At 75.1% G+C, this 115343-nt stretch carries 97 protein-coding genes and 1 pseudogene (1 of these 98 running past the window's edge); 42 read left to right on the forward strand and 56 right to left on the reverse strand.

What is annotated here, in order from left to right:
* Window positions 1–764, reverse strand: a 764-nt coding sequence (locus G1H19_RS19085; RefSeq protein ID WP_204282704.1) for a DUF222 domain-containing protein, incomplete at its 3' end; no start/stop codon positions are given.
* A gap of 574 nt (window positions 765–1338) precedes the next feature.
* Between G1H19_RS19085 and G1H19_RS19090 the strand changes: the two genes are divergently transcribed.
* On the forward strand, window positions 1339–1941 hold the full coding sequence (locus G1H19_RS19090) for a hypothetical protein (protein ID WP_152727308.1): 603 nt from the start codon (window positions 1339–1341) through the stop codon (window positions 1939–1941).
* 62 nt (window positions 1942–2003) lie between these two features.
* On the opposite strand, the gene G1H19_RS22730 is transcribed toward G1H19_RS19090, so the two are convergent.
* The gene (locus tag G1H19_RS22730) at window positions 2004–2291 is read right to left on the reverse strand and encodes a hypothetical protein (protein WP_193616463.1); all 288 of its coding nucleotides are present in this window, start codon (window positions 2289–2291) and stop codon (window positions 2004–2006) included.
* A 220-nt stretch (window positions 2292–2511) separates the two neighbouring features.
* Between G1H19_RS22730 and G1H19_RS19100 the strand changes: the two genes are divergently transcribed.
* A complete protein-coding gene (locus G1H19_RS19100) occupies window positions 2512–3366 on the forward strand; it encodes a formate/nitrite transporter family protein (RefSeq protein WP_152727307.1) in 855 nt (284 codons plus the stop codon).
* A gap of 73 nt (window positions 3367–3439) precedes the next feature.
* Here the strand turns inward: G1H19_RS19100 and G1H19_RS19105 are convergent, their stop codons facing one another.
* Window positions 3440–6223 (reverse strand): S8 family peptidase, encoded by a 2784-nt coding sequence (locus tag G1H19_RS19105; protein WP_152727306.1) that lies wholly within the window; start codon window positions 6221–6223, stop codon window positions 3440–3442.
* Between the two features lie 216 nt (window positions 6224–6439).
* Here G1H19_RS19105 and G1H19_RS19110 point away from each other — a divergent pair, with 216 nt between their 5' ends.
* Both G1H19_RS19110 and G1H19_RS19115 read left to right on the forward strand, forming a co-directional pair.
* A complete protein-coding gene (locus G1H19_RS19110) occupies window positions 6440–7195 on the forward strand; it encodes a hypothetical protein (protein WP_162392379.1) in 756 nt (251 codons plus the stop codon).
* Window positions 7196–7488: 293 nt separating this feature from the next.
* Window positions 7489–8520: a glutathione S-transferase family protein gene (locus tag G1H19_RS19115; protein ID WP_162392380.1), complete on the forward strand. Its 1032-nt coding sequence runs from the start codon at window positions 7489–7491 to the stop codon at window positions 8518–8520.
* A gap of 15 nt (window positions 8521–8535) precedes the next feature.
* Here G1H19_RS19115 and G1H19_RS19120 read toward each other — a convergent pair whose 3' ends face one another.
* The 10 genes from G1H19_RS19120 to G1H19_RS19165 all read right to left on the reverse strand — a co-directional run bounded on the left by G1H19_RS19120 (window position 8536) and on the right by G1H19_RS19165 (window position 16692).
* Entirely contained in the window at window positions 8536–8985 is a 450-nt protein-coding gene (locus tag G1H19_RS19120) for a hypothetical protein (protein WP_152727305.1), read from the reverse strand.
* Window positions 8982–10283: an MFS transporter gene (locus G1H19_RS19125; RefSeq protein ID WP_162392381.1), complete on the reverse strand. Its 1302-nt coding sequence runs from the start codon at window positions 10281–10283 to the stop codon at window positions 8982–8984. Before G1H19_RS19125 ends, G1H19_RS19120 begins: the two co-directional genes overlap by 4 nt.
* Window positions 10280–10762 carry a MarR family winged helix-turn-helix transcriptional regulator gene (locus tag G1H19_RS19130; RefSeq protein WP_152727304.1) on the reverse strand — a complete coding sequence of 161 codons (483 nt, stop codon included), beginning with the start codon at window positions 10760–10762 and terminating at the stop codon, window positions 10280–10282. Before G1H19_RS19130 ends, G1H19_RS19125 begins: the two co-directional genes overlap by 4 nt.
* 84 nt (window positions 10763–10846) lie before the next feature.
* On the reverse strand, window positions 10847–11560 hold the full coding sequence (locus G1H19_RS19135; protein WP_193616471.1) for a phosphodiesterase: 714 nt from the start codon (window positions 11558–11560) through the stop codon (window positions 10847–10849).
* Between the two features lie 455 nt (window positions 11561–12015).
* Entirely contained in the window at window positions 12016–12447 is a 432-nt protein-coding gene (locus G1H19_RS19140; RefSeq protein WP_152727302.1) for a hypothetical protein, read from the reverse strand.
* A gap of 73 nt (window positions 12448–12520) precedes the next feature.
* Window positions 12521–13078, reverse strand: a complete 558-nt coding sequence (locus G1H19_RS19145) for a GNAT family N-acetyltransferase (RefSeq protein WP_322099343.1) — start codon at window positions 13076–13078, stop codon at window positions 12521–12523.
* A 33-nt stretch (window positions 13079–13111) separates the two neighbouring features.
* Window positions 13112–14404, reverse strand: coding sequence for a cation:proton antiporter (locus G1H19_RS19150; protein WP_152727300.1), 1293 nt, complete (start codon window positions 14402–14404; stop codon window positions 13112–13114).
* A gap of 91 nt (window positions 14405–14495) precedes the next feature.
* Window positions 14496–14651, reverse strand: a complete 156-nt coding sequence (locus tag G1H19_RS19155; RefSeq protein ID WP_162392383.1) for a hypothetical protein — start codon at window positions 14649–14651, stop codon at window positions 14496–14498.
* Window positions 14648–16168 carry a hypothetical protein gene (locus G1H19_RS19160; protein ID WP_152727299.1) on the reverse strand — a complete coding sequence of 507 codons (1521 nt, stop codon included), beginning with the start codon at window positions 16166–16168 and terminating at the stop codon, window positions 14648–14650. The genes G1H19_RS19155 and G1H19_RS19160 overlap by 4 nt, the downstream gene beginning before the upstream one ends.
* On the reverse strand, window positions 16165–16692 hold the full coding sequence (locus G1H19_RS19165) for a SigE family RNA polymerase sigma factor (RefSeq protein ID WP_162392384.1): 528 nt from the start codon (window positions 16690–16692) through the stop codon (window positions 16165–16167). The genes G1H19_RS19160 and G1H19_RS19165 overlap by 4 nt, the downstream gene beginning before the upstream one ends.
* 101 nt (window positions 16693–16793) lie before the next feature.
* Between G1H19_RS19165 and G1H19_RS19170 the strand changes: the two genes are divergently transcribed.
* Window positions 16794–17999, forward strand: coding sequence for an MFS transporter (locus tag G1H19_RS19170; RefSeq protein WP_235927937.1), 1206 nt, complete (start codon window positions 16794–16796; stop codon window positions 17997–17999).
* Window positions 18000–18594: 595 nt separating this feature from the next.
* Here the strand turns inward: G1H19_RS19170 and G1H19_RS19175 are convergent.
* On the reverse strand, window positions 18595–19209 hold the full coding sequence (locus tag G1H19_RS19175) for a hypothetical protein (protein ID WP_152727298.1): 615 nt from the start codon (window positions 19207–19209) through the stop codon (window positions 18595–18597).
* A 111-nt stretch (window positions 19210–19320) separates the two neighbouring features.
* On the opposite strand from G1H19_RS19175, the gene G1H19_RS19180 reads away from it, so the two are divergent.
* Window positions 19321–20166 carry a DUF1206 domain-containing protein gene (locus G1H19_RS19180; protein ID WP_152727297.1) on the forward strand — a complete coding sequence of 282 codons (846 nt, stop codon included), beginning with the start codon at window positions 19321–19323 and terminating at the stop codon, window positions 20164–20166.
* Between the two features lie 6 nt (window positions 20167–20172).
* Here G1H19_RS19180 and G1H19_RS19185 read toward each other — a convergent pair whose 3' ends face one another.
* On the reverse strand, window positions 20173–21120 hold the full coding sequence (locus G1H19_RS19185) for an alpha/beta hydrolase (RefSeq protein ID WP_152727296.1): 948 nt from the start codon (window positions 21118–21120) through the stop codon (window positions 20173–20175).
* A 38-nt stretch (window positions 21121–21158) separates the two neighbouring features.
* The gene (locus G1H19_RS19190) at window positions 21159–21512 is read right to left on the reverse strand and encodes an STAS domain-containing protein (protein WP_152727295.1); all 354 of its coding nucleotides are present in this window, start codon (window positions 21510–21512) and stop codon (window positions 21159–21161) included.
* Window positions 21513–21770: 258 nt separating this feature from the next.
* Here G1H19_RS19190 and G1H19_RS19195 point away from each other — a divergent pair, with 258 nt between their 5' ends.
* Entirely contained in the window at window positions 21771–22061 is a 291-nt protein-coding gene (locus G1H19_RS19195) for a hypothetical protein (protein ID WP_152727294.1), read from the forward strand.
* Between the two features lie 273 nt (window positions 22062–22334).
* Window positions 22335–22700 carry a hypothetical protein gene (locus tag G1H19_RS19200; RefSeq protein ID WP_152727293.1) on the forward strand — a complete coding sequence of 122 codons (366 nt, stop codon included), beginning with the start codon at window positions 22335–22337 and terminating at the stop codon, window positions 22698–22700.
* Window positions 22701–22829: 129 nt separating this feature from the next.
* On the opposite strand, the gene G1H19_RS19205 is transcribed toward G1H19_RS19200, so the two are convergent.
* A complete protein-coding gene (locus G1H19_RS19205; RefSeq protein ID WP_162392385.1) occupies window positions 22830–25904 on the reverse strand; it encodes a hypothetical protein in 3075 nt (1024 codons plus the stop codon).
* Between the two features lie 708 nt (window positions 25905–26612).
* Between G1H19_RS19205 and G1H19_RS19210 the strand changes: the two genes are divergently transcribed.
* The 3 genes from G1H19_RS19210 to G1H19_RS24720 all read left to right on the forward strand — a co-directional run bounded on the left by G1H19_RS19210 (window position 26613) and on the right by G1H19_RS24720 (window position 30314).
* The gene (locus G1H19_RS19210; protein WP_152727292.1) at window positions 26613–27050 is read left to right on the forward strand and encodes an ATP-binding protein; all 438 of its coding nucleotides are present in this window, start codon (window positions 26613–26615) and stop codon (window positions 27048–27050) included.
* A 76-nt stretch (window positions 27051–27126) separates the two neighbouring features.
* A complete protein-coding gene (locus tag G1H19_RS19215) occupies window positions 27127–28671 on the forward strand; it encodes an aldehyde dehydrogenase family protein (protein ID WP_217269539.1) in 1545 nt (514 codons plus the stop codon).
* Window positions 28668–30314, forward strand: a complete 1647-nt coding sequence (locus G1H19_RS24720) for a GMC family oxidoreductase (RefSeq protein WP_162392386.1) — start codon at window positions 28668–28670, stop codon at window positions 30312–30314. The genes G1H19_RS19215 and G1H19_RS24720 overlap by 4 nt, the downstream gene beginning before the upstream one ends.
* Before the next feature lie 21 nt (window positions 30315–30335).
* On the opposite strand, the gene G1H19_RS19225 is transcribed toward G1H19_RS24720, so the two are convergent.
* Window positions 30336–31691: an MFS transporter gene (locus G1H19_RS19225; protein WP_162392387.1), complete on the reverse strand. Its 1356-nt coding sequence runs from the start codon at window positions 31689–31691 to the stop codon at window positions 30336–30338.
* A gap of 396 nt (window positions 31692–32087) precedes the next feature.
* On the opposite strand from G1H19_RS19225, the gene G1H19_RS19230 reads away from it, so the two are divergent.
* From G1H19_RS19230 to G1H19_RS19240, 3 genes are all read left to right on the forward strand, one after another.
* Window positions 32088–33893, forward strand: a complete 1806-nt coding sequence (locus tag G1H19_RS19230) for a DEAD/DEAH box helicase (protein WP_217269540.1) — start codon at window positions 32088–32090, stop codon at window positions 33891–33893.
* A 162-nt stretch (window positions 33894–34055) separates the two neighbouring features.
* Window positions 34056–34574, forward strand: a complete 519-nt coding sequence (locus G1H19_RS19235) for a hypothetical protein (RefSeq protein ID WP_152727291.1) — start codon at window positions 34056–34058, stop codon at window positions 34572–34574.
* 144 nt (window positions 34575–34718) lie between these two features.
* The gene (locus tag G1H19_RS19240) at window positions 34719–36143 is read left to right on the forward strand and encodes an NAD(P)/FAD-dependent oxidoreductase (protein WP_152727290.1); all 1425 of its coding nucleotides are present in this window, start codon (window positions 34719–34721) and stop codon (window positions 36141–36143) included.
* A gap of 35 nt (window positions 36144–36178) precedes the next feature.
* On the opposite strand, the gene G1H19_RS19245 is transcribed toward G1H19_RS19240, so the two are convergent.
* The 4 genes from G1H19_RS19245 to G1H19_RS19260 form a co-directional block, all read right to left on the reverse strand.
* Window positions 36179–37201 carry a GGDEF domain-containing protein gene (locus tag G1H19_RS19245; protein ID WP_162392388.1) on the reverse strand — a complete coding sequence of 341 codons (1023 nt, stop codon included), beginning with the start codon at window positions 37199–37201 and terminating at the stop codon, window positions 36179–36181.
* A 159-nt stretch (window positions 37202–37360) separates the two neighbouring features.
* Entirely contained in the window at window positions 37361–39337 is a 1977-nt protein-coding gene (locus G1H19_RS19250) for an alpha-amylase family protein (RefSeq protein ID WP_152727288.1), read from the reverse strand.
* A 625-nt stretch (window positions 39338–39962) separates the two neighbouring features.
* Window positions 39963–41225, reverse strand: a complete 1263-nt coding sequence (locus G1H19_RS22735) for an XdhC family protein (protein ID WP_193616462.1) — start codon at window positions 41223–41225, stop codon at window positions 39963–39965.
* Window positions 41226–41425: 200 nt separating this feature from the next.
* Window positions 41426–42115: a GAF and ANTAR domain-containing protein gene (locus G1H19_RS19260; RefSeq protein WP_235927938.1), complete on the reverse strand. Its 690-nt coding sequence runs from the start codon at window positions 42113–42115 to the stop codon at window positions 41426–41428.
* A gap of 148 nt (window positions 42116–42263) precedes the next feature.
* On the opposite strand from G1H19_RS19260, the gene G1H19_RS19265 reads away from it, so the two are divergent.
* From G1H19_RS19265 to G1H19_RS19285, 5 genes are all read left to right on the forward strand, one after another.
* Window positions 42264–43010 (forward strand): SDR family oxidoreductase, encoded by a 747-nt coding sequence (locus G1H19_RS19265; RefSeq protein WP_152727287.1) that lies wholly within the window; start codon window positions 42264–42266, stop codon window positions 43008–43010.
* 76 nt (window positions 43011–43086) lie between these two features.
* Window positions 43087–43941: an alpha/beta hydrolase gene (locus G1H19_RS19270; protein WP_152727286.1), complete on the forward strand. Its 855-nt coding sequence runs from the start codon at window positions 43087–43089 to the stop codon at window positions 43939–43941.
* Window positions 43942–44000: 59 nt separating this feature from the next.
* Window positions 44001–44654 carry a hypothetical protein gene (locus tag G1H19_RS19275; RefSeq protein ID WP_162392389.1) on the forward strand — a complete coding sequence of 218 codons (654 nt, stop codon included), beginning with the start codon at window positions 44001–44003 and terminating at the stop codon, window positions 44652–44654.
* Window positions 44655–44799: 145 nt separating this feature from the next.
* Window positions 44800–45150, forward strand: coding sequence for a hypothetical protein (locus G1H19_RS19280; RefSeq protein ID WP_152727283.1), 351 nt, complete (start codon window positions 44800–44802; stop codon window positions 45148–45150).
* A gap of 314 nt (window positions 45151–45464) precedes the next feature.
* Window positions 45465–45833: a hypothetical protein gene (locus G1H19_RS19285; protein WP_152727282.1), complete on the forward strand. Its 369-nt coding sequence runs from the start codon at window positions 45465–45467 to the stop codon at window positions 45831–45833.
* 207 nt (window positions 45834–46040) lie between these two features.
* On the opposite strand, the gene G1H19_RS24725 is transcribed toward G1H19_RS19285, so the two are convergent.
* The 4 genes and pseudogenes from G1H19_RS24725 to G1H19_RS19305 form a co-directional block, all read right to left on the reverse strand.
* Entirely contained in the window at window positions 46041–46547 is a 507-nt protein-coding gene (locus tag G1H19_RS24725) for an FAD-dependent monooxygenase (protein WP_152727281.1), read from the reverse strand.
* Window positions 46544–47170 carry an FAD-dependent monooxygenase gene (locus G1H19_RS19295; protein WP_162392390.1) on the reverse strand — a complete coding sequence of 209 codons (627 nt, stop codon included), beginning with the start codon at window positions 47168–47170 and terminating at the stop codon, window positions 46544–46546. The genes G1H19_RS24725 and G1H19_RS19295 overlap by 4 nt, the downstream gene beginning before the upstream one ends.
* Window positions 47171–47315: 145 nt before the next feature.
* Window positions 47316–47474 (reverse strand): hypothetical protein, encoded by a 159-nt coding sequence (locus G1H19_RS19300; RefSeq protein ID WP_162392391.1) that lies wholly within the window; start codon window positions 47472–47474, stop codon window positions 47316–47318.
* Window positions 47471–47761, reverse strand: a pseudogene (locus tag G1H19_RS19305) (fumarylacetoacetate hydrolase family protein); the annotation flags it as partial. The gene G1H19_RS19300 and the pseudogene G1H19_RS19305, both read right to left, overlap by 4 nt.
* 354 nt (window positions 47762–48115) lie before the next feature.
* On the opposite strand from G1H19_RS19305, the gene G1H19_RS19310 reads away from it, so the two are divergent.
* Together G1H19_RS19310 and G1H19_RS19315 are read left to right on the forward strand one after the other, a co-directional pair.
* Entirely contained in the window at window positions 48116–49111 is a 996-nt protein-coding gene (locus tag G1H19_RS19310) for a LysR family transcriptional regulator (protein WP_202925785.1), read from the forward strand.
* Between the two features lie 558 nt (window positions 49112–49669).
* Window positions 49670–49963, forward strand: a complete 294-nt coding sequence (locus G1H19_RS19315; protein WP_152727277.1) for a hypothetical protein — start codon at window positions 49670–49672, stop codon at window positions 49961–49963.
* A gap of 553 nt (window positions 49964–50516) precedes the next feature.
* Here G1H19_RS19315 and G1H19_RS19320 read toward each other — a convergent pair.
* Complete coding sequence (locus G1H19_RS19320) at window positions 50517–53777, reverse strand: DEAD/DEAH box helicase (RefSeq protein WP_152727276.1); 3261 nt, start codon at window positions 53775–53777, stop codon at window positions 50517–50519.
* A 549-nt stretch (window positions 53778–54326) separates the two neighbouring features.
* Here G1H19_RS19320 and G1H19_RS19325 point away from each other — a divergent pair.
* The 8 genes from G1H19_RS19325 (at window position 54327) to G1H19_RS19360 (ending at window position 65806) form a co-directional block, all read left to right on the forward strand.
* Window positions 54327–54524, forward strand: a complete 198-nt coding sequence (locus G1H19_RS19325; RefSeq protein WP_152727275.1) for a hypothetical protein — start codon at window positions 54327–54329, stop codon at window positions 54522–54524.
* Window positions 54524–56455 carry a TniB family NTP-binding protein gene (locus G1H19_RS19330; RefSeq protein WP_152727274.1) on the forward strand — a complete coding sequence of 644 codons (1932 nt, stop codon included), beginning with the start codon at window positions 54524–54526 and terminating at the stop codon, window positions 56453–56455. Before G1H19_RS19325 ends, G1H19_RS19330 begins: the two co-directional genes overlap by 1 nt.
* A complete protein-coding gene (locus G1H19_RS19335; RefSeq protein WP_152727273.1) occupies window positions 56452–57075 on the forward strand; it encodes a helix-turn-helix domain-containing protein in 624 nt (207 codons plus the stop codon). The genes G1H19_RS19330 and G1H19_RS19335 overlap by 4 nt, the downstream gene beginning before the upstream one ends.
* A 54-nt stretch (window positions 57076–57129) precedes the next feature.
* Window positions 57130–57372 (forward strand): hypothetical protein, encoded by a 243-nt coding sequence (locus G1H19_RS19340; RefSeq protein WP_152727272.1) that lies wholly within the window; start codon window positions 57130–57132, stop codon window positions 57370–57372.
* A 151-nt stretch (window positions 57373–57523) separates the two neighbouring features.
* Window positions 57524–59104 (forward strand): TIGR02677 family protein, encoded by a 1581-nt coding sequence (locus G1H19_RS19345; protein WP_202925786.1) that lies wholly within the window; start codon window positions 57524–57526, stop codon window positions 59102–59104.
* Entirely contained in the window at window positions 59101–60321 is a 1221-nt protein-coding gene (locus G1H19_RS19350; RefSeq protein WP_152727270.1) for a TIGR02678 family protein, read from the forward strand. Before G1H19_RS19345 ends, G1H19_RS19350 begins: the two co-directional genes overlap by 4 nt.
* The gene (locus G1H19_RS19355) at window positions 60318–64517 is read left to right on the forward strand and encodes a TIGR02680 family protein (RefSeq protein ID WP_152727269.1); all 4200 of its coding nucleotides are present in this window, start codon (window positions 60318–60320) and stop codon (window positions 64515–64517) included. The genes G1H19_RS19350 and G1H19_RS19355 overlap by 4 nt, the downstream gene beginning before the upstream one ends.
* Entirely contained in the window at window positions 64514–65806 is a 1293-nt protein-coding gene (locus tag G1H19_RS19360; RefSeq protein ID WP_162392392.1) for a TIGR02679 family protein, read from the forward strand. The genes G1H19_RS19355 and G1H19_RS19360 overlap by 4 nt, the downstream gene beginning before the upstream one ends.
* A 43-nt stretch (window positions 65807–65849) precedes the next feature.
* Here G1H19_RS19360 and G1H19_RS19365 read toward each other — a convergent pair whose 3' ends face one another.
* The 6 genes from G1H19_RS19365 to G1H19_RS19390 form a co-directional block, all read right to left on the reverse strand.
* Entirely contained in the window at window positions 65850–68015 is a 2166-nt protein-coding gene (locus G1H19_RS19365) for a hypothetical protein (protein ID WP_163638861.1), read from the reverse strand.
* 152 nt (window positions 68016–68167) lie between these two features.
* Window positions 68168–71041 (reverse strand): vitamin B12-dependent ribonucleotide reductase, encoded by a 2874-nt coding sequence (locus tag G1H19_RS19370; RefSeq protein WP_152727267.1) that lies wholly within the window; start codon window positions 71039–71041, stop codon window positions 68168–68170.
* Between the two features lie 87 nt (window positions 71042–71128).
* The gene (gene nrdR, locus G1H19_RS19375) at window positions 71129–71713 is read right to left on the reverse strand and encodes a transcriptional regulator NrdR (RefSeq protein ID WP_152727266.1); all 585 of its coding nucleotides are present in this window, start codon (window positions 71711–71713) and stop codon (window positions 71129–71131) included.
* A 178-nt stretch (window positions 71714–71891) separates the two neighbouring features.
* The gene (locus G1H19_RS19380) at window positions 71892–72992 is read right to left on the reverse strand and encodes a cytochrome c oxidase assembly protein (protein WP_162392393.1); all 1101 of its coding nucleotides are present in this window, start codon (window positions 72990–72992) and stop codon (window positions 71892–71894) included.
* Window positions 72989–73483: a DUF2243 domain-containing protein gene (locus tag G1H19_RS19385; RefSeq protein WP_152727264.1), complete on the reverse strand. Its 495-nt coding sequence runs from the start codon at window positions 73481–73483 to the stop codon at window positions 72989–72991. The genes G1H19_RS19380 and G1H19_RS19385 overlap by 4 nt, the downstream gene beginning before the upstream one ends.
* A gap of 98 nt (window positions 73484–73581) precedes the next feature.
* The gene (locus G1H19_RS19390) at window positions 73582–74109 is read right to left on the reverse strand and encodes a LysM peptidoglycan-binding domain-containing protein (protein ID WP_152727263.1); all 528 of its coding nucleotides are present in this window, start codon (window positions 74107–74109) and stop codon (window positions 73582–73584) included.
* A 294-nt stretch (window positions 74110–74403) separates the two neighbouring features.
* Between G1H19_RS19390 and lexA the strand changes: the two genes are divergently transcribed.
* Window positions 74404–75216: a transcriptional repressor LexA gene (gene lexA, locus G1H19_RS19395; RefSeq protein WP_162393662.1), complete on the forward strand. Its 813-nt coding sequence runs from the start codon at window positions 74404–74406 to the stop codon at window positions 75214–75216.
* 79 nt (window positions 75217–75295) lie between these two features.
* Here lexA and G1H19_RS19400 read toward each other — a convergent pair whose 3' ends face one another.
* The 4 genes from G1H19_RS19400 to G1H19_RS19415 all read right to left on the reverse strand — a co-directional run bounded on the left by G1H19_RS19400 (window position 75296) and on the right by G1H19_RS19415 (window position 79379).
* Window positions 75296–76354 (reverse strand): hypothetical protein, encoded by a 1059-nt coding sequence (locus G1H19_RS19400; RefSeq protein ID WP_152727262.1) that lies wholly within the window; start codon window positions 76352–76354, stop codon window positions 75296–75298.
* Window positions 76317–77102 carry a phosphatase PAP2 family protein gene (locus G1H19_RS19405; RefSeq protein ID WP_152727261.1) on the reverse strand — a complete coding sequence of 262 codons (786 nt, stop codon included), beginning with the start codon at window positions 77100–77102 and terminating at the stop codon, window positions 76317–76319. The genes G1H19_RS19400 and G1H19_RS19405 overlap by 38 nt, the downstream gene beginning before the upstream one ends.
* 140 nt (window positions 77103–77242) lie before the next feature.
* Window positions 77243–78745: a GTPase HflX gene (gene hflX / locus G1H19_RS19410; RefSeq protein WP_152727260.1), complete on the reverse strand. Its 1503-nt coding sequence runs from the start codon at window positions 78743–78745 to the stop codon at window positions 77243–77245.
* Window positions 78746–78821: 76 nt separating this feature from the next.
* Window positions 78822–79379, reverse strand: a complete 558-nt coding sequence (locus tag G1H19_RS19415; protein WP_235928474.1) for an ArsR/SmtB family transcription factor — start codon at window positions 79377–79379, stop codon at window positions 78822–78824.
* Between the two features lie 69 nt (window positions 79380–79448).
* Between G1H19_RS19415 and G1H19_RS19420 the strand changes: the two genes are divergently transcribed.
* On the forward strand, window positions 79449–80729 hold the full coding sequence (locus G1H19_RS19420; RefSeq protein WP_162393661.1) for an MFS transporter: 1281 nt from the start codon (window positions 79449–79451) through the stop codon (window positions 80727–80729).
* A 32-nt stretch (window positions 80730–80761) separates the two neighbouring features.
* Window positions 80762–80971, forward strand: coding sequence for a hypothetical protein (locus G1H19_RS19425; RefSeq protein ID WP_152727259.1), 210 nt, complete (start codon window positions 80762–80764; stop codon window positions 80969–80971).
* Window positions 80972–80994: 23 nt separating this feature from the next.
* On the opposite strand, the gene dapF is transcribed toward G1H19_RS19425, so the two are convergent.
* From dapF to G1H19_RS19440, 3 genes are read right to left on the reverse strand one after another with little or no spacing between them, the layout of a single operon-like run.
* The gene (gene dapF, locus G1H19_RS19430) at window positions 80995–81867 is read right to left on the reverse strand and encodes a diaminopimelate epimerase (protein ID WP_152727258.1); all 873 of its coding nucleotides are present in this window, start codon (window positions 81865–81867) and stop codon (window positions 80995–80997) included.
* Complete coding sequence (gene miaA, locus G1H19_RS19435) at window positions 81864–82802, reverse strand: tRNA (adenosine(37)-N6)-dimethylallyltransferase MiaA (RefSeq protein ID WP_162393660.1); 939 nt, start codon at window positions 82800–82802, stop codon at window positions 81864–81866. Before miaA ends, dapF begins: the two co-directional genes overlap by 4 nt.
* A gap of 4 nt (window positions 82803–82806) precedes the next feature.
* Complete coding sequence (locus tag G1H19_RS19440) at window positions 82807–83595, reverse strand: class III extradiol ring-cleavage dioxygenase family protein (RefSeq protein ID WP_235928473.1); 789 nt, start codon at window positions 83593–83595, stop codon at window positions 82807–82809.
* A 41-nt stretch (window positions 83596–83636) separates the two neighbouring features.
* On the opposite strand from G1H19_RS19440, the gene G1H19_RS19445 reads away from it, so the two are divergent.
* The gene (locus G1H19_RS19445; protein WP_235928471.1) at window positions 83637–85454 is read left to right on the forward strand and encodes a DUF349 domain-containing protein; all 1818 of its coding nucleotides are present in this window, start codon (window positions 83637–83639) and stop codon (window positions 85452–85454) included.
* A gap of 93 nt (window positions 85455–85547) precedes the next feature.
* Here G1H19_RS19445 and miaB read toward each other — a convergent pair whose 3' ends face one another.
* Window positions 85548–87044 (reverse strand): tRNA (N6-isopentenyl adenosine(37)-C2)-methylthiotransferase MiaB, encoded by a 1497-nt coding sequence (miaB, locus tag G1H19_RS19450; RefSeq protein WP_152727256.1) that lies wholly within the window; start codon window positions 87042–87044, stop codon window positions 85548–85550.
* 155 nt (window positions 87045–87199) lie between these two features.
* Between miaB and G1H19_RS19455 the strand changes: the two genes are divergently transcribed.
* The 5 genes from G1H19_RS19455 to G1H19_RS19475 all read left to right on the forward strand — a co-directional run bounded on the left by G1H19_RS19455 (window position 87200) and on the right by G1H19_RS19475 (window position 91028).
* A complete protein-coding gene (locus tag G1H19_RS19455; protein WP_152727255.1) occupies window positions 87200–87955 on the forward strand; it encodes an amino acid ABC transporter ATP-binding protein in 756 nt (251 codons plus the stop codon).
* Between the two features lie 29 nt (window positions 87956–87984).
* The gene (locus G1H19_RS19460; protein ID WP_152727254.1) at window positions 87985–88878 is read left to right on the forward strand and encodes a glutamate ABC transporter substrate-binding protein; all 894 of its coding nucleotides are present in this window, start codon (window positions 87985–87987) and stop codon (window positions 88876–88878) included.
* A gap of 86 nt (window positions 88879–88964) precedes the next feature.
* Window positions 88965–89615 carry an amino acid ABC transporter permease gene (locus tag G1H19_RS19465; protein ID WP_162393659.1) on the forward strand — a complete coding sequence of 217 codons (651 nt, stop codon included), beginning with the start codon at window positions 88965–88967 and terminating at the stop codon, window positions 89613–89615.
* Complete coding sequence (locus G1H19_RS19470; RefSeq protein ID WP_152727253.1) at window positions 89612–90514, forward strand: amino acid ABC transporter permease; 903 nt, start codon at window positions 89612–89614, stop codon at window positions 90512–90514. Before G1H19_RS19465 ends, G1H19_RS19470 begins: the two co-directional genes overlap by 4 nt.
* 94 nt (window positions 90515–90608) lie before the next feature.
* Window positions 90609–91028, forward strand: a complete 420-nt coding sequence (locus tag G1H19_RS19475) for a hypothetical protein (protein ID WP_152727252.1) — start codon at window positions 90609–90611, stop codon at window positions 91026–91028.
* A gap of 89 nt (window positions 91029–91117) precedes the next feature.
* Here G1H19_RS19475 and G1H19_RS19480 read toward each other — a convergent pair whose 3' ends face one another.
* The 3 genes from G1H19_RS19480 to G1H19_RS19490 form a co-directional block, all read right to left on the reverse strand.
* On the reverse strand, window positions 91118–91603 hold the full coding sequence (locus G1H19_RS19480; protein WP_235928469.1) for a regulatory protein RecX: 486 nt from the start codon (window positions 91601–91603) through the stop codon (window positions 91118–91120).
* A gap of 146 nt (window positions 91604–91749) precedes the next feature.
* Window positions 91750–92784: a recombinase RecA gene (recA, locus tag G1H19_RS19485; RefSeq protein ID WP_152727250.1), complete on the reverse strand. Its 1035-nt coding sequence runs from the start codon at window positions 92782–92784 to the stop codon at window positions 91750–91752.
* 195 nt (window positions 92785–92979) lie between these two features.
* On the reverse strand, window positions 92980–93174 hold the full coding sequence (locus G1H19_RS19490) for a DUF3046 domain-containing protein (RefSeq protein ID WP_162393657.1): 195 nt from the start codon (window positions 93172–93174) through the stop codon (window positions 92980–92982).
* A 67-nt stretch (window positions 93175–93241) separates the two neighbouring features.
* Here G1H19_RS19490 and G1H19_RS24200 point away from each other — a divergent pair, with 67 nt between their 5' ends.
* On the forward strand, window positions 93242–93364 hold the full coding sequence (locus G1H19_RS24200) for a hypothetical protein (RefSeq protein ID WP_268895437.1): 123 nt from the start codon (window positions 93242–93244) through the stop codon (window positions 93362–93364).
* 6 nt (window positions 93365–93370) lie between these two features.
* Here G1H19_RS24200 and G1H19_RS19495 read toward each other — a convergent pair whose 3' ends face one another.
* From G1H19_RS19495 to G1H19_RS19505, 3 genes are all read right to left on the reverse strand, one after another.
* Complete coding sequence (locus G1H19_RS19495; RefSeq protein ID WP_162393656.1) at window positions 93371–94651, reverse strand: MFS transporter; 1281 nt, start codon at window positions 94649–94651, stop codon at window positions 93371–93373.
* A 100-nt stretch (window positions 94652–94751) separates the two neighbouring features.
* On the reverse strand, window positions 94752–97223 hold the full coding sequence (locus tag G1H19_RS19500; protein WP_162393655.1) for a beta-glucosidase family protein: 2472 nt from the start codon (window positions 97221–97223) through the stop codon (window positions 94752–94754).
* 164 nt (window positions 97224–97387) lie between these two features.
* Window positions 97388–98533, reverse strand: a complete 1146-nt coding sequence (locus tag G1H19_RS19505; RefSeq protein WP_152727248.1) for an acyl-CoA dehydrogenase family protein — start codon at window positions 98531–98533, stop codon at window positions 97388–97390.
* A gap of 93 nt (window positions 98534–98626) precedes the next feature.
* Between G1H19_RS19505 and G1H19_RS19510 the strand changes: the two genes are divergently transcribed.
* On the forward strand, window positions 98627–103267 hold the full coding sequence (locus G1H19_RS19510; protein ID WP_152727247.1) for an ATP-dependent helicase: 4641 nt from the start codon (window positions 98627–98629) through the stop codon (window positions 103265–103267).
* A gap of 54 nt (window positions 103268–103321) precedes the next feature.
* Here G1H19_RS19510 and G1H19_RS19515 read toward each other — a convergent pair whose 3' ends face one another.
* The gene (locus G1H19_RS19515) at window positions 103322–104065 is read right to left on the reverse strand and encodes an aminoglycoside 3'-phosphotransferase (RefSeq protein ID WP_202926032.1); all 744 of its coding nucleotides are present in this window, start codon (window positions 104063–104065) and stop codon (window positions 103322–103324) included.
* A 161-nt stretch (window positions 104066–104226) separates the two neighbouring features.
* Complete coding sequence (locus G1H19_RS19520) at window positions 104227–104841, reverse strand: antibiotic biosynthesis monooxygenase (RefSeq protein WP_235928466.1); 615 nt, start codon at window positions 104839–104841, stop codon at window positions 104227–104229.
* A gap of 95 nt (window positions 104842–104936) precedes the next feature.
* Between G1H19_RS19520 and G1H19_RS19525 the strand changes: the two genes are divergently transcribed.
* The gene (locus G1H19_RS19525; RefSeq protein ID WP_162393654.1) at window positions 104937–105785 is read left to right on the forward strand and encodes a DNA-formamidopyrimidine glycosylase family protein; all 849 of its coding nucleotides are present in this window, start codon (window positions 104937–104939) and stop codon (window positions 105783–105785) included.
* A gap of 158 nt (window positions 105786–105943) precedes the next feature.
* Here the strand turns inward: G1H19_RS19525 and G1H19_RS19530 are convergent, their stop codons facing one another.
* On the reverse strand, window positions 105944–106780 hold the full coding sequence (locus G1H19_RS19530; protein WP_152727246.1) for a PspA/IM30 family protein: 837 nt from the start codon (window positions 106778–106780) through the stop codon (window positions 105944–105946).
* 164 nt (window positions 106781–106944) lie between these two features.
* Between G1H19_RS19530 and G1H19_RS19535 the strand changes: the two genes are divergently transcribed.
* Window positions 106945–107928, forward strand: a complete 984-nt coding sequence (locus G1H19_RS19535) for a carbohydrate kinase family protein (protein ID WP_152727245.1) — start codon at window positions 106945–106947, stop codon at window positions 107926–107928.
* A gap of 34 nt (window positions 107929–107962) precedes the next feature.
* Here G1H19_RS19535 and G1H19_RS19540 read toward each other — a convergent pair whose 3' ends face one another.
* From G1H19_RS19540 to G1H19_RS19565, 6 genes are all read right to left on the reverse strand, one after another.
* A complete protein-coding gene (locus G1H19_RS19540; protein WP_162393653.1) occupies window positions 107963–109288 on the reverse strand; it encodes a DUF4032 domain-containing protein in 1326 nt (441 codons plus the stop codon).
* Between the two features lie 125 nt (window positions 109289–109413).
* Window positions 109414–109869 carry a helix-turn-helix domain-containing protein gene (locus tag G1H19_RS24730; protein ID WP_235909167.1) on the reverse strand — a complete coding sequence of 152 codons (456 nt, stop codon included), beginning with the start codon at window positions 109867–109869 and terminating at the stop codon, window positions 109414–109416.
* A gap of 139 nt (window positions 109870–110008) precedes the next feature.
* Window positions 110009–110599, reverse strand: a complete 591-nt coding sequence (locus G1H19_RS19550; protein ID WP_235928464.1) for a CinA family protein — start codon at window positions 110597–110599, stop codon at window positions 110009–110011.
* Window positions 110600–110603: 4 nt separating this feature from the next.
* Window positions 110604–111266, reverse strand: a complete 663-nt coding sequence (gene pgsA, locus G1H19_RS19555) for a CDP-diacylglycerol--glycerol-3-phosphate 3-phosphatidyltransferase (RefSeq protein ID WP_152727244.1) — start codon at window positions 111264–111266, stop codon at window positions 110604–110606.
* Window positions 111266–112762 carry a 30S ribosomal protein S12 methylthiotransferase RimO gene (rimO, locus tag G1H19_RS19560; RefSeq protein WP_235928463.1) on the reverse strand — a complete coding sequence of 499 codons (1497 nt, stop codon included), beginning with the start codon at window positions 112760–112762 and terminating at the stop codon, window positions 111266–111268. Before rimO ends, pgsA begins: the two co-directional genes overlap by 1 nt.
* A 280-nt stretch (window positions 112763–113042) precedes the next feature.
* Window positions 113043–115343 carry the 3' portion of a DNA translocase FtsK gene (locus G1H19_RS19565; protein ID WP_235928453.1) on the reverse strand. Its footprint extends 72 nt past the window's final position, so 2301 of the gene's 2373 nt are visible here — the last part of the coding sequence; its start codon lies beyond the right edge, outside the window; its stop codon occupies window positions 113043–113045.

Genomic DNA, 115343 nt, shown 5'->3' on the forward strand with positions numbered 1-115343 from the left:
TCCACCGCCGCCCGGCACGCCGCCGCCACCGGCGCCGGCAACCGCGCCGCGAACTCCGCCATCCCATCGGCAGCCCGACGCACCACCACATCGGCGTTGCGCGCCGCCGCAGCCCGACGCCGATCCGCCGCCTTGGCATCCAGACGCAGTAGCTCCCGCATGGCAAGGGCCCGCAGCCCGCTCACCGACAACCCCGCCGCCCTCGGCAACACCGCCGCCTCCACCGCAGCCACCACCCCCGCAGCGGACTCCCGAGCAGGCTCCGCCAACACCCCCACCAGCGCCCGCGCCCGCGACCAGTCCAGCTCCCCATCAGCCAGCGCAGCCCACGTCGCCGGCAACTCCCGCAGCAACACCCGCGCCTGCTCGGTGAGCACCGTGGCCGCCGTCCGCGACGTGTTCAACACCAACGCCAGCTCATCGGCGAAGAACTCACTCACCCCCGCCACCACCGCGTCCTGCACCCACCCCTCAGCGGCGGCACCCGGCTCACCGGGCTGCCTGTCCCACACCACCGGCCGGTCAGCGGCCAGGGAGTCCACCAACTGCACCTTGTAGGCGGCCAGCTGGGCCTCGATCACCGCCACCCGACGCAACTCGTGCGACTTCTCCTCCGCAGACCACGCATCGACACCCAGCAGCTCACCCAACCGCGCCGGACGACGAGTCACCCCCTCCGGCAACTCCACCGAACAGTCCGGCGCAGCAGGGGCCGGGACAGCGCGGATCGACACCGCCACCCCGAACCCACCGCCGTCCTCCACGACCACGAACCTACGGAGGGGGTACGACAGAAACCGGCCCGATCACGCAGCTGATCAGGACTTTCTCGGACGATTTTCTGCTCGCGAGCATCGAGTCCGAGCCAGTCGAGCCGAAACGAGCTGAGGGAAGTCGAGCAGAACCGGGCTGAGCCCTTCGAAGCCGAGCCGCACCGACCGACACCGAGCCGAGCTGAGCCGATCGGTGCCGCGCCTACCGGTGCCGAGCCGAGTCGCCCGTGGCCGGGCCGACCAGAGCCGGGCCGGGCCGGGCCGGGCCGACCTGTGTTCGCCAGGTCCGAGCCGGGCCGACCGAAGCTGCGGCGAGCCGACCAGGACCCAACTCATCAGAGATGGATCACCATCGCCGACAGACCAGAGCCGACCACGGGAGGCGACCCGCCCCCACCAGGAGCGAACCCGGCCCACCAGAAACGAGCCACCGTGGGCCGACCACGACCGCCCCACGCACGAGCCTCCGCACCCGGACGCCGTCCGGCGGAGACGGCTCCGGGTCCGCCCACGGACGGCACCGCCCCGTTGACCGCTCCCCCGCCACCGGACAGGCTCCGCAGCCATGTGGACCACCCACCACCCCGGCTCGGACGACGACCACGACGCTTTCCTGCGGCGCATGCAGGCACCGGAGAACGAGGTGCCGGTCGTCGTCCCGCTGACCCTGGTGATGGCCCGCAGAGACGACGTCGCCGTGGTGCTCACGCCGTGGCTGGTCTACAGCACCGGCGTCCGCGTGACGCTGGTCGTCCGCACCCGGGAGAGCGGCACGGACCTCAACGACCTGTTCTGGCACTCGGCCGGCACCAGCAGCGCGGACGGCTTCCGGCTGGGCGTCGAGTTCGCCGACGGCCGCTGGACGGCCAGCACGGGCGGCCCGCCCGGCGGCGAGGTGGTGCTGAACACCGCCGGCGGCAGCGGTGGGGACCGGTCGGTCGAGCAGGACTGGTGGCTGTACCCGGTCCCGCCGCCCGGGCCGCTCACGGTGGCGATCCGCTGCGGCGCGGCGGGCATCGACGAGACCGTGGTGACCGTCGACGCCACCCCGCTGGCCACGGCAGCCGCCGCCGTCGAGGAGCTGTGGCCGTGGACGCCACCGACGCCACCGGACCAGCGAGCACCAGAGCCGCCCACCCTGCCGGCAGACAGCTGGTTCGCCCGCTGAGACGACTCACGGACGACGGCCCACGGACCACGACTGACGGGCGACGGCCCGGCGACGACGGCTCAGCTGCCGCTGCTGCCCCCGTCGGACCCTCCGCCGCCACCCCCGTCCGACCCGCCGCCGCCACCCCAGCCGGACCCTCCGCCGCCGTCGGACCCACCCCAGCCGTCGGTCCGGTCACCCCGGTGGCCGGCGTCGGAGGCGCCGCCGTCGCCCGGCCACACCGGGGTCGAGGCGGAGCCGGACCAGCCGTCCCCGCCGCGCGGCCGGGCGCCGGCCGAGCGGGTGCTGCGGGCGCGCAGCACCAGCAGCACGGCCACCACGAGCAGGATGATCACGACGTACTTCACGCGGGGCCTCGTCTCGGCTGGGGTCCGGCCGAGCATCCCGGTTCCGCCGCCGCCGCGCCAGCGCACCCACCAGGGCACCCAGCACACCCCGGCGCCGGCGCGCCCACCAGGGCCACCCGGCACACCCCGGTACCGGCACCACCTGCCGCCGGCGCGCCGATCCGGCGGGACGGCGGCAGACTCCCTCCGGACGGGCTGGTCCGACCACGGGGAGACACCGATGACCGCGCGGGAACCCCAGGAGATGGCGCAGGTCGCCGCCGAGACCGGCGCGAAGAAGGTGCACCGCAGCTGGGACCGGGTGCTGGTCAGCGCCTTCCTCGCCGGCGCCTACATCTCCTTCGGGGCACTGGTGTCCGTCACGGTCACCTCCGGCCTGGACGTCGGGACCTGGGGCACGCTGCCCACCCTGTTCACCGGCGCCGCCTTCACCCTGGGCCTGGTCCTGGTGATCGTCGCCGGCTCCGACCTGGCCACCGGCAACATGATGCTGGTGCCACTGGGCGCCATGCGTGGCCGGCTCGGCTGGGGCGACGTCGCCCGCAACCTCACCCTCGTGCTGCTGGGCAACCTGGTCGGCGCGCTGCTGGTGGCGTACTTCCTCGCGGTGCAGACCGGCGTCATCGGCGGGCCCGGCAGCTCCGGCACGGCGCTGCTCACCCACGAGCGGCTGGCCGAGATCGCCGAGGGCAAGGCCGTCGGGCACACCGCCTGGCAGACCTTCCTGCGCGGGGTCGGCTGCAACTGGCTGGTCTGCCTGGCCGTCTGGATGTCGCTGGCCGCCAGCACCGTGTCGGGCAAGATCCTGGCGGTCTTCTTCCCGGTCATGGCCTTCGTGGCGATGGGCTTCGACCACGTCGTGGCGAACATGTTCTTCCTGCCCGCCGCGCTCTTCGCCGGCGTCACCGGGTTCGGCTGGGCCGACGTGCTGGAGAACTGGGCGCTCGCCGGGCTGGGCAACCTGGTCGGCGCCGTCGTGTTCGTGGCGACGTCCTACTGGTACCTGTTCCTGCGCGACCAGCCGGCCGAGACGCCGGGGACCGACCAGGACGAGGAACCCGCCGAGCGCGGCTGAGCACCCGCACGACGCACGGCGCCCCCGCCCCGGGCCTGGTCGGCTCGGGGCGGGGGCGCCGGGGTGCGTGCGGTCAGACCGCGATGCCGCTGCAGGCGCTGGCGCAGTTCTGCCGCCAGACCGCCGGAGCCGTCCTCGCGAGCACCGGTGACTTCACCAGGCGCTGGCCGTTCGGCCCGGCGAACACCGTCTGCGCCGGGGGCGCCGGGGTGCTGCCGGCGCCCGGGGCCGGCGAGCTGCCCCCCGGCACCGGGACGGCGGTGTCCGGCGCCGGCGGCGTCGGGGCAGCGGACGACGACGGTGCGCTCGTCGGCGAGGCGACCGGGGCCACGTAGGTCAGCGCGGCCGGCAGCACCGAGTACGTGACCCGGTCCGGCCCGAAGACGAAGACGTCGTAGGTGCCCGCGGCCAGGGCCGGCGTGCTGAACGTCAGCCGCGTGGTCGACTCCGTGACGACCCGGCCCGGTCCACTGGGGCCGACGCGGACGATCGCCCCCTGCGGGATGGCCGTGCCGGTGACGGTCACCGTGGTGTTGCCGGCGGTGCTGACCGTGGTCGGGCTGACCGACGTCAGCTGCCACGGCCCCTGCGGCGGGTACGTCTTGGTGTTGCTGCCGCCCGGGGCGCTGCCGGTCGAGGGCGCACCCGGCGTCGTGGTGCCCACGGCCGGGGAGCTGGTCGGCGCCGCGGTCGGTGCCGCCCCGGTCGGCGCGGCCCCCGCCGAGGAGGTCGGGGCCGCGGTGGTCGGGGCCGAGGTGGCCGTAGGCGACGACGTCGGCGCTGCCGTGGTGGCGGCCGAGGTCGGGGCCGCGGAGCTGCCCGGCGCCCGGCTGGTCGTGGGGGCCGCCGCCGTCGGCTGTGCGGCACCGCTGGTCGGAGCGGCCGCCGAGGTGGGAGCCACCGACGCGGACGGGGCCGTGGCCGGCCGCGACGACGTGGGCGCCGCGGTGGAGCCGGTCGGGGCAGCGGACGTGGGGGCGGCGGCCGAGGAGGTGGCCGGTGCCGTCGTCCGGGGCGCGGTGGAGGTCGGGCCCGCGGCCGGGGTGGTGGGGGCACCCGGCGCCGTGGTCGGCGCGGCCGGTGACGTCGGCGCCGGCGCCGGCGCGACCTTCGGCTGCACCAGCAGCGGCGCGGCGTACCGCTTGCCGAGCGGGGTGTCGCCGAGGAACGTCTGCACGGTCAGCACGTACCGGCCGGCCTCGAGGGTCGTGGTGGGTGCGAGCACCCGCGACCCGGTGGCCGGCTGCGGGCCGAGGGCGAAGACGGCCTCGCCGGTGTCGTCGGTGGTGGCGGTGACGCCGGCCAGGGTGATCGGCTGACCGGACAGCGCCAGCACCTCACCGGCGTACTCCATGCCCAGGCCGAGGCGCACCGAGTAGTCACCGGCCGGGCTGCTGCCCGAGGCGACGATCTGCGGCGTGACCGGGCCGGGCACCGCCGTCATCGACGTGAAGCCGTAGGTCAGGGCGGAGGCGGAGTTGCCGAGGTTGGTCAGCGAGAGCCGCGCGCCGGTGACCGACCGCCCGGTGAACGCCGGCAGCGGGGTGGCGTCGGCGAGCAGCTGCTGGCGCAGCTGCGGCAGCGTGGCGTTCGGGTAGCGGCCCTTGTACAGCGCGAGCGCGGCGGCCACGACCGGCGCCGCCATGCTGGTGCCGCTCATGGCCACGTAGGAGCCGGCGCTGGTGCCGGTCGCGACGATGCCGCTGCCGGGGGCGAAGAGGTCGACGCCGACGGCGCCGTGGTTGGAGAAGCCGCTGACCCGGTCGGAGGCGTCGCTGGAACCCACCGTGACGACGTTCTGCTGGGTCATGCTGGCCGGGAAGAACGGGTTGGCGTCGATGTCGAGCGAGCTGTTGCCGGCCGCGGCGACCACGAAGACGCCCCGGGAGTTCGCGTAGTCGACGGCCTGGGTGAGGATCGAGGGCACCTGGCCCTGCCCGCCCCAGGACGCGTTGATCACGTCGGCGCCGTTGTCGACGGCGTACACGATCGCCGCCGACGCCGCGGACACGTCGACCGAGGAGCCGTAGCCGACAGCCAGCGGCATGATCGTCACGTCCGGGGCGACGCCGGCCAGGCCGATGCCGTCGTCCTTGCGGGCGCCGATGATGCCGGCCACGTGGGTGCCGTGGCTGTTGCCGCCGTCGTTCACGACGTCGGCGTTGGCGCGGTAGAAGTTCCAGCCGTGGCAGTCCCCGGCGAACCCGTTGCCGTCGTTGTCGAGCGGGGAGCCGCACACCTCGCCGGGGTTGGTCCACAGCCCACCGGCGAAGTCGGCGTGCGAGGTGAACATGCCGCTGTCGGTCACGGCGACGACCAGGCCCTGCCCGGTGCCCGCCTTCCACGCGGTCGGGGCGTCCACGTCCGCGCCCACGACGGCGGCCTGGTTGAGACCGTTGGAGCCGTTGTTGGCCAGGTGGTAGCCGTAGCGCGACCACAGCGGGTCGCTGACGGTGCCGGCGTCGAAGCTCGCCGTCTCGGACAGCCGCACCGTCGCACCGGGCACCGTGGCACCCAGCGCCTGCGGGGTCAGCCCCTGACTGGCCACCAGCGCGGAGCCGTCGAACAGCCGCTGCACGGAGTCGACGCCCGGAACGGCCGCGAGGGCCGCCAGCTGCTCGTCGGTGACCGGACCCGCCGCGGACGTGACGACGAGGCGGGTGAGGCCGTCCCCGGCCGGGCCGAGGTCGGCCACGACCTCCACGGCGGGAGCGGCCATGGCCACGTCCACCGCGGCCGCACCGGCGAAACCGGTCGTCACCGCCGCGAGCAGGGCGACCGCCTTGCGCCGGTTGCTGCCCGCCCGGGGCACGGCGGTGCCCGTCGTCTGCTCGTCTCCGCGCCGCGTCTCGGCCATCGGGTACCTCTCCGTCGGCGCACGGCTGCTCGTCAGCCATGGCCCGGTGTGCTTCGGCAGGGTCGTGACCCGCCTGGAGCCCGCGCCCGCCGGGTCACCCCCGCACGGGTGAGATGGAGCGGAGGGTGCCGTACCGGCCCCGGGTGCGGGACGATCGCAGCGGCGCGGGGCACCCCGGGCCGGCGGCACCGCTGCCGCGCGGGGACGGGGGACGTGGTGACCGACGCTGCTGCGCCGCCCGACCTCCGGCTGCCCAGCACCGGACCGTTCCCGCTGCACCTGGACACCGCGCTGGCCGCGGTGCTCGGCTACGCCCGGGGACGGCGACCGCTGCGCTTCCGGCCGCCCTCGGACCCGGCCGGCACCTGGGTGTACGTGCCCGCCTTCGGCTACGAGCGCTTCGACGCGCAACCGGCCACCGACGACGTCGACGGCGACGTGCTCGTCGCCGAGGCGTTGCACGGCCGGCTGCACCCGGCCACCTGGTCGTCGGTGCGGGCGGCGCTGGACTCCGCCCGCTCCCCCGCCGAGGCCGCCGTCGCCCGGGCGGCCGACCGCGCCTTCTGGGAGCTCCCGGCCGACGAGCTGTCGGTGCTCGGCGAGCCGGGCACCGTGGGCGCCGCGCTGCGCGAGATCGGCACCCTGCCGCACCCGGAGTACGTGACCGCGGCGCTGCACCACCGGCGGCCGCGGCTGTTCCCGCACGTGCACCGCACCACCCGGCTGCAGCTGCTGCCGCACGTGCTGGAGGGCGACAGCGGCCTGCACGCCGTGGTGCACCGCGAGCTCGTGGCCAACGAGGCAGCGTTCGCCGAGCTGGAGGCACAGGTGGCCGAGCTGCTGGGCCGCCGGCTCACCCGGCTGCGGCTGCACGACGTGCTGCTCTGGCTGAGCGGGAGCCTGCGGCTGACCCACGCGGTGGCGCTCGGCACCGACACCGACGAGTGGCGGCGGCACACCGCCGGGTCGTGAACCGGCCTCCCGGGTCGCCTCCCACGGGAAGCGTCACCTGGAGGTGTCGCATCCGGCGGCACCCCTCGCCCCCGGTGCCGGACCCGGCGGCGGCCCGCCCCCCGGGCCGCGGTCAGCCGGTCGGCGCCGCCCCCCGGGTCGCCCGGGGAGCGTCACCCGGGGGTGACACGTCCCGCTGCACCCCACCTCGGCCGCCCTCGTCGCGGGCACCCACCTCAGCTGCACGCGTGCTCGGACGGCGCCGATCCCGGGCCGGTCCGGCGGCGGCGGCCGGCATCGGTCAGGCTGGGGCGGTGAGCAACGACAAGGGCTACGTCGAGCCCGGCCAGGACTTCCAGCGCGACACGAACTACATCGAGGACCGGATCACCGCCGACGGGTCCAGCGGCTGGCCGGTCGAGGTGGGCCGCTACCGGCTGGTGGTGGCCCGCGCCTGCCCGTGGGCGAACCGGGCGACGATCGTCCGCCGCCTGCTCGGGCTGGAGCACGCGTTCTCGATGGGCATCTGCGGTCCCACGCACGACGAGCGCAGCTGGACCTTCGACCTCGACCCCGACGGCCGGGACCCGGTGCTGGGCCACGAGCGGCTGCAGGAGGCCTTCCTCGCCCGCGACCCGCAGTACCCGCGCGGCATCACGGTGCCGGCGATGGTCGACGTCCCGACCAGGGCCGTGGTCACCAACGACTTCGCGCAGATGACGCTCGACTTCTCGACCCAGTGGACAGCGCACCACCGCGCCGGCGCCCCGGAGCTGTACCCCGAGCACCTGCGCGCGGAGATGGACGAGGTCATGCAGCGGGTGTTCACCGAGGTGAACAACGGCGTGTACCGGTGCGGGTTCGCCGGGTCGCAGCGCGCCTACGACCGGGCGTACACGCGGCTGTTCACCGCACTGGACTGGCTGGCCGAGCGGCTGGCCGACCGCCGGTTCCTGATGGGCGACACGATCACCGAGGCCGACGTGCGGCTGTTCACCACGCTGGCCCGCTTCGACGCCGTCTACCACGGCCACTTCAAGTGCAACCGGCAGAAGCTGTCGGAGATGCCGGTGCTGTGGGCGTACGCCCGCGACCTGTTCCAGACCCCGGGCTTCGGCGACACCATCGACTTCCCGCAGGTGAAACGGCACTACTACGTCGTGCACCGGGACGTGAACCCCACGCAGGTCGTGCCGCAGGGCCCGGACACCGCGAACTGGCTCACCCCGCACGGCCGCGAGGAGCTGGGTGGCTCCCCCTTCGGCGACGGCACGCCGCCCGGCCCGGTGGCCGACGGCGAGGAGGTGCCGGCCGAGCACGGCGCCGGCGGCTCGGTGAGCGTCTGAACAGCCTGCGACCGGTCAGACCGGGGGCAGGGTGCGGCGTGCGCCGTCGAGCAGGACGGTGACCGGTCGGTCGGGGTCGAGCCCGGCGGGCACCTCGACGACGGTCACGTGCGGGCCGAGGTCGGCCGTGCAGTCGCGCTCGCCGGGGTACAGCGGGCCCAGCGTGACGGTCAGCTGCTGCCCCTCGGCCTCGACCCGCTGCGGGCCCACCGGGCAGGACGAGCTGCCGGGGGCGGTGACCGCCAGGTAGGCGCCGCCGTCGACCCAGGCGACCTCCGGCTCGGCACCCGCACCCGGTCGCGCGGTGGACGGCCCGAGGTCCAGGTCGGCGAGCCGGTCGTCCCCGCTCTCGGCCACCGGTGGCACGCCGACGCGCTCGTCCGGCTCGGGCTGCAACGACAGCGCCCAGACGACGATGCCGCACATCGCCAGGGCCGCCGCCATGAGCAGGAGCTGCTGCTTCACCGGCGCAGTGTGGCACCGCCCGCTGCCCGGGAGTGGCCGGCAGCGGCCCGAGTGTCGGCCGCTGCACCCGCCCCCTCGGCCGCGCCACCCGGCCGGCGGACGGCCAGCGCGCCCAGCGCGGCGGCCACCAGGCAGGCCACGGCGCCGAGGAGCAGCCCGGCCCGGCCACCGAACGCGTCGGACACCCAGCCGGCGAGCGGGCCACCGATCGGGGTCGAGCCGAGGAACGCCACCGCCCACAGCGCCATCACCCGGCCGCGCATCTGCGGGTCCGCGCTCAGCTGCAGGGTGCTGTTGCCGGTGGACAGGAACCCCACGCTGACCGCGCCGACCGCGGCCATGGCCAGCAGCGCGAGCTCCAGCGTCGGCGCCAGCGCCGCGGCGGCCATGACCACGCCGAACGCCGCGGCCAGCGCCACCAGCGTGCGGATGCCGGTGCGGCCGCGGGCGGCCACCACCAGCCCGCCGACCACGGCACCGACGCCCATCGCCCCGGTCATGTAGCCGTAGGCCTGCGACCCGCCCCCGAAGGTGTCCTCGGCGAACACCGGCAGGGTCACCTGGAACTCGTAGGCCAGGCAGCCCACCAGCGCCATCATCAGCAGCGGCACGGCGATCTCCCTGGTGCGCCGCACGTAGGCGAAGCCCTCGCGCAACTGCCCCTTCGCCCGGGCGGCCGGCACCGACGGCGTGAGCGTGGAGGTGTCCAGCAGCGCCAGCGACAGGACGACGGCGGCGAAGCTGACCGCGTTGACTCCGAAGCAGATGCCGGTGCCGCCGGCAGCGATCACGATGCCGGCGACGGCGGGCCCGACCGCCCGGGCGACGTTGACGATCACCGAGTTCAGGCTGACCGCGTTGCGCAGGTGCTCCGGGCCGACCATCTCCAGGATGAAGGCCTGCCGGGCCGGGTTCTCGAAGGTGTTGTTCGCCCCGAGCAGGAAGGCAAGCAGGTACACCTGCCAGAGCGTCACCGCCCCGCTGAGGGTGAGCACGGCCAGCACCAGCGCCAGCACGCCCATCGTCGCCTGCAACGCGATCATCAGCCGGCGCTTGTCCACCCGGTCGGCGACCACGCCGCCGTACGGGCCGAGCACCAGCACCGGCAGGGTCTGCAGCGCCACGACCAGGCCGACGGCAGTGGCCGAGCCGCTGAGCTGCAGCACCAGCCAGGACTGGGCCACGGTCTGCATCCACGTGCCGATCAGCGAGACGCACTGGCCGGCGGTGTAGCGGCGGTAGTTGGGGTTGTCCAGCGCGGCGAACGTCTGGTGCACCAGCACGCGGGGACTCGTCACCGGCCGACCTCCGCCCGGGCCCGCGCGGCCTGCAGCGGCGGCTCGCCGCCGGTGGTCAGGTGGTCGGCGAGCCCCTCCAGCACCGGCAGCGCCGCGGCCAGCCGCCCGGCCTGCTCGTCGTCCAGGCCGTCGAGGTAGGTCTCGATCCGGGCGGCGCGCTCGCGCTGCAACCGCCGGTAGAGCACGGTGCCGGCGTCGGTGATGCTCAGCAGCGCCGCACGGCCGTCGTCCGGGTCGGGCAGCCGGGTCACCCAGCCGGCGCCCACCAGCCGGCCCACGACGCGGGACAGCATCGTCGGGTGCACCCGCTCCCGGTCGACCAGGTCCGCCAGCCGCAGGCTGTCGGCCCGGGACAGCGCGCCCAGCACCGAGAAGTCGGTGCGGGTCAGGCCGCTGCCCACCACGTCGCGCGCCAGCAGCCGGTCGATCCGGGCCACCGCCGCGCGGAGCCTGGTCGCCGTCCTGGGGATCTCGTCCACGGTCGCCCCCGATTCAGTTGCTTGCCATCACGCAAACAACCGTACGCCTCGACCGGGGTGAGCGCGGTCGGCGCGGCGGACCGGTCAGCGCGGGCGAGCGTGGCCGGCCGGCGCCCCGTCGCCCAGCGGGTCGCCCAGCGCGTCCCGGGCCGCGGCGTAGGCGGGCACCCGCATCCGGGCGATCGGGCCGGCCGCCGGCAGCCCGGGCGGCGCGTGCCGGACTGCGTCGAAGTGCAGCGGCGGGTCCAGCGGCGCCCACAGCCCGGTCACCCGGACCCGGGCGAACGGCTCGGCGTCGCCGGTACCCACCGCGGCGGCCAGCACGAACTCGACGCCGCCGCCGGCGACCCGGACCGCCAGCTCGTCCGGTGCCGAGGGCAGCCCGGCGGTCGCCCATGCGGCGAGCCGCACCGACCCGGCCGGGGAGGAGAAGGCCATCACCGAGCCGTAGGTGCTCCCGGCGTCGTGCCGCGGCAGGAACACCAGCCGGGACCACCGCCCGGACCCGGTCGTGGACAGCAGCAGGTCCACCGGCCGCTCCCCCGGCACGCGCAGGGCGAACCCGAGGACGTCGGGCAGCACCGATGGCAGGCCGAACGAGCGGGACAGCCGCAGCACGGCGTCGTCGCTGCCCGGCTCGTCCAGCCACGGCACCCCGACCGGGGTCGCCCGGCCGTGCCGCTCGAGCACCGCGGCGCTCACCACCCCACTGGGGTGCATCGGCTTCGTGTCGGTGACCCGCGCGACGGCGGCCATGCCCATCGCGATGACCCGACCGGTCCCGGAGAAGACGTCCATCACGCCAGGGGTGTACCTCGCCGGCGGCCGACTCACCCCTCGCCGGTCGGGCGGGTCTGCGTGCGGCCGGTCAGTTCCGGGAGGTACCGCAGTCGACGCAGCGCTTGCGGTCGCCCGGGTTGGTCCTCGTGCAGTTCTCGCAGGGCCACTGTGCTCGACGGGTCGCCGGCATGGCGACCTCCTCACCTGGTCGGTCCCGCGCCCCGTCTGCTCCAGGACGCCCTCGCACCGGCAACGGTAGGAGCGCTGGATGACGGGTCGGTGACACCGACGTTGCGACTGGGCGGCCGCCCGGGTGTCGCCCGCGCGACGCGCCGCGTCCCGCCCGCCGGGCGACGCGGCAGGAACGGCGGCGAGGTCCGGCGGCGGCGGGGTTCAGCGGGGGCGGGGTTCAGCGGGGGCGGGGTTCAGCGGGGGCGGGGTTCAGCGGGGGCGGGGTTCAGCGGGGGCGGGGGTCAGCGGGGGCGGGGACCGGCGAGCGCGTGGGCCGCGGTGGCGGAGGCGTCGTCCAGCCCGGCCTGCCCGCGGCGGTGCGCCTCGGCCTGCGCCCGGACCCAGCCGTCGTGCCGGTCCCAGGCCGTGCCCGGGTCGACGGCGGCCGCGGCGGCGATCTCGTCCCAGCCGGCCCCGGCGCGCAGCGCGGCCTCGACCCCGACCGCCCGGGTCTCCGCCAGCTTGCGGGCGATCACCTCGGCGAGGGCGACGAGCTCGAGGGCCTCGGGCCGGTCCAGGCCGGAGCCCACCGCGTCGACCTGGAACCAGAAGTCGTCCTCCCCGGCGACGTTCTGGCTGGGCGAGGCGGCCTGGCGGCGCACCAGGAACTCGACACGGGCGGTGGCACTCACCAGGGTGAGCTCCGCCTCGAGCAGGTCGGGGGTGATCGTCATGCGCCCACCGTCCCCCATCGGCTCCCCCGAGTGCCCGGCGGCCACCGCACGCCCGGCCGTCGACGACCGGCGGTCACGGCACGGGCACGATGCGTCGGTGCTCCCAGCGGCGCAGCCGGACCACGGCGCCGTCCGGGTCGACGACCTCCTCCACCGTCGCGCGGACGTACCCGGCGCGGTGCGCGACCGCCTCGCTGGCCACGTTGCCCAGCAGGGTCATGAGCAGCAGCAGCTCGTGGCCAGCCCCGGTCGCCCAGCGGGTGAGCAGCGTGGCCGCCGCCGTGGCCAGCCCACGTCCCCGCGCCGCGGGCAGCAGCGCGTAGAACACCTCGGGCGCACCCCGGCGGCCGGCCACGATGCCGGCGGTGCCGGCCGCGGCGCCGTCCGGGCCGGTCACCACGTACCGGCCGGCCTGCCGGCGCTCGACCCGCTCGCGCAGGTCGGCGATCCGTGCCCGGGCGCCGGCCTCGTCCAGCCCGGCCGGGTACATCGTCCAGCGGACGACGTCCGGGTCGGCGGCGAGCGCCACCTCCACCGGCCAGTGCCGGGGCTGGATCAGCGTCAGCGTGACGGTGCCGTCGGAGAGCCCGGCGGGCAGCGCGGCGTGCAGGACGGGGGGGCACCCGGTGATCCTGCCCGCCGGACCGGGCCACCGGGCGGAGGCTCACACGGCGGTGACCGAGGCCTTGTCGGCGTCCCCGTGCTCCTGCTCGGCGGCCCGACGCCGCTGCCGGTCGACCCAGTTCATCACCGGGGTGGCGGTCACCCCGTGCAGCAGGACGGAGGACACGACGACCAGCGCCACCAACGACCACAGTCGTGCCTCGTCGCCGAAGTCGGCCTCGCCCAGGGCGTAGGCGATGTAGTAGATCGACCCGATGCCGCGCACCCCGAAGAACGCGATGGCGCCGCGCTCCCGGCTGCCGGTCTTGCCCCGCAGCGACATGCCGAGCAGCCCGGTCAGCGGCCGGACGAGGAGCAGCAGCACGGCGACGACGACGATCTCCACCCAGCCGATGCCGTCGAGGATGCCGCGGGCCACCGCACCTCCGAGCAGCACCAGCACGGCCACGGTGAGCAGCCGCTCGAGGGTCTCCACGTACTGGTGCAGCACCGCGTGCCGGCCGTGCGCGCGCTCAGCGCTGCGGATGACGCAGGCACAGACGAACACGGCGATGAACCCGTAGCCCTCGGCCAGCTCGGCCGCCCCGTAGGCCAGCGCGATCGCCCCGAGGGCGACGAAGCCCTCGGACCGCTCGGCCAGGTGCAGGCGCTCGGCCGGGCGGGAGAAGAACAGCCGGTTGAGCAGCCAGCCGGCGGCCACGCCGATCACCACGCCGGCGGCGATCCGCCACAGCACGTCCAGCAGCAGCCACTCGCCCAGCCAGCGCGACGGCGCCGCGCCGACGGTCGCCATGGCGATCGCGGCATAGGTGAACGGGAACGCCAGGCCGTCGTTCAGGCCTGCCTCCGAGGTGAGCGCGAAGCGTGCCTCGTCCTCGCTGTCGACGTCCTCGCTCGGCTCGGCGACCTGCACCTCGGTGGCCAGCACCGGGTCGGTCGGGGCCAGGGCCGCGGCCAGCAGCACCGCGGCGGCGACACCGAGCCCCAGGACCCAGTGCCCCAGCAGTGCCATGACCAGGATCGACAGCGGCATGGTGATGCCGAGCAGCCGCCAGGTGGACGACCAGCGCCGCCACCCGATGGGCCGGTCCAGCGCCAGACCGGCCCCCATCAGCGACACGATCACCACGACCTCGGCGAGGTGGGTGGTGATCGTCGGGTGGGCCATCGGGTCGGGGTCGGGCAGGCCCTCGATCAGCGAGAAGGCGGCGATGCCCACCGCGACGAAGACCATCGGCAACGAGATCGGCGCCTTGCTGAGCAGTCGGGGCAGGACGGCAGCGAGCAGTGCTGCCGTCCCCACCCCGAGGAAGACGAGCGGCGTCGGGTCCATCGTCTGTCTGTGCCCGGACCGGTCGCCGGCCATGCGCGGCGAGCGGGTCGGGACCGGTGGCGGGGTCGGGAGCGCCCGGTCGCACCCGGTTTCAGCGGGCGGCGCGGGCCGCCCGCCGCCGCTCCAGCAGGGCGACCCGCTGCCGGTCCCCCCGCCGGAGCGGCCTCACCGGGACTGCGAGCCGCCGCACCGCGGCCTCCTCGGCCAGCTGTCGGGCGGCGACGATCGACGCCGGCTCGGCGCTCACCGGGGTCCGCCGAGCAGGACGTCGGCCGGGTCGACCGCGACCGGCTGGTCGAGCAGCGCGTAGCCGGGGCCGATGAAGGAGGCGGTGTCGTACTCCCCGCCGGCCAGTGACCCGTGGCCCTGGTCGAGCCGGACCACCCAGGAGGCCTCGTCGCTCCCGTAGGTGCCGGCCCCGCGCATCTCCTGGGCGACCGGCGGCGCGGAACCGACGTAGACGGTCTCTCGGGCGCCCAGGTCTCCGGGGACGGAGCAGCGGGACAGGACCGCCAGATCGTCGACGACCGCTGTCTCGGCGTGCGTCTCGGCACCGCACCCACCGACTGCCGACAGCGGGGTGTCACGTGCCGACGTGCCCGGGGTCATCACTGCGTAGGCGGTGTTGACCACCAGGGCGCCGGACGGCATCCGCAACGCCACCATGGCGACACTGATCTGCCCGTCACCGGCGGACACCGGCCCGGACCAGAGCACCTGCGGGTCCAGCTGGTCGGCGGGCAGGCCCACATGGCGGGCGACCTCGACCGCGGCGAAGCGCACCAGGTCGGGCGACACGTCGCTGCTGCCGGGTCGCAGCGGGCGCAGGTCGAGCGGCGGCGGGTCGGTGAGCACGAGCGGGTCGCTCAGCCCCAGCGTGCGCACCGGGCCCGCGGTGCCGTCCCGCACCAGGCGGAACACCGCGGAGGAGGACCCTTCCGACGTGTCGAGGACGGTGCCCGGCAGTTGCGTCACCGCGACCCCGTCCCCGCCCGGGGCAGGCACGAAGTCGCGGCTCACCGCACCGTCGGCCTCGACCACCACCCGGTCGGACACCTGGACGACGTCCCCGGGCTGGGCCACCACGACGACGGTCAGCTCGTCGACCTCGGTCAGCTCGGTGCCGGCACCGGGCGGGGACCCGGGTGCCTGGTGGCTGCCGGTGGGCAACACGTACACGAAGGCGTCGCCCTCGGACTCGACACCGCTGCGGTCGGCCACCAGCTCGCCCGCCGCGGCGCCGGGCGGACCGGTGAACCACTGGTGCGCGAGCCGGCCACCGGTCTGTCCCACCACGAGCGCCCAGCGCCCGCCGGGGACATCACCCACGAAGGCGACCCGCCGGTCGGCGACCTGGGCGAAGCCGCCGGACAGGTCCGTCCAGTCCGCCGTGCGCACCGCCTCGACGTACGCGGCGTCCCCGGCCAGCGAGCCACGCGTGGGCGCGCTCAGCAGGTCGACCGGCAGCTGCGCCTGGATCGACTCGTCCGTGACGCCGTCCGACGAGGGAGGGACGGCGCTCGGCGTCGCCGTCTGGCCCGCCGGGCCGGTGGCACCCAGCAGCAGCGGCACCATCGCCACCACCAGGGCCGTGCACGCGGCCGCGGAGAGCACGGCCACCCGGGTGCGGCGCTGCACCCGGCGGCGTTCCAGCACGTCGTCCACCGCTGCGTCGTCACCCATCCCGGGGTGCCACGCACCGTGCTCGGCGGCGGCGTGCAGCCGGGCGCGCAGGTCGTTCTCGAGGGTGCTGTCGGCGGTCACGGCCGTCCTGCCTTCCGGGAGGTGGTGGGCACCGGCCGGTCCGGCGCGGCGGGGGTGAGCAGGTCACGCAGCCGGGCCATCGCCCGGGACGACTGGGTCTTCACGGTGCCGACGGAGCAGCCCATCAGCTCGGCGGTCTGCGCCTCGGACAGGTCCTCGTAGAACCGCAGCACCACCACCGCGCGCATCCGCGGCGGCAGCGTGCGCAGGGCGTGCAGCAGCTCGTCGTCCCGCTCGGGGACGGCGGGGCCGGCCTGGTCGGGCATCGTCTCCAGCACCTGCTCGGTGCTGGCGCGCCGCCGCCGCCAGCTGGTGTGCGTGGTGACCAGCACCCGCCGCACGTAGGCGGTCGGGTCGCCCCGGCTGATCACCCGGGCCCAGTGCCGGTGGGTCTTGAGCAGCGCCACCTGCACCAGGTCCTCGGCGTGCCCGTGGTCGCCGGCCAGCAGGTAGGCGGTGCGCAGCAGCGCCCGCCGCTGCCCGGCGACGAAGTCCCGGAACGCCTCGTCCTCGTCGCTGCTCACCCGTCCCCCTCGTGGTCCACACCCTGGACACGCGGTGGGACGCCCCCGAGGTTGACAGCGGATCCCCAGGTCCCGCCCGAGCCGTGTGAGGATCACCGTCCGTGAGCAGACGGAGCGCGGCCACCCCCCTGCCGCGCGAGGTCGGCGTGCTGGCGCTCATCGCCTTCGTCGTCGCGCTGGGGTTCGGGGTCGTCGTCCCGGCCATCCCGCTGTTCGCCCGCTCCTACGGCGTCGGGACGACGGCGGTCGGGCTGGCCGTGAGCGCCTTCGCGCTGTTCCGCTTCGTGTCGGCCTTCGCCGGCGGCGCGCTGGTCGACCGGCTCGGCGAGCGCCTGGTGCTCACCGCCGGGCTGGTCGTCGTCGCCGTGAGCACCGGGCTGGCCGCGCTGGCCGGGAACTTCCCGCTGTTCGTCGCGCTGCGGGCGGTGGGCGGCATCGGCAGCGCGATGTTCACCGTGGCCGCGCTGTCGCTGCTGCTGCGCAGCGCCCCGGCCGACCAGCGCGGGCGGGCCACCGCCGCGTTCCAGGGCGGGTTCGTGCTCGGCGGCATCGCGGGGCCCGCCGCCGGCGGCTTCCTCGCCGAGCTGTCGCCCCGGCTGCCGTTCTTCCTGTACTCCGGCTTCCTGCTGGCCGCCGGTCTCGTCTCGGCCGGCCTGCTCAGCCGCGCCCCCGGGCCGCCGCCCGGCGGCCGGGTCGGCCCCGGTGGACCGGAGGGGCCGGCCGCCGACGGCGGGCTGCGGGCGGCGCTGCGCTCCCGGGTCTACCTGGCCGCGCTGGTGGCCAACCTCGGCGTCGGCTGGATGCTGTTCGGGGTGCGCAGCTCGCTGGTGCCGCTGTACGTGACCGAGGAGCTGGGCAAGTCGGTGGCCTGGGCCGGGGCCGGCCTGCTCGTCGGATCGGTGGCCCAGGCCGTCGCCCTGCTCCGGGCCGGCCGGCTGGCCGACACCTGGGGCCGTCGCCCGGCGCTGGTGCTGGGCACGGCACTGACCACGTCGTCGATCGCGGCGCTGGCCTTCCCGCCCGGCACCGCGGTGTTCCTGCTGTCCATGGGCACGCTCGGGCTGGGCGCCTCCCTGCTGTCCAGCGTGCCGGCGGCACTGGTCGGCGACGTCAGCCCCCGGCAGGGCGGCCGGGCGGTGGCGGTGTTCCAGATGGTCGCCGACCTCGGGGCGGTCGCCGGGCCGCTCGTCGCCGGCTGGCTCACCGACCGGGCCGGGTACCAGGCCGCGTTCGGGGTGAGCGCCGGGGTGCTCGGGCTCGCCCTGGTCGCGGCGCTCGCGATGCCCCGCGTGCCACGCCGGGCCTGACCGGCACCTCACCCGTCCGGGCGGTGGGGCGGCGCCGGTCCGTAACGACTGCGCATCGACCGGGGGCGTGGGGCCCGACTGTCGGTAGCGTCGTCCACGACCTCAGGAGGACCACCATCGCCGACCGCCCTGGACGCTGCGCTGACGACCACCTCGGCTGCCCCTGCAAGGGCGACGAGTCCATCCACGAGGCCCGGACGGTGGAGATCGCCGCCGCCCAGCCCCCCACGGCCGAGATCGTCGCCTGCCCGGAGTGCGGGGAGGCCACGACTCCCATGCGGCTGGTCAGCTGGGGGCACTGCCGTACCTGTCACACTGCCGAGTCGCGCGCCATCCGACCGCTGCGCTGGTGAGCAGCACCCCCCACCGGTGACGGCGAGGCGTCGAGCCGGGAGCCGGGTGGGGGACGGTCCCGCCGGCTCGTGGCCACACCGGTGGGACCTGGGCCGTGCCCCGGGCGCGGCCCAGCGTCGGCACCACCCGCCGGTGCGCCGGGCACGCACGCACCCCTGCGGGGTGGCACGGGCCTCACCGACGCGCCGGCACCGCGCGCCGCGTCCGCTCGGACGGGCCGCACCGGCCCGGCCGCACCGCATCAGCCCAGCCGGGCGGCCCCGCAGCCACCGGCGGCGCACGCGCAGCCCCCGCAGCCGGCGGGGGCGGCCGGCGCGGGCCGGGCGGCCTGCACGGCGAACCGGCGGGCCTGCACGGCGAACGCCACAGCGGCACCGGCGAGCCCGAGCGCGAGCAGCACGGTGACCGCCCGCACCGCGGTTCCGGGGGAGGTCAGCACCACACCGGCGACCACGGCCACCGGCACCGCCACGGCCAGTGCCCGCGGCAGCGCACCGAGCTCCGGCAGCCGGACCGCCAGCACCACCGGGACGACGGCCACCGCGGCGAGCAGCACCCAGCCGGCGACCACGGCCGGCAGCAGGGCCAGGAAGACGGTGACCACCCCGGCCATCACCATCGTCGCGGCCAACCAGGGCGCCCGCACCGGCCCCCCGGCCCGGGCCAGCCGCAGCAGCGTGGCGCCCTGCGCAGCCGTGGACACCCCGACGGCGCCGAGCAGCGCCTGGGCTCCGTGGCCGGACCAGACCAGGGCGACGACGGCGACCAGCGCGACCCAGCAGGCCGCCGCCACGTACCGGCCGGCGCTCAGGCGGGCCTCCTGCTGCGTCCGGGGCTGCTCGATCGTCCACTCCACGCCCCCAGTGTCCCCCGTCCGGCCGTCTCGGGAGGCGGGGGCCCCGCTGCTGTGCCACGCTCCGCACCCGGGGGCGGTTCGCACCACGCAGCACACCACGGAGGCCCGACGATGACTGCCCGCAACTCGGCCGGATCCGCGGCGGACACCGCCCGGCGCGCGGACGGGGACGCACTCGAGGGACTCGCCCGGGTGGGCCTGATCGCCTACGGGATCGTGCACCTGCTCATCGCGTGGCTCTCGCTGCAGCTCGCCTGGAGCGGCGGCGGGCAGTCCGCCGACCAGTCGGGCGCGCTGCAGACCCTGGCCGACAGCCCGGTGGGCAAGCCACTGCTGTGGGTGCTCGCCGTCGGGCTCGTCGCGCTGGCCGCATGGCAGCTCGCCGAGGTCTTCCGTCAGCGCCGCGGGCTCTCCGGCTCGGGCGAGGAGAAGAAGGAGGCCACGGTCGGGATCGTGAAGTCGGTCGCCAAGACCGTCGTCTACCTGGCGCTGGCCGTGCTCTGCGTGCAGAACGCCACCGGTGGCGGGTCCTCCGGCTCCGGCCAGCAGCAGCAGGCCACCTCCGGGGTGTTCGCCCTGCCCGGCGGCCGGTTCCTGGTGGGCGTCGCCGGCCTGGTCGTGCTCGGCGTCGGGGTGTACCACGTGGTCAAGGGCGTGAAGCAGAGCTTCATGAAGGAGATCGACGTCGCCGACGCCTCCCCCGGCCAGCGCCGCCTGATCGAGCGGCTGGGCACGGTGGGCTACATCGCCAAGGGCGTCGCGCTCGGCGTCGTCGGTGTGCTGCTCACCTACGCCGCGATCACCTACGACGCGGCGAAGGCCAGCGGCCTGGACGGCGCGATGCGCACCATCCTGGACGCCCCGTTCGGGAAGCTGCTGCTCACCCTCGTCGCCCTCGGCATCGCCGCGTACGGCGTCTTCTGCTTCTTCCGCGCCCGCTACCCGCAGCGCACCTGACCTGCGTCAGTCCCGGGTGAGCAACCGGCCGAGGCGGGCGAGCACGTCGTCCAGGGCCCGCTCGGCGGCGCTGCTCAGCGCGACCAGGTGGGCGAAGCCGTGCGGCAGCCCCGGCAGGTCGAGCAGTTCCGCCGGCGAGCCGGCCGCGGCCAGCGCCGCGGCGTAGGCGCGGCCGGAGTCGCGCAGCGCGTCGACCCCGGCGGTGACCACCAGCGCGGGCGGCAGCCCGGCGAGGTCGCCCTCCAACGGGCTGATCCGCGGGTCGCCCAGGTCGGTGCCGGGCGGCACGTACTGGCGGGTGTACCAGGCCATGTCGGACAGCGTCAGGAACGGCACGTCGCCGTACGCGGCCACCGACGGCTGGTCGGCACCGCGGGCCACGTTCGGGTAGAGCAGCAGCTGCGCGGCCGGCTGCGCTCCCCCGGCGTCCCGGAGCTGCTGGCAGACGACGGCGGCCAGGTTGCCCCCGCCGCTGTCCCCGGCGACGGCGACCCGGGAGGGGTCGCCGCCCAGGCCGGCGGCGTGATCGAGGGCCCAGCGGGTGCCCCGCACGGCGTCCTCGACGGCCGCGGGGAACGGGTGCTCCGGCGCCCGGCGGACGTCCACCGCCAGCACCACGGCGCCGCAGCCCGCGGCGATGCGACGGGTGAGCCCGTCGTAGTCGGCGACGTCACCGACCGTCCAGCCGCCGCCGTGCAGGAACACCACGGTGGTCCCGGCGCCGACGGGCGCGGGAGCGTACCGGCGTGCGCGCAACCCGCCGCCGAGGTCGAGGTCGGAGGTCGCGACGTCGGGTGCGCCGGCGAGCCCGAGGGCCAGCAGCCGGGTGAACCGCCGACGGGCCACGTCGAGCCCCACCGCCTGGGCGGGCGGTCCGAGCAGCGGTGCCAGCCGGGGCAGCAGGGCGCGGACCTCGGGGTGCAGCTCGTCGAGCGGGTCCGTCGGCGGCGTCATGCGCCCATGGTGCTGGACGGCGTGGCCACCCGGCCGGGTCAGCTGCCGACGAGCTCGGCGTTCAGGGACTCCCACAGCCCGGTGAGCTGCAGCACCCGGACGACGCCCCGGGTGGCGCAGCGGACCCGGATGCCGGCGCCCGCGTCGTCGGCGACGCGCGCGGCGGCGGCCAGGGCGCAGAGCCCGGCCGAGTCGAGGAACGTGACGCGGCACAGGTCCACGACGACCTCGGTCGACGTGCCCTCACCGGCCACCGACTCGAGGGCGGCACGGAGCGCAGGGGCGGTGACGGTGTCCACCTCACCGGTGACCAGCACGGTACGGACGGGGGCGGAGCCGGTCACCTCGACCTGGAACGGCACGGGGGCGACGGCGGACGTCGTGATGGTCATGGCACCTCTCAGAGCGATCAGGTGCCAGACGACAGGCCACGATGACCATGCGAGCCGGCCGAGGGTGGACACCGGGTCGCGGCTGGTGGTTGAACCGCTGGCCCCAACGTACTCAGCGCTCGGTGAAGGGCAAGCGCTCCGCTGCCCACCTGTCCACCCGCGGGTCGACGCACAGCCCGGGCACAGCTCGCGGGGACTGCGACCCAGGTCACCGAGCCGGCAGGGGCGACCCGTGCCGCGGCGCGGATACTCGGGGTCATGCGGAAGCCCCTGATCACGGCGGTGGCGGTCTGGGTCGTGGTGGCGACGCTGCTGTTCCTGACCCTCGACCCGGTGGTGGCCGCCTTCCTCGCCATCCTCGGCGCGGGCGTCGCGGCCGTGGTGCCGCTGGCAGCCACCTGGGACGAGGCGCCCAGCTTCGAGGAGCGCGAGCTGGCGCGGGCCCGCAAGCGGGCAGCCCACCGCGAGCGCACCAAGGACGCCCGCGCCCGGGACAAGGCCCGCTACGAGGCGCGCCAGGCCAAGCGGGCCCAGAAGGCCCGGCACTGACCTGCCCGCCGCCGGAGCCGCGGCCCGGTCGGTGGCAAAACCCGTCGACAGCGTCGCGCCCGCTGCCTACGGTCGGCCCATGGCCTCCTGAGTCCCCGCACACCGCTGGTGTCCCGCGGCTCCCGCCGCCCGCACGTCCCGGGCCACGCGACCGCTGCCGTCGCCCGGCCGCCCTCGTGCCCGGCCGGCCGGCACGACCCCCGTCGTCCGGCCGCCCCCTCCCCGGCACCCGCGCCGGGCCCCCGCTCTGCCGTGACCCGCCTGGAGGCACCCATGTCCCGCCCGCACCCCGCCCTCGACGGCGCCGCCGCCGCTGCCCGCGCCGAGCTGCCGGAGGCCGATCACGCGTCCTTCGACCGGCTCGCCACCGCCCTGCTCGGTGCCCGCGGCGCCCTGGGCGCCGCGCTCCGCTCCCAGCTGCCCGGTGTGGAGGGGGCCCGCTGGCTGCACCACGAGGGCATCGCGCCCACGTCCCGGGCCTCGGCGCTGACCGCCGAGCAGTGGGCGTCGCTGCACCGCACCTGGTCGCACCTGGACCGGGCACCCAGCGCGAGCGGCCGCGGCGGGGGCCGGTCCGGCGGCCGCCCGACGACGCACGGGCACGCACCCGGCGCCCAGGCGGCCCCCCGCTGGTTCTGACCGGGCTGCACCTGACCCGGAGCACCAGACCGGGAACACCTGACCGGGAGCACCTGACCGGCGACCCCGGCCTCAGGTCCACGACCTCCTGACACGGGCCCGACGAGGTCAGGCCGCCGGCCGGTGGGCTCAGTCGACGGCGTCCTCGGCAGCGAGGGCGCCGGCGGCGTCCGGCGCGGCGAAGGCCTCGGCCAGCGTCTGGCGGGACGGCCACCGGCCGTGCCGCCAGGCCAGCGCCCGGCCCAGGGCGGCCGGTGTGCCGTCGGTGGCGTCCGGTCCGTCCGCGTCGCCCGGCCACCAGCCCACCTCGACGCCGCCGGTGACCGTCAGCCGGGTGTGCACCGCGACCTGCCCCGGCAGCTCGCGCAGGCCCAGCCGCGCGGCCGCCAGCGACGCCCCCGGGACGTCGGCCCACGGCACCACGCGGGCCGGCCGGCTGGTCACGCGGGCCTGGACGGTCTCGCTCGCCAGCGGCAGGTCCAGCAGGTCCGCGACCGGCCCGGGTGCACCCCCGGCCGGCACCAGCGGCTGGTCGACCAGTGGCTGCAACCACGGCGCGTCCAGCACCACCGCGTCGGGCACCACCCGGTCGACGTCCACCCGCACCCGTGCCGGGGGCGAGACCTCCAGGCCGTGCAGCGCCTCGGCCAGCGCGCGGTAGACGGTGCGCAGGACGTCGGGCTGCACGGTGCGGCGCGGGTCGCCGAGCCGGGTCAGCAGCTCCTCGGCGCCGTCCGGGTCGGCCAGCAGGTCGGCGACCGAGCGGGCGGGCGCGAGCAGGTCGAGCACGGCCGGTGACGCCTCGGCCGGTTCGTACAGTCCCTGTAGCGAGTGCGCGTCGGGGTGTCGCAGCCGGTCCGGGCAGCGCCCACCGAGCACCGGTGACGTGCGCAGCCACCAGCGCAGGTAGCCGGGCACCAGGGTGTCCCCGATCCGCACGTCGTCGCGCACCTGGGCCGGCAGCGCGGCCAGCAGCGGCAGCGCCCGGTCCCAGTCGGCCACCAGCTCCAGGTCCCGCACGGCGACCACCGGCGGCCAGCCCGGCGGGGTGCCGGCCGGGAGCCGGTCCAGGCAGGCGTCCACCCACTCCCCGACCCGGTCCACGTCGAGCTCCTCCGGGTCGTCGGCGCGCACCAGGGCGAAGCCGTCCAGCACGCCGACGGCCCGCAGCGCGTCGCCGTCCCGGCCGGCGGCGAAGCGGGGGTCGAGCCGCCCGAGGGCACCCGGCTCGAGCACCCCCTCCAGCGGGGAGCCGGGCAGCACCAGCTCCCCCGCCGGGGCCCAGCCGCCGTCGGCGTCGGGCAGCGCGAGCTCGGCCAGCCACGGCAGGGCACCGGCCGGTGTGCCGGCGGCGGCCACCAGTGCCAGCACCGTGGCGGCGAGCTCCTCCGGGTCGGGACCGTCCTGCCACGGACCGGGGGCGTCGACCTCGTCGGCCCGGTCCAGCGAGTCCTCGACCGCGGCACGGACGGCGGGGTCCTCGAGCACGGCGGCCGCGATGGCCGGGCGGGCGCCGAGCCGCTCGAGCACCCGCCGGGCGGCACCGGCCGTGGCGGCCGGCTCGGCGATCGGCAGGCCGAGCGCGGCCAGCCGGGCGACGGGCAGACCGTCGTCGGCCAGCAGCACCCCGGCCGGCCGCTGCGCGGTGCGCCCGTCGGCCAGCGGCACCGGCAGCGCGGCCAGCTCGTCGCGGTCGGCGTGCTCGAGCGACGCGAACAGGCCGGCCCACCACGCCGGGGGGCGCCGCACGCCTCGCACCGCCTCGACGACGTCGGCCAGGCCGGCGCGGCGCACGCCGAGCGCGCGCAGCACCGGGGCGTCCGGACGGCGCGACCAGTCGTGCGGCAGCAGCCCGGGCAGCACACCGGTGAGCGCGGCCACCCGCGGCCCGGTCGCGTCGTCCAGGGCGACGGCCCGCGCCGGCAGCAGCGCCGGCTCCTCCGGGTCGGCGGCCGGCAGCCAGGCGCTGCGGGTCAGCCGGTCGAGCACGGCCCGGCACAGGGCGGCGTCCAGCTCGCCGGCGGCCAGCCCGACCGGCGGCACCAGCCGCAGCAGCGCCGGGTCGGGCGACAGCGCGGTGACCAGGTCGGCGAACGCCGCGGCGGCCTCCTGCACCAGGGCGTCGGTGACCGGGCCGGGCAGCACGCGCCTCCGGTCGGGTCCCAGCGGGAACGGGGCGACCAGCCGCACCGGTAGCGACAGCGGCTCGTCGCCGTGGGTGGGCGCGTGCAGCACCTGGGCGCCGGTCAGCGGCCGGGGGTGACCCTCGTCGTCCAGCGGCAGCGCCCAGGTGAGCGTCCAGTCCCGGCGGCAGCGCTCCTCCACCGGCCGGTCGGCGAGCAGCCCGGCGGGCAGCTCGCCGCTGCGGCGCAGCACCTGCCACGTGGTGGTCCGGTCGTCGTCGGTGAGCCGCACGGTCGCACCGTCGGGGGCCGCGGTGACGGTGCGGGTGTGCCCGTCGAGCACGACGTCGACCCGGGCGAGCGCCGGCAGGGCCAGCAGCAGCGCGGGGTCCAGCTGCGCCAGCGCCGCGCGGACCACGTCGACGGCCCCGGGCAGCAGCGGCAGCAGCACCTCGGTGGCGAAGCCCTCGGGCGGGGTGCCGGTGGTGTCGAACGGCAGCCGGAGCACCGGCACGGCGCCGTCGCGGGCGGCCAGCTCACCGGCCAGCGCACCGACGGCGGCGACCGCCGCCCGGGTGTCGGCGGCGGAGAACCGCACCGACCGGCCGCGGGAGACCACCGCCGGCTCGTCGCTGACCGCCAGCACGGCGGCGAACCCGACGCCGAACCGGCCGACCGTCCCGCCCACGGGCCCCTCGCCCGCCCCGGGCCCGGCGCCCGGGGCAGCGGCGCTCTCGGCGGAGCCGGGGTCGACAGGGCCGCGTTTGGCGGAGGCGCGCAGGGTGGCCAGCGCCTGCACGCCGGCGTCGTCCAGGGGTGCGCCGGTGTTGGCGGCCCGCAGCCGGTCCCCGGTCAGCTCCAGCCGCAACCGGCCCGGCTGCCCGGAGCGGGCAGCGGCGTCGGCGGCATTCTGCGCCAGCTCGACCAGCAGCCGGTCGCGGTAGCCCCCGCGGACCAGGTCCTCCTCGGCGTTCGCGTCCTCCCGGAAGCGGGCCGGGGAGTCGGCCCACGCGGCCAGTACCCGGCGGCGCAGCTCGGCGGTGGTGGTGGGCGGGCTGCCGGCGGGGTGGGGTGCGGCCACCCCCGCAGCATGTCAGCGGATGGTCGCGCGGCGGTGCCCGAGGCCGGGCCCGGGCCCCGTCAGGCGTGGTCGGACACCTGATGTGGTCGGACGTCAGGCGTGCTCGAACCAGGAGCGCACACCGGCGACGCCCAGCAGCCGGGTCACCGGGCCGTCGACGACGCCCACCGGACACCGACCACGAGGACGGCCGCGTCGTCGCGGGCCCGCCGCGGTGCAGCGCGACCGAGGTCTCCGCGGAGCGGGCGGACGGGTCCCAGCCGACCACCGGTGAGGTGTGGCCGACCCGCTCGACGGTGCCGTCGGCGCGCACCAGCAGCGGGCGCGGGTGGCCGCCCGGCGCGACCGTCGCCGTGGTGCGCCCGTCCACGACCGGCTCGATCGCCACCAGCGCCGCGGTGCAGCAGGTGCGGGGGCGCCGGCCGGCGAGCCTGCTCCGCGGCCTGGTGCAGCCGGTGCTCCTGCTCCACGGTGCGCGCCTCGCCCCCGGTGTCAGCGCGGACGACAGCCAGCAGGTCGGTGCCGTGCTCGTCCCCGGCGACCACCCGTCCCGGCAGTCCCCACAGTCACGGCAGTCACGCCCGCGCCGGCCCCCGGGGCCCCGCGCGGCCCCTGCGGCGGGGGTGCACACCGGGCGGCGCACGGCCCGGGACCCTAGTGTGGGCGACAGGCGGACCAGGGCCCGAGACGGTGGCAGAGGCGGTGCGGGTGCGAGCATCACTCTGGCAGCGCGCGCGCCCACCAGCCGGCTACGACCTCGTGTGGCGCCGTGAGCTGCACTCCCTGCCCCAGCTCGCGGGACTACGAGCCGCGCTGCGCACCACGCTCACCGGCAGCGCGGTGGTGCTGGAGCCCGAGCTCGACCACTGGTCCGAGCGCATGGTGCTGGTCGTGGACGAGCTGGCCTCCAACGCCCTGCGGCACGGCGCCCCGCCCGTCGACGCGGTGCTCAGCCGGCGCGGCGAGGACTGGATGATCGCCGTCGAGGACAGCTCCGGGGACGTCCCGCCGACGCCGGCGGAGGGGCGTGACCCGGCCCGTGGCGGCTTCGGGCTCTACCTCGTCGCCGACCTCACCAGCGCACACGGCTGGTGCGCCGAGCAGGCCGTCAAGACCGTGTGGGCCGTCGTCCACGGGGTCGACTGACCGCCGACCGCGGGCCCACCGGTCCCGTGCCTCGCAGGCCTACCGACCGGTAACCCCCGGAGGTAGCCTGCGTCACATGACGACAGTCGAGCGGCAGGACGAGGCCATGTCGGCGAACGCGCCCGGGGCGGCCGAGCAGGACACGTTCCGGTCGACCGACCCGGCCTCCGGCGAGCTGGTCGGGGTGTTCCCGGTGCAGGACGCCGCCGCGGTCGAGGCGGCCGTGGCCCGGGCCCGGGTCGCCGCCGAGGCCTGGGCTGCGCTCGGCTTCGGTGAGCGCCGGCTCCGGCTGGCCGCCTACCGCGGTTACCTGGCCCGCCGGATGAACGAGCTGGCCGACCTGGTGCACCGGGAGAACGGCAAGCCGCACGACGACGCCGTCCTGGAGATCACCCTGGCCATCGACCACCTGGCCTGGGCCGGTGCGCACGCCGCCCGGACCCTGCGCCTGCGCCGGGTCGCCCCGGGGCTGCTGGCCGCCAACCACGCCGCGTACCTGGAGTACCAGCCGCTGGGCGTCGTCGGGGTGATCGGGCCGTGGAACTACCCGGTGTTCACCCCGATGGGCTCCATCGCCTACGCCCTGGCCGCCGGCAACGCCGTGGTGTTCAAGCCCTCCGAGCACACCCCCGCGGTGGGCGCGTGGCTGGCGCGGGCCTGGCAGGCCGCGGTCCCGGACTGCCCCGACGCGCTGCAGGCGGTCACCGGCCTCGGGGAGACCGGTGCGGCGCTCTGCCGGGCCGGGGTGGACAAGGTGGCCTTCACCGGCTCGGCCCCCACCGGCCGCCGGGTCATGGCCGCGTGCGCGCAGACGCTGACGCCGGTGCTGATGGAGCTCGGCGGCAAGGACGCCATGATCGTCGACGACGACGCGGACGTCGCCGCCGCCGCGAACGCCGCGGTCTGGGGGGCGATGAGCAACGCCGGGCAGACCTGCATCGGCATCGAGCGGGTCTACGCCACCAGCGCGGTCTACGACGCCTTCGTCCGCGAGGTGACCGAGCAGGTCGCCGGCCTGCGGCCCGGCTCCGGCCCGGGCGCCGCGTACGGACCGATGACGATGGCGAGCCAGACCGACGTCGTCCGCCGGCACACCGACGACGCGCTCGCCGACGGCGGCACCGCGGCGCTGGGCGGTCCCGTGCCCGGTACCCAGGCGCACGGCAACGTGATCGCCCCCGCCGTGCTGCTCGACGTGCCGGAGAGCTCGGCGGCGGTGCGCGAGGAGACGTTCGGCCCGACCATCACGATCACCCGGGTGGCCGACGCCGAGGAGGGCCTGGCCCGGGCCAACGCGACCTCCTACGGCCTGGCCGGGTCGGTGTTCGCCGGCTCCCGCTCCCGCGGGCTCAGCCTGGCCCGCCGGATGCGCAGCGGCATGACCTCGGTCAACTCGGTGCTCACCTTCGCCTCGGTGCCGGCGCTGCCGTTCGGCGGGGTCGGGGAGAGCGGCTTCGGCCGCATCCACGGCGCGGACGGGCTCAAGGAGTTCACCCGCGCCAAGGCGGTGACCCGGCAACGGTTCCCCCTGCCCGTGGACCTGATGAGCTTCCGCCGGCCCGCCTCGGCGGCGCCGGCGCTCGCCCGGGTGATCGGCGTCGTGCACGGGCGGCACCGGTGAGCCGGGCCGGGCGCGACAGCGGCCGGGACACCTTCGACGTCGTCGTCGTGGGCGCGGGGTCGGCCGGCTGCGTGCTCGCCGCGCGGCTGTCCGAGGACCCGGCGCTGCAGGTGCTGCTGCTGGAGGCCGGCGGGTCCGACCGCACCCTGGAGGTGCAGGTGCCGGCCGGGCTGTACAAGACCTTCCGCACCCGCTGGGACTGGAACTACACCACCGAGCCGCAGCCCGCCGCGGCCGGGCGGCCCCGGTTCTGGCCGCGCGGCAAGATGCTCGGCGGCTCCTCCTCGATCAACGCCATGGTCTACATGCGCGGTGCCGCCGCCGACTACGACGAGTGGGCCGAGCTCACCGGGGACGACCGCTGGTCCTACCGCTCGGTGCTGCCGGTCTTCCGCCGCTCGGAGGACAACGCCCGGGGGGCCTCGGAGTTCCACGGCGCCGGCGGCCCGCTGCGGGTCGAGGACCTGCGCACCGTGCACCCGTGGACCGCGGCACTGGTCGAGTCCGCCGTCGCCGCCGGGCACCCGCACACCGACGACTTCAACGGCCCCAGCCAGTTCGGCGTCGGGTTGCACCAGGTCACCCAACGGCGCGGGCGCCGGTGGTCGGCCGCCGACGCGTTCCTGCACCCGGCGGCGGGCCGGCCCAACCTGACGGTGCGCACCGGCGCGCACGCCACCCGCGTGCTGCTGGACGGCACCCGGGCCACCGGCGTGGAGTACCGGCACGAGGGCCGGCTGCGCACCGCCCACGCCTCCGCCGAGGTCGTGGTGTCCAGCGGGGCGGTCAACTCCCCGCAGCTGCTGATGCTGTCCGGCATCGGCCCCGGCGCCCACCTGCGGGAGGTCGGCGTCGACGTGCGGCACGAGCTGCCCGGTGTCGGCTCCGGCCTGCAGGACCACCCGCTGGTGCCCACCATCTGGACGGTGCGCTCGGGCCGCTCGCTGCTGCACGGCGAGGGCCCGGTGGGCTACGCCCAGTGGTTCGGCGCCCGGCGGGGGCCGCTGACCTCCAACCTCGCCGAGGCCGGGCAGTTCGCCCGGTCCCGCCCCGAGCTGGCCGACGCCGACCTGCAGTACATGTACCTGCCGGTGAAGTTCTGGCGGCAGGCCGAGGTCGACCCCGACGTCGACGCGTTCACCGCCTGCACGGTGCTGGTGCGGGTGGAGTCGCGCGGCTCGGTCCGGCTGCGGTCGGCCGACCCCAGCTGGGCCCCGGCCATCGACGCCGGCTACCTGACCGACGACCGCGACCTCGAGGCCCTGGTCACCGGGATGGAGATCGTCCGCGACATCGCCGCCACCGGCCCGCTGGCCGCGGTGCTCGACCAGGAGTGGCGCCCGGGCCGCGCCGTCACCACCCGCGACGGCCTGCGCCAGGCCGCCCGGGAGGACCTGGAGTCCCTCTACCACCCGACGTCGTCCTGCCGGATGGGCACCGACGGCATGTCCGTGGTCGACCCCGAGCTGCGGGTGCACGGCCTGCAGGGCCTGCGCGTGGTGGACGCCTCGGTCATGCCGACGCTGGTGCGCGGCAACACGAACGCACCGACGATCATGATCGCCGAGCGGGCCGCCGACCTGCTGCGCGCCTCGCTCGGCAGCGCCGCGCAGCCGGTCCACGCCGACCTCGCCATGTCCTGACCGCGCCGGGGTCGGTGCTGGTCAACCGCGGGTCACGGCCTCGGTGACCGCGGCGTCCTGCACAGCGGCCGGCACGGGGGCGGCCGCTGTGGAGGCGGCCGGCCTCGGGGCGGTCGGCCCCGGGGCGGCCGGCCCGGCTCGGCGGACCAGGACCGACAGGCCGGCCGCGACCAGGCAGAGCGCGGCGGCGCCGTACCAGGCGGCGTCGTAGGAGCCGGTGGCCTCGCGCACCACGCCGGCGCCGAAGGCGGCCGCCGCGGCGCCCAGCTGGTGGCTGGCGAACACCCAGCCGAACACCACCGGTGCCCGGGCCCCGAAGTGCTCGCGGCACAGGGCCAGCGTCGGCGGCACCGTGGCCACCCAGTCCAGGCCGTAGAACACGATGAAGGCGACCATGCTCAGCTGCAGGTCGGTGCCGAACAGCTGGGGCAGCAGGGCGAGGGAGACCCCGCGCAGCCCGTAGTAGGCGAGCAGCAGCAGCCGGGGGTCCACCCGGTCGGTCAGCCAGCCGGAGGCGATCGTGCCGGCGATGTCGAACAGGCCGACCAGCGCCAGCAGCCCGGCCGCAGTGGTCACCGGCATCCCGTGGTCATGCGCGGCCGGGATGAAGTGCGGCTGCACCAGCCCGTTCGTCGACGCCCCGCAGATCAGGAAGCCCCCGGCCAGCAGCCAGAACGGGCGGGTGCGCACCGCGTCGGCCAGCCCGCGCAGGGCCACCCGCCCGGCGTTGCCGCGCACCGGCTCCACGTCGTCGGCCGCCGTCCCGCCGTAGGGCACCGCGCCGACGTCCCGGGGCCGGTCGCGCAGCAGCCAGGCCACCAGCGGGACGACGGCGAGCGCCGCGGCCGAGGTGCCCAGCGCCGCCGGACGCCAGCCGTACGCCTCGTCGACCAGCGCGACCACCGGCAGGAACACCAGCTGCCCGGCCGCGCCGCCGGCGGTGAGCACCCCGGACACCAGGCCCCGGCGCGCGACGAACCAGCGGCCGGTGACCGTAGCGACCAGCGACATCGCCATCGACCCGGTACCCAGCCCGACCAGCACGCCCCAGCACACGACCAGCTGCCAGCTCGCGGTCATGGACACGGTCAGCCCGCTGCCGGCGGCGACGACCAGCAACGCGCACACCACCACCCGGCGGATGCCGAAGCGCTCCATCAGCGCCGCGGCGAACGGCGCGGTGAGCCCGTACAGCGCCATGTTGAGCGCGATCGCGGAGGAGATCGTCGACAGCGACCAGCCGAACTCCTCGCGCAGCGGGTCGATGAGCACCCCCGGGACGGCCCGGAAGGCGGCCGCACCCACCAGGGCGAGGAAGGTGACGGCGGCGACCCACCAGGCGGGGTGCACGCGACGGACGGCGACGGAGCTGGTCACAGGTGGCAGCGTCCGGCAGCGGCAGCGCCGGCACCAGTGGCACGGCAGCCACCACGCGCAACGATCCGGCCGTGCGGGTGGCCACCGTCCACGGCGGTCCGGTGCGCACGTCGGCCGCCACCGGCGCACCCACCGCGACCGCCCCGCGTGGCGGGTGTGACCACCGACTCCCCTCGCGCCTCCCCGGAGCGGCGGCACCGCGTGGCAGAGTGGTGATCACCGGCGCCGCCCCCCGCTCATCCGAGAGCAGGTGGACTCGACGTCGGCGCGAGGCTGCGCCACCGAGGCGCGCCGGCGACCCGACGTCCCGACCGGACATGCGATGCGGCCCCTCACGGGCGCCCCGCCCCGGCCGGCCGGCGGGAGCCACCGGACACCGTGAGGACCCCACCTCCCTTGAGCTCCACCCAGCCCGTCCCGAACGCCGAGAGCCCCGCCGACCGTCCCCGCCGCCGGGCCACCCGCCCGGCCGGCGCCGGTGACGGCACGGCCGCCTCCCCCGCCTTCCGCCCCGCCTCCCGGCCGGCCGCCCCCGCACCGGTGCACGCCCCGGCCACCGGCCACGGTCCGGCCGCGGGCACCCCGGCCCCCGGCGACGGCGCCCGCCGCCGCCGCGGTGGCCGCGGTCGCGGCACCGGCCGCCCCGACGGCGCCGAGGCACACCACGACGACGCCCCGCATCCGGCGGCGCCGGTCGCCCCGTCCGGCGCCGATGCCGTGGTGCCCACCCATGCCACCACCCCGACGGTGCTGCCCACCGACACCACCTTCGCCGCGTTGGGCGTGCCCGCGCAGCTGGTCGACGTGCTGACCGCCAGCGGGATCACCGCGCCGTTCCCGATCCAGGTCGCCACGCTGCCGGACACCCTGGCCGGCCGTGACGTGCTCGGCCGCGGCCGCACCGGCTCGGGCAAGACGCTGGCCTTCAGCCTGCCGCTGGTCGCCCGGCTCGCCGCCTCGACCAGCCGGCGCCAGCCCAAGCGCCCCCGCTCGCTGATCCTGGTGCCGACCCGTGAGCTGGCCAACCAGGTCGCCGCCGTCGTCGAGCCGCTGGCCTCGGCGCTGGGCATGCGCTCGACCGTCGTCTTCGGCGGTGTTGGGCAGAACCCGCAGGTGCAGGCGCTGCAGGGCGGCATCGACGTGCTCATCGCCTGCCCCGGCCGGCTCGAGGACCTCATCGGCCAGGGCCACTGCGACCTCGGCGCGGTCGAGATCACCATCCTGGACGAGGCCGACCACATGGCCGACCTGGGCTTCCTGCCCGGCGTGAAGCGGCTGATGGACCGCACGCCGAAGGCGGGTCAGCGGCTGCTGTTCTCCGCCACCCTGGACAACGGCGTGGACGTGCTCGTCAAGCGCTACCTGGACCGGCCGACCACCCACTCGGTCGACCCGGCGGTCGCCCCGGTGTCCACCATGACCCACCACGTGTTCTCGGTGTCCGCCGCCGACAAGCCGGCCGTCGTGCAGCAGCTGGCCTCCGGGCTGGGCCGCAGCGTGCTGTTCATGCGCACCAAGCACCAGGCCAAGAAGCTGGCCAAGCAGCTCACCGCCGCCGGCATCCCGGCGGTCGACCTGCACGGGAACCTCTCGCAGAACGCCCGCGAGCGGAACCTGGAGGCCTTCAGCAACGGCTCGACCCGGGTGCTGGTGGCCACCGACATCGCCGCCCGCGGCATCCACGTCGACGACGTCGCGATCGTCGTGCACGTCGACCCGCCGTCGGAGCACAAGGCCTACCTGCACCGCTCGGGCCGCACCGCCCGCGCCGGTGCCGGCGGCACCGTGGTCACCATCGCGACGCCGGACCAGAACGGCGAGGTGCGCATGCTGACCCGCCAGGCCGGCATCAACCCGACGACCACCGCCGTGCAGCCCGGCGCACCGCAGATCGCCGCACTGGTCGGCGAGCCGGCCCCCTGGGTGCAGCCGGCCCCGGTGGCCGAGCCGCAGCCCCAGGGCAACGGCGGCGGCCGCCGCGGCGGCAGTCGCTCCGGCGGTGGCGGTGCCGGCGGTGGTGGCGGCGCGGCCCGGTCCGCTGCCGGCGGCTCGGCCCGCACGAGCAGTGGTGGCGCCGGCGGCGGCCGGTCGGGCCGCTCCGGGCAGAGCGCCGGCCCGGCCCGCACCCGCGCGGAGCTGGCGGCGCGGGCCGGCCAGCAGCCCGGTGGCTCGCCGCGCGGCCGTTCCCGCGGCGGACGCTGACCTCCTGACGCCCGGCCGGTCGACCACCGACCGGCCGGGCTCACCGCCGCCGGTGGGCCCGGCGGCACGGTGCGCGGCCGCGGCCGCCCACACCGCCGGGGGCACGGGCGGGCGGCACGCGTGGTTGAGTACGGCGCCGTCTGTCCCCCGTGGAGGTCCCCCATGCGCCTGCCCATCACCGCCGCCGAGATCGCCCCCCGTCTGGCGACCGGTGCGTTCATCCTCAACTCCGGCCTCGGCAAGCGGAGCGCCGACGGTGCCACCGCCGCGGGCCTGCACGGCTTCGCCGCGAGCACCTACCCGTTCCTGCGGAAGGTGGACGCCCCCACGTTCGCCAAGGCCGTGTCGATCGGCGAGATCGCCCTGGGCGCCGCCCTGCTGGCCCCCGTCGTCCCGGCCGCCGTCGCCGGCGCCGGGCTCACCGCCTTCTCCGCCGGGCTGCTCGGGCTGTACCTGCAGACCCCGGGCATGACCAAGCCGGGCGCCAGCATCGCCCCCACCCAGGAGGGCCTGCCGATCGCCAAGGACGTGTGGATGCTCGGCATCGGCATCGGCCTGCTCACCCAGGGCCTCACCGGCCGCACCGAGCGCCGCCAGGTCCGGGACGCGGCGAAGCTGCGGGCCCGCGCGGAGAAGGCGTCGTCCCGGGCCGCACGGAAGGCGCGCGCCGCCCGCCGCTGACACCCCAGGCGCCGCCGCTGACGGTCCGGCGCCGCCGCTGGCCGGCGGCGGCGCCCGGCAACCGCCGATGACCTCGCTCACGTCCCACCGGGGTCGCCCGTTGCGGGAGCCCTTTCGGCCGCGCCGTGGGAGGATGGAGTCATCATGACGACATCCGGAGCACCCGTGTCCACGATCCCCACAGTCGGCCAGCGGCCCCGTGTCGTCATCATCGGTTCCGGCTTCGGCGGCCTGTTCGCCGCCCAGCGGCTGCGCAAGGCCGACGTCGACGTGACGCTGGTCGCCAAGACCAGCCACCACCTGTTCCAGCCACTGCTCTACCAGGTCGCCACCGGCATCCTGTCCGAGGGTGAGATCGCCCCCTCGACGCGCGAGATCCTCCGCCACCAGGCGAACGCCCGCGTGGTGCTGGGCGAGGTCGTGGAGATCGACCTGACGGCGCGCACGGTCACCTCGGCGATCCTCGGCCGGCGCACCGTGCACGGTTACGACCAGCTCATCGTGGCTGCCGGGGCGGGCCAGTCCTACTTCGGCAACGACCAGTTCTCCGAGTTCGCGCCGGGCATGAAGAGCATCGACGACGCCCTGGAGCTCCGGGGCCGGATCTTCGGCGCCTTCGAGCTGGCGGAGCTGGCCACCGACCCGGACGAGATCGACCGGCTGCTCACCTTCGTGGTCGTCGGTGCCGGGCCGACCGGGGTGGAGATGGCCGGGCAGATCGCCGAGCTGGCCCGCCGCACCCTGCGCCGGGACTTCCGCACCATCGACCCCACCTCGGCGCGGGTGATCCTGCTCGACGCCGCGCCGGCGGTGCTTCCGTCCTTCGGGGAGAAGCTCGGCGAGTCCGCCCGCAAGCAGCTCAACGGCATCGGCGTGGAGGTGCAGCTGGGCGGCATGGTCGTCGGGGTCGACGCCGACGGGCTGGACGTGAAGGAGAAGTCCGGCGAGGTGCGGCGCATCCAGGCCGCCACCAAGATCTGGGCCGCCGGCGTGCAGGCCAGCGAGCTGGGCCGCACCCTGGCCGAGCAGTCCGGCGCCGAGATCGACCGGGCCGGCCGGATCAACGTGCTGCCCGACCTGACGCTGCCCGGGCACCCCGAGGTGCACGTCGTGGGCGACATGATGGCGCTGGCGAAGCTGCCTGGCGTCGCGCAGGTCGCGATCCAGGGCGGGCGTTACGCCGCCGACGCGATCATCCGCCAGCTGGCCGGCAAGCCCCCGGCCGCGCCCTTCGTCTACCACGACAAGGGCAGCATGGCGACGATCAGCCGGTTCAGCGCCGTGGCCGACGTCGGGAAGCTGAAGATCACCGGCTTCACCGCCTGGCTGATGTGGCTGGTCGTGCACCTGGCCTACATCGTGGGCTTCCGCAGCCGGATCACCACCGTGCTGCACTGGGTGGTCAGCTTCCTGGGCCGGGGCCGCTCCCAGCGGGTCGGCACGCAGCAGCAGGTCTACGGCCGGCTCGCCCTGGAGAAGCTCGGGCCGCACTTCGAGGCATCGAAGACCGGCGGACCCAAGGACGCCGTCCCGGTCGGTGAGGACGTGACCGGGCGCGAGTCCGCCTGACGGCGGCGACCCCCGGCCGACGCCGGGGGGCCGGCTCAGCCGGCTGCGGGCAGCGGAACGCCGAGGGGCAGCTCGGTGTCGGTGGCGGAGGCGGTCTGGACGCAGTTGCGGCCGGCCGACTTGGCCGCGTACATCGCCCGGTCGGCGGCCTGCAGCAGATCGGCCAGCACCAGGTCGTCACCCGCCGAGCTGCTGGCGACCCCCAGGGAGACGGTGACGGGCAGGCCCGCCACCGGGTCGGCGGCGATGCACGCCCGCAGCCGCTCGGCGACACCGGCCAGCTCGCCCGGGGTGCTGGCCGACAGCAGGACGAAGAACTCCTCACCGCCCAGCCGGAAGACCGGGGTGCCCGCGCGCAGGGCGCCCTTCAGCCGCTGGGCGACGGCCTGCAGGACGACGTCGCCGCGCTCGTGCCCGTGCGTGTCGTTCACCGACTTGAAGTGGTCGACGTCGGCCATGATGGCACCGACGACGCCCTGTGAGGTGCTTGCCACCCGGACGGTGGCGGCGAAGTGGTCGGCGAGGGTCTTGCGGTTGTACAGCCCGGTCAGCGCGTCGATGGCCGCGTCGTCCCGGGAGCCCAGGTGGACGTTGGCCATCAACGTCGCCGCCAGCGTCAGGGAGACGACCAGGCCGACGTAGGAGAACAGGTACATCCAGTCCGGTGCGGGCTCCAGGGCCGGCAGCCCGTGCGCCCCGGCCACCGCAGCCCCGATCAGCAGCACCGAGATCGCGGCCCCCACCCACATGACCTGCGGGCGGAAGCACACGCACTGCGACAGCACCGGGATCACCGCCAGCACCAGCAGCGGGCTGGACACGCCGCCGCTGAGCAGCACGCTGACGGCGATGTCGGCCTCGATGGCCACGAATGCCGCTGCCGCCACGACCTCGACGGTGCAGCGGCCGCTGCGTCCGACGGCCGTTGCGACGACGATGACCAGGTGCGCCACGACGATGGTGAGCAGCACCGCCGGCCCGGACCAGAACGACACCACGGCGGTCGAGGCGCCGATGGTCAGCCCGTTGACGTGCGCGGCCTGCAGGCGGTGGGACATGTCGTGGAAGCGGGCCCGGTCCGCGGTCCCGCCGCACAGCCATCGGGACCATGCCGATCCAGGGCCGGGTGCTCGACGACTCATGAGACGGACATCGGCAGCCGGTGGCCGGTGGCCCAGCCGCCGGGGGCCCGACTCACTCGGGCTGGTGGTTCCCGCTCAGTCCTCGGAGAGCCAGACGAACCCGAGACCCGGGACGACGAGCCGGCCGTCCCGCAACTCCAGCGGGTCGCTGGACAGCGCGACGTGCAGGCCGCCGAACCCGGTGGCCGCGTCGGCGTCGACCTCCTGCGCATCGACGCCGGGGTTGGCCAGTCCGACGAAGGTGCCGGTGCGCGGGTGGTGCCGCCGCCAGGCCAGCACCCGGTCGTTGCCCACCTCGAGCACCGTGGTGTCCGCTCCCCCGCGCAGCGTCGGCAGCGAGCGGCGCACCGCGGACAGCTGCTGCAGCGCGCCGAACACCCGGCCCTCCAGCGTCTGCGGGTCATGCCGGTGCTCGGCGGCGGCCCAGTCCATGTGCGGGCGGTGCATCCACCGGTTGTCCGGGGCGAGCGCGGGGTCCTCCAGGTAGCCGCGGTCGTTGCGCAGGGCCAGCTCGTCGCCCATGTACAGCAGCGGGACGCCGCCGTGCGCGTAGGCCACCGAGTAGAGCATCACCAGCCGCCGCACCCCCCGGTCCAGCGCGACGGCGTCCCCGCGCTCCAGGGCGTCCTCGATCCCGCACAGCGACGCCGCGGTGCCCGAGATGCGGGCGTCGCCGGTCGCCGGGTTCTCCTGGAACAGCTCACCGCGGGCGAACGAGCCGGGGAACCGGCCGGAGAAGAAGTCGTTGAGGAACCGGCGGTGGCCGTACCCGTCGACGCCGACGGCGGCCGCGTCGGTGTCGGTGACCGCCCAGCCGATGTCGTCGTGCCCGCGCACGTAGGTGACCCAGGTCGTCGTGGGCGGGATGGGGCGCATGCGGCCCAGCGAGCGGGAGGCGAGCCGTGCGTCGCCGGTGGCGACGCTGCTCCACAGCAGCACCATCAGCTGGTTGTTGTAGGCCAGCTCGTGCTCGGGCCGGTACCGGTCGTGCGCACCGAGGTAGGGCACCAGGTCGTCCGGGGACACGATGGCCTCGGCCTTGAAGACGACGGCGGGCGCGGCGACCCGCACCAGGGCGTGCAGCGCCTGCATGAGCACGTGCACCTCCGGCAGGTTCTGCCCCGAGGTGCCCAGCCGCTTCCACATGAAGGGCACCGCGTCCATCCGGAACACCTCGACGCCGCGGTTGGCCAGCCAGCAGATCTCACCGAGCACGGCCAGCGTGACGGTGGGCTGCGAGTAGTCCAGGTCCCACTGGTAGTCCCAGAACGTCGTCCACACCCAGCCGCCGGCACCGCCGTTCGCCTCCGGGACCCAGCTGAAGGAGCCAGGGGCGCGGTCGGGGAAGACCTCGGGGATGGTCGCGTCGTAGGCGTCGGGCAGCGAGCGGTCGGGGAAGGCGGTGTAGAAGCCGGCGTACTGCGGGTCCCCGGCCAGCCAGCCCTGCGCCCAGGGGTGCTCGCGCGCGGTGTGGTTGAGCACCATGTCGATGCACAGGCTCATCCCCCGGGCACGCAGCGCGGCGGCCACCTGCTCCAGGTCGTCCATCGTGCCCAGCCGCGGGTCGACCGCCCGGTAGTCGGCCACCGCGTAGCCGCCGTCGTTCTCCCCCTCCCGGGGCCGCAGCAGCGGCATCAGGTGCAGGTAGGTGGTGCCCAGCTCCTGCAGGTGGTCCAGCTTGGCGGGCAGCTCGCGCAGGCTGCCGCAGAAGCGGTCGACGTAGCAGACGTAGCCCTGCACCGACTCGCGCAGGAACCAGCCCGGGTCGATCTCCCGGCGGCGGTCGAGCAGCCTCAGCTCCGGGGAGCGCTCGGCCGCGGCCGCCAGCGAGGAGCGCACCGCCCGCTCGAACAGCTCGTCGACCTCGCCGCGCTGCCCGTACAGCTCGGCCAGCGGTGGGTGCACGTCGTACAGCGCGACGTCGACCCGGGTGAGGAAGGCGTCGGCCTCCACCGCACCCAGGGCCTGCCGCGCGTCGACGGCGAGGCGGGGCCGCAGCTCGGCCCAGGCGGCCTCGGCCGCGCGGCGGGCGTGGGCCTGGGGAGAGGTCATCGGGGCAGTCCGCTCAGCACCGGACCAGTATCCGGGCCGGCGGCCACGGCGCAGCCCGGCCCCCCGCAACGGGTCAGCGGCGCGCCCGGGCAGCCCCGTCGTCGCGGCCGACGTGGGCGCCGGCACGAGCAGGCCGTGGGCCGGCGCGAGCTCGCCGGCCCGGGCCAGGCTGTCACCGGCGGAGCCGCCGGCGCCGTGGCAGAGGACCAGCAGCGGGCGGGCCGTCGGGCACCGCGACCAGCACCTCGGTGCCGGGCCCGAGATCCAATGCGGTGACGCCGGGCGGCAGCGGCTCCCCGGCCACCGGTCCGGGCCCCGGCCGGCTGGTCGGTCGACCGGCCGGCGCGGAGCGGGCGCCGGCGTCCACCACCGTCCTGCCCGGGGTCGGGGGCGTGGCCGTCCGTCACGGCGGCCGGTGGCGGGTTCGTGTCCAGGGGGTTCGGCCGATCCGCGAGGCGCACGACCGGCGGTCGGCGCGCGTACCGGCCGGGGCTGGGCCTGCCGCCAGGCCAGGGTCCGCGCTCGCTGGCCGCAGGCTGCCCGGGACGCGACCGGGCGGCAGGCCGTGGTGGCCTGCCGCCCGGGGGCGCGCAGCTGCTGGGCGGCCGGCGGGGCCGGCCGGTGGTCAGCCGGTGAAGGCGAGCCGGCAGTCCTCGCCGCAGAACCAGGAGGTGGTGCCGTCGTGCTCCACGTGCGGGGACGTCGGGCCGGTGGCCACGCTCATGCCGCACACCGGGTCGACGGCGACGCGGGCGATGGCCGGGCGCGGGCGCATCCGGGTGGACCCCTCCGGACCACGGTCGGCGGCACGGTCGGCACGGTCGGACCCGCGGTCGAAGGAGAGGGTCATCGGCTCCTCGGACCGGCCGCGGCCGGTGGAGACCGACTGGTAGTCCCGGGCCATGGTGGACATCGCCGGGGCGACGTCGCGGACGGCGCGCGCCCCCTGGTCCTCGCGCTCGCGCACGGCGTTCAGCGCCGGCCGCGAGCTGCGGTCCCGCCCGTAGAGGCTGCCGTCGTCCAAGCCGTGCCGGTCCTCGTGCTCGTCGTCGGCGGGGGCGGTCTCCGGCTCCGGGACGGCGGTGAGGGCGACCTCGGACTGCTCGTCGGCGGCGGGCTGCGCGTCGGGGGTGCGGCGGGCAGCCGTGGCCACCCCCTTCATCTCCGCGACGACCTCGGCGAAGACGGCCAGGGCGGTCTCCGGGGCGCTGCTGGCACCGATGGTCAGGCCGGCCGGCACGTGCAGCCGGGCGAGCTCCCCGGGCTCCAGGTCGAGCTCGGCGAGCACCTGCTCGGCACGCTGCGGGCTGGCCACCAGGCCGACGTAGGGCACCCCGGAGCGCAGCGCGCTGGACAGGATGGTGCTGTCCATCCGGCCGGTGGAGGCCACGATGAAGGCGGCGTCGTGCCCGGAGGGCTGGGCCAGGAAGGCGTCGTCCATCTGCTCGACGGCGAAGCCGAGCATCGTGCCGAAGGAGGTCATGGCACGGACCAGCGGGACGTCGCCGGAGACGAGCACACGCGGGGCGGGGATGCGGGCCTCGAGGAAGATGTCGATGGCGCCGCCGGTCAGCAGCGAGCTGACGACGGTGACGGTGCCCTCCTCGGTGGGCACGAGCACGTCGGCCGGCACGATGCGCAGCAGCAGCGGCTCGTCGGAGGAGATGACGCGCTGGCCGTGCTCGCGCACCGACGCGTCGACGCCGGCGCCGCCGATGAAGCCGTCGATCCAGCCGTCGGCGTGCAGCAGGGCGATGTCGCCCGCGCGGGCCGAGCTGGGGCGCTGGGCCCGCACCACGGTCGCCAGCACGTAGGGCACGCGGGCCCGGGTGAGGGCGTTCGCGCGGTCGAGGAGCGTGGTGGCGGTCGGGTCCTGGAAGGTCTTCACATCGGCCTCTGATCGATCGGGTGCTGCGCCTTGGTCACGCTGCGGAGTCTCACATCTCCGCGCAGTGAGACGAGCCGGTCCGACGCGACCCGCCGACGGCGTCCGCCGTGCTGGTCCCGCGCGTGCACTCCTTTCACACGAGGCGCACCGGACGGGTCCTCCCCGCCGGTGCCCGCCGTGTGCCCGCCATGCGCCCGGCGTCAGAGGCCGGGCAGCACCCCGGTGCGGGCGAGTTCCTCGGCGACGTCGCGCAGCTTGGTGTTGCTGCGCTGCGAGGCCCGGGTGAGCACGGTGAACGCGGCGTCGGCGGTGAGCCGGTGCCGCTCCATCAGGATGCCCTTGGCCTGCTCGATGACCGCTCGGCTGCGCATCGCCGCCTGCATGTTCTCCGCCGCGTCACCGGCCCGGGCGACGGCGTCGGCGTTGGCCACGGCCACCGCCACGGCGGCGGCGACCTGCTCGCCGAGCACCCGGGCCTCCTCGCCGAAGGCCTCCGGCCGGGTGGCGTAGTTGTTCAGCGCCCCCACGGTCTCGCCCTGGAAGGGCAGCGGGACGGACAGCGAGCTCAGCACGCCGAGGTCGGTGACGCGGCGGGCGTAGTCCGGCCAGCGCTCCTCGGTGCGCATGTCGTCGACCACCAGCGTCAAGCCAGCGCGCCCGGCGTCCATGCACGGGCCGAAGCCCCGCTCGTACTGCAGTTCGTCGGCGCTCAGCGCCAGCTCGCCGGCGAAAGCCGCGGTGAACGCCCTGCCCCGCCGGATCAGCGTGATCGACGTGGCCTCCGCGCCGGGGAGACCGTCCCGGGCGACGGCGGTGATCTCGGTGAGCACGTCGTCGAGGTGCCGATCGACGAGGGAGAGCCCGGCCAGGGCCCGGAGGAGTTCGTCCACGCCCCGATTCTGTCCCACCGCGGACGGGGTCGCGGCCCGGTCCGGGCAGCCCGGCGCAGGCGTACGCGTGGCCCGTGGCAGGGTGCGCTGCGGCGGACCGGCCCGGCACGCGGGGCGGCGACCCGCGGCGGGACGGAGTCCGACGTACATGGTCACAGGAGTGGTCCTCATCACCGGCGCGAGCTCGGGACTCGGGGAGGAGATGGCCCGGCAGTTCGCGGCGCTCGGGTACGACCTGGCGCTGTGCGCCCGCCGGACCGACCGGCTGGACGCGCTGGCCGCCGAGATCCGGGCCGGCACCGGCCGCCGGGTCGAGACCCACGCGCTCGACGTGACCGACGCCGACGCCGTCCCGGCCGTGTTCGGGCACTTCGCCGAGACCTTCGGCAGCATCGACCGGGTCGTGGTCAACGCGGGGATCGGCAAGGGCGCACCCCTGGGCACCGGTCGCGCGTACGCCAACCGGGCGACGGCGATGACCAACTTCGTGGGCGCGCTGGCCCAGGCCGAGGCCGCGCTGGAGGTGTTCCGCCGGCAGGGCCGCGGGCACCTGGTGTTCATCTCGTCGATCTCGGCGCTGCGCGGCATGGGCCGGTCCATCACCACCTACGCGGCGACCAAGGCCGGGATCTCCGCCCTCGCCGAGGGGGTGCGCGCCGAGCGGGTGCCCGGTGTCGACGTCTCGGTGGTGTACCCGGGGTACATCGCCTCGGAGATGAACGCCCAGACCCAGCAGCGCCCCCTGTTCCAGGTCGACACCGTGACCGGCGTGCGCAGCATGGTGGCGGCGATCGAGAGGCGCCGGACGAGCGCCTACGTGCCGGCGTGGCCGTGGGTGCCGATCGGGGTGGCGCTGCGGGTGCTGCCGCTGTCGATCGTGCGCCGGCTGACCTGAGCCCGGCACCTCCCGCCGCCACGCACCCGCACCGGGCAGGGCAGTATCCACCCACCACACGGACGAGGAGGGGCCGATGACCGGACCGCGCACCGACGGAGCGCCGACGACGACGCGCGGTGAGGGGTCGTTGCCCTCCGGGCTGTACTGGCAGAGCTGGACGGTGCCGCAGCCGGTGGGGGTCGTCGTCCTGGTGCACGGTGTGCACGAGCACGGTGGCCGGTACCGGCACGTCGCCGAGCGGCTGGCCCGGTCGGGGTACGCGTCCTACGCCGCCGACCACCCCGGGCACGGCCGCTCGGCCGGTGCCCGCGGTGACATCGGCAGCATGGCGGCCGCCGTCGCGGGCATCGAGGAGACGGTGCAGCTGGCCGGCCGCCGGCACCCGGACGTGCCGGTGTTCGTCTACGGCCACAGCCTGGGCGGGCTGGTGTCCGTGCAGTACCTCACCGGCTCACCCGACCCCCGGGTGCGGGGCGCGGTGCTGTCGGCGCCGGCGCTGGACACCAGCGCCGCGACCCCGTTGCAGCGCAGGGTCGGGCCGGCGCTGTCCCGACTGCTGCCACGGGTGGGGGTGGTCCAGCTGGAGGCCGAGGCGGTCAGCCGCGACCCGGAGGTGGTGCGCGCCTACCGCACCGACCCGCTGAACCACATGGGCAGGCTGCGGGCCCGCACCGGCACCGAGATCATGATCGCCGCCGCGGCCGCGCCGGAGCGGCTGCGGTCGCTGACCATGCCGCTACTGGTGCTGCACGGCTCCGCGGACCGGCTGATGCCGACGGCGGCCAGCGAGGTCGTCCGGGACGCCGCCGGCTCGGCGGAGGTGACGCTGCTGGTCTACGAGGGGCTCTACCACGAGCCGCACAACGAGCCGGAGCAGGAGCGGGTGCTCGACGACGTCGTGGCCTGGCTGGACGCGCACCGGGGCTGATCGTCCCGTACGCCTGGTCCGAGCAACGGGCTGCTACCGTCCGCTCAAGCAGGGACACTGTGCGTCACCGCCTGGGGACGACGGACGAGGAGCTGACGACCGCAGTGCACGAACGGACCGCGCGATGGCTGGCCACGGTGCTCACCGTCGTCGCGGTGGCCGGGTGCGGTGCGGGCGACGGGGAGCCGGCCGCCGCCCCCGTGCCGACCCCGGTGGCCACCCCGGCGACGACCCCGAGCACGCCGTCCTCGCCGCCGCTGCCGACGAACCCGCCGCCCGGCTTCGACACGACGACGATCACCCCGCGCACCGACGTCCCGCGCGAGGGCTACCCGCTCGTGCCGCTGGACGACTGCATCGCGCTGGGCACCCGGACGGTGCTGCTGGACATCGAGGAGGTGATGGCCACCAGGGAGTACGGGCCGGACGGCCTGCCGACCGCCACCTTCCTGGACAACTGGGCCGGGGCGATCGACAACTGGCGGGTGGGACTGGACGAGTTCCGCGGCGTGCTGCAGCGGCTGCTGGACGCCGGGTACCCGGCCGACCACCCCCTGGTGACCGAGATGCAGGAGCTCGTCGACGCGTGGTCCCAGTCGATCGCCGACGGCGAGGCGGGCCGGCACGAGACGTTCGCCGCCGGCTACCTGCGCCGCCGGGCCGCACTCGAGCAGGTGCTCACCGACATGGACCCCAGCTGCGACTACGGCTGAGCCGCCGCCTTCGAGACCTCCCGCGCAGCGGCCCCCGATCGGGTGGTCCTCGCCCGCTCGGCACTCCCCCGGCGCGCCGGTCCGGCATCCTCACAGGTGCCGGGTGCCCGAACGACCGGCCGGACCCAACGCTGAGGAGCAGACGGTGAGCGACGAGCAGGCCCCGATCACGGTCACCGCCCGCCACGGCCACACCGTGCAGGTGGACGCGACCCGGCTGGCCGAGGCCGCCGAGGCCATGCGCACCTCGGAGGCCGAGACGAACGGCCTGACCGTGCACGTGACCGAGGCACTGCTGCCGATCAGCTCCTTCGGCGACGTGCCCGGTGGCAGCGAGGCCGGCGCCCGCCTGCAGACTGCGGTCCGGGACCACCTGCGCGCACTGACGGACATGGGCCTGTCGCTGGGCGACCTGGCCAGCCGGATCGACGCCGCCGCGATGCTCGGCTCGCTGCTCGACCCGGCCACCCGGAGGGCGAGCGCCATCCCGCAGTGAGCACCGATGCCCGGCGGGCCGGTGCGCGGACGCGGCAGCGTGACCGGGGAGCGGTGCCTGCCGGACCCCGGCGTCGACGTCGACCGCGGGGAGCGCGCGGCGAGGACGCGATGCAGAGCGAGCACATCCGTCAGGTGACCGGGCCCGACGGCGCCTGATGGACATCCCGGGCCATGGCGACGCACGTGACTCCGAGCGGTACGGTCGCGAGCCGCTCCCCCGTCGGCGCATCGATCGTCACAGCGGCCGACCCGGAGGAGCCGATGTCCCTCAGGTGGCGACGGCGACGACCATCACCCCCTTCTCGTGGACCGGTGGACGTCGAGGGCATCAGGGCGTTGATCGCCGACGTGCTGGCGACCCTGCCGCCGGGCGCAGCCGGCGTCGAGGGAAGGCGTTCACCGTTGCGCCACCACTCGGGGGCACCGGAGGGCGGCCGGGATCACCTGCGGCTGCACGTCGTCCCCCGCGCGCCCGACGCGCTCGACATCGCGATCGACGTCCATGGTGAGCACGGCGTCGTCCACGTCTTCGTCGGCGACTTCCTGCCCATCGAACTGACAGCGCCCGTGGACATCAACTCCGACCCACCACGACCTGCCCTGGACGTGATCCGGGAGGCTCTCGCCGAGGCCACCACCGGTGTCGTCGAAGGCGAACGAACTGCACCGCCGTGGGTGTGATCCCGCCCGTGACGCGTGGCGGCTCGGCCGCAGCTCACCGACATGGGCACTCGAGGGGTGTGGTGCCGGACGAGCGACCCGCGCGGCGGCGACCCGCGCCCGTCAGCGTGGTAGCGGGAACCGGGTCGCCGATGCAGCCGAGCCCGCCTCGCGCGGTGCGGACCTCGATGCACGGGAGCGCGGTGACGGCAGCGGGGCCCAGCGCGCTCAGTAGGGGCTGGACAGGGCCCCCATCGCGCGGCCCCGCAGCTGGTTCTGCACCTGGACGGGTTCTCCGCGGGCCTGCAGGCGGCCGATCTCCACGCTGGTCTCGACGACCAGCCGGGCCCGCTCGAAGCGGCGCTGCGCGAAGCGCTGGAGGACCTCCTCGACGGCGCCGCCGCCGGCGACCTCCTGTCCGAGCACGACGGCGTCCTCGATGGCCATGCCGCCACCGGAGGCGAGGTGGGCGGTGGTGGCATGCGCGGCGTCGCCGATGACCACGACCCGTCCCCGGTACCAGGGGTCGGGCAGCAACAACCAGTCGTAGTCGTTGACGACCATGCGGGTCTCGTCGGTGATCCGGTCCCGGAGCGCCTGCATCAGCGGGGCGGTGAAGGCGCCCATGTTCTCCCGGACGATCCGGCGGGCCTCGTCCTGGTCGATGTGCGGCTTGCCGGGGTAGTCCCGGCCGGCGGCGAAGTAGACCCGGCCATCGCGCAGCCGCAGCGTCACGATGAGGTGCTCGCCGGACTGGTAGAAGCCGTCCGGGCCGACTCGGGCACGTCGTCGACGACGGCGCGGAACATGGTGGTGCCGGAGTACTGCGGGGTGACCAGGTCCCCGACGACCAGGGCCCGAGTCCGGGACCGGACACCGTCTGCGCCGACGACCACGTCGTACGTCGCCCGCGACCCGTCGGTGAGCGTGGCGGTGACCGAGTCGGCGTCCTGCTCGAGCGCGGCGATGCCGACGCCGACGCGGACGTCGGCGCCTGCCTCCTCCGCGCCGTCCCGGAGGATGCTCGCCATCGTCGGCCGGTAGATGACGATGCCCAGGGGCAGCCGGGACGGCGGCCGTGGCGGCATGGGCGCTGTCGGGACCGGTTCCCCGGCTGCGTCGAGGTACCGGAACACGTCCTGTGGGGACCGCACGGACCCCTCCTCGATGAACCGGTCGAGCAGGCCGATCTCGTCGAGCCCGTCGACGGCCCGGTTGAGCAGGGTGATCGCGGCGCCGGCGGTGCGGTCGTGGAGCTCGGCGACGGTGACGTCGATGCCCTGGCGGGCCAGGGCGTTGGCGGCGGTCAGACCGGCGATGCCGGCGCCGACGATCAGCGCGCGGTGGATGGTGGGCACGGCGGGACTCCTGTTCTGCGGCGGTGCAGGGTGGTGGGGGAAATCGGTGACGCCCAGCAGTCCGGAGGAGATCAGCCGGGACGGTGCGACGGCGGTCTCCGGCGGGTCGCCCACGGTGTCGACCAGGTGCGGGTCGGCTGGCCGCTCACCCGGGGCTGCAACCGCACGGGTGGACGACCACGAGCGCGCGGAGCCCCTGGGCGCGGGCCCTGGACTCCGCGAGCGCCGGGACGTCGAACTCCGCCAGCGGTGCTCCTGCGTCCGGGAGCAGGGCGCGCGCGTGGACGTCGACGGTGCGGCTCACGTGTTGGTCCAGTGGCCGACGCGCGGCTCCAGCCCCTGCAGGTCCTCGGCGGTGCAGCGGTTGCCCTGGCGGCCGAGGTCGGTGATCTGGCTGTCGATGACGTCGCCGTCGGGCAGGAGGCGACCGTGGTGCTTGCCGCTGCCGGGCGGGGAGCGGAGGAAGACGACGTCCCCCGGGGGGAGGTCGACCCGCTCGGAGGCGTAGCTGACCAACTGTGCGGGGTCGAAGACCATGCCGTCGGTCGGCCGGTCCTGCATCACCTGCCCGTCGACCGTGAGCGTGGTCCGATGCCCGGCCGCAGCAGGTGCCGCGCCACATCGCCCTCACGCGCGGTGTCGTGACCGCCGATGCCGAACAGCTCCCGTTCGTGCGGGAACGGGCCGGCCGCCCGGGCGGCCTTCCTGGTCAGGATAGATCCGGGCAGCGGGGGGTCGTGCGGCGTGCACGGCACCTGGACGACGGAGGCCATTCACGTCCCTCTCGTCGCGGCGTGTCCGGCGTCATCGCTGGACGGGCGACCACCGCGAACTCGGGGTCCAGAGTGGTGTGGCCGGGACCACTGCCGGAATGGCCAGTTCGGTATGGCAAGGATGGGCGGCCGTTATGCCAGCGTCGTCGACCGCCGAACAAGGGAGCTCCTCGTGACCGAGTCCACGTCCGCGGGCCACCGCACCGGTGGGGCCCAGCCGTCGTCCGGTGTGCCGCGGTCGACCAGCCTCGCCCTGCGCAGCCAGGACCTCGTCTCCCTGCCGGTGCTGCACGCCCGGCTCCACGAGCGCAACGTGACCCGGGCCGGTGAGTCGATGGGCATGAGCCAGCCCGCGGCCAGCGCCGTGCTGGCACGGCTGCGTCGGCGCTTCGGCGACCAGTTGCTGGTCCGGGTGGGTCGCGGCTACGAGCTGACGCCGCTGGCGGCGAGCCTGCTCGACCGGTTGGACGTCGCCGTACAGGCACTGGAGCGGTTGTTCGGTCAGGACTTCGACCCGGCCAGCAGCACCCGCGACTTCGTCCTCGTCGCCTCCGACTACGTGCCCGCGGTGCTCGGCGAGGAGCTCAACCGGATCATGGCCGAGGAGGCCCCGGGCGTCGGCCTGGACCTGCGCCCGCTGACCACCACCGCCCTGCTCGACATGGACGCCACCCTGCGCCAGGCCGACGGGGTGGTGATGCCCCACGAGATGATCCATGGCTACCCCGGCAACGTCCTCCTCCGGGACCGGTGGGTGTGCATCGTCGCGCAGTCCAACACCGCCGTCGGCGACGAGCTCCGCATCGACCACCTCGCCGTCCTCCCATGGGCCGCCCAGTACAGCCGGCTCGACCCGGGCGGGACGCCGGCCCTGCGGCAGCTGCGCGCGCTGGGCATCGAACCGCACGTCGAGGTCGTCACCGAGGGGTTCCTCGCGGTGCCGTTCCTCGTGGCCGGCAGCAACCGCATCGCCTTCCTGCAGGAGCGCCTCGCCCAGCGGTGCGCCGCCACGGCCCCCGTCCGCGTGCTGCCCAGCCCGGTGGAGGTCGGTGACCTCGCCGTGAGCCTGCGCTGGCACCCGGGCGCCACCGACGACCCGGGCAGCCGGTGGTTCCGCGGCGTGCTGCAGCGGGCCGCGGCCCGGCTCGATCAGGCCATCACCGGCTGAGAGGTCCGGTCGGGCAGGCACGCCTGGGGGACGGAAGCCGGAACGGCGCGCGCCGGCGACCCGCGCCGCTCCCCCACGGACCGGCCCGGCCGCCGCACCGGGCTGCTGCGCCATCGGTTGCGGCGAGGGCAGGGACCGGGCACCTCACGGGTCGGTGCGGGCACCGGGGATCGCCCCGGCCACGCTGAGCGGCCGGGGCGACTCCGTGGTGCAGGTGGCAGTGGCGGGTACGGCGGCGTACCGAGTCCGTCCGGGGAGGGCGCGTTCGGTACGTGATCTCAGCGGCAGGGTGGCCGACGTCCCAGCACGCCCGCCGGGACGTCAGGCGAGCACCACGCTGACATCCCGGCGAGCCTCGCCATCAGCTGTCAACGGCTATCCAATGTCCATCCAACGGTTACGAAATGCCCCGCACTCGGCGGCAGGCCCGCACCGGATTCGGTGCGGGCCTGCCGTGGAGCTGTCGCTGATGCGCCGATCCGGCCGATCGCCTGTTAGCAGTCAGCACGGACGCGCTGTCCATCGGCGGTGCCAAGGTCGGCTTGCGGAGACCCGCGCGTGCGAGAGTTCCTGCTGACGGTGGACCGCGCCGGCTTTACGCTGACCTGTGGCATCGTGCCGTCGGGAGGAATCGAACCCCCCGCGTCGCCCATGCTGGACTGCCACGCCATGCGGCGTCGTCTGTGTAGCGCTGTGAACGCCGGCGCATCCAGGGACGGCACCTGGTACAACGGTACGGCCCCGGGAGTTCTTCCCGTCGCAAACGCGGAATCTCCCGCTGTGCGGCTGATCCGCGAGCCGGAGCGGCCGCTGCGCGTGGCCGTCGACCTCCCGATGAGCAAGGTGTTCTGACCGCCACCGACGCCAATGCCTGACGGGCGCCGCCGACGCCGGCTGGCGGCACTGCTGGGCGGGCACCGCCGACGAGCTGTGAGATGTGCGGCCGCCACCGTCAGCTGGCTGAAGGACGCCAACAAAGCCTCCGAGGCGATGTCCCGCAGGGTCGTCGTGCGGGCGCTGGAGTCGACCGTGCCACCCAGGGGCTGATCCTGTAGCCCCGCGGTCCACCGACGGCGACCCGGCGGGGGGGTGTTCATGGGTCGGCTCCTCGGTTGAGTCGTCCACCGGCCCGATGCCTGCCGCGACGACCCGCACCGTTCGGCCGCCACCGCGCTGCGCAGTCGCCCCCGGATCCCTGTCCACCGCTTACCCGCCGTCGCTGGCCGGGGACGCGAACGTGGGCCGGTCGGCCTCGTCGACGTCGAACAGCGACAGCTGTCCAACCACCGTCGCCCTACGCATGGCTCACACCGTCCACGTCGCCGTTGCGTTGTCACGGATCCAGCTTTCCCTTCGCCCAATCCAGACAATGATCTTGACCGATTTCGGAGTCCGGGACGGTCGACTACCAGTCCATCCCCGCGGCCTCGAGGCGGGCGATCTGCTCCGGGCTCAACTTGTCCCTCCTGCGCTCGTAGCGCCGACTGTTGACCCATTCGCCGAGGCGGAACCCGTCGCTCGCGCGGTATGCCCTGGGTACTCGGCCGTGGCCGTGCTCGTCGACGTACGCCCTCAGCGCAGCCAGCCCGCGGGCGAACTGGATCGTCAGCGGCTCCCAGACGAAGCCCAGCGCGTCGAGACGGGCGATCCGCTCCTGGGGCAGGCCGCTGTTCTTGCGCTCGGACCGGAGCCGGTTTGCCCAGCCGCCCAGATCGAAGCCGTCGGGAGTCCGGTACCCGGTCGGTACGTGCCGGTGGCCGTCCTGGGCGGGATAGGCCTCGAGCGCGGCGAGCCCGCGGCCGAAGTAGTCGGCCAGGGCATCCGACACGAACCCGAGCGCGTCGAGCGCGGCGATCTGCCCGTCGGTCAGCTTGCTCTGCCTGCGGTTCTGCCGGTGCAGGTGCACCCATCTGCCGAGGGCGAACCCGTCGGGGGTCCGATGCGTCTGGGGCACCCGGGCGTCGCCGTGCTCGTCCACGTACGCCTCGAGCGCGGCTAGCCCGCGGGCGAAGTCCTCCGCCGTCGGCTCCCAGATGAACCCGAGCGCGTCGAGCGCGGCGATCTGCTCGGCGGACAGTCGGCGCTCGCGGCGGTCGCTGCGGCGGTTGTTGACCCATGTGCCCAGGGCGAATCCGTCGATCTGGCACCCCCGCGGCACCCGGGTGTGGCCCTTCTCCGCCTTGAACGACTTCAGCGCGATGAGCCCTCGGGCGAAGTCCGCGGCGACGGGGTCCCACTCGAAGCCCAGCGACTCCAGCGCCCGGATCTGCTCCTCGGGGAGGATGCCCTCCTTGTAGAACCGTCGTCGGTGGCTCAGCCAGCGGCCGAGGGGGAAGCGGTCGGCGGTCTGGTGCCCCTGCGGCACGCGGGCGTCGCCGTGCTCGGCCACGTAGGCCTCGAGCGCGGCCAGCGCGCGGGCGACGTCGTCGGCGAGCGGCTCCCAGGCGAAGTCCAGGGCGTCCAGCACCGCGATCCGCTCGGCGGTCAGCCGGCCGTCGCGACGCTCCCGGCGACGGTTCTCCACCCAGGTGCCCAGGGGGTAGCCGTCGTCGGTCTTGAACTTGCTGGGGACCCGGGCGTGGCCCTTACGGGCTACGAAGGCCTCGAGGATCCCCAGCCCGTACGCCCAGCCGGAGCCGATCCGCTGCACCGCCTGCAGCCAGATCCGGTCAGCCAGGGCAGCCGCGTCGGCGCCGGGAACGTCGACGACGATGCGACCGCTGCCCCTCCGACCGATGCGGCCGCTCCGCCCCAGCGCACGGCGCGCCTGCTCGATCTGGTCGGCCAGCACGTCGTCGTGGTCGGCGAGGGCTGCCATCACGTCCCACACCGGCGCGTAGCCGTTGTCCGTGACGGCGGTCTGCTCGTCGTCGTCCTGAGTGACCGGGACCGGGACGACGACGTAGCCGAGGTCCTTCCCGTCTGCGCGGCGCAGCACCCGCCCGACCGCCTGGACCACGTCGATCCGGGAGCGGCGGGGGTCGACGAAGACGACCGCGTCGAGTGCCGGCACGTCGACGCCCGCGGTCAGGCAGCGCGCGTTGGAGACGATCCGGACGGCCGGCTGACCGGGCCGCCCGGCACGCTCCAGCCGGGCCAGTGCGGCGGCCCGCACGTCGGCCGGTTGCTCGCCGGTGACGGTCTCTGCTGCGAGGTCGACGTGCAGCTCGGGCGGCGCCCAGGATCGGTGCGTGTCGAGCAGCCGGGTGAAGGTGCGGGCGCCGGCCACCCGGGAGTGGAAGGTGACGATGCGCCGCCGACCGTGGTCGCGAGCCAGGCGCAGTACGGCGAGTGCGGCGGCGAGGGTGCGCGCGTCGGTGGTGATCTCGGCGTCGACGAGCGCCCGGTGGTTGATTGCGGCTGCGGCCTTCTCGTCGGCGCCCAGCACGACCAGCCGATAGTCCGATAGCAGACCGGCCGCCATCGCGGCGCCGAACGTCAGTCGGTAGGCGACTGGGCCGAACACCGCCGGGTCGTCCATCGAGGCCCACTCGTCGGGGTCGGACGCGCGCAGGTGCGGGGCGACCAGCCGCGGCGTGGCGGTCGCGAACAGCCGCAGGTCGGCCCGGATCCGCTCACCGTCCAGCACGGTGGCGAAGGCAGGTGAAGGGCGGCCGGCGAGGTAGTGGGCCTCGTCGGCGACGACGAGGTCGAAGGCGGCGTCGGTGAGCCGCTGGGCGGCGGCGATGCGCGGGGAGGACTGGTACGTGGCGAACACGGCCCGCGGCCGGTCGCCGTCCGGCATGTTCATGAAGGTCGCGATCGCGGCCGGCTCTGTCATGGTGGGCACGCCGAGGTCCGCAGCGCTCACGGTCGGCTCGTCGAGGTCCTCGCCGGGCACTGGGGTTCCGACGGTGGCGTCCGAGCAGACCGCAATCGCGGCCATCAGGCCGCCGTACTGCCGGCGGTACTCGGCGATCAGCTGGCGCAGCAGCGACAGGGTCGGGGCGAGTACGAGCAGCCGGCCGGCCGGGAGGGCGAGCGCGATGCCGTGCGTGGTGATCGTCTTGCCGGTGCCGCAGGCCATCAGCAGCTGGGCGCGGTGGGCGCCGCCGGCCAGCAGCGTCTGGACGTGCCGCACGGCCTCCCACTGGTACTCGTGCAGCGCGCGGGGCTCGAGCCGGTCCGGCGTGTCGGCGAGTGCGACCAGCACGCCGGCGTGGTCGGCGGGCCACCGGTCCCCCGCGTGCATCTCGATCTCGGCGGCGGCCCAGGTCACGAAGGGCTTGAGCATGCTCTGCCGGGCGAGCTCCGTGCGGGCGTGGCGGGTGAGAACTGCGTCCCCGAGCAGGATGAGCAGCCGGTCGGTGAACGGCCCGGCGGCCGACTTCGCCGCGAACGTCGCCAGCTCCTCCCAGCCCACGCCGACCGGCGAGCCGCCGGTCCGGAGCTTCACCTGGACCGCGGTGCAGCGGCCGTCGAGGTAGGTGGCGACCAAGTCGACGCCCAGGTCGACCCCGTTCTCCGGGGCATCGGGGTGGTCGATGTTGTACTCGCGGACCCAATCGGCCCACCGCTGCACGGTGCGCAGCCCGTCGCGCGTGGCGGGGCTACGCCACAGCGCGTACCGGGCAACGTCCTCGCCCTGGCGGCCGACGTCGTGCGTGGAGGAGCGGGTTAGCGACGCGAGCAGGTCGGCCAGGCTGACGGAGAGCGTGCGAGGCATGTGCGCTCCTGCGATTCGGGGGTGACCGCGGGCCCCGCAAACTCAGCGGACTGCGGCCACCCGAGATCAAAGCCAGCGGCCCGGCGGGTGGAAGCGCACGCACGAGAGCATACGAAGCGGCTACGCCCAGGCCCAACGGACCCGGGAACGTCGACGACCACGCCGCCCCTGCACCTACTCCAGGAGTCGGGGTGGCGCTCCACGGGCGTGGCTGAGCCAGGCCCCGGGCGGCACCCCCAAGTACGTTTCTGCTGCACGCACCACCGCCCCCGCCTCGTGCGGGACCAGCGCACCCTCGCGTCCCGATGGACGCCTTCGCGGCAGCAACCCCACCGGTTCGCGCCGCTGGATCGGAGGCCGGTCCCGGGGAGCGCGACCCGCCCGCTGGGGACGTCCCGCGGGCCCGCGCCACCGCGCGGAACTGCAGGGAGCGGAACGTGCGCCCTTCCTACCTCGACGAGCCTGCCCGGTTCGTCCCCATCGACTGGCACCAGCTGCGCCGCGCCGCCGGCCACAACCGGCAGGTCAAGGCAGAGCAGTACGTCACCGATGTCGCCGAAGAGCTCCTCCATGCGCGGCAAGAAGCACCCGAACAGCGCCAAGCTGACGAAGGACAAGGACGGCAAGCGTCACGTCGTCGACCCCAGCGACGACCTGTTCGCCGGCGGGGCCCAGGCCCTGGAGGCCCTGTTCGGCAAGAAGGACGACGTCGACGACGAGGGCCTCGCGCAGATGAGGGCCTTCTGATGCCCCTCGCCGGCCTGGACGAGGCCCGCATCGTCCGCACCCCCGCCACCGGGCGCATCGAGGACATGGCCGCCCTCGTCGTCCCCCGCCACGAGATCGCCCTGATCCACGGTCCGCACGGCACCGGCAAGCGCACCGCGCTGAACTCCTGGCTCGCCGGTCAGGAGCTGCCGGTCGCCCGGCCGACCCTGGCCGGCAACGAGAGCGGCCGCAAGCTGCTGTCGCTGCTGCACGACCAGGTCATAGCCCCGGACGATCTCCCCGAGCGCAACCTGCAGGACGACCTGGTCGAGGTCCTGGCCGACCAGCCGCGGATCGTCGTCGTCGAGCACACCGAGCGGCTCACCGCCGAGGCCGCCGGGCAGCTGGAGTGGCTGCACGGCCGGCCCGGGCAGCACGCCGTCTGCATCCTCGTCGGCGGCCCGCAGGCTGCGAAGGCGATCGGCAAGGACCCACTACTGTGGGAGGCCGTCTGCGCCACCGTCGAGGTCACCCCGCTCAAGGACGACGACCTGCTGCGCGCGGTGCGATATATGCACGACCTGTTCGCCGGCGCGGACACCATCGTGCTGGCCAAGATCGACACCCAGCTCTGCCGCGGCGTCCTCGGTCGCTGGGCGCGCTACCTGCAGCACGCCCTCCACCTGCGCGACCGCCTCCTCGCGGCCGGCCGCGAGCCGCCCGTGCTCGACCACCTTCGCGAGCGCGGTAACCGCCACCATGCCCGCCACCCTCCTGGCCAAGCGCAAGTGACCGTGTCCCCCGCCCTCGTCAGCGTCGACGTCACGGGCGCCCCGGTGACCATCCCGGCCCACCCGCCACTGGTCACCGGGGCCCTGTGGGTCGAGGCCCGACCCGACCTGCGCCGCCTGCACGTGCTCGCCGGTGACCTGCTCGCCGCCCTCGGCAAGCGCCGCGACCTGGCCGGCAAGGGCCGCAACGAGCAGGACGACGTCCGCCACGCCGTCGCCTGGACGACCGCACACGGCATCACCGACCTCGTGGTCACCGACGGCCAGCGGCTGCACCCGGTGATCCTGCGCGGCTTGATCACCTTCGCCGGTGACGTCGGCGCCCGACTGTGGGTGGTGCACCGGCCGCCGCGGAAGGACGCGTTCGTTCGCGCGCTGACCCGCCGCGGCGCCACCGACGCCCAGCTGACGGACGTCCCCTCGCCGGCCGACGCACCGCAGGCCCCGGTGGCAGAGCAGGTCGAGCTGCCCGCGGTCCCCGCCGAGGAGTTCACGACCTTCCGTCACGCCTGCCGGCAGACGCTGCCCGCGGAGGACGCCACCCGCGTCGACGCGCACTTCACCACCACCGCAGCCCGCTGCGACGCCGCTCTGCGCCACGCCGGCGCAACACGGGCCACCGTCGCCGACCTGCTGCACCGGCTGCTCAACCCCGTCCCCGGCGACGCCCAGCTCACCGTCGAACTGCGAGCCCTGCAGACCGCCGCCTGGCACCACGACCTCTACGTCAAGATAGACTTCCCGCGGCTGCTGCACAGCGAGGAACGCCCCCGCATCCCCACCGCCGAGGCCGACGCCGCGCTGGCCGCCTACCGCCAGCCGCACCGGACGATCACCGTCGCCCTCACCCGGGCCGGCCGCGACCTCACCGACATGGGCGCCGTCCGCCTCGCCGACGCCGCCGACGACGGCTCCGCGGTCGATGTCGCCGGCGAGCGCACTACCGTCGGCCCACACACCGCCCGCGCCGTGCTCGCGCAGCGGCAGCTCCGTCTCGCCGCCGGCGCCGGCCCCGCCGACCCGCTGCTCCCCTACAGCCCGAAGGCGCTGGCGAAGGCGCTCACCGAGGCCGCCACCGACCTCGGGGTCCACGTCCACGGCCGCCGCGCCGAACGCACTCGCGACCACACCGAGGGCACCCTGCGCGCCCTGGGCGTCACCGTGGAGACTTTGCCGTGATCGACCCCGACGCGCTGCGCCGCATCCGCACCGACCGCGGCCTGTCCCAGCGCCGCCTCGCCACCGCGGCCGGCGTCGACCCGCTCACCGTCAAGCGGATCGAGGGCGGCGCCGACGCCGGGGACCTACCCCTGCGCGTGCTGGACCATCTCGCCGGCTGTCTCGCGGTCCCGGTGCAGGACCTGCTCCGCACTCGCACTGCCGCCGCGCCCGAGGACCTGGTGCAGGCCGTCGGCGCCGCGCTGCTGGCCCACGGCCGCACCACCATCACCCGCCTGGCCGGCGCGCTGGCCGCCACGGTCGACGACGCCACCCACGCTGTCGCCGGGCTGGACGCCCACCTGGCCGCCGCCGGCATGTCCCTCGCTCGGCGCCACGACGAGATCTGGCTGGTGCCGCTGGTCGACACCGCGAGGACCGCCCCGGCCGACCGGCCGCTCACCCTCGCCGAGGCGCGGCTGCTGCGCCGCATCCACCGCGGCGAGGACGTCCGCCGTGTCCTGTCCGGCCCAGACCGCCAGTTCGTGCTCCCCGCGCTGCTTCGTCGGGGCCTCGTCGTCGACCACGGCGCCGGCCCCGTCGTGACGCCACACGTCGCCGCGTCGCTGGCCACCGCGTGATGCGCACGAGCTACCTGGCGGTTCTGCCGCTGTCGTCTTCCCCGGGGAGGAACCGTGCACCTGGACCTAAGCGGGCTGCTGATCGCCGGCACCATGTGGCTGCTCGCCGCGGTCATCGCCTGGCCCTGGGGTTGCCCGGTCATCGCCGCGGCCTTGCTCATCGGGCAGGGGGTGGGCTTCCTCGCAGTGGCCATCTGGGACACCCGCACCCCGCCCGGTCTCGCCGGCCCACCGGCGCGCTCGACAGCGTCGATGAACGTGGAACGCCGCAACCCAAGCGGCTCATCTCCGCGATGACGCAGCGCTCGCCCGACCGGCTCCCGGTGAGGACGGCGAGAGCCATCGCGCGACTGAAGCTGATCTGTCGGTGGCGCGTGGTTCACTCCCGCCCACCGACGCTCCGGAACTGGTTGGGGCAGAAGCAGCGATGCGGGATGCGAGGGATGTCGTGGACACCGAGGCAGCCGGGGGCGGCGACGGCCCTGACGGCCACCCGGACGAAGGGGCTTCCACCGGCGACGCACTGGACCGACTCAACCTCTACCGGTACGCGACCGCCGACGACCCGCAGATCCGCGAGCAGTACATCGCGATCATGCGGCTGTTCACCGAGACGCTGCTGACCGACCTGTCCGCCGCCGAAGTCGCCGAGGCCCTCGCCGCCCGGTCTCTCCCAGTCCCGCAGGCCGATGTCGAGGAACGCTGCCGGTCACTGGAGGGGTGGGGCAACCTGGTGCGGTCCGTGCGGGACGCGCGTGTCGCGACCGTCGCCGAGTTCCTGCACTCCCGATCCCGCTACCAGGTGTCCAAGCTCGGCGGCCGGGTCCACCGCCAGGTCGACGAACTGCTCCGGGCCACCACCGGCGTCCGCGACGTCGCCCGGGAGATGCTCGGCGGGATGGTCGGCAACCTCGACCGCACCCTGACCATGCTCACCGGACCCGAGCCGCTTGACGCCGACGCCCTCGCCGCCGAGGTCACCGCCGTGTTCGCCGCGCAGCGGCTGTTCAACGAGAGCGCCACCGACTTCTACGCCTACCTCAACGGGGTCCTGGCCCGGTACGACCTCGTGGGCGAGGAGTACGCCGGGTTCAAGGACCTGCTGCTGGGCTACGTCGACCTGATCACCGCCGACGTCGCCCGGCACGCCCCGGCGGTCACCACCCGGCTGACCGCGCTCGACCCGCACCTGGACACGCTGCTCGCCGCGCTGGACGCCCTGCCGACGATGACCAACGCCGACGGCACCGCCGGCGAGCGGCTGCCCGGCCGCACCCGGGCCGACTGGGACGAGTTCGCCGCCTGGTACGACGGCCGCGCCGGCCGGTCCGGCCCGCAGCAGCTGCGCACCGCCGCCGAGCAGGCGCTCGGCCAGCTGCTGACCAACGCCAAGCGGATGCTGTCGGCGTCCGGCACCGGCGTGTCCCGCCGCAACGACCTGCTCAAGCTCGCCGGCTGGTTCGCCCAAGCCGACACCGATACCGCGCACCGGCTCTACGCCGCCGCGTACGGCGCCTATCCCGCCCGTCACCTCGTCCTCGGCCCCGAGGAGGTCGGCCCGCGGGCCGGCGCGACGACGTCCTGGTGGGAGGCCGAGCCGGTCGAGGTGCCGGTCTCGCTGCGCGAACGCGGCGACCGCGCCGCGCGCGGCCGGACCTCCCGGGTGCCCGACACCGCCGGCGACCGGGAGGAGCTGCTCGCCCAGGCCCGCGCCGAGGCCGAGCACGCCGCCGCGGCCGCCGCCGAACTCATCGCAGCCGGCACCCTGCACGGCCGGCGCGTCCACCCGGCCGCCCGCGACCTCGTCCTCGACCGGCTCGGCGACCTGTTCGCCGCCGGTCAGGACGCCGACGAGCCGCTGGAGTGGACCGACACCGACCTCGGCTTCACCCTGCTCGCCACCCCCAGCCCCGGTCAGCCGACCCGGATCAGCGCCGAAGACGGCGACCTGATCGTCGACGACCTGACGCTCACCATCACGCCGCTGGAGGACCAGCAGCAGCGCACCGGGACGGAGACCCCGCGATGACCGCGCCGCAGCCCCCGCGCGAGGTGACCGAACGCCGCGACGCCGCCCGCGCGCTGCTGCACAGCCCGTTCCTCACCGACGGCGACGCGCTGCCCCTGGTGCGGCGGCACGCGGCCGCACTGAAGACGACGTTCGCTACCTGGCTGGGCTACACCCTCTACGTCGAGCCGGCCTTCGCCCGGCTGATCAAGACCCCGCTGACCGCCGACGCGCCGACCCGACCCGCCCGGCGCACCGCCGGCGGCGAGTTCACGCCCCGCACCTACGTGTACCTGACGCTGCTGTCCGCGGCCCTGCTCGCCCCGCAGACCGGCGAGCAGATCCTGGTGTCCGCCCTGGTCGAGCAGGTCCGGGCCGACGCCGCCACCGCGCAGGTGACCCTGGACGACTCCTACGCCGACCAGCGGCACCTGCTGGCCGCGTTCCGGCAGCTGATCGGCTGGGGCGTGCTCGAGGAGACCGCGGGCAGCGTCGCCGAGTGGAGTGAACGGCGCGAGGAGGCGCTGCTGACTATCCACCGGCAGATGCTGCCGCACCTGCTCGCCCGCCCACTGACCTACGACGACCCGATGGCCCTGCTCAGCGCCGCCCCTGACGTGGTCGAACAACCCCGGCGCAGCCTGCGGCGCAAGCTGGTGGAGAACCCACTGGTCCGACGCGAGGACCTCACCGACGCCGAACGTGACGTGCTCTCCCGCGAGCGCACCGAGCTCACCCGCGTCCTGGACGAGACGTTCGGGCTGATGCTCGAGGTCCGCGCCGAGGGCGCGCTCGCCTACGACCCCGACAGCGAGGTTACCGACCTGGAGTTCCCCGGCGCCTCGACGGTGCGGCAGGCCGCGCTGCTCACCGTCGACGAGCTGCTCGCCAGGCACACCCCGAAGTCCGGGTCCACCGCCGACGTCGGGGGCCGCGCCGTCCCTGGCGTGCTCTGCCCCTGGCCGGAGGTCGGGGACGTCATCACCGGGCTGTCCACCCGGCATGGCAAGGCGTGGGGCGCCGAGTACGTCACCGACCCGGCCCGGCTGCAGGCCGAGGTTGTCGCCACGCTCACCGCGTTCGGGCTCGCCACCGGCACCGACGCCGGCCTGGTGCTGCACCCCGCTGCCGCCCGGCACCGCCCCACCGTCTCGCAGACACCGCCCCGGACCCGCGCGCAGACCCGCCTCATCGGCGACCCCGACCAGGTATCCCTCTTCGACCCGGAGACGCCTTGACCGCCACCCTGCCCACGCCCGCCGAGGACCTCGGTCAGGCGCCGCTGAAGCGGTACGACAGCCGGTGGCGGCTGCACCGCGGCGGCATCGTCAACGTGTGGTTCTACTACGACGAGCAGTTCACCTTCTCCGGTGGCCGGGTCATCTGGCGCGGCACCAACGGCGCCGGGAAGAGCCGTGCCCTGGAGATGCTGTTGCCTTTCCTGCTCGATGCTGATCGACGGAACATCGACGCGACCGGGGCGAAGAAGGTCCGCCTCGAGGACCTCATGAGCCACGGCGCCGGGGAGCAGACCAACCGGGTCGGCTACCTGTGGCTGGAACTGGAAGGCGAGGCCGACGACGGCAGCCGCGAGTACCTGACGCTCGGAGCGTTCATCCGGTTCTCGAAGGCCACCGCCGAGGCGAAGGCCTGGTACTTCGTCACCCCGCTGCGGGTCGGCGCCGACCTGCCGCTGCTCGGGGAGGACCGCGAGCCGCTGTCCCGGGAGCGGCTCACCGAGCTCGTCGGCGCCGAGCGCATCACCGAGAAGGCCGAGACGCACCGCGACCGCGTCCGCGCCGACGTGTTCGGGCTCACCGGCGAGGCCGGCAAGCAGCGGTACGCCGGCCTGCTGCAGCTGCTGCACGTGCTGCGCAACCCCGACGTCGGCAACCGCATCGAGGCCGGCGAACTGCCGAAGCTCGTCTCCGCCGCGCTGCCCCCGCTGTCCGACGTCGCCCTGAGCAACGCCGGCCAGCAGCTCGACGCGCTGTCGGAGACCCGCGCCACCCAGCAGGCCCTCGAGGAGGACGCCGGTCACCTGGCCGGGTTCCTCGACAGCTACCGGCGCTACGTCGCCGGGGTACTTCTCACCGCCGGTGGTGCGGCGCGGGAGGCGGCCGGCTCCGCCCGGGCCGCCGCCGCGCACGCCCGCACCGAGACCGGCACTCACGAGAAGCTCATCGGCGAGCACGCCGCCGCGGCGGCCGAGCTGACCCGGCTGACCGCCCGCGACCGCGAGCTGGACGGCACCATCCTGGGTATCCGCACCTCGCAGGAGTACAAGGACGCCACGCAGCTCGACGACGTGGAACGGCGGGTGGCTGCGCTGCACACAGCCGCCGCCGGCGCGCTGACCGCCGCCGGATCCGCCCGCGAGCACGAGGCACATCAGGTTCAAGCGGCAGACGGCCGGGCCACCGAGGTCGCCCAGGCCGCCGACCGGGCCGCCACGACGCTGCGCGAGGCGCAGACCGGCCTGCAGGCCTCCGGGATGGACACCGACGTCCTGCCGGCCGCGGCCGCGGCGCAGATCGGTGAGGACACCCCGCTCAGCGAGCCGGTTCGCACCGACGTCGACACCGACCCGCAGCCCGCAGCCCGTCCAGTCCCGCACCGGCTCACCGTCACCCCGACCGACCCGCGTGCCGCGGCGGAGGCGGCCCGGCGGGTCCAGCAGGCGGCCGACCGCCGCGCGGGGCAGGCCGGCACCCGCCTGGCGACCGCCCAGGACCTGCAGCGCCGGCTGACCCAGGTCGAACGTGCCGAGGACAACGCCGAGGCCGCCGACCGAACCGCGGAGATCTCCGCCGACGACGCGGCGACCGCCGCCGACCTCCGGGACACGGTCGCGGCCACGCTGGCCGCCGAGTGGCGCCGGTGGACCGGCGACGCCACCACCACGACTCTCCTCGGCGACGTGAGCTGGGCGGACACCGCCGCTGGGCCGCTGCTGGCCGACGCCGAGGCGCTCACCGGCGACGGGGGCGCGATCGACCTCACCGACCTCGACCGGGTCGCCGCCGAGGCCGCCGAACCGGCCCGGGAGCGCCTGGCCGACGAGCGCGCCGACCTGCGCCGCCGCCAGGAGCAGGACGACCAGCGGCGGACGGACCTCGACATCGAGGCCCGCGGGCTGCGCGCGGAGCGGGACCCCGAGCCGCTGAGCCCGCCGTGGCAGACCGCCGCCCCGGACGACAGCATGCCCCTGTGGCAGGCGCTGGACTTCACCGATCCCGACCTGCCCGACATCCACAAGGGCGGGATCGAAGGGGCGCTGCACGCCGCCGGCCTGCTCACCGCGCACCTGTCGCCGACCGGCACCGTGACCGCCGCCGCCGCCGGGCAGGTGCTGCTCGCCCCCGCCGGCCCCCGCGCCGCCCGGCCGCTGTCCCAGCTGCTCACCGCGGACCCCGAGTCTCCGGCCGAACCCACCCTCGTCGCAGACGTGCTGGCACGCATCGCCCTCGACGACGCCACCCATCCGGTGTGGGTCGGCACCGACGGCTCCTGGGGCAACGGCCCGCTGCGCGGGCACCACCCGGCCGCCGCCGCCCGGCACATCGGCGCCGCCGCGCGGGCCGCGTCCCGCGCCGCCCGGCTGGCCGAGATCACCGCCGAGGTCGACCGCCTCGACGAGGCCGACGCCGCCCGGGCCGCCGAACGCGGCGCCCTGCGGGAGCGCGAGCAGGCGCTCACCGCGCACCTGCGCACCGCACCCCGCAGCGGACCGCTCACCCAGGCCCGCGCGGCCGCCGTCACCGCGGCCACCCGAGCAGACCGCGACGAGCAGGCCGCCGTGACCGCCCGCACGGCCGCAACCCGGCTGCGCGACGCGTGGGCGGCCGCCCACGCCCAGCACGTCGAGGCCTGCCGCGCGTTCGGCCTGCCCACCGACACCGACGCGCTCGCGACCATCCGCCGTGACGCCACCGCCGCCGCCGGCGCGTGTGGCCGACTCGCCGGCAGGCTGGCCGAGCTCGGCGCCGCAGTGGACCGGCACGCCGCGGCGCTCACCCTCGCCGCGACGGCGACCGGCAAGCGCCGCGCCGCGGAGGCAGGCGCCGAGAATGAGTGGGGTGTCTGGCGCGCCGCCGACGCGGAGGTCGCCGCGCTGCGCGCCAGCGTGGGGGCGGAGGCCACCGCGATCCGCGCCCGGCTGCAGGAGGCCGAGACCGAGGCCAAGCAGGTGAAGAGCGCCCTCGGCGCCGCCGTCACCGTCGAAGGTGATCTCGGCCGCCAGGCATCGGCCGCGGAGGAGCGGGTCCGGCACGCCGAGGAGTCGGCGGCGACCGCCCGCGCCGCGCTGGCCGCCGCCGTCGATCGGCTGCGGGCCATCACCGCGCTGCGTGGTCTGGCCGCCGCCGTCACCGACGGGCAGACGCTGCCCGACCTGCCCCCGGCCGACCCCGTCACGATCGCCGCCGACGACGTCGACGCCGCCGTCCGGCGGCTGGAGTCAGCCGTGAACGGCCGCGGGGACGACGTCGACACCACCGCCATCCTCCGCGCGCAGCAGAACCTCGAACGTGACCTGCAGGGCACCTTCGACGTGTTCGCCACCGACGTCGGGGGCGTCTGGCTGTTCGACCTGGTCGACGCCACCGGCACGCACACCATCGCCTCCGGCCACGACCTGCTGCAGCGCCGCACCACCGAGGGCCGCACCGCGCTGACCGAGCGCGAACGGACGGTGTTCACCGACTTCGTCCTCGGTGGCGTCGCCGAGGAGCTACGGGACCGGCTGAAGCAGGCCCGCGAGCTGATCGACGCGATGAATGACAGCCTCGACACCATCCGCACGTCGCACGGCATCGGCGTCCGCGTCAACTGGAACCTCGCGGTCGCCGACGACGACCCGCTCGCCCGGATCCGACAGCTGGTCACCCTCTCCGGGGAGGTCCGCCGCCCCGAGCAGGACGCCGAGCTGATCGCCCTGATCACCGCCCGCGTCGAGGACTTCATGTCGCACGACCCGACCGCCGGATACGCCACCCACCTGACCGCGGCCCTGGACTACCGCAAGTGGCACGAGGTCGAGCCGCTGATCCTCGGCCCCGCGCCGGGGCAGAAGCGGACGATCAGCCGGCGGTCGAAGCTGTCCCAGGGTGAGACCCGGTTCGTCTCCTACGTGACCCTCTTCGCCGCAATCGACGCATACCTCTCCGGCCTGCCCGACGTCACCCGCGCGCTGCGGCTGATCGTGCTCGACGACGCGTTCGCGAAGGTCGACAACCGCACCATCGGCGTCCTGATGGGACTGCTGGTTCGCCTGGACATCGACTTCGCGATGACCGGGCACGCCCTGTGGGGCACCTACCCGCAAGTGCCATCGCTGGACGTCTACGAGGTCCGCCGTCGGGAGGGCAGCGCCGCGATCACCACCCACGTGCACTGGGACGGGCACACCCGGCACCTGCGGGTCGCCCCGTGACCACCGCCGCGCTCCCGCAGCGGCTGCACACCTACCTGGCGGACCCGTCGCTTCGGCCGCTGTGGTCCGCCGTCCGCCGCCGGTTGGAGAGCAACCGGCTTACCGTCGGCGGGACCGTCACTGTCGAGCTGGACGGCGACGCGGCGACCCGCCTGTCCGGCCTGATCGGCGATCCGCGCCGGCCGGTTCGGCCGGGCCGGGCCCAGATCCGGCTCGACGTCCTCGACGACGCCCTGCGCCGCTCCGCGGCTGCGGCCGGGTTGATCTCCGTGCTCACCGCGCTGGACGGCCCGCTCACCGACCGCGCCGCGGACCGCGAGCAGCGGCAGGCCGCGCAGACGCACCTGTGGGCGCTGCTGGACGCGCGCCTGGGCGCCGCCGGCCTGGCCGAGGCGGGCTGGCTGCCGGCATTCCTGGACGGAGTGCGGCGCACCGGCCTGCTGACCCGGGCCGGCGACGACGCCGCCGAGGCGATCGACCACGCGGGCGCCGCGCTGCGCGAGGTCGCCGCGGACAGCGTGCTCGACGGCGGCGACCCGATTCCCGAGCCGCGGTGGGAGCTCGCCGAGCTCGCCGGGGAGGCCACCGGCGACGCGCACGGGCTGGACGACGACCGGGTCGCCGCCGCCCTGGTGCTGCGCGCGGCCGCGGCGGCCGCCGAGGAGCCGGCACCGTCCTCGGCCGCCGAGCGGCGCACGCTGTGGGAACGGCTCGGCGTCACCACCGACCAGGTGTCCGGCACGGTCCTCGTCTGGGGCCTGCGCCCGCCCGGCCAGGGCCGGTGGGCGGCGATGATGCGGGAGCGGGCCGCCCTCGGGCTCGTCACCCACCTGACCGTGCAGGAGCTCCGGGCGGTGGCCGGGCAGCCGCTTGCCGCAGCGGGGCAACCGGTCCACGCGTGCGAGAACCCGCAGGTGCTGCAGGCCGCCGCCCGCGCCGGCCGGGTCGGCCCACTGGTGTGCTTCGCCGGAAACCCGGCCTCGGCCGGGCTGCAGCTGTTGGCCCGGCTGCTCGGCGACGGCGCCCGCGTCGCGTACCACGGCGACTTCGACTGGCCGGGCATCCGCATCACCGGGCGGCTGCTGGAGCGTGGCGCCGTGCCGTGGCGGATGACCGCGCACGACTACGCCGACGCCGTGCAGCGGCTGCCGGCCGGGTCCCGGCTGGAGCTGTCCGGCCCGCCAGCGCCGACGCCGTGGGAACCCGACCTCGCCGCGCGGATGCGCAGGGCCGGCACCGCTGTGCACGAGGAGTCCCTGCTCCCCACGTTGCTCGAGGACCTCCTGTGAACTCAGCGCGAAAGGCGATTCGGGACGGACCGGATCAGCGGCTTTACGCGCTGGGAACCCATGCGCTCGCGGCCACGAGCAAGGAGAGCGTGTCCGCTGTGATGCCGACGACGGCGTCTCGGAGTCGAACGTCGGGATCACGCGCCCACGCGCTCGTCTGCAGGATCAGCAGCATCCCGGCCAGCAGGACGAACCCGGCCCGGAACCACTCCCCCTGCGTGGACAGCCACACAGCCACGGCCACGTTGATGGCGATGGCGCCAGACCGGATGCCTGTACGACGGCGCAGTCTCGCGACTTGCTCGACGGTCAAGGTCGCCGCGAGCTGCTCTTCCAGCTGCGTGACGCGCTTCTGCTCCGCCTCCGCGGTCAACCTTGCCTCGTCCCAAGCTGCGTGAGCCCGGTCGCGTTCCTGTTCCGCTGCGAGGCGTCGTTCGTCGACCGCCGCTCGCTCGTCGTCGTTGAGCCGTCCGACGTGCGCCGTTGCCTCCCGCATGCGCTCCGCGCGTCGGCGCAGGACCTCGGACAGGATGTCGTCGGCCGTCTCCGTGGCCTTCTCCATCGCCCGCTCAACGCTCGGCATCTGCGCGACACGCACGTCGGTCGCACCCCCCTCTCCGGCCAACGACCGCGCGAGTTGGGCAGCCACAGAAGGCGGGTAGCGGACGGTGACGCGCTCGGCGATGTCGCGCGTCATCATGCGGCTGGCCGCTGCCGTCAGAGCAGCGGCCTCTGGAACAGGACGAATCCGGGCCAGCAGCAGGGTGAGGGTGCCGGGCGGGACCGCGAGGGGTACTCCGCAGGCTTCCGGATTCAGGGCCTCGTATGCGGGCGAGAGCCGGCGGTCATGCGTGACCACGAACAACCCTGGCCACGCCGTCCCCTTGTTCTCCCGACGGAACCGGCGTCGGTGCCGCATGGCCATCGCCAGAGTATGCGCATCCCGCCCGATGGCCTCCGCCCCGCGGCCACCCCCGGTGTCCGTGATGACCTGTGCCAGCGCTGCACGGCACCTTTCCACCTGTTCGTAATCCGAGTTCCCATGTGGCCGCACAGTCACGCCGCGGTTCCGCAGACGCTCAGCCAGCCCGGTCGTGTAGGCCTCGAAGTCGCTCCAGCTTGAGACGACCCCTTCCGTGCGCAGCTGTGCGTAGGCGACCAGCATGGAGTCCTCGCCGGCGAGCGCGATGAACGCTGACCGCTGGTCGGGGTCATCGAGGATGTCCTTGAGGTCACTCGCCTGCGTGCGCCGGGCCTGCACGAGTCCGCTCAGCTCATCGAGGTAGTGCTGTAGGACGAGCACATTGACACCCGCGTCGCGGGCTGCGTCCACCATCTGCTCCAGCGGACCGCGCACCGCCTGACCGCTCAGGAGCTGTACGAGGATCGGGGTGTCGAGTACGGCGGACTGACCGTCAAGGAGGCCCACGCGCCGCTGCTCCTGCGCCACGTCCAGTCGCGCCAGGTTGGCGTGCAGCAGCGAGGACGTCGAGAGGGTGGTGACGACTTCCTCGCCGAACGGGTCCGTCGGGTCGAGAGCTGCGAGCGCGGCCGCCCGCAGGAACTCCGCGACGTCCTCGTCGGCGCCCCGGTCGATGACCCGGAAGATGGCGGACGAGTCCACCGCTGCCGGCTTCAGCGCTGTGGGCGACCCCATCTCGACGGCGCCGACATACGCTCGCTCGCCGGCGCGGATTCCGGCGTCCAGGGCGGCGGTAAGCCGAGCCACCCACAGCTGCGCCTCGGCCTCACTGCACGGTCGGAAGTCACGCTGCGCCCGACGGCACATGTCCACGAGGGCGCGGCGACGAATGCCCTCGACCCACTGCCGAGCGACGTCAGCCTCGTCGCGGCCGGCATCGTCAAGATGCCAGACCTCCCCTACGAGGCCGTCCGCCCGGTGCACCAGACGCTGGTCACCGGATTGAGCGACGGTCAGCGCCTCAAGTACGTCGCCTCGCGTGATGTCGGCGGCCGGCCAGGCCGCCCGCACCGCGGCCACGAGAGCGTCCGTCTCCTGGCTACCCCGTGCCAGGACCTCGACGATCGTCGAGAGCAGAAGGTCCAGACGTGTCGCGTGGCGCGTCCCATTCAGCAGGACATGCGCAGCGGCGGCGTCATCCAGGACGTCCTGACCCGCATCCCCTGCAGGCAGCCCTTCGAGAGTCGGCTGCAAGAAGTTCCCCGCTTTTCTATTTCGCCTGGGCATGGCACGCCACCGGCCCAGCCCCTCGAAGGAACCGGGCCGGTGGACAAGCCGTACTAGCCGGGGAAATGTCGCGCTGACCGAATCCGGGACATTGCTGACCGAAGTCGGGACATTGCTGTCCGATTCAGCAGGACACTTCCTGGCCGTTCACATCAGCTGCAGCCGCTGGTGGAGCCGCAGCCCTCGCAGACGTAGCAGCTGCCGGCCGGGCGCATCTTCGTGCCGCAGGTCATGCACAGCGGCGCGTCGGTGGCGGTGCCGGTGACCAGCTCGAGCAGCTCGGCCGAGGAGTGGGCCTCCTTGATGGACGGCTTCTCGGCCGGGGCCGGTGCCTGCGTGGGTGCCGAGCCGCGCAGCGCCTCGAGGTCGACCTCCTCGACCTCCTCCACGGTGTCGGTGCTGGCCGACGTGCCGTAGCCGGAGACCTGGGCGGCCCGCTCGGCGGCGGTGAAGATGCCGAGGTTGGCCCGCTTCTCGACCGGCAGGTGGTCCAGCGCCAGCCGGCGGAAGATGTAGTCCATCACCGACTGGGCGATCCGGATGTCCGGGTCGTCGGTCATGCCGGCCGGCTCGAAGCGCATGTTGGTGAACTTGGAGATGTAGGTCTCCAACGGCACACCGTGCTGCAGCGCGATCGAGATCCCGATCGAGAAGGCGTCCATCACACCGGCCAGGGTCGAGCCCTGCTTGCCGAGCTTGAGGAACACCTCGCCCAGGCTGCCGTCCTCGTACATCCCGGCGGTCATGTACCCCTCGGCGCCGGCGACGCTGAACGAGGTGGTGAGGCTGGTGCGCTTCTTCGGCAGCCGCTTGCGCACCGGGTGCGAGAGGGCAGCGGTGGCGGCCGGCGCGACCGCGGCGACCTTCGTGGCAGCGTCGTCACGGGTCTTCTTGGCGTTGCCGTCGGACAGCGGCTGGCCGACCTTGCAGTTGTCCCGGTAGATGGCCAGCGCCTTGAGCCCGTACTTCCAGCCCTGGAAGTAGATGTTCTCCACGTCCTCGACGGTCGCCGACTCCGGCATGTTGACCGTCTTGCTGATCGCGCCGGAGATGAACGGCTGCACCGCGGCCATCATGCGCACGTGGCCCATCGGGGAGATGGACCGCTCGCCCATCGCGCAGTCGAAGACCTCGTAGTGCTCCGGGCGCAGGCTCGGCGCGTCGACGACGTGACCGTGCTCGGCGATGTACTCGACGATCGCCTCGACCTGCTCGTCCTGGTAGCCGAGGCTCTTCAGCGCCCGCGGCACCGTCTGGTTGACGATCTGCATGGAACCGCCGCCGACCAGCTTCTTGAACTTGACCAGCGAGAAGTCCGGCTCGATGCCGGTCGTGTCGCAGTCCATCATGAAGCCGATGGTGCCGGTGGGCGCGAGCACCGAGGCCTGGGCGTTGCGCCAGCCGTGCTCGGCGCCGATCGCCAGGCACTCCTGCCACTGCTCGGTGGCGGCCTTGAGCACGTCGGCATCGTCGGCGCCGACGGGACGGATCGCGTCGTTGGCGGCGGCGTGCTTGCGCATGACCCGGGCGTGCGCGTCGGCGTTGCGGGCGTAACCGTCGTAGGCACCCACCACCCCGGCCAGCTCGGCCGAGCGACGGTACGCCGTGCCGGTCATCAGCGAGGTGATCGCCGCGGCCAGCGACTGGCCGCCGCGGGAGTCGTAGGCGTGCCCGGTGGCCATGAGCAGGGCACCCAGGTTGGCGTAACCGATGCCCAGCTGGCGGTAGGCCCGCGTGGTGTCACCGATCGGGTCGGTGGGGAAGTCGGCGAAGCAGATGGAGATGTCCATCGCGGTGATGACGATCTCGACGGACCGGGTGAAGGTCTTGGCGTCGAACGTGCCGTCGGGGCGCAGGAACTTCATGAGGTTCAGCGACGCCAGGTTGCACGAGCTGTTGTCCAGGCTCATGTACTCCGAGCACGGGTTGGACGCGTTGATCCGGCCGGTCTCGGGGTTGGTGTGCCAGTCGTTGATGATGTCGTCGTACTGGATGCCCGGGTCGGCGCACTCCCAGGCCGCCGTGGTGACCTTGCGGAACAGCGCGCGGGCGTCCACGGTCTCGATGACCGAGCCGTCGGAGCGGGCCCGCAGCCCGAAGGGCGTGCCCTCCTCGACCGCGCGCATGAACTCCTCGTTGACCCGCACCGAGTTGTTGGCGTTCTGGTACTGGACGCTGGTGATGTCCCGGCCGCCGAGGTCCATGTCGTAGCCGGCGTCACGCAGCGCGCGGATCTTGTCCTCCTCACGCGCCTTGGTCTCGACGAACTCCTCGATGTCGGGGTGGTCGATGTCCAGCACGACCATCTTCGCCGCGCGACGGGTGGCGCCACCGGACTTGATGGTGCCGGCGGAGGCGTCGGCGCCGCGCATGAACGACACCGGGCCCGACGCGGTGCCACCGGAGGAGAGCAGCTCCTTGGAGGAGCGGATGCGGGAGAGGTTGAGGCCGGCACCCGAGCCGCCCTTGAAGATCAGGCCCTCCTCGCGGTACCAGTTCAGGATCGAGTCCATCGTGTCGTCGACGGCGAGGATGAAGCAGGCGCTGACCTGCTGCGGCGACGACGTCCCGACGTTGAACCACACGGGTGAGTTGAAGCTGAACACCTGGTGCAGCAGCATCCAGGTGAGCTCGTGCTCGAAGACCTCGGCGTCGCCCTCGGAGGCGAAGTAGTCGTGCTCGCGCCCGGCCGCCGTGTAGGTCAGCACGACCCGGTCGATGAGCTGACGCAGGCTGGTCTCGCGCTGCGGGGTGCCGACCGCGCCCCGGAAGTACTTGGTGGTGACGATGTTGGTGGCGTTGATGCTCCACTCGGCCGGGAACTCGACCCCGCGCTGCTCGAAGTTGATCGAGCCGTCCCGCCAGTTGGTCATGACGACGTCGCGGCGCTCCCAGACGACCTCGTCGTAGGGGTGCACGCCCGCGGTCGTGAAGACGCGCTTGACCTTGAGGCCCTTGCCCCGGGTCGGCGCCTTGGCGGCGCGGCGGGGGCGGGAGGTGGACAGGCGGTCGGCGGTCTCGGTCATCGTGTGGGTGTCCCCCTGGATTGCTGGACGGCTGGGAAGGCGGCGGGTGCCGGAGCCGGTGGTGCTGGTCTCGCCGGTGGTGCTGGTCTAGCCGGTGGTACCGACAGTCCGGCCGGCTGCGCTGCCGGTCGGCGTCGACGTGTCGTGGTGGGAGGGCGGGTGTTCGGGCCCGGGCGCGGCAGCGGGGGCGCCGTCCTGGGCGGCGACGTGCGCGACCGGGGCGCGGGAGCGGCCCGCGCGCAGCTCGGCGATCTCCCGCTCGAAGTCGGCGACCGAGGAGAACGAGCGGTAGACGCTGGCGAAGCGCAGGTAGGCGACCTCGTCCAGCTCCCGCAGCGGGCCGAGGATCGCCAGGCCCACCTCGTTGGCCGGCACCTCCGCCGAGCCGGTCGCCCGGATGGCGTCCTCCACGGTCGCGGCGAGCTTGGCGAGCTGGTCCTCGTCGACCGGGCGGCCCTGGCAGGCGCGGCGCACACCGGCGACGACCTTGGACCGGTTGAAGGGCTCGGTCACGCCGCTGCGCTTGACCACCGCCAACACGGCCTCCTCGACGGTGGTGAACCGCCGGCCGCAGCTGGGGCAGGAACGGCGACGGCGGGTGCTCGCACCGTCGTCGATCTCCCGGGAGTCGACCACCCGACTGTCCGGGTTGTGGCAGAAGGGACAGCGCATCGTGGTCGACCTCCTTCCGGGGTTCGGGGCACCGGTCGCTGTGGACCGGGTGGGGGACATCCGGTGGATGGCCCGGGGATGACGTGTGGAGGGCCTGTGGACGGCTTACAGGTGTGTAACTACTAGATGTTGTGGTGAGCGTAGCCCGGAACCCCTACGGGTGCACAACCCCTGGAGGTCACGATCTCGTGCGTGTCGCACCCACCGCCGTGCCGGGAGAGCCGTCGGCGGCCACCGGACGGCCCCCCGGACCGCCCGGGAGCACGCCGGCGGGCCCGTCGGCAGGCGTTCCGGCGACGTCGACCCCGGCCTCGGACCCACCCCCGGGCCCGGATCCCGGCAGCGGAGGCCGGGTGACGGCGGCCGGACCGCCGGCCGCCGCCCGCCGCCGCTCGTGCCGCAGTGCGCGCCCCCCGGCCCGGTACCAGTCGGCCATGAGCACGACCACCAGCAGACCCTCGAGGACAGCCGAGCCGTAGCTGAGCAGCAGGGCACCGGCGCGGACGGCGTCCGGGTCGCCGAGCAGCCCGGTGTCGGCGCGGGCGTAGACCAGCCGGGCCAGCACGTCGTGCCCGGCGGCGACCACCAGCAGCAGCACCACCCGGGTCGCGACCGGCGGGCGGCCGGGGACCGGGTCGACGCCGACCAGCACCCAGGCGACGAGCAGACCCGCGGCGACCATGTGCCCGTGCACCGCGGCGTGCAGCAGCGGGTGGTCGTGCAGCGACGCGTACGCCGAGGTCAGGTACAGCGGGTAGAGCGGCGCGACCGCCAGCACGGCGACCACGGCCGGGCGGGTGAGCGACCGCGCCCACCGCCCGTGCAGCATGCGGAGCAGGAGTCGGCGGGGTGCCGGCGGCAGCGTGCGCAGCGCGAGGGTGACCGGCGCCGCCCGGGACAGCAGCAGCGGGGCGGCCATGGTGAGCAGCAGGTGCTGGAGCACGTGACCCGGGAACTGCCCGGCGGCTGCGGTGGCCGGCGGCGACAGCGCGGCCGCGGCACACGCCAGCCCGGCGGACCAGGCGGCCGGCCGGCCCACCGGCCAGCGCGCTCCCCGGCCGGCGAGCCGGGCGCACCCCGTCCCGTAGAGCACCAGGGGCAGCAGCAGCACCAGCGCCGGGAGCACCCAGCCCGCGGCAGCGGTGACGTGGCCGGCCGGGTGAGCCGCGTGCGTACCCGCGCCGCGGTCGGCAGCCACCGACGCGACGTCCGGCCAGGACGCCAGGTGCAGCGGGACCCGGTCACCGTCGAGGGCGGACCAGCCGAGGGTCGGGCTCACGACGGCAGGCGCCCGGTGGCCGTGGCGCCGCCCACCGGTGACCCCCCACCGGCGGACCCGCCGGCGCCACGGCCGCGGGCACGCCGCAGCAGGAGCAGCCCGACCAGCACCGCGACCGCTCCGGGAGCGTTCCAGGCCAGGTCGTAGGGCAGCAGGTCGACGCCGTAACGCACCTGGTGCAGCCGGAGCAGCTTGTGCTGGACCAGCCCGTCGTAGAGCTGGAACCCGCCGGCGCCCAGCAGCCCACCAGCCCACACCCGCAGCGGCACGGTCGCGTGCCGGCGCTGCAGGTCGGCGAACAGGAAGAGCCCGACCACCGTGGCCGTCCAGCCACCGGCGTGCAGCAGGCCGTCGGACACCAGCCCGGCGTCGGTCGTGGACCGGTCGTAGAAGTGGTGCCAGTGCAGCAGCTGGTGGAAGACCACCTCGTCCACGAAGGCGGCCACGCCGACCCCGACGAGCAGGCCCGCGAGCAGCGAGCGACCGGACATGAGCACCTCCTGGACCCACCGGCCGCCGGACGGCGGCGCGGACCCGCGACGTACCCGGCCCGCCGCCGGGGACACCGCACCGGCGCCGGGAGCCCTGGTCAGGGCAGCCGGAGAACCTGGCCGGGGACCAGCCCGGCCCCGTCGAGGTCGTTGAGCTGCTGGATCGCGTGGACGACGGCGCGCGGGTCGTCCTGCGGCGCGTGGCCGACCGCGATGGACCACAGCGTGTCCCCCGGGCGCACCACCACGCGGCTCTCGCCGGCCAGCACCATCCCAGGACCCGAGGGCACCGCGTCGGCCACCACCGGGGCAGCCAGCACCCCGAGGCCGAGCGCGCCGGTGACCCCGAGGACGGCGACCAGCCGCCGGCCCCGCCGGGTCAGGCGCACCGGGCCCGGCGCGACCGCCGGGCCACCGCCCGCCGGCGGGCGGCAGCCGCCGCGGACCGGCCGCCGGCCGGCCGTGGCGGGCAGCCCGACCGGGCGGCCGCCCGGGCGCACCGCGTCGCGTCGGACGGGCGGCGCCCAGCCCGGCAGCTCGGGGGCGGCGGGCGCCCCGGGGGGCGCCGCGACGCGGGGGCCGCGGCACGGGGCCCTGCGGGACCTGCCGGTGTCGGTGCTGGTCATGTCGTCGCTCCTGCCGTCTCGGTCGGCGCCCCTCGAACGGGTGTTCGATCGACGCGACGAGGGATGTCTACCCCATGCCGCCGACAGGATCGAGCCGACACGGGTGTTCCTTCGAACACCTGTTTGAACTACACGGGTGTAACGCGCTACCGTCTGTGCAGATCGCGACGGCCGGGCACCCGCCGGACCGCCGGGCGTCGTCCGGCCGCCGCCCGGGCACGCCGCCGGGCGTCGCGACGGACGGGCTGTGGGAGCGACGGACGGCTGTGGGGACACGGTCAGCGAGGAGGACAGGTGGCTGCCGACAGGCCGACATCAGCAGACGAGGGCACCCCGCGCCGCCGCGCCCGCCGCGCCGCCGCCGGCGAGGCGGCCGCGGCCGCCGAGGCGGAGCCGGCCGCGGCGACCGTCCGGGAGTTCCCGGAGCGCGGGGAGGCCGGGGACGGGCTCACCCAGCGTCAGCGCCGGGTGCTCGAGTTCATCCACGACTCGATCGAGCGACGCGGCTACCCGCCCTCGGTCCGGGAGATCGGCGAGGCCGTCGGGCTGTCCTCGGCGTCGTCGGTGGCCCACCAGCTGTCGGTGCTGCAGAAGAAGGGCTGGCTGCGCCGCGACCCGAACCGGCCCCGCGCGCTGGACGTGCGGCTGCCGGGCGACGGGTCCACCGCGGCCGAGCCAGCAGCAGCCGGGCCGGCCGCGTCCGGCGCCGGGGCCGAGCAGCCGTCCACGCCGGCACCCACCTACGTCCCGGTGGTCGGCCGGATCGCCGCCGGTGGGCCGGTGCTGGCCGAGCAGGCCGTGGAGGACGTCTTCCCGCTGCCCCGCGAGCTGGTCGGCGAGGGCACGCTGTTCCTGCTCCGGGTCACCGGTGACTCGATGGTCGAGGCCGCGATCTGCGACGGCGACTGGGTCGTCATCCGCCAGCAGGCCAGTGCCGAGAACGGCGAGATCGTCGCCGCGATGATCGACGGCGAGGCCACGGTGAAGACCTACAAGCGCCGGGACGGGCACGTGTGGCTGATGCCGCACAACCCGGCCTTCTCCCCCATCCCGGGCGACGACGCCACGGTGCTCGGCCGGGTCGTCACGGTGCTGCGGCGGCTCTGAGCCCCGCGCCCACCCCGGCCCCCGCACGCGCCCGCCCCGGTCCCCGCCCCCACGCGGACCCGGGCGGGCGCGCAGCGGTTCAGTACCGGCCGCGCAGCCGGCTGACCAGCCACAGCAGCACGGTCGCGAGCACCGCAGCCGCCAGTGCGGCCACGCCCCAGGACACGCCGCTGGTCGGCCCCGCCGCCGCCGTCGCCTCGTCGGCGGCACTGGCCGCGGCGAGCGGCTCCAGCGTCCCGGTCCAGGGCAGCACGGTCACCGCGCCCGGCAACCCCTCCCCCGCGACGACCAGGTCCCGGCTGTTCGCGGCGAAGGTGATCGCCTCGCCCTGGGGCGCCGGCGGCAGCGCGACCCGGGTCGGCTCACCGGCCAGCGCGCCGGCCACGTCGGAGCCGGTCAGCGGCCACACGTAGGCATCGGTGTAGGTGCGCAGCGCCAGCAGGCCCCCGTCCGGCGCCACGGCACCGCCGGTGACCATCAGCTGTCCCGCACGGCCGACCGGGCCGCCCGGTGTGCCGGTCAGCGTGAGGGCGACGGTGGCCACCTGCCGCATCGGCACCGTGCCGCCGTCCACCAGGGCTCCGGCCGGGGTGTAGACGCCGCTGACGCCCAGGACCTCCTTGGTCACCACGTACGGGGTGCCGTCGGGTGCCAGCAGCAGGGCCTCGGCGTCGTGCGGCCCGTCGGGGTAGGTCAGCCGGGTGAGCGTGGTGCTGCCGTCCGGGCGGAGCAGGATCAGCGCGACGGTGGGCCGGTCGGTGCCGTTGTCCCCGACGTCGGCGAACCAGACCGTCCCGTCCGGGGCCACCGCGATGTCCTCCGGGTCGTACGGGTCGACCGGGGCGGTGCGCACGTCGACCACCGAGCAGCTCCGGTCCAGCGTGGACACCGAGAGCTGGTCGCCACCGTCGTCCGCGACGAGCAGGGTGTCCACCCCGGCGACCATGCCGGAGACCTCGGGCAGCGAGGGGTCGGTCAGCTGGCAGAGGTCGACGGCGGGCCCGTAGCCGGGTCCGGCCGCCGCGGCCGGACCCGCGCCGGTCAGGGCGAGCACCGCCAGCACCGGCAGCAGCCGGCGCACGCGCACGGCCGGCCGGCGGTCAGGCCGGCCGGTCGTCCTGGGCAGTGGTGCGGGCACCCGTCCAGCGTCGCAGGAGCACCTGGTCCAGGCCGTGCACCACGCCCAGCAGCACGATGCCCACCGCTGCCCCCACCACCGCATCGGTGACCCAGTGGAAGTCCAGCGCCACCATGGCCACACCAGCCACGCCCGGCCCGACCACGGCCAGCCCACGGAAGGCCCGCTGCAGCCGGACGTCCAGGCCGAACTCCACCGCCTGCCACCGCGCCACCCCCCACATCAGGACGGCGTTGGCGACGTGCCCCGAGGGGTAGGAGCTGCCGTCCCGGTGGAAGAACGAGCCCGGGTAGGCCGGCGCGGTGCGCCCGGTGCCGTACTTGAAGCCGTACACCACGACGGTGAGCAGCAGCAGCGCGAGCAGCACCCGGGCCACCGGCACCAGCGTGCGCCGGCGCCAGGCCAGCCAGCCGACCAGCGCGGCCAGCACCACGAGGATCACGCCCCGCCCGCCGACGAGGGTGAACAGCCACACCGACCGGTAGACCACCTCGTCGCCGACCCCGCCGCCGGGCTGCGAGCGCAGACCCCAGTCGCTGACGATCTCGGAGACCCGGAGGTCCATCCGCTCCAGCCGGCCGCGGCTCAGCAGGTCCACGGTGACGACCACGGTGAGCAGCAGCGCGGCGAGCACGGTCCACCGGCCCGGGCGGCCGGTGGAGGGCGCCGGCGCCTCGTCCGCCGACGGCCGGCGGATCGTCCCGGTCACCCCGACCCCTCCCGCCGTCCTGCTGGTCACGCTGGTCATGCCGAACGGTACCGGGGCCGTGATCAGTTCGTGACCAGGCAGACCCGTCCGGGGGACGCCACCCGACCGGTACCGGACGTGCGACGGCGCCGTGGCAGCGGACTGCCACGGCGCCGTCGGGCCGTGCGGGACGGGGCGGGTCAGGCCACCGGGGCGGTGAAGCCGTCCAGCAGCGCGGCCAGCGACCCGTCCACCCGGGCGACCAGCCGGGTGCCGGTGGCCACGTGCTCCTCGCTCAGCACCTCGCCGTCCCGGTGCACCCGGGCCACCAGGTCGCCCCGGTCGTAGGGCACCAGCACGTCGACGTCGACCTCCGGGTGCGGCAGCCGGGCGGCCACCACCTGGCGCAGCTCGTCGATGCCCTCGCCGGTGCGGGCGGACACCCAGACCGCGCCGGGCAGGGCGCGGCGCAGGGTGATCACGTCGTCCGGGCTCATCGCGTCGACCTTGTTGACCACGATCAGCTCCGGCACGGCGGCGGCGTCGATCTCACCGAGCACGACGCGGACGGCGTCGATCTGGCCCAGCGGGTCGGCGTCGGAGCCGTCGACGATGTGCAGCAGCAGGTCGGCGGCGGCCACCTCCTCCAGCGTGGAGCGGAACGCGTCGACCAGCTGGTGCGGCAGGTGCCGCACGAAGCCGACGGTGTCGGTGAGGGTGTAGTCCCGGCCGTCGGGCGTCTCGGCCCGGCGCACCGTCGGGTCCAGGGTGGCGAACAGCGCGTCCTGGACCAGCACCCCGGCCCCGGTGAGCTGGTTGAGCAGGCTGGACTTGCCGGCGTTGGTGTAGCCGGCGATCGCCACGCTGGGCACCGCGTTGCGGTCCCTGCTGCTGCGCTGGGTGGCCCGCGCGGTGGACATGCCGGCGATCTCCCGGCGCAGCTTGCTGACCCGGGCCCGGATGCGACGACGGTCGGTCTCGATCTTCGTCTCACCCGGACCGCGGGTGCCGATGCCGCCACCGCCGGCGACGCGCCCACCGGCCTGCCGGGACAGCGACTCACCCCAGCCACGCAGGCGCGGCAGCATGTACTGCATCTGCGCCAGCTCGACCTGGGCCTTGCCCTCCCGGCTGCTGGCGTGCTGGGCGAAGATGTCCAGGATCAGCGCCGTCCGGTCGACGACCTTCACCTTGAGGATCTTCTCCAGCTGGTTGAGCTGGCCCGGGGTCAGCTCACCGTCGCAGATCACCGTGTCCGCCCCGGTGGCGGCGACGATCTCGCGGATCTCTGCGGCCTTGCCCGAGCCCACGTAGGTGCCGGCGTCCGGCTTGTCCCGGCGCTGCATCACCCCGTCCAGCACCTCGGAGCCGGCCGTCTCGGCCAGTGCCGCGAGCTCGGCGAGGGATCGTTCGGCATCGGCCTGGGTGCCCTCGGTCCACACCCCGACCAGGACCACCCGCTCCAGGCGGAGCTGGCGGTACTCGACCTCGGTGACGTCGGTGAGCTCGGTGGAGAGCCCCGCCACGCGGCGGAGCGCACCGCGCTCCTCCAGGTCGTAGGACCCGGTGCTGTCGTCGGGCAGCGGCCGGAGGGACTCACCGTGGTCGGGCCGGGCGGGCTCGGACACGGCCAGCGAGCGGGCGGCCTTGTCGGCCCGGTCGGCGGCGGCATCGAGGACTGCGCGGTTCTGTGCTGTCGTCATCGTCTCCCAGCGTGACATGCCCCGTCGTCCGGGGCACCTGACTTCCTGCTCTCTCCAACCCCGGACGGCCCGCGGATCATCCCTCCGGGTGCATGCCGACGTAGACCGACCACCGCTCGCCGCCGGGGTCCGACGGCGCCCGGGCGTACTCGTCGAGCAGGCCGTGCAGGCGCTCGCGGAACTCCGCCAGCCGCTCCGAGGACAGCCGCAGGCCCAGCCGGGTGCTCTCCAGCCGCTGCTCCCCCACCACCGCGACCTCCTCCAGGAAGGTGCGCAGCAGCAGGTCGTGGTCCAGCGCGGGCCGGTCGCCCCACTCCAGGTCCCAGCTCAGGCCGGTCGCCAGGTAGGGCACCTCCCGGGCTCCCCGGGTGCCGCGCCGGGCCGGCTGGGCGGCGAGGAAGCCGTGCTCGGTGAGGGTGCGCACGTGGTGCAGCACGGTGGCCGGGTCACGGCCGAGGCGCCCGGCGATCTCCTTGTTGGTCAGCGGCTCGTCCAGGCACAGCCGCAGGATCCGCAGCCGGACCGTGGACGCCAGCGCCCGGGCCTCGGCGTCGGTGGCCGGGCGGCGCCGACGGCCCGGGGTGGGCACGCCGGGACCGGTCGGGCCGTCGCTCGGCGGCGCAGTCTCGGTCACGCGCACACCCTAGGACGACGCGCCGACAAAGCGATTGACACTCCCCAATCACTCAGTGACGCTGCCCTGGTGACCACTCCCCCCGCCAGCCTGTGGCGGCACCGCGACTTCCGGCAGCTGTGGGCCGCCGAGACCGTGAGCCAGGTCGGCACGCAGATCACCCAGTTGGCGTTGCCCGTCCTGGCGGTGACCTTCCTGGCCGCGTCGCCGCTGGAGATGGGCGTGCTCACCGCGCTGGAGACGGCGGCGTTCCTGCTCGTGGGGCTGCCCGCCGGCGCCTGGGTCGACCGCTGGCGGCGCAAGCGGGTGCTGGTGACGGGCGACCTCGTGCGGGCCGTGGCGCTGGCGTCGCTGCCGCTGGCCTACCTGCTCGACGCGCTCACCCTCGGCCAGCTCTTCGTCGTCGCCGCGGTCACCGGCACCGCGACGGTGTTCTTCGACGTCGCCTACCAGAGCTACCTGCCGGCGCTGGTCGCGCGGGACCAGATCGTCGACGGCAACGGCAAGCTCGAGGCGAGCCGCAGCGTGGCGTACGTGGCCGGGCCCGGGGTCACCGGCGTGCTGCTGCGCGTGGTGAGCGCTCCGCTGCTCGTGCTCGTGGACGCGCTGTCCTTCGTCGTCTCGGCGTTCTTCGTCTCCCGGATCCGCACGCCGGACGTCGTGCCCGACCGGGCCACCCGCCGTCCACTGCGCGAGGAGATCGCCGAGGGGCTGCGCTTCGTCGTCGGGCACCCGCTGCTGCGGCGGATCGTGGCGTGCACCGGGCTCGGCAACCTGTTCGGCACCATCACGACCACGCTGCTCGTCCTCTTCGCGCTGCGGGAGCTGGGTCTGTCGGCGTCGGTGCTCGGCTTGGTGTTCTCCGCCGGTTCGGTGGGCGGCATCGTCGGCGCGGTCACCGCGGCGCGCTTCGCCCGATGGGTGGGCGAGGGCCGCGCGATCCCCGTGTCCGCGGTGGTCTGGGCGGTCTTCGCCGTGTGCACCCCGCTCGCCGCCCTGGGCGCGCCGGAGGTCCTGCTCGCGGTGGGCACCTTCGGCGCCAGCTGGGCTGTCGTCGTCTACAACGTCACCCAGGTCAGCTTCCGGCAGCGGCTGTGCCCGCCGGCGCTGCTGGGCCGGATGAACGCCTCGGTCCGGTTCATCGTCTACGGCACCATGCCGCTGGGCGGCCTGCTCGGCGGCGTGCTCGGCACCGCCATCGGCATCGTGCCGACCCTGTGGGTGGCAGTGGCCGGGACGGTGCTCGCCGCCCTGCCGGTGCTGCTCAGCCCACTCCTCCACATGCGCGACCTCCCCGACGAGCTGGACGCGACGACCGGGCCGCCGGTTGCCCGGCAGGTGGACGGGTAGGCGAACGGTCCACCCGAGCGACGGAGGACGCTGTGAGCGAGCACGAGCAGATCGACGACCCCGGTGCCGACCCTGCCGGCCTGGACCCGCCGCGCAACATCTTCAGCGGGGGCGGTGGTGGTGGGGCCGACCAGGACACCGGTCAGGGCCGCCCGCGGGGCAACGGCAACGTGGGTCCCGGTGACGCACCGGAGGACCCGACCGACCCGCCCACCATCGGCGACGGCCACCGGGACGACTGAGCCCCGGCCCGGCAGACCGCGGCTCAGCCGGCGAGCCACTCCGCGGTCAGCGTGCCCTCGGCCACCAGCACGGCCGGGCCGCCCAGCACCGTGCCGCCCGGGTCGACGTCCACGGTGAGCCGGCCGCCCGGGACGTCGACGGTCACCGTGCCGGCGTCCCGGCCGGCCGCGGCGAGCACCGTGTGGGCCGCCGCGCACGCGCCGGTGCCACAGGAGCGGGTCTCCCCCACCCCGCGCTCGACGACGCGCATGCGGGCGTGGGGGTCGCCGCCGGGCAGCACGTTGACCAGCTCCACGTTGACGCCCTCGGGGAACAGCCCGGCGTCCACGGCGGGGGTGCCGGTGAGGTCCAGCCCGGACACCGGGACGTCGGTCAGGCACACCAGGTGCGGGTTGCCCATCGAGACGGCCGTGCCGGTGAACCGGGCACCGCCGATCGTGGCGCTGCCGTGGCCGAACGGGCGGGCCGGGCCCATGTCCACCCGGTAGCCGCCGCCGGGGGCCGAGCCCACCCGGCGCAGGCCGCCGCGGGTCCCGACGGCCACACCGGCGGCGGCCGCGGCCGGGTCCAGCAGGCCCTCGGCCAGCAGCGCGTGCAGGTACAGCCGGATGCCGTTGCCGCACATCTCGGCGTACGAGCCGTCGGCGTTGCGGTGGTCCATGAACCACTCGCCGGCGTCCAGGTCGGCGCCGAGCACGCCGGCGGCGTCGGGCACGTGCCGGCTGCGCACCAGCCGCAGCACGCCGTCCCCGCCCAGCCCGGCGCGCCGGTCGCAGAGCCGGCGGACGAGGGCGTCGTCCAGCCGGTCGGCGGGCCAGACCGTGCCGTCGGGGTCGGGCAGCAGCACGAAGTCGTTGCCGGTGCCGTGGCCCTGCAGCACCCTCTCCCCGCTCATGCCCCGATCCTACGGTCGGTGATCACCGCGCCGACGGCGTCGAGCAGGTCGGGGCGGGCCGCGTCGAACCAGTGCACGCCTGGGTCCCGCCGGAACCACGACCGCTGGCGCCGGACGAACCGCCGGGTGGTGGACACGGTGCGCTCGCGGGCCTCCGCGGCGGACAGCTCGCCGTCCAGCTGCTGCAGCACCTGGGCGTAGCCCAGCGCCCGGGAGGCGGTCGGGCCCTCCCGCAGGCCCTCGGCTGCCAGCCGCTGCACCTCGGTGACGAACCCGGCCGCCCACATGGCGTCCACCCGGGTGGCCACCCGCGCGTCGAGCTCGGCGGGCTCCCGGTCCAGCCCGATCGACACCGCGGGGTAGTGCGGCCGCGGCTGCGGCAGCGAGGCGATGAACGGCCGGCCGGTGATCTCCACGACCTCCAGCGCCCGCACCAGCCGCCGCCCGTTGCTGGGCAGCACGGCGGCGGCCGCCGCCGGGTCGACCAGCGCCAGCCGTCGGTGCAGCTCGTCCGGGCCCACCGTGGCCAGCTCGGCGGTCAGCCGGGCACGCACGGCCGGGTCGGTGGCCGGGAAGTCCAGCTCGTCGAGCACCGCCCGCACGTAGAGCCCGGACCCGCCGACCAGCAGCGGGACGACGCCGGCGGCGCGCAACCGGTCCACCTCCGCGCGGGCCGCGTCCCGGTAGACCGCCACCGCCGCCGGCTCCCGCACGTCCCAGAGGTCCAGCAGGTGGTGCGGCACGCCCTGCCGCTCGACCAGGTCGGGCTTGGCGGTGCCGATGTCCATGCCCCGGTACAGCTGCATGGAGTCGGCGTTGACCACCTCGCCGCCGAGACGCTGCGCCAGCGCCACGGTGAGCGCCGTCTTGCCGGTGGCGGTCGGGCCGACCACGGCGACCACCGGCGGCAGGCCGTCGGCTGCGGGCGCCGTCACGCCGTCACCGCTGCCGCCAGGTGGCCACCAGGTAGCCCACCCCGAACGGCGCCTCGTCGTGGAGCAGCTCGCCGGCCAGGGCGCGGCCGGCCAGGGCCGCGCCCACCGCCCGCCAGGCCGGCACGCCGGCGGCCAGCAACCGCTCGCCCTGCCCCGGGTCCAGCGCGGCCAGCGCCGCGGCGTCGCCGTCGGCCAGCGCCCGGGCCACGGCGGCGTCGAACGGCGCGGCGGCCGGGTCGAGGGCGCCGGGTGCCTTCTCGCTGCGCCGGGCGCTGCCGTCACCCATCACCAGCACGCCGAGCCGCCCGGTGAGCTCGGCCAGCACCGCCGGCAGGTCGGCCGCGGCCACCCCGACCCGCGGGCCCCGGTGCCCGGCGTCGTCCAGCAGCCAGGCGCCGATCGTGTGGGCCGGCGGCAGCCGCCGCCCGTCCGGGTGCGCCGGTCCGGAGAAGGGCACCGTCAGGTCCACGCCGTGGCCGCGCAGGTCACCGGCGTCCCCGGCGCCGTAGCGCACCCCGGCCGGGCCGTCGCCCACCACCAGCAGCACGGCCGGGTCCTGCGCCGTCACCGCGGTGACGGCCGCGCGGCAGGCGGCCCGCAGCGCCACGGTCTCCGCGGCCGCGGTCCCCGCCACCGCCGGCAGCAGCAGCGGCGGCTGCGGGCAGAAGGCCACCGTGACCGGTCCGGCGCCGCTCTCACCGGCGCGGACACCGTCCGGGGCGGCCCGGCGGGCGGGAGACGCGGTGGCTGCGGACTCGGTGCCGGCCGGGGGCTGAGGGGGTGCAGGACTCACGCGGGGCAGTGTCGTCCATGACGCGTGGGAGACTCCCCACCGTGTCGAGCACGGAGAACAACGCAGACCGAGCGCAGCAGACCCGGGATCCGGAGGTGCCCGAGCAGGCACCCCCGGCGGTGACCCCTGAGGCGGTCGCCCCGCAGGCCCCCGGGGTGGGCGGCGCGGGCGCCGCACCGACCGGCGCCCCGGAGGGGTCGGCACCCCAGGTCGAGGTGTCCACCGCGGTCACCCAGGACGCCGGCACGCCCGCCGCCCCCGCCCCTGCGGACGCCGTCCTGGCCGACCCCACCGCCCCGGGCCCCGCGCAGGACACCGGCCTGCTGACCACCGACGCCGACCCGTCCGCCGCTGCGGCCGGCGCCGGCGCCCCGGCACGGGTGCCGGCCACGGCCCCCGCGGACACCCCGGCCGCCGAGATCGACGGCGCCGGGCTGGACGTCGCCGACGCCCCCACCGCCCCGGTCGCCGCGCCCACCACCGACCCCGCCACCGACCCCACTGCCCCGGTCGACCCCGCTGCTGCAGCCGACCCGGTCGTGCCCGACGCCGCCGCGTCCACCCCGGGCCGGGCCGTGCCGCGCGGGCGGGGCCGGCGTGGCCCGGGCCGGGCACCGGCACCGGCGCCCGTCGTCCCCAGCGCGCCGCCGTCGGACCCCACCCTGTGGGGCCGGGTCGACGAGGACGGCACCGTCTACGTGCGCACCGCGCAGGGCGAGCGGTCCGTCGGATCGTGGCAGGCCGGCGAGCCCGCCGAGGGCCTGGCGCACTACGGCCGCCGCTACGACGACCTGGCCACCGAGGTGCTGCTGCTGGAGGCCCGCCTGGGCGCGCACCAGGGCAACCCGAACGAGCTCAAGGCCAAGGCGCAGGCCCTGGTCGACGGCCTGCCCACCGCCACCGCCGTCGGTGACCTGGACAGCCTGATGGCGCGGGCCGAGGCGATCATCGCCGTCGCCGACGACGCGGTCGCCGCCAACAAGGCGGAGAAGGCGGCGGCCCGCACCGCCGCCATCGCCCGCAAGGAGGCCCTCGCCGCCGAGGCCGAGCAGATCGGCGCGGAGTCCACGCAGTGGAAGGCGTCGGGCGACCGGCTCAAGGCGATCGTCGAGGAGTGGAAGACGATCAAGGGCATCGACCGCAAGACCGACGAGGCGCTGTGGACGCGCTTCGCGGCCGCGCGGGACGCCTTCGGTCGCCGGCGGGGCGCGCACTTCGCCGCCCTCGACGTGGCCCGCGGCGAGTCGCGCGCGGCCAAGAAGGAGCTCATCGCCGAGGCCGAGCGGCTCTCCACCTCCACCGAGTGGGGCCCGACCAGCGCGGCGATGCGCGCACTGATGGACCGCTGGAAGGCCGTGCCGCGCACCGGCCGGGACACCGACGACGACCTGTGGAAGCAGTTCCGCGCCGCCCAGGACGTCTTCTTCGCCGCCCGCACCGCGCAGGACAAGCAGCGCGACACCGAGCACCAGGCCAATCAGCAGGCCAAGGAGGCCGTGCTCGCCGAGGCGGAGGCGCTGGACCCCTCGAACAAGGGCGCCCAGAACACGCTGCGCCAGCTGCAGGAGCGCTACGACGCGATCGGGCACGTGCCGCGCGAGTCGATGCGAGCCCTGGAGGACCGGATGCAGGCCGTGGAGGAGAAGTTCCGCGGCACCGCCGACACCGCCCGCGCCCGGGTGGTGCCGGAGAACCCGATGCTCACCCAGATGCGGGCCGCCGTCGCCAAGGCCGAGGACCAGCTGGCCAAGGCACAGGCCGCCGGGAACGCCAAGCGGATCACCGAGGCCGAGGGCGCCCTGGCCACCCGCCGCGAGTGGCTGGCCGAGGCGGAGAAGGCAGCCGGCAGCCGCCGCTGACCCGCGCACGACCGAGGGCCCCGTCCACCCGGACGGGGCCCTCGGTCGGCCAGGCGGCCCGGTCGTGCGCCGGTACGACCGGGGACGGTCCGGTCAGGCGGGGGCGCAGGCCGGGGCCGGGGCGGCGGGCTCGGCCGCCGGGACGCCGACCCGCGGGATGCCCAGCAGGACACCCGGCGTGGTCGGCCGGACGCCGGCCTCGGAGGCGTCCCCGGCCCGGGTGCGCCGGTGGGACAGCAGCGGCCCGTCGGCGATGAGGTGGTGCGGGGCCGCCTGGGTCACCACGGTCTCCACCACGTCGCCGGGGCGGACCCCGGGCGCGGCCGTGACGTGCACCAGCCGCCCGTCGCGCGAGCGGCCGGACAGCCGGCCGCGGGCGGCGTCCTTGCTGCCCTCCCCGGCAGCGACCAGCAACTCGACCGGCGTGCCGACCAGCGCGCGGTTCTCCGACCAGCTGATCTCGTCCTGCAGTGCGGTGAGCCGCAGGTAGCGCTCCTGCACGACCTCCTTGGGCAGCTGGCCGTCCATCTCGGCGGCCGGCGTCCCGGGGCGCTGGGAGTACTGGAACGTGAAGGCACCGGCGAACCGTGCCTCGGCCACCACGTCCAGGGTCTGGGCGAAGTCCGCCTCGGTCTCCCCCGGGAACCCCACGATGACGTCGGTGGTGATCGCGGCGTCCGGCATGGCGGCCCGGACCCGCTCGATGATCCCGAGGTAGCGCTCGCGCCGGTAGGAGCGGCGCATGCGGCGCAGCACGTCGTCCGAGCCGGACTGCAGGGGCATGTGCAGCTGGTGGCAGACCGCCGGGGTCTCGGCCATCGCGGCGATCACGTCGTCGGTGAAGTCGCGGGGGTGCGGGCTGGTGAACCTGACCCGCTCCAGGCCCTCGATCCGGCCCGTGGCGCGCAGCAGGTCGGCGAAGGCACCCCGGTCGCCGAACTCGACGCCGTAGCTGTTCACGTTCTGCCCGAGCAGGGTCACCTCCAGCACGCCCTGGTCGACCAGGGCCTGCACCTCGGCCAGCACGTCACCGGGACGGCGGTCGGCCTCGGTGCCGCGCAGCGACGGCACGATGCAGAACGTGCAGCTGTTGTTGCAGCCCACGCTGATCGACACCCAGCCGGCGTAGGCGGAGTCCCGCTTGGCCGGCAGCGAGCTCGGGAAGACCTCCAGGGCCTCCTTGATCTCCACCTGGGCCTCGTCGTTGTGCCGCGCGCGCTCCAGCAGCGCCGGCAGCGAGCCCACGTTGTGCGTGCCGAACACGACGTCCACCCAGGGAGCGCGCCGGACGATCTCGCTGCGGTCCTTCTGCGCCAGGCAGCCGCCCACCGCGATCTGCATGCCGGGGTGGCCGGCCTTGACCGGGCGCAGGTGACCGAGGTTGCCGTAGAGCCGGTTGTCGGCGTTCTCCCGCACCGCGCAGGTGTTCAGCACGACCACGTCAGGCTCGTCGTGCTCGCCGGCGGCGGTGTAGCCGGCCTCCTCCAGCAGCCCGGACAGGCGCTCGGAGTCGTGCACGTTCATCTGGCAGCCGTAGGTGCGCACCCGGTAGGTGCGGGGGGCCGGCGGGGAGGGAGGGGCGCTCGTCATGACGGGTCGAGGGTACGGCGCCCGGGCACCCGCACGACCGGGCCGCCGCGACGACGAGACCTGCCAACCGCACACAGCGCGTTCAGGGAATGGTTACAGCTTCGTGATGGCCGCGGTCCTCCCCCGGCATCCCCGTCCCCCTAGGGTCGGCCCCCATGACCGATGTCCAGACCGGAGACCCTCTCGTCCGCCTGTCCGGCGTCAACAAGTGGTTCGGTTCCCTGCACGTCCTGCAGGACGTCGACCTGACGATCGACCGCGGTGAGGTCGTCGTCGTCATCGGGCCGTCGGGGTCGGGCAAGTCCACCCTGTGCCGCACGATCAACCGGCTCGAGTCCATCGAGCAGGGCGAGATCACCATCGACGGCGTGAAGCTGCCCGAGGAGGGCAAGGCGCTGGCCGCGCTGCGCAGCGACGTCGGCATGGTGTTCCAGAGCTTCAACCTGTTCGCGCACAAGACCATCCTGGAGAACGTCACCCTGGGTCCGGTCAAGGTGCGCGGGAAGTCCAAGGCCGAGGCCGAGAAGCGGGCGCGCGAGCTGCTCGACCGGGTCGGCGTCGGGCACCAGGCGGACAAGGTGCCAGCCCAGCTGTCCGGCGGGCAGCAGCAGCGCGTGGCCATCGCCCGGGCCCTGGCCATGGACCCCAAGGTCATGCTCTTCGACGAGCCGACCTCCGCGCTGGACCCGGAGATGATCAACGAGGTCCTGGAGGTCATGGTCTCGCTGGCCCGGGACGGCATGACCATGGTCGTGGTCACCCACGAGATGGGCTTCGCCCGCCGCGCCGCCAACCGCGTCGTGTTCATGGACGCCGGCCGGATCGTCGAGGCGAGCGACCCCGAGACGTTCTTCACCGCCCCGAGCAGCGACCGGGCCAAGGACTTCCTCTCCAAGATCCTCAACCACTGACCCACCGCTCATCCCCGAGAGGACCCTCCATGCGCATCTCCACCCGATACGCCGCCGTGGCGCTCGCCGTCGGCGCCGTGCTCACCGGCTGTTCCAGCGAGGCCGGCGAGGCCGCGAACGACGCCGCGGAGAACACCGTCGCCGTCGAGACCGACGCGACCTTCGCCGCCGGCACCACGATGGCCCGCATCGCCGACGCCGGCGAGCTGCGCGTCGGCACCAAGATCGACCAGCCCGGCTTCGGCCTGGCGAACGCCGAGGGCACCCCCGAGGGCTTCGACGTCGAGATGGCCAAGATCATCGCTGCCAAGCTCGGCCTGTCGGAGGACCAGATCGTCTTCCAGGAGACGGTCTCGGCCAACCGCGAGCCGTTCATCCAGAACGACCAGGTCGACATCGTGGTGGCCACGTACACGATCAACGACAAGCGCAAGGAGATCGTCGACTTCGCCGGCCCGTACTACGTGGCCGGGCAGGACATCATGGTCGCCAAGGGCAACCCGGAGGGCATCACCGGGCCCGACGACCTGGCCGGCAAGACGGTCTGCTCCGTGGAGGGCTCGACGCCGGCGGAGAACATCCGGACCAACTACCCGCAGGCCCAGCTGGTGCTCTACGACGTCTACTCCAAGTGCGCCGACGACCTGCGCAACGGCAACGTCCAGGCGGTGACCACCGACAACGTGATCCTCACCGGTCTGGTCGCCGGCAGCCCGGACCAGCTCGAGCTGGTCGGCGCCCCCTTCACCGAGGAGCCGTACGGCATCGGCCTGAAGAAGGGCGACGACGACTTCCGCACCTTCATCAACGACACCCTCGAGGAGTCCTTCGAGGACGGTTCGTGGGAGCAGGCCTGGGACTCGACCGCCGGTGCCATCACCGGTGAGCCGGCCCCGGCGACGCCGACGATCGACCGCTACTGACACCAGACGTCCGGTCCGCCGGCGCCCCGTGACCGGACGCCGGCGGACGGCGCTGCCGTGAGCCGCACCGACCGAGAGGAGGCCGGGTGTCCTTCCTGGTCGACAACTTCACGCTGCTCCGCGACGGGTTCCTCACCACGCTGAGCCTGGCGCTGCTGAGCGGCCTGCTGGCCCTGCTGCTGGGCACGGTGCTCGCCGCGATGCGGGTCAGCCCGGTGCTGGCGCTGCGCGGGCTTGCCACCTTCTACGTGGAGGCCTTCCGCAACACCCCGCTGACCGTCATCTTCTTCTTCCTGGTCTTCGGCATCGTCTACATCGACCTGCAGTTCCCGACCAAGTTCGTCGCGGCGGTCGCCGCGCTGTCGCTGTACACGGCCGCCTTCGTGTGCGAGGCGGTGCGCTCGGGGATCAACTCGGTGTCCACCGGTCAGGCCGAGGCGGCCCGCGCGCTGGGCCTGGACTTCCGGCAGAGCCTGACCACGATCGTGCTGCCGCAGGCCTTCCGCACGGTGATCCCGCCGCTGGGCAACGTCTGGATCGCGCTGGCCAAGAACACCTCGATCGCGGCCGGCTTCGCCGTGACCGACCTGACCGCGGTGCTGAGCCGGCTGGCCAACGCCAACGGCGACCAGATCCTGGCCGTGTTCGCCGCGGTCGTGGCCGCCTACCTGATCATCACCTTGTCGTCCGCCTGGGGGTTCAGCGTGCTCGAGCGCAAGCTGGCGATCGTCCGATGAACGGCGCGCGCGTCCTGTTCGACGTCCCCGGCCCGCGGGCCCGGCGCCGGCAGCGCATCGGCAGCATCCTGGGTGCACTGCTGGTGCTCGGGCTCGTCGCCCTGGCCCTGTGGCGCCTGGGCAGCAACCAGCAGCTGGACCCCAACCGCTGGTCGATCCTGTTCGACCCCGCGTCCAACGTGCCGCAGCGGCTGCTGGCTGCGCTGGTGGACACGCTGCAGGTGGCGGCGGTGGGCATGGTGGCCTCGGTGGTGCTCGGTGCCCTGCTCGCCGTGGGGCGACTGTCGGACCACTGGTGGCTCCGGGTGCCGGTGACCGTGGTGATCGAGTTCTTCCGCGCGGTACCACTGCTGGTGCTGATCCTGTTCTGCTTCCTCTACCTGCCCAAGGTGGGGATCTCGACCAGCCCGTTCGGCGCCCTGGCGCTGGGCCTGACGCTCTACAACATGTCGGTGCTGGCCGAGATCTTCCGGGCCGGCATCAACTCCGTCGACCGCGGTCAGGCCGAGGCGGCCTACGGGCTGGGCATGCGCAAGTGGCAGGTGATGAGCTTCATCCTGGTGCCGCAGGCCGTGCGCCGGATGCTGCCGGTGCTGGTGGCCCAGCTCGTGGTGCTGCTCAAGGACAGCTCGCTGGGCTTCATCATCGGCTACATGGAGCTGCTGCGGACCGCGCGCAGCCTGGTGGAGTACTTCAACTCCCTCTACGGCGACACGTACACGTTCCAGCTCTACGTGGGTGCCGCGCTGATGTACATCCTGGTCAACGTGCTGCTGTCCCAGCTGGCCAAACTCGTCGAGCGCCGGACCGCGCAGAACGTCAAGACGACCGGCACGGCGCCGCTGGACGTGCCCGGTGGCGTGCCCGCGCTCACCGGGCAGGTCACTGGCACGGTCTGACCAGCGGGCCGGGTCAAGTCTGTTCATCGCAGTTCGATCACAGGGCGTGCCTTCTCGGGCGCGTCGCGTGAAGTCCGCCAGACTGGTGCGCGAGATGGACACCTTGACGCAGCCCGCCGCCCGGATCACCCTCCCGCCGTCGACCAGCCCGGTGGTGCCCTCGGGTCTGCCGGACCCGGCGCAGGACTTCGTCATGCGGCTGCGCGCCGCCGCCGGCGGGTTCGCCGCCGCGGCAGGCGCCCAGACGGCCGTCGTCCGGGAGGCGGTGCCACCGGCCCGGCACCGCCGGTCCCGCTGCCGGGTGGTGCTGCGCTTCCGCGACGGCACCGAGTCCGACGTGACGTTCCTCGGCTCCACCGGCCGTACCGCTCCCACCGTGACCAGCGCCTTCGACGCCCAGATCCAGCTGTGGCTGGCCACCGGCCAGGACCGGGACCACCGCTGGGTGGTCGCGGACCCGGAGGCCGCCGACGGCACCGCCGTCGACGTGTCGGCCTGGATGCAGTACGTCTGAGCTCCGCCGGCTGACGGTCCGACGCTCCCCCGACTGACGGTCCGACGGACCGGGAGGGCACCGCGCACCCCGGTGCCCGGTGCTCCGCGTCAGTCTGCGTCGGGGTACAGCTCGGCGTCGGCGGCCTCGCCGAGCACCTCACGGACCACCGAGGCGGCCATGCCACCGCTGTAGCCCTTGCGCGCCAGCATGCCCATCAGCCGACGGGTGGCCGTCGCCTGGTCCAGGCGCTGCATCGACCGGGCCCGCCGCCGCACCAGCTCGCGGGCGCTCGCCCGCTCGTCCTCGTCGTCGACGACGGCGACCGCCTGGGCGGCGACCTCACCGTCCACGCCCTTGGCTCGGAGCTCGGAGGTCAGCGCCCGGCGCGCCAGACCGCGCCCGGACTGCCGGGAGGACACCCAGGCCTCGGCGAAGGCCTCGTCGTCGATGAGGCCCACCTCGGTGAGCCGGTCGAGCACGGTCGCGGCGGCGTCCTCGGGGATCTCCTTGCGCGCCAGCAGCTCGGCGAGCTGCTGGCGCGTCTTCGGCGCCCCGGTCAACGCCCGGAGGCAGATGCCGCGGGCCACGGCCACCGGGTCGTCCGGAGGGCCGCCCTCCTCCGCCGCGTCGCCACCCCGGCGCCGGGACGACGACCGGCCGCCGGCGCCCCGCGCGCCGGAGCCCGAACCGCCGGAGCGGCCGCCCTCACCGAAGGAGGACCTGCCGGAGGAACCCACCGTCAGAAGTCGGTGGCGGCAGCCGGGGCGTCGGCCTCGGCCACGACACCGATGCCCAGCTTCTCCTTGATCTTCTTCTCGATCTCGTCGGCCAGGTCGGGGTTGTCCCGCAGGAAGCCGCGGGCGTTCTCCTTGCCCTGACCCAGCTGGTCGCCCTCGTACGTGTACCAGGCACCGGACTTGCGGACGATGCCCTGCTCGACGCCGACGTCGATGAGCCCACCCTCGCGACTGAAGCCCTGCCCCCAGATGAGGTCCAGCTCGGCCTGCTTGAACGGCGCGGCCACCTTGTTCTTGACGACCTTGACCCGCACCCGGCTGCCGACCGCGTCGGTGCCCTGCTTGAGGGTCTCGATGCGGCGCACGTCCAGACGGACCGAGGAGTAGAACTTCAGCGCGCGGCCACCGGTGGTGACCTCGGGCGAGCCGTAGACGACGCCGACCTTCTCCCGCAGCTGGTTGATGAAGATCATCGTGGTGCCGGAGTTGCTCAACGCGCCGGTGATCTTGCGCAGCGCCTGGCTCATCAGCCGGGCCTGCAGACCGACGTGGCTGTCACCCATCTCGCCCTCGATCTCCGCGCGCGGCACGAGCGCGGCCACCGAGTCGATGACGATGATGTCCAGCGCGCCGGAGCGGATCAGCATGTCGGCGATCTCCAGCGCCTGCTCACCGGTGTCGGGCTGGCTGACCAGCAGCGCGTCGGTGTCGACACCGATGGCGCGAGCGTAGTCGGGGTCCAGGGCGTGCTCGGCGTCGACGAACGCCGCGATGCCGCCGTTGGCCTGCGCGTTGGCGACCGCGTGCAGGGCCACCGTCGTCTTGCCCGAGGCTTCCGGGCCGTAGACCTCGATCACCCGGCCGCGCGGCAGGCCGCCGATGCCGAGGGCGATGTCCAGGGAGATCGAGCCGGTCGGGATGACCTTCATCGCGACCTCCGGGCTGTCGCCCAGGCGCATGACGGAGCCCTTGCCGAACTGCTTGTCGATCTGGGCGAGGGCCATGTCGAGGGCCTTGTCGCGATCGAGCGTTGCCATCGTGTCCACCTTCTGGGTCGCTGTGCGGGTCGGGTCCGACGCTAGGGCGGGGGTACGACAGTTCCGAGGGGTGCGGCCCATCTGTGGACGGACGCCCGGCCTGTGGACACCCACGCTATGCCGAACACGTGTTCGACTGCCACCCCGACACGCCGGGACGTGCGTCCACGGCGCCCGCCGGCCGGAAGAGGCAGCTCAGCGGTCCTTGACGGGCACGTCGTAGGCCTCGCAGATCGCCAGCCACACGCGGCGCACCGGCAGCCCGGCGTTGATGGCGTCCAGCGCCGTCCGGCCACCGAGCGGGGCGAACACGTGGTCCCGGGTCACGCTCTGCGAGCGCACCGGGCCGAACTGCTGCTCCATCCGTCGCCAGAACTCCTGCAGTCGCACACCCGCGACGGTACCCAGCCCCGGGCGGCGGCTGCCGTGCGGCGTACCGCGCTCCTAGGCTGGCGGCATGTTCCCCAGCACCGGGTCGGGCACGTGGGACACCGTCCTGCAGCTCGCGATCGCCGCCGCGCTCGTCGTCTCCCTGGTCCTGCTCTACCGCGACTTCCGCGGCCGGGGGCCGCGCGGCTGAGCAGCGTCACCCCGGGTGGGCGGCGCCCCGTCGCCCGAGCAGCCGCACCGCACCCAGCGGGAGCACCAGCGCCGCGCTGACCACGGCGACCAGGCCGAACCCGCCGAGGGCCAGCAGCGGCCCGCCGACCGCGCCGGCGCAGGCGGCACCCAGGCCCATCAGCAGGTCGGTGCCGCCCTGGGCGGCGGGGCGCAGGTCGGTGCCGACGGCCTCGGTCACCATGGTGGAGCCGGCCACCAGCCCGCACGACCAGCCCAGCCCGAGCAGGAACAGGCCCACGCCGAGCTGGGTCGCCTGCTCGGGTGCCGCCGTCCCGGCGACCAGGGCAGCCGCCAGCAGCAGGACGCCGCCGAGGGCCACGGTCCGCTCGCGCCCGGCCCGGTCGGCCAGCCAGCCGACGACCGGGGAGAACAGGTACATGCCGGCGACGTGCACGCTGATCACCAGGCCGATCACCCGGAGCGTGGCGCCCTCGGACCCGCCCGCGTGCCCCATGTGCACCGGGGTCATCACCATCAGACCGACCATCACCGCGTGCGACACCACCACCGCGGTGAGGCCCAGCCGCCCGCCGGGCACCGCCCACACCGCCCGCAGCGCCGCACCCGTGCCCGTGCGCACCAGCGCCGCCGGGCCCGCGGTGGCACCGGCCGAGATCCGGCGGGCCAGCAGCAGCGGGTCCGGCCGCAGCAGCACCCACACCCCGGCCGCGACCACGGTGAAGACCGCCGCCGACAGCGCGAAGGCACCTCCCAGGGACGGCAGCCCCAGTGCTGCACCGAGGTCGTTGCCCGGGCCGGCGAGGTTCGGGCCCACCACCGAGCCGACCGTCGTCGCCCACACCACCAGCGACAGCGCCCGGCCGCGCTGCGCGGGCTCGGCGAGGTCCGCGGCGGCGTAGCGGGCCTGCAGCCCGCAGGTGGTCGCGGCCCCGAACGCGAACAGCCCCACCAGCAGCAACGCCAGGGACGAGATCGCCGCCGCCAGGACGGCCAGCCCGGCCCCCAGCACGGCGACCAGGTACCCGACCGCCAGACCCGCGCGCCGCCCGCCCCGCTCGCTGAGCCGGGCCAGCGGGACGGCGATCAGCGCCGCGCCCAGCACGCCGGCGGTCTGCCCCAGCCCGGCGGCGGCATCGCTGCCGGCCACCTCCCGGGCCAGCAGCCCGCCCACCGTGATGCCCACCGTCACACCCAGCCCGCCCAGGGTGACGGCACCGGAGAGCACACCCAGCGTGCGCCTCTGGACGGCGGCCTGGTCGACGGTCGGCGCGGTGGCTCGGGTCACCGGGGGATTGTGTCGGACCCGGGGCCCCGGCGGGGCCCCGGCGCGGCGACCCGGCCCACCGGTGCGGCCGCCGGACGCGGCCCACCGGTCTGCCAGCGGGTCAGCGCACCCGCACCGACCCGGACAGCCGCACGTCGTCGGAGGCAGACCCGACCAGCACCGGGCGGGTGCCGACGGCGCGCACCCAGCGGTCCCGGTCGGCGTCCCAGATCGAGAGCTGGCGCTCGTCGACCTCGACGGTGACCCGCTGCTCCTCCCCCGGGGCGAGGATGACCCGGGAGAAGCCGGCCAGCTGGAGCGCCGGCACGCCGGCCGCGGTCCCCGCGCCCAGGTACACCTGCGGCACCTCGCTGCCGGTCACCGCGCCGGTGTTGCGCACCGAGACCGACACCTGCACGCCGTCGCCGCTGGTCCTGGTGCGCAGCCGGGAGTACTCGAAGGAGGTGTAGCTCAGGCCGTGGCCGAAGGCGAACAGCGGCTCGGTGCCCGTCGCCTCGTACCAGCGGTAGCCGACGTCACTGCCCTCGGTGTAGGTCTGCACCTCCGGGTCCGGGTCGTCGTCGGTGCTCAGCCCCGGGTAGTTCGCCGGGTCGCCGACCGGGGTCGCGTCCTCCGCGGCCGGGAACGTCACCGGGAGCTTGCCGCCGGGGTTGGCCGCGCCGGTGAGCAGGTCCACGGTCGCCTCCGCGCCCTCCTGGCCCGAGTACCAGGTCTGCAGCACCGCCCGGACGTCGTCCAGCCAGGGCATCAGGACCGGGTCGCCGGTGTTCAGCACGACGACGGTGTCCGGGTTGGCCTGCGCCACGGCAGCGACCAGCTCGTCCTGGTAGCCCGGCAGCGACAGGCTGGAGCGGTCCTCGCCCTCGGTGCCCTCGTTGTAGGCGAACACCACCGCCACCCGGGCGTCCGCGGCGGCCCGCGCGGCCTCGGCGAGGCGCTCGGCCCGCAGCTCCGGCGTCGTCCAGGCCAGGCGCAGCTGCAGCGGCTGCTCGACCGACGGGGAGCAGGCGGCCGACCCGTCGGCAACGGGGGTGTCACAGCTCAGCGTCAGCGTGACCTGCTCGCCGGCGGCGAGCTCGACGGTGTGGCTGTCGTTGGTCCGCCCGTCGGCGGTCGCGATCAGGCTGCCCCCGGCCGCGCCGAAGCGGCTCACCGTCGACGCCTCGGCGCCGGTACCCGGCGCGCCCTCGACGTCCAGCCGCGCACCGGGGCCGGTGGTCTGGACCGAGAACGTGTACGCACCGGCGGTCGGCGCCGTGACGGTGACGGTCTGGGTCACCGGGGCGGTGTAGGTGCCGTCGATGCTGGCGCCGGTGTCCAGCCGGTCACCGGGCACGACCACACCGTCGAGCTCCTCGCCCGTCGCCCAGGAGACGCCGGCCCCCCGGCCGCCCAGCACGTCGACCGTGCTGTCGACGGCCCCGTCGTCCGGGGTGACCCGGGCGCTGCCACCGCCGCCGATCAGCGGGACCTGCGCGGTCGGGCCGATCAGCGCGACGTCGGCGAGGTCGTCGTCGGCCAGCGGCAGGACGCCGTCGTTGGCCAGCAGCACCGCGCCGTCCACGGCGATCCGGTGGGCGACCTCGGCGTTGGCCTCGGTGGCCCGCTCCGGGGTCACGTCCGCCTCGTCGAGCAGGCCCACCTCGTCCATCGCGGTGAGCACGCCGGTCACCGCCCGGTCCAGCGCCGCGGCCACGGCCGGGGTCAGGTCACCGGTGTCCACCACGCCGTTGCCGTCGACGTCCCGGGCCAGGTCGGTGAAGGCCGCGGTCGCCCGGGGCATCTCGACGTCCAGCCCGGCCTCCAGCGACCCCGGTCCGTGCGTGGCCACCCAGTCGGTCATCACCAGGCCGTCGAAGCCCCACTCCTCGCGGAGCACGCCGGTGAGCAGCTCGGCGCTGTCGCAGGCCTGGACGCCGTCGACCTTGTTGTAGGCGCACATCACCGCGCTGATGCCGGCGTCGACCACGGCCTCGAACGCGGCCAGCTCCGTCTCGCGCAGCGCCTTCTCGGTGACCCGGACGTCGATGCCCCGCCGGCCGGCCTCCTGGTTGTTGGCCGCGTAGTGCTTGGCGGTGGCGATCACGCCGTTGTCCTGGACGGCCGACACCTGGGGCGCGGCGAGCTGCGCGCTGAGCAGCGGGTCCTCGCTCAGCGTCTCGAAGTTCCGCCCGGCGTAGGGCGTGCGCACCAGGTTCATCATCGGTGCCAGCAGCACCTCCATGTCCAGCGCGTCGGCCTCCTGGCCGAGCACGCCGCCGTAGGCCGACGCTGACGCCGGGTCGAAGGTGGCGCCGAGGGCGACCGGGGCCGGCAGCGCCGTGGCCGGCCGGTCGGCGCGGACCCCGGAGGGCCCGTCGGCCATGTCCAGCCCGGGGACGCCGAGCCGCGGCACCCCGGGGACCGAGCCCGCCGCACCGCCGCTGCCGGGGACCCCGCCGAGCATGCCGAACTTCTCCGGGACGGTCATCAGGGCGACCAGCTCGGCGATCCGCGGGTCCACGCCCGGGCGGCCCCCGGGTGTCGCCGTGGCAGGGGCGGCCGCTCCGGCCACCACCACCGCGGTGGCCACGACGGCCACCCCCGCGCGCAGACGTCGGTGCTCGTGCCGACCCATGGGGTGCCCCTCCCGGCTCCCGGGGCGACGACGCTGCCGGCCCGGCTCTCACCAGGAGACAAACAGCCGCACAGCCGGCGCACAACTCGAGTCGGCGACCGTCGGCGGCGTCCCGCGGCTCAGAGCCCCATGGACCGGCCGATGATCTCCTTCATGATCTCGTTGGTGCCGCCGTAGATCGACTGCACCCGGGCGTCCCGCCACGCCTTGGAGACCGGGTACTCGGTCATGTAGCCGTAGCCGCCGTGCAGCTGCAGGCAACGGTCGGCGACCTTGTTCTGCAGGTCGCTGGCCCAGTACTTGGCCATCGCGGCGTCGGTGGCGGTGAGCGTGCTGGCGTTCAGCTGGCGGATGCACTCGTCCACGAACGTCCGGGCGATCGTCACCTCGGTCTGCAGCTCGGCCAGGGTGAACCGGCTGTGCTGGAAGCTGCCGACCGGCTGCCCGAACGCCGTCCGGCCGGTGACGTACTCCAGCGTCTGGGCCAGCACCGTCTCCGCCGCCGCCACCGCGGTGACCGCGATCGACAGCCGCTCCTGCGGCAGGTTGTGCATCAGGTGCCGGAAGCCGCCGTGCTCGGTGCCCAGCACGTTGGCCGACGGCACCCGGACGGCGTCGAAGAACAGCTCCGCGGTGTCCTGGGCCTTGAGGCCCACCTTGTCCAGGTTGCGCCCGCGGGTGAAGCCGGGCATGCCCCGCTCCACCACGAACAGGGTGATGCCCTTGGACGCCGGGCCCTCGGTGGTCGTGCGGGCCACGACGATGACCAGGTCGGCGTTGATGCCGTTGGTGATGAACGTCTTGGCGCCGGTCAGCACCCAGTCGTCGCCGTCCCGGGTGGCCGAGGTCCGGATGCCCTGCAGGTCGCTGCCGGTGCCGGGCTCGGTCATGGCGATCGCGGTGATCAGCTCGCCGGAGCAGAAGCCGGGTAGCCAGCGCTCCTGCTGCTCGGGGGTGGCCAGGTCGCGCAGGTAGGGCGCGATGACGTCGTTCTGCAGGGTGAAGCCCGGGCCGGTGGCGCCGATCCGGGCCAGCTCCTCGTCCAGGACGGCGTTGTACCGGAAGTCGCGCACCCCGCCGCCGCCGAACCGCTCGTCGACGTCCATGGCGAGCAGGCCCTGCGCCCCGGCCGCGGTCCAGACCTCGCGCGGCACGATCCCGGCCGCCTCCCACTCGTGCTGGGCGGGGGCGATCTCCTTCTCGCAGAACGTGCGCACGGCACCGCGGAAGTCGTCGTGCTCGGTCTCGTACAGGCTGCGCTGCATGGCCGTCATGATGGCCCACGGTCAGCGCTGACCGCTACCGTCCGGGACGGCGGTCTCCAGCGAACTGTCGGTGGGCTGTGGACACTGGGTCCCATGTCCGCCCTCGACCGGTTCTCCGCGCCCACGCAGGCGTGGTTCACCGGCGCGTTCGACCGGCCCACGGCGGCGCAGGAGGGCGCCTGGGACGCGATCAGCAGCGGCCAGCACGCGCTGGTCGTGGCGCCCACCGGCTCGGGCAAGACGCTGGCGGCGTTCCTGTGGTCGCTGGACCGGCTGGCCGCGTCCCCCCCGGCCGAGGTGCAGACCCGCTGCCGGGTGCTCTACGTGTCCCCGCTCAAGGCCCTGGCCGTCGACGTCGAGCGCAACCTGCGGGCCCCGCTGACCGGCATCGGGCAGGCCGCGGCCCGGCTGGGCCTGCCGCGGCCGGAGATCCAGGTGGGCATCCGCTCCGGCGACACCCCGGCCGACGAGCGGCGCGCCTTCGCCCGCCGGCCCCCGGACATCCTGATCACCACGCCCGAGTCGCTGTTCCTGCTGCTCACCAGCCAGGCTCGGGAGTCGCTGCGCGGCGTGGAGACGGTGATCATCGACGAGGTGCACGCCGTCTGCGGCAGCAAGCGCGGCGCGCACATGGCCGTCTCGCTCGACCGGCTCGACGAGCTGCTGGAGCGCCCGGCGCAGCGGATCGGGCTCTCGGCCACGGTGCGCCCGATCGAGGAGGTGGCCACCTTCCTCGCCGGCGGGCGGCCCGTGCAGGTGGTCTCCCCGCCGTCGACCAAGCAGTGGGACCTGTCGGTCGTCGTCCCGGTCGAGGACATGAGCTCCCTCGGCCAGCCCACCGGTGAGCTGGAGGGCTCGGCCGCCGGCGCCCAGCCGCGCAGCTCGATCTGGCCGGCGGTCGAGGAGCGGGTGCTCGACCTCGTCCAGGCGCACCGCAGCACCATCGTGTTCGCCAACTCCCGGCGGCTGGCCGAGCGGCTCACCAGCCGGCTCAACGAGCTGGCCTACGAGCGGGCCACCGGGGAGCCGGTGCCCCCCGGCTCCACCCCCGCCCAGCTGATGGCCCAGGCCGGCGCCGGGGGCGGCACCCCGTCGGACTTCCAGCCGGTGGCCTCCGCGCACCACGGGTCGGTGTCCCGGGAGCAGCGCGCCGTCGTCGAGGAGGCGCTGAAGTCCGGCCGGCTGCCGGCGGTGGTCGCCACATCGTCGCTGGAGCTGGGCATCGACATGGGCGCGGTCGACCTGGTCGTGCAGGTCGAGTCCCCGCCCACGGTGGCCGCCGGCCTGCAGCGGGTGGGCCGCGCCGGGCACCAGGTGGGTGCCGTCAGCCGCGGGGTGCTGTTCCCGAAGTTCCGCGGCGACCTGGTGCAGAGCGCGGTGGTCGCCGAGCGGATGAAGGCCGGCGCCATCGAGTCGCTGCGCTACCTGCGCAACCCGCTCGACGTGCTGGCCCAGCAGCTCGTGGCGATGGTCTCCGAGCGGCCCCGCACCGTCGAGGACGTCGCGGCCGTGCTGCGCCGGTCGGCGGCGTTCGCCGGCCTGCCGGACACCGCGCTGCACGCCGTGCTGGACATGCTGGCCGGCCGCTACCCCTCCGACGCGTTCGCCGAGCTGCGGCCCCGGCTGACCTGGGACCGGGTCACCGACACCCTCACCGCCCGCAACGGGGCCCAGCGGCTGGCGGTCACCAGCGGCGGCACCATCCCCGACCGCGGGCTGTTCGGCGTCTTCATCGTCTCGGGCGGGAGCGACGGCGGCGGGCGCCGCGTCGGTGAGCTCGACGAGGAGATGGTCTACGAGTCCCGGGTGGGCGACGTCTTCCTGCTGGGCTCGTCCTCCTGGCGGATCGAGGAGATCACCCACGACCGCGTGCTGGTCACCCCGGCGCCGGGTCAGCCCGGCAAGATGCCGTTCTGGCACGGCGACAGCCTGGGCCGCCCGCTGGAGCTCGGCCGGGCGCTCGGCGCCTTCCTGCGCGAGGTCGGTTCGGCCACCCCCGAGGCCGGGTTGGAGCGGGCCCGCGCGGCCGGCCTGGACGAGTGGGGCGCGGCCAACCTGCTCGCCTACCTGACCGAGCAGAAGGCGGCCACCGGCCACCTGCCCGACGACCGCACCCTGCTGGTCGAGCGGTTCCGGGACGAGCTGGGCGACTGGCGGCTGGTCGTGCACTCCCCCTTCGGCGCCCAGGTCAACGCGCCGTGGGCGCTGGTGCTCGCCGCCCGGCTGCGCGAGCGCTACGGGGTCGACGTCGCCTCCATGCACTCCGACGACGGCATCGTGCTGCGCCTGCCGGACACCACCGGCGAGGCACCCGAGGCCGACCTGGCGATCCTCGACCCGGACGACGTGGAGCGCGACGTCACCGCCGAGGTCGGCAACTCCGCCCTGTTCGCCAGCCGCTTCCGGGAGTGCGCCGCGCGGGCGCTGCTGCTGCCCCGCCGCGACCCCCGGCGGCGCACCCCGCTGTGGCAGCAGCGGCAGCGGGCGGCGCAGCTGCTGGCGGTGGCCAGCGAGTTCTCCTCCTTCCCGATCACCCTGGAGGCGGTGCGGGAGGTGCTGCAGGACGTCTACGACGTGCCGGGCCTCGTCGAGCTGATGCGCGACGTGCGCGCCCGGCGGGTGCGGGTGGCCGACGTGCAGACGCAGAGCGCCTCCCCGTTCGCCCAGTCGCTGCTGTTCGGCTACGTCGGGCAGTTCATCTACGAGGGCGACGCGCCGCTGGCCGAGCGCCGGGCGCAGGCGCTGGCCCTGGACACCGGGCTGCTCGCCGAGCTGCTGGGCCGCTCCGAGCTGCGCGAGCTGCTGGACGCCGAGGCGCTGGCCGAGATCGAGGCCGAGCTGCAGCGGCTGCCCACCGTGCGCCACCCCCGCGACATGGACGGCGGGGCGGACGTGCTGCGGGTGATCGGCGACCTGACCCCGGCCGAGGCCGCGGCCCGCGGGGTGCCGCAGGAGTGGCTGGACGAGCTGGTCGCCTCCCGCCGCGCGCTGGTGGTGCGGATCGCCGGGGAGTCCCGGCACGTGGCCATCGAGGACGCCGGCCGGCTGCGCGACGCCCTGGGCACGGCGCTGCCCGTGGGCGTGCCGGAGGTGTTCACCGAGCCGGTCGGCGACCCGCTGGGTGACCTGGTCGGCCGGTATGCCCGCACGCACGGGCCGTTCGTGCCCGCGGAGGTCGCCACCCGGCTCGGGCTGGGCATCGCCGTGGTCGCCGCCACGCTGCAGCGGCTGGTGGGCACCGGCCGGCTGGTCACCGGGGAGTTCCGCCCCGGCGGCACCGGCCAGGAGTGGTGCGACGCGGAGGTGCTGCGGTCGATCCGCCGGCGCAGCCTGGCCAAGCTCCGCCAGGAGGTGGAGCCGGTGCCGATCGACACGCTGGCCCGGTTCACGCCGTCCTGGCAGTCGGTCGGCGGCCGGCTGCGCGGCGTGGACGGCGTGCTGGCCGTCGTCGAGCAGCTGGCCGGCGCCCTGGTGCCCGCCAGCGCGCTGGAGACGCTGGTGCTGCCGTCCCGGGTCCGGGACTACCAGCCGGCCATGCTCGACGAGCTGACCAGCGCCGGCGAGGTGCTGTGGGCCGGCGCGGGCGGGCTGTCCGGCGGCGACGGCTGGCTCACCCTGGTCCCGGCCGACCTGGCGCCGGTGCTGCTGCCCGAGCCGCCGGCCGGCGCCCAGGACGAGGGCGGGATCGCCTCGCTGGTGCTCGAGCAGCTGGCCGGCGGTCAGGCGCTGTTCTTCCGCGGCCTGTCCGACCGGGTCGGCGCGACCGACGACCAGGCCTTCGCCGAGGTGGTCTGGGACCTCGTCTGGGCCGGCCGGCTGACCAACGACACCCTCGCCCCGCTGCGGGCCCGGCTCTCCGGCGGCGGCACGCACAAGAAGCAGGCGGCTCCGCCCCGGGCCCGGCTGGACCGCACCCGCTACGGCCGCACCCGGCTGGGGCGCCCGGCGATGCCCTCGCGCACCGGGCCGCCGATGGTGGCCGGGCGCTGGTCCCGGCTGCCCGACCTGGAGGGCGGTGACCGGGCGGGGGCCACGAAGCGCACCACGTCCCGCACCGAGGCCCTGCTGGAGCGGCACGGGGTGCTGACCCGTGGCGCGGTGATGGCCGAGCAGGTGGTCGGCGGGTTCTCCGCGGTCTACCCGGTGCTGCGTGCCTACGAGGAGAACGGCCGGGCCCGGCGCGGCTACTTCGTGGAGACCCTGGGCGCCGCCCAGTTCGGCACCGTGGGCGCCATCGACCGGCTCCGCAGCTTCGCCAGCCCCGACCGCACGCCCACCGGCCCCGTGGTGCTCGCCGCCACCGACCCGGCCAACGTCTACGGCGCTGCCCTGCCCTGGCCCGACCGGGCAGCCGGCGGCGCCGACGCCGACCCGGTCGACGAGCCGGCCGGGTCAGCGAGCGCCGTGGACATCGGGGAGGGCACCGGCCGCCGCAAGGGGCCGGCCGGGCACCGCGCCGGGCGCAAGGCCGGCGCCCTCGTGGTCCTGGTCGACGGTCAGCTGGTGCTCTACGTCGAGCGCGGCGGCAAGACGCTGCTGTCCTGGACGGAGGACGAGACCACGCTCAAGGAGGCCGCCACCGCGCTGTCCACCGCGGCGGCAGCCGGGGCGCTCGGCCGGATGGTGGTGCAGAAGGCCGACGGCGCCTCGGTGCACGAGAGCACGCCCCTGTCGGCCGCGCTGCAGGCCGCCGGGTTCAGCGCCACACCCCGCGGGCTGCGCCTGCGCAGCTGATCGGTCGACGGCCGTGGCCCGGTGCCAGGTGTCCGGGCGGCCGGCGGTCGGTGCTCACGGCCCGGCGTCCCAGAGCAGCCGGTAGTACGCCGTGCGAACCGGGTCCGGCGCGATCCCGTAGGCCTCCAGCAGCGGCTCCTCCCAGCCGTGACCGAAGTTCCACTGCGTGCTCCACGTGGCCACGGCCAGGTCGGCCCACCGGTCGGCGACCCCCATGCCCCCCAGGTCGACATGACCGGTCCAGGCCCCGTCGTCGGTGAGCAGCGTGTTGGGTGCGCACGCGTCGCCGTGACAGACCACGAGCTGGTCGACGTCAGGGACGTCGTCCAGGCGGGCCAGCACCTCGGCGGCCGACAGGTCGGCGTGCTCCGGGGCTCCGGGCCGCGCCGACGTGCGAGCCCGGTCGCGCGCGAGGGCCACACGGTGCGGCGCCGACCACGTGAACGGGCAGCCACTGACCGGCAGGGCGTCGTGCAACGCCCGCAGCCCGGCCCCGACCGCCCGGACCGCCGGACGCGGGTCACCCAGCCACCGTGGGTCCACCGCGCTCCGGCCGGGCAGTCCGGCGGTCACCATCCACTCACCGTCGACGTCGGCACCGCTCGCCAGGACGGTGGGCACCGGGCTGTACCGCGCGGCCCAGCGCAGCCGGACCGCCTCGCGGCCCAGGCCCGGTCCGGTGCCGGCCGGACTCCACTTCACGAACCGGCGGGCGGGACCGTCCCCGAGCTGCCAGGTCAGCCCACCGAGCTCGTTGCGCCACACAGGGACCAGCGGCGCGTTCGCGAGCCCGGCCACAGCGGCCGGCACCTCCACCGGATCACGTGGGCGGCCGGCGATCACGTCGACATCGTGCCACCGGCCGGCACGGCGACGCGGGCGCCGGCCTGCCGACCCGAGCGTGCCGCGGTCGCGCCGCCCGGATCCTGGTCGGTGCGCCGCCCAGGACCGCCGCCGGATCAGCGAGCCGTCGGGTGGGACCGCTCGGCGGGGCGCAACCAGCGTCCCGCCCAGCGGGTCAGCCGCGGCATGACCACGTAGCCGAGCGACACGACGATGAACACCGCCGACAGCAGGCTGCGCAGCGGCCACGGCCAGTCCCCGACCAGCGGCCCGGCCATCAGCTGGAACACCGCGCTCAGCGCGAACACCGCAACGACCGTCAGCGCGGTCATCCGCCACCTCGGGCCCGACCGGGGCGGCACCGTGAAGAACGAGTCCAGCCCGTCGGCGCGGGCATACCGCTCGTCCTCGACCAGTGCCTGCACTCCGGCGACGGCCTCGGCGCGCTCCGGCGAGCGCTCCCAGGCCTCCAGCGCCGCGGCATCGGTGAACCGGTAGACCAGGTGGTACTCGTTGCCGCCCGGTCCGGGCCGCAGCAGCGAGCTGCCCAGGTGACCGGGGAACCGAGCGACCAGCTGCTGCATCTGCCCGGCCCACCGCTCGAACTCCGACGTGTGCCCCGGGGACACCACGCGGGCCGCGGTCACCGTCACCGGCTGGGTGGTGCCCGCGGAGGTGCGGTCGCCCACGGTCCGGCCCGGCCGGTGTCGGTTCGTCGTCGCTCGCGTCACGACCGGCTCCAGCGCCGGCAGGCCCCGGCGCGTTCCGGGTGTCAGCGGTCTCACACGCCCGGCGCGCGGCGCCTGCACCGGGGATCATCGGCGTCGTGCCCGAGGGAGACACCGTGTGGCTGGCGGCAAAGCGGATGGACACCGTCCTGCACGGTGCCACGCTCAGCCGGGGCGAGCTGCGCGTCCCGCAGCTGGCCGCCACCGACCTGACCGGCGCGGTGGTGCGCGAGGTCGTGCCCCGCGGCAAGCACATGCTGATCCGGCTCGCCGACGGCCGCACGCTGCGCACCCACTTCCGGATGGACGGCAGCTGGCACGTCTACCGCCCCGGCACGCCGTGGCGCGGCGGCCCCGGGCACGACGTCCGGGCGGTGCTGGGCACCGGGGAGTGGGACTGCGTGGGCTACCGGCTGCACGACCTGCGGCTGGTGCCCACCTCGGCCGAGGGCGACCTGGTCGGCCACCTGGGCCCGGACCTGCTCGGCCCGGACTGGGACGCCGAGGAGGCGCTGCGCCGGCTGCGCGACCGGCCCGACGAGCAGGTCGGCGTCGCCCTGCTCGACCAGCGCAACCTGGCCGGCATCGGCAACCTCTACAAGGTCGAGACGCTGTTCCTCTGCGGCGTCAACCCGTGGGCGCGGGTCGCCGACGTGCCCGACCTGCCGGGGCTGGTGCAACGGGCACGGACGCTGATGCTCGCCAACCGGGACCACCCGGAGCAGAGCACCACCGGCAACCTGCGCCGCGGCCAGGACCACTGGGTGTTCGGCCGGCAGGGCCGCCCCTGCCGGCGCTGCCGGACCCGCATCCTGCTCGGCGACCAGGGCCCGGACCTGCAGGAGCGGGTGACCTGGTGGTGCCCCCGCTGCCAGGCCACACCCGTCCCGGCCGACCCCGCCGCCCGCACCGGCCGGCCCGGCACCCCCGCCCGCCGCGCCACCTGACGCACCCCCGACCGCGATCACGGGGCTGCGTGAGCGCCACGCCGGCGCGTCACTCACGCAGCTCCATGATCACCGGCTCTGACTGCACCGGCGACGGCCCCGCTGCGGGGTCCCGCGGCGAGGCTGCGAGTCGGGGGGGGGGGGAGCGGGGTGGTTGCTCAGGCGCCGGCTTGCTCCGGGCGCTCGGCGGGCTGGGCGACCGACGGGTCGGGGGTGGCGGCACCGGCACCCAGGGCCCCGGCACTGCGGGTGCCCTCGACGGCCTGCGGCGCACCGCCGCCCATGCTGGCCCGGATCTGGTCCAGCCGGGAGGTGCCGGCGATGTCCAGGGTGGCCTTCTGCACCTCGAGCATGCGGCCCTCGACGGAGGTCTGGGCGAGCTCGGCCTGGCCCAGCGCGTTGGCGTAGCGGGCCTCGATCTTGTTCCGGACGTCGCCCAGGTTCGGGGTGTTGCCCGGCGCGGACAGCTCGTTGACCGAGCGCAGCGACGCCGACACCTGCTCCTGCATCTTGGCCTGCTCCAGCTGGGAGAGCAGCTTGGTGCGCTCGGCCAGGGTGGTCTGCAGCCGCATCCGGCTCTGCTCCACCGCGCCCTTGGCCTGCTCGGCGGCCTGCAGCGCCTCGTCGTGGCTGCGCTTGAGGTCCTCCATCGACTGCTCGGCGGCGACCAGCTGGGTGGCGAAGGCCTGCGCGGCGTTCTCGTACTCGGTCGCCTTCCCGACGTCGCCCGCGGCGCGCGACTTGTCGGCCAGGGTCAGCGCCTGGCGGGCCGAGGCCTGCAGCTGCTCGACCTCGCCCAGGGTGCGGTTGAGCCGCATCTCCAGCTGACGCTGGTTGCCGAGCACCGCGGCGGCCTGGTTGGCCAGCGCCTGGTGCCGGTTCTGCTCGGCCTCGATCGCCTGCGCGATCTGCACCTTCGGGTCGGCACGCTCGTCCAGCTGCTGGTTGGCGGACGCGGTGAGGTACTTCCAGAACTTGACGAAGACGTTGGCCATGGTTCCTCCTGGTCCGGCGGTGGACCGCCGGGTGTGGCGGTGCAGGTCTGTCCGCTCAGCACCCCCGCGGCCGGCGCGGGGGTGGTGGTCGGCCCCATCGTCCCAGGTGCTCCCTCGGTCCAGCCACCGTGGCGGCTTCCCCGCGCCACCGATACGTTCGCACGATGCTGTGTGTGCTCGGAGAACTCGTCGTCGACCTCATCCCGGACGCCGCGGCGGGAGCCGGCCCGGAGGGCACGGCGCCGCACTTCGTGGCGCGCCCCGGGGGCAACGCGCTCAACGTGGCGGTGGCCGCCGGCCGGCTGGGCACCCGGGTCGCACTGCTCGCCCGGGTCGGCCGCGGGCCACTGGCACCCCACCTGCGGCGGCACGCCGAGCTCTCCGGCGTGGACGTCAGCGGCATGGTCGACGCGCCCGAGCCGGTGTCGCTGGCCGTGGTGGGCCTGGGCCCGGACGGCTCGGCCGACTACGGCTTCCACGTCGTCGGTGCCGCCGACTGGCAGTGGACGGCCGAGGAGATCGCCTCGGTGTGGCCGGCCGACACCCAGGTGCTGCACGTCGGCTCGATCTCCAGCTGGACGGCGCCGGGGTGCGAGGCGATCGCCGAGGTCGCCGAGCGGCTGCACACCTCCGGGGCGGCGCTGGTCAGCGTGGACCCCAACATCCGCCCGATGCTGGCCGAGGGCTTCGGCAACACCGCCGAGGACGTGCGCCGCCGCCTGGACCGCCTCGTCGCCAGCGCCGACGTCGTCAAGGTCAGCGCCGAGGACGTCGCCTGGCTGGAGCCCGGCGCCGACCTGGACGAGCTGGCGACCGCGTGGGCCGACCGCGGCCCGGCGCTGGTGCTGGTCACCGACGGCGGCGACCCGCTGCGCGTCGCCCGGCCCGGCCGACCGCTGCTCACCGTGCCGATGCGCACCGTCCAGGTCGTGGACACCGTCGGGGCCGGCGACTCGCTGGCCGCCGGCCTCCTCACCGGGCTGATCGAGGCGGGCGTGACCAGCCGGACCGCCCTGGAGTCGATCGACGACGACACGCTGCACCGGGTGCTGGACGACGCGGTCCTGGTGGCCGCGCTCAACTGCACGCGGGTGGGCGCCGACCCGCCGACCCGCGCCGAGCTGGAGCAGGCACGCACCGCCGGCTGACCCCTCCGCGACGCCCGGCACGGCGCCGGCCGGGTCACCGGGGGTCGGGTGCCACCGGGACCTGACCGCCCGGTGCCGCACCGGCGTCCCGCGGTGCCCCGACGGCCCCGACGCCGGGAACCATCTGCCCGCGGCCCCGGTCCACCAGCGCGGACGGTGTGGTCAGCTCCGGGGACGTACCGGGCAGCACGGTGTCGAAGTAGGACCGTGCGGCGGCCGTGGTGCCGACGTCCCGGCCGGCCCGCTCGGACAGGAACCAGCGGTGCTCCAGCACCTCGTGGAACACCTCGGCCGGGGCCAGCCGGCCCACCAGCGCCGGCGGTACGGCCTCCACCACGGGCTGGTAGACCTCGGCCAGCCAGCGGTGACCGGCCACGCTCTCGGGCACCGGCCGCCCACCGCTCTGCTCCAGGTAGGCGCGGAACGAGCGCAGGTCGTTGAGCAGCCGGCGCGCCTGCTTCTCCTGGACCTCCAGGCCGGTCAGCCGGAACAGCTCGCGGCGGTGGTGCCCGGGCTCGGCGACCTGCGTGTCCACCCGCAACCGGGCACCCTCCGGCGACGTGATCAGCTCGACCTCACCGGCGTCGAAGCCGAGGTCGTTGAGGCGCTGCAGCCGCTGGGCGACGCGGTACCGCTGCTCGTCCAGGCGGAACACCTCCTCGCGGGTCACCTCGTCCCACAGCGCCTCGTATCGGCCGGGCAGACCCGCGGCCACCTCGACCGGGTCGATGTCCTCGGGCAGCAGGTTGCCGAACTGGAGGTCGAGCATCTCGCCGCCGACCCGCTCCTGGGCCAGGTCGACGTCGTAGGCACGCTGCCCCGGGGAGAGGCTGCGATGCCGCTCGGCGGTCTCGGCGTCGACCAGGTAGGCCGCGAAGGACCCGGCGTCCAGCCGGAACAGCGTGTTGGACAGCGAGCAGTCGCCCCAGAAGACGCCGGCCAGGTGCAGCCGCACCAGCAGCTCGACCAGCGTGTCGATCAGCTGGCCGGCCGCCTGCAGCGAGCGCGGGCTGGAGAACAGGTACCGGTAGGACATCGAGTACTCGAGGTACCGGGTGACGAGCACCGCCTGCTGCGCGTGCGGGCGGTCCACGCAGATGCCGAGCACCGAGACCGCCGGCAGGCCCTCGGACTCGAAGTCGGTGAGCAGCGCGTACTCCCGGCGGGCCAGCGGCTCGGGGATCTCCTTCAGCGCGTACACCCGGCCCTCGCTGGCGGTGAACCGGACGACGTGCCGGGAGATGCCGCGCTGGGGCACGTCGATGAGCAGGTCGGGGTCCCACTCCTCCAGCGGCTGCTCCCAGGGCAGGCTCAGCAGCGTCGCGGCCTCGGCCGCGGGTGGCCGGAACAGGTACCGCACCGGGACCCCCAGGGTGAGCGGTGAGGGTCGTCGACGACGACCGGGACGCCCGACACCTTCGCACCTCCCGCCACCGGAGCGCGATGCGACGGACCGCTCCTCCGACAGGGACGTCGGGCGCGCGGTCAGGCGGCGAGCGAGACCGCCCCGCGGCGCCCGGCACCGGCCAGCGATGCGGTCGCCAGCGTCGGGCCGGCAGCGCTGTTGGTGGCGGGAGCGGGGCCACCGGCGCCCACGAGCGCCAGGGCCGGCTCCGGCGTGGCCGCCTCGGTGTCGACGTCCTCGGCCGGCTCGTCGTCGGCGGGGCGCACGGCCCCGGCGGGCACCGGACGGACGGCGGGGCGCGGGGCGGCCGTGCGCAGCTCGAGGCTGACCTCGGCGAGCAGGTCGGCCAGCTCGACGTCGAGTGCGTCGCAGATGGAGGCCAGCAGCTCGGAGGAGGCCTCCTTCTGGCCCCGCTCGACCTCCGACAGGTACCCGAGGCTGACCCGCGCCCGACCCGACACGTCGCGCAGCGTGCGGCGCTGGCGCAGGCGGTGGCCGCGCAGGGTGTCTCCGAGCTGGGTGCGCAGCAGCGTCATGGCCGTCTCCTGTCCGAACAGCTGAGAAGCGGCGACGCACCCGGACTCACGACCCGGGGCGCCGTGGCCCCACGGTACGCGGCCTGCCGGGCCCGGGGTGACCCGGTGACACGACGTCCGCTCACGGCGTAACAGCACATCAGGGCGCGGCGTTCCCGGTGGAGGGGCCACCGCCCAGGCTCTCCAGGAGAGCCTGCATCGCCCGCACCACGCTCTGCCGGCGCACCTCCGCCCGGTCCCCGGTGAGGTCCAGCTGCCACACCAGCACCTGCCCGGGGCCGGCGACGCCCACGTAGACCCGGCCGGGGTCGTGCCCGTCCACCGGGTCCGGGCCGGCCACGCCGGTGAGGCCCACCCCCCAGTCGGCCGAGCACATGACCCGGATGCCCGCGGCCAGTGCGGCCGCGGTCTGCGGGCTCACCGGGCCGTTCGCGGCCAGCAGCTCGGCGGGCACGCCGGCGAGGGCGGTCTTCAGGTCGGTCGCGTAGACCACCGCTCCCCCGCGCAGCGTCGCACTCGCCCCGGGGACGTCGGCGAGGGTGGCGCAGAACAGGCCGGCGGTGAGCGACTCGGCGACCGCCACGGTCTGCCCGCGCTCGAGCAGCGCGGCGTGCAACTGGGCGGCCGGGGCCGGTGGGTCCTCGGGCGGCGGCGCAGGCGGCTGCTCGGACGGCGGCTCGGACGGCGACCGGGGAGGCAGGTCCGGCGCGGGCGTGACGGCTGAGGACACGGGCTCAGGCCGCCGTGTCCGTGCGGCTGCCTGCCTGCCCGGTGGCCCGGCGCTCCGTGGCGGCCTGCATGGCGCGCGCGCTGGTGCGGCGCAGGGTGAGGGCGCGGTACACGTAGTCGACGCCGGTCGCGAGGGTGAGCACCAGTGCCACGGCCATCACCCACCAGCGCGCCGAGGCCAGCACCCCGGTGAGCGGCAGCAGGTACAGCCCGATGGCCAGCGCCTGGGCCACGGTCTTGAGCTTGCCGCCGCGGCTGCTGGCGATCACCCCGTGCCGGATGACCCACAGCCTCAGAGCGGTGACCCACAACTCGCGGGCGATGATGGCGACGGTGACCCACCAGGGCAGCAGCCCGAGCATCGACAGGCCGATGAGGGCGGTGCCGGTGAGGGCCTTGTCGGCGATCGGGTCGGCCATCTTGCCGAACTCGGTCACCTGGTTGGTGCGGCGGGCGATCATCCCGTCGTAGCGGTCGGTGATGATCGCCAGGGCGAAGACCAGCGTCGCCCAGTAGCGCTGTCGTTCGTCGGTCCCGTCGTCCACGAGCAGCAGGTAGGCGAACAGCGGCACCACCGCCACGCGCAGCGTCGTCAGCGCGTTCGGCAGGTTCACCAGCTTCGCCGTCGACGGCGGCGTGCCCACCGGGTCCGGGACGACGGGGCCCATCAGGTCACCGACCTCACCGCACCGGCCAGCACCGGGGACGGCGCGTCCGTCGCGGCGGGCACCACGTGCGCCAGCAGGTCGACGCCCTCGGTGCCCACGACCTGTGCGGTGACCACCTGGCCGACGACCGCACCGTCCGGCACCCCGCCGACCGTGGTCGTGCCGTCGGAGTCGGGGTCCTGGTGCTCGGCGTGGCCCACCCACTCGTCGCCGCCGTCGGGGTGCGGGCCGACCCGCTCGGTGAGCAGCACCGCCACCCGGGAGCCGATCCGCTCCTCGGCGCGCTGGGCGGTCAGCTCCTCGACGAGGTCGGTGACCCGGGCGACCCGGGCGTCGATCTCGGTCTGGGACAGCTTGCCGGCCATGCCGAGGGCCTCGGTGCCCTCCTCGTCGGAGTAGCCGAAGACGCCCACCGCGTCCAGCCGGCCCTCGGTGAGGAACCGCTCCAGCTCGGCGACGTCGTCCTCGGTCTCGCCGGGGAACCCGACGATCACGTTGGTGCGGAAGCCGGCTGCGGGCGCCAGTTCCCGGGCCCGCTCGATGATCCGCAGGAAGTCCTCGGTGCCGCCGAAGCGGCGCATGCGGCGCAGCAGCGTCGGGGAGGCGTGCTGGAAGCTGAGGTCGAAGTAGGGCGACACGCCCTCCGTGCCGGCGATGGCCTCCAGCAGGCCGGGCCGCAGCTCAGCGGGCTGCAGGTAGGCCACCCGCACCCGGGCGATGCCCTCCACGGCGGCCAGGTGCGGCAGCAGCTTCTCCAGCGACCGCAGGTCACCGAGGTCCTTGCCGTAGGAGGTGGAGTTCTCGCTGACCAGCACCAGCTCGCGCACGCCCTGCCCGGCCAGCCACTGGGCCTCGGCCAGCACCTCACCGGGTGTGCGGGACACGAACGCGCCGCGGAAGGTGGGGATGGCGCAGAAAGAACACCGCCGGTCGCAGCCCGACGCCAGCTTCAGTGCCGCCACGGGGCCCGAGGACAGCCGGGTGCGGCGCAGCCAGTCGTGGCCCGGGATCGCCGGCGCGGCGTCGGCGGTGAGGGCGGCGGTGCGCTCGACCGGGCTGATCGGCAGCAGCGTGCGGCGGTCGCGCGGGGTGTGCGGCACCAGCGGCCGCCCGGCGAGGACGTCGTCCAGCCGGTCGCCCACGGCGGCGTAGTCGTCGAAGCCCAGCACGGTGGCCTCGGGCAGCGCGCCGGCGAGCTCGGAGCCGTACCGCTCGGCCATGCACCCGACGGCGACGACCTGGGCGCCGGAGTCGGTGGCGGCGAGGATGGCGTCGACCGAGTCCTTCTTGGCGCTCTCGATGAAGCCGCAGGTGTTGACCAGCACGGCGTCCGCGTCGGCGGCGTCCTCGACGAGCTGGTACCCGTCGGCGGCGAGGCGGCCGGCCAGCTCCTCGGAGTCGACCTCGTTGCGGGCGCACCCCAGGGTCACCATCGCGACGCGTCGCCCGCCCGGCCGGTCGGGGAGCACGACGTCGGTGCGGGGCGGAGCTGTCACCGCTTCACTCTAGTCACCGAGCAGGACCCTGCTAGTCAGAACACCGGTCCGCTGCACTCCGGCCCCGCCGCAGGGGCCCGCGGCGAGCCTGCGGATCGCACCGGCAGTGGTCAGGCCCCGCTGCAGGGGGCCGCGGCGAGCCTGCGGATCGCACTGGCAGTGGTCAGGCCCCGCTGCAGGGGCCCGCGGCGAGCCTGCGCATCGTACCGGCAGTGGTCAGGCCCCGCTGCAGGGGCCCGCGGCGAGCCTGCGAGTCGTGGGGGGCAGCGGGGTCCTTCTCTCAGTCGCCGCCGCGGAGGGTCAGGAAGATGGCCTCCAGCTCGTCGGGCTTGACCATGACGTCGCGCGCCTTCGAGCCCTCCGACGGCCCGACGATGCCCCGGCTCTCCATCAGGTCCATCAGCCGGCCGGCCTTGGCGAAACCGACCCGCAGCTTGCGCTGCAGCATCGACGTCGAGCCGAACTGGCTGGTGACCACGAGCTCGATGGCCTGCACGAGGAGCTCGAGGTCGCCGCCGATGTCCTCGTCGACCTCCTTCTTCTCCCCCGGCGCGGCGGTGAAGACCTCCTCGCGGTACTCCGGCTCGGCCTGCTTCTTGGTGAACTCGACCACGGCCTCGATCTCCGCGTCGGAGACGTAGGCCCCCTGCACGCGGACGGGCTTGCCGGCGCCGATCGGCATGAACAGGGCGTCGCCCATGCCGATCAGCTTCTCCGCGCCGGGCTGGTCCAGGATGACCCGGCTGTCGGTCAGGCTGGAGGTGGAGAACGCCAGCCGGGAGGGCACGTTGGCCTTGATCAGGCCGGTGACGACGTCGACCGACGGGCGCTGGGTGGCCAGCACGAGGTGGATGCCGGCGGCACGGGCCTTCTGGGTGATCCGGACGATCGACTCCTCGACGTCACGCGGGGCGACCATCATGAGGTCGGCGAGCTCGTCGACGATGGTGAGGATGTAGGGGTAGGGCGTGTAGACGCGCTCGCTGCCGGGCGGGGTCACGATCTCCCCGCGCTCGACCTTGCGGTTGAAGTCGTCGATGTGCCGCACGCCGGTGGCGCGCATGTCCTGGTACCGCTGCTCCATCTCCTCGACCAGCCAGGCCAGCGCGGTGGCGGCCTTCTTGGGGTCGGTGATGATCGGCGTGATCAGGTGCGGGATGCCGTCGTAGGGCGTGAGCTCGACCATCTTCGGGTCGATGAGGATCATCCGCAGCTGGTCCGGGGTGGCCCGCAGCAGCAGCGAGGTCAGCAGCGAGTTGATGCAGCTGGACTTGCCGGCGCCGGTCGCGCCGGCCACCAGCAGGTGCGGCATCTTCGCCAGGTTGGCGCAGACGTAGCCGCCCTCGATGTCCTTGCCCAGCCCGACCAGCATCGGGTGCGGGTCCTGCTTGGCCACCGAGGACCGCATGACGTCGCCGAGGCTGACCGTCTCGCGGTCGGTGTTGGGCACCTCGACGCCGACCGCCGACTTGCCCGGGATGGGGGCCAGGATGCGGATGTTGTCGTTGGCGACGGCGTAGGCCAGGTTGCGGGTCAGCGCGGTGATCTTCTCGACCTTGACCGCGGGGCCGAGCTCGATCTCGTAGCGGGTGACCGTGGGGCCGCGGGTGAAGCTGGTGACCGCGGCGTCGATGTTGAACTGCTCGAGCACACCGGCGATGGCCTCGATGGCGACGTCGTTGGCCGTCGAGCGGGCCTTGGGCGGCGTGCCGGCCCGCAGCACGTTCAGCGAGGGCAGCACGTAGTTGCCGGGCACCGGCTGGATCTGCAGCTGCTCCGGCTCGGTGATCGGCGGCAGGTCCGGCTCGGGGGCCGCGGTGCGGTCGACCGGCGCCGGGCGACGCGCCGGCGCCGGCACCGGGACCGGCTCCACGGGCTCGACGAGGGCGGCCCGCGGCGCCTCGGCCAGCGCGCCGGTGTCCACGACACCGGTGTCGGTGAGGTCGTCGGCCAGGCTGGCCTTGCGGCGCGGGGTGCGCCGCGGCGGCGGGAGGGCGTCGACGGGCTCGTCGTGGTCGTCCTCGTCCTCCCAGTCCTCGTCGTCCTGGTCGTGGCCGGCGAGGCGGTCCAGGAACCCGCGCAGCCGCTCGGGCACCTGGTGCACGGGGGTCGCGGTGACAACGAGCAGGCCGAAGACGGCCAGCAGCACCAGCAGCGCGACGGCGACCACCGCGCCGAGGCCCGCGGTCAGCGGCGTGCCGACGGCCCAGCCGAACAACCCGCCGGCGCCGCCGCGCTCCCCCGCCTCGACCGGTCCGCCGCCGACGACGTGCGCCGTACCGAGCACGGCGGCGAGCACGCAGGTCCAGCCGATGAGCAGCCGGCCGCGCGCCTCCGGGCGCGGCGGGTGCCGCAGCAGCCGGACGGCGACCAGCAGCAGGACGACGGGCAGCACCAGCACCAGCGAGCCGATCGCCCAGCCCACGCCGGTGGCCAGCCCGGTGCCGACCGGGCCGATGCCGGTGGTCCAGGCCGCGGCGCCGAGCACGATCGCGACGCCGAGGACGGCGAGCCCGACCCCGTCGCGGCGGTGCTCCGGGGCCAGCGGCTCGTTCTCCGCCGGCGGGGCGACTGAGCGGGC

Origin of the sequence: Goekera deserti (genome assembly GCF_010685995.1) — a bacterium.
Lineage (GTDB): Bacteria > Actinomycetota > Actinomycetes > Mycobacteriales > Geodermatophilaceae > Goekera > Goekera deserti.

Bases quoted from the DNA above. Each gene is read 5' to 3' on its own strand.
- G1H19_RS19190 (WP_152727295.1), bottom strand. From the start codon at position 21,512: ATGACCATCACGACGTCCGCCGTCGCCCCCGTGCCGTTCCAGGTCGAG.
- G1H19_RS19510 (WP_152727247.1), top strand. From the start codon at position 98,627: ATGTCCGCCCTCGACCGGTTCTCCGCGCCCACGCAGGCGTGGTTCACC.
- G1H19_RS19265 (WP_152727287.1), top strand. From the start codon at position 42,264: ATGGTCACAGGAGTGGTCCTCATCACCGGCGCGAGCTCGGGACTCGGG.
- G1H19_RS19240 (WP_152727290.1), top strand. From the start codon at position 34,719: ATGACGACATCCGGAGCACCCGTGTCCACGATCCCCACAGTCGGCCAG.
- G1H19_RS19470 (WP_152727253.1), top strand. From the start codon at position 89,612: ATGAACGGCGCGCGCGTCCTGTTCGACGTCCCCGGCCCGCGGGCCCGG.
- G1H19_RS19535 (WP_152727245.1), top strand. From the start codon at position 106,945: ATGCTGTGTGTGCTCGGAGAACTCGTCGTCGACCTCATCCCGGACGCC.
- hflX (WP_152727260.1), bottom strand. From the start codon at position 78,745: ATGACGACAGCACAGAACCGCGCAGTCCTCGATGCCGCCGCCGACCGG.
- G1H19_RS19455 (WP_152727255.1), top strand. From the start codon at position 87,200: ATGACCGATGTCCAGACCGGAGACCCTCTCGTCCGCCTGTCCGGCGTC.
- G1H19_RS24730 (WP_235909167.1), bottom strand. From the start codon at position 109,869: ATGACGCTGCTGCGCACCCAGCTCGGAGACACCCTGCGCGGCCACCGC.
- recA (WP_152727250.1), bottom strand. From the start codon at position 92,784: ATGGCAACGCTCGATCGCGACAAGGCCCTCGACATGGCCCTCGCCCAG.
- pgsA (WP_152727244.1), bottom strand. From the start codon at position 111,266: ATGGGCCCCGTCGTCCCGGACCCGGTGGGCACGCCGCCGTCGACGGCG.
- G1H19_RS19460 (WP_152727254.1), top strand. From the start codon at position 87,985: ATGCGCATCTCCACCCGATACGCCGCCGTGGCGCTCGCCGTCGGCGCC.
- G1H19_RS19390 (WP_152727263.1), bottom strand. From the start codon at position 74,109: ATGACCAGCACCGACACCGGCAGGTCCCGCAGGGCCCCGTGCCGCGGC.
- G1H19_RS19505 (WP_152727248.1), bottom strand. From the start codon at position 98,533: ATGCAGCGCAGCCTGTACGAGACCGAGCACGACGACTTCCGCGGTGCC.
- G1H19_RS19135 (WP_193616471.1), bottom strand. From the start codon at position 11,560: ATGGACGTCTTCTCCGGGACCGGTCGGGTCATCGCGATGGGCATGGCC.
- G1H19_RS19105 (WP_152727306.1), bottom strand. From the start codon at position 6,223: ATGGCCGAGACGCGGCGCGGAGACGAGCAGACGACGGGCACCGCCGTG.
- G1H19_RS19090 (WP_152727308.1), top strand. From the start codon at position 1,339: ATGTGGACCACCCACCACCCCGGCTCGGACGACGACCACGACGCTTTC.
- G1H19_RS19245 (WP_162392388.1), bottom strand. From the start codon at position 37,201: ATGTCCCACCGCCTGCAGGCCGCGCACGTCAACGGGCTGACCATCGGC.
- G1H19_RS19370 (WP_152727267.1), bottom strand. From the start codon at position 71,041: ATGACCGAGACCGCCGACCGCCTGTCCACCTCCCGCCCCCGCCGCGCC.
- dapF (WP_152727258.1), bottom strand. From the start codon at position 81,867: ATGAGCGGGGAGAGGGTGCTGCAGGGCCACGGCACCGGCAACGACTTC.
- G1H19_RS19405 (WP_152727261.1), bottom strand. From the start codon at position 77,102: ATGACCAGCGTGACCAGCAGGACGGCGGGAGGGGTCGGGGTGACCGGG.
- G1H19_RS19180 (WP_152727297.1), top strand. From the start codon at position 19,321: ATGACTGCCCGCAACTCGGCCGGATCCGCGGCGGACACCGCCCGGCGC.
- G1H19_RS19385 (WP_152727264.1), bottom strand. From the start codon at position 73,483: ATGTCCGGTCGCTCGCTGCTCGCGGGCCTGCTCGTCGGGGTCGGCGTG.
- G1H19_RS19215 (WP_217269539.1), top strand. From the start codon at position 27,127: ATGACGACAGTCGAGCGGCAGGACGAGGCCATGTCGGCGAACGCGCCC.
- G1H19_RS19350 (WP_152727270.1), top strand. From the start codon at position 59,101: ATGACCGCGCCGCAGCCCCCGCGCGAGGTGACCGAACGCCGCGACGCC.
- G1H19_RS19140 (WP_152727302.1), bottom strand. From the start codon at position 12,447: ATGACGATCACCCCCGACCTGCTCGAGGCGGAGCTCACCCTGGTGAGT.
- G1H19_RS19330 (WP_152727274.1), top strand. From the start codon at position 54,524: ATGCCCCTCGCCGGCCTGGACGAGGCCCGCATCGTCCGCACCCCCGCC.
- G1H19_RS19320 (WP_152727276.1), bottom strand. From the start codon at position 53,777: ATGCCTCGCACGCTCTCCGTCAGCCTGGCCGACCTGCTCGCGTCGCTA.
- G1H19_RS19150 (WP_152727300.1), bottom strand. From the start codon at position 14,404: ATGGACCCGACGCCGCTCGTCTTCCTCGGGGTGGGGACGGCAGCACTG.
- G1H19_RS19365 (WP_163638861.1), bottom strand. From the start codon at position 68,015: ATGCCCAGGCGAAATAGAAAAGCGGGGAACTTCTTGCAGCCGACTCTC.
- G1H19_RS19325 (WP_152727275.1), top strand. From the start codon at position 54,327: ATGTCGCCGAAGAGCTCCTCCATGCGCGGCAAGAAGCACCCGAACAGC.
- G1H19_RS19200 (WP_152727293.1), top strand. From the start codon at position 22,335: ATGTCCCGCCCGCACCCCGCCCTCGACGGCGCCGCCGCCGCTGCCCGC.
- G1H19_RS24200 (WP_268895437.1), top strand. From the start codon at position 93,242: ATGTTCCCCAGCACCGGGTCGGGCACGTGGGACACCGTCCTGCAGCTC.
- G1H19_RS19250 (WP_152727288.1), bottom strand. From the start codon at position 39,337: ATGACCTCTCCCCAGGCCCACGCCCGCCGCGCGGCCGAGGCCGCCTGG.
- G1H19_RS19185 (WP_152727296.1), bottom strand. From the start codon at position 21,120: ATGACGCCGCCGACGGACCCGCTCGACGAGCTGCACCCCGAGGTCCGC.
- nrdR (WP_152727266.1), bottom strand. From the start codon at position 71,713: ATGCGCTGTCCCTTCTGCCACAACCCGGACAGTCGGGTGGTCGACTCC.
- G1H19_RS19100 (WP_152727307.1), top strand. From the start codon at position 2,512: ATGACCGCGCGGGAACCCCAGGAGATGGCGCAGGTCGCCGCCGAGACC.
- G1H19_RS19475 (WP_152727252.1), top strand. From the start codon at position 90,609: ATGGACACCTTGACGCAGCCCGCCGCCCGGATCACCCTCCCGCCGTCG.
- G1H19_RS19195 (WP_152727294.1), top strand. From the start codon at position 21,771: ATGCGGAAGCCCCTGATCACGGCGGTGGCGGTCTGGGTCGTGGTGGCG.
- G1H19_RS19270 (WP_152727286.1), top strand. From the start codon at position 43,087: ATGACCGGACCGCGCACCGACGGAGCGCCGACGACGACGCGCGGTGAG.
- miaB (WP_152727256.1), bottom strand. From the start codon at position 87,044: ATGACGAGCGCCCCTCCCTCCCCGCCGGCCCCCCGCACCTACCGGGTG.
- G1H19_RS19530 (WP_152727246.1), bottom strand. From the start codon at position 106,780: ATGGCCAACGTCTTCGTCAAGTTCTGGAAGTACCTCACCGCGTCCGCC.
- G1H19_RS19235 (WP_152727291.1), top strand. From the start codon at position 34,056: ATGCGCCTGCCCATCACCGCCGCCGAGATCGCCCCCCGTCTGGCGACC.